The sequence below is a fragment of the Trueperaceae bacterium genome (assembly GCA_002707365.1).
In the GTDB taxonomy this organism is placed as follows: Bacteria; Deinococcota; Deinococci; order Deinococcales; family Trueperaceae; genus UBA6957.
Genome location: PAMQ01000012.1, coordinates 1 through 99901, shown reverse-complemented (window position 1 = coordinate 99901; position 99901 = coordinate 1). Strand labels below are relative to the sequence as shown.

The window sequence follows — 99901 nt, the reverse complement described above, 5'->3', positions numbered from 1 at the left end:
ACCTCTTGGCCAATATTAGAGAGCAGGTACTAAAAATAGTTAGACCGAAACCTAATGACCAACCAGATTCACCAAGAACCACCACAAACAAACTAGACCGACCGGCAGCCGAGTTGACAAATTAACGGAAGTCCGTCAAAGGTCGGAATAAAAAGTCGCGTGTTGGGGGAGTACCTAAACAAAGAGGTGTTTAGGCAACAAAGGTAGTTCTGATGAAAGGAGCTACTAAGTCCCACTCCTATTTGGAGTAAAAGGCGGAACTAGTAGTTAAAAAAGGTCTAAGGTTTCAAGGCGGGGTCCAAAAGCTCGTTGGTCGAAAAAACGGGTCCGGAACAGCAAATTAATAGGCGGAACGAAGCCGCGAAAAGATATTAATTTTCGGCGAATCGAGTCTCTGACAGCACTGGTCTAACTGAGTTGCACTAGGTACCGTTTTAGTTGTTAGAATGATCGACGGTTCAACTGATTTCACGGGATAACTGTTGGGAAAGAACAGCGATTAACCGGAACGTCAAGTTGGCTGATAAGGCGGTAACAGAAAAAATGGCAGCAAAAGAAAACATCGTTAGTCCAGGCAATCTAGTTCGAGTGGTTAACGATTTTTGCATTGTTGTCTCCACGGCCAATGGGACCGGAAGCCAAACAGCTAATTTGGCGTTGTTGCGGGCTTTTTTTGACATGGGCATACCGGTCAATGGGAAGAATATCTTTCCCTCAAACATTGCTGGTCTACCAACTTGGTATCACATCCGCGTGAACCAAGAAGGTTTTGTCGGGCGGAAAGAACCAAGTATTTTAATAGCCTTTAATAGGGCGACATTCTTAGAAGACGTCGCAGAGCTTCATCCGGGCGGCGTGTGTTTTTACAATCAAGATTTTGGTCTAGTCCCCGATAGAGAAGATATCACCTGTTACCCCATACCTGTGAAGGAAATGACGGCAGATTCTGCGCTTAAAGGCAAGCTCAGAGAATATGTCGCGAACATGACCTTTTTAGGCGTGATTGCCCAAAGTATAGGAATTTCGGTCCAAAACATCGAAAGCGCATTACTGCACCAATTCGGCGGAAGGCAAAAGCTCGTCGATCCCAACATCGAAGTCGTTCGGGTAGCGTTCGAATGGAGCAAAATCAATTCCGTCAAAAGTGACCCCTTTTATGTTAGTCCGTTAGGCCAAACCGAAGGAAAAGTTCTGATGACTGGTAATGAGGCGGGTGCTCTGGGCGCAGTGTTTGGAGGCGTTTCGGTAGCGGGTTGGTATCCGATTACACCATCAACCAGCTTCATCGATGCTTTGCGAAAATTTTTACCGGAAATGCGGAACGATGGGGAAGGCAAAGCCACCTATCACGTGGTTCAAGCCGAAGATGAAATCGCTGGTCTTGGTATTGCGATAGGAGCAGGTTGGGCTGGCGCCCGGTCTTTAACAGCGACTAGCGGACCGGGGATATCACTCATGAGCGAATTCGTCGGCTTTGGCTATTTTGCTGAAATCCCGGTCGTAATATGGGACATTCAGCGAGTAGGGCCATCCACAGGACTTCCTACTCGAACCAGCCAAGGGGATTTGGCTTCTACTTATCAATTAGGGCATGGTGATAGTAAACACGTTGTCCTTCTGCCCTCATCGATCGAAGAGTGCTTTCAATTCGGATATCAAGCTCATGAACTAGCTGAAAAACTCCAAACACCAGTTTTTGTCCTTTCTGATTTAGACCTCGGTATGAACAGTTGGATGGGAGATCCTTTTCCCTACCCTAATGAACCAATTAAAAGAGGCAAAGTGCTCAGTCCAGAAGCTTTAGGTGGCGGCCCATTTGAACGCTATAAAGACGTTGATGGCGATGGTATCGGTTATAGGACTCTACCGGGTAATACGAATCCTATAAGTGCTTATTTCACCCGAGGGACAGGGCATGATACCAAGGCTGAATATAGTGAACGAGGCGAAGATTGGCAAGAGAACTTTAAACGCCTTAGTCGTAAATTCGAAACCGCACGTCGACTTGTACCAGGAGCTACCAAAGATGTTATGCAAGGATCCAGCCTTTGCATCGTAGCGTTTGGGTCGACCCAATACGCCATAGAAGAAGCTAGACACGAGCTTAGTCGTAAAGGTTTCCCTACTGATTTTATCAGAATGAGGGCGCTGCCCGTAAACCATTCAGACCTCTCGCTGTTTAAAGAGCATGAAAAAGTTATCGTTATTGAAATGAACAACGAGGGTCAACTTTGTGGGATATTGCGAAATGAAATGCCAGAAGTGGCAGACCGATTTATTTCGGTTGCCCATCTTGACGGAATGCCATTAACCTCCGAGTGGGTCGAACGTAGATTAGGTAAACATTTGGAGGGTTGGTCGTGAAGCGAGGCCCAGGGCAAGCTAATAATATAGGGCTCACTCGAAACGAGTATACAGGTAGCGCCTCCACGCTTTGTAAGGGTTGTGGGCATAATTCGGTCTCGAGTCAAATTATTCAAGTTGCGTACGAACTTTCGCTGAAGCCGGAAGAGGTTATTAAGCTTTCTGGCATTGGTTGTTCTAGCAAATCCCCTGCGTATTTCCTTGGGATGTCGCACGGTATTAACGCCCTTCATGGGCGGATGCCTGCGGTAGGTACAGGAGCCTTGCTTGCTAACGCTAGCCTTAAGGCCATCGGAGTTTCTGGCGATGGGGATACTGGGTCAATAGGTCTAGGAAATTTTAAGCATTTGGTGCGTAGGAATGTACGGATGGTTTACGTAATCGAAAACAATGGTGTGTATGGTCTGACAAAAGGCCAATTTTCTTCGACTGCTGATGAAGGTCAAGAATTGAAATATGCTGGGGACAATCCGTTTCCTGAAATGGATCTGTGCCTGGAGGCGCTTATTGCAGGATGTGGTTTCGTTGCTCGAAGTTTTGCAGGAGATGTTAAGCAAATTCGGGCTTTGCTTAAAGCAGCTCTTTCTCACCGAGGCACCGCGGTGTTAGATATTATTAGTCCCTGCGTTGCATTTAATAACCAGGACATCAGTACCAAAAGTTTTGGGTATGGCAGGGCGAACCAAAGCTCTTTACACGAAATAGGGTATGTACCGCCTATGGAAGAAATCATTCTACAGGACCACGAGCCAGGCGAACTTGAAATTGTGGAACTTCATGATGGGTCCCAAATTCAGCTTCGTAAGCTTGAAGCTGAATACGATGCTAGCGATCGGATAGAAGCTGTGCGAAGAGTGCAGCTATCTCAAGAACATAATGAATTTCTTACGGGACTTCTTTATATAGATTCGACTAGACCTTCTTTGTCAGAAGTTGCTCATTTGGTTGAAACGCCTCTAGCAGAATTGACGGCCGATCAATTACGGCCGTCAAAAAACGATTTAGACGCAGTGTTAAAGCGGTACATGTAAATGCCTAGCTTTCACTATCCCTAGGCTCTTGTAGGGCTGCAACCCAAGGAGCGCTATAGGGACAGAGTTTAATAAAAACAATATTCCCAGCACCTAAACGCTGTCGCCCGGATGTATGGGGCTCAGAAAGAAAAAATTCTTTTCGTTTTGGAAATAGTAGAGAAGGGCCTAACTGCCACATAAGTTTTCCGCGGAGGCCTTGTTCACGAACCGGTATTTGCTGGATTAACATCCATGATTAGGTTAGATTTCGCACAGAAGCCCCATTCTTAAAGAGATTCTGTTAGAGTTGGACAGTTTGTTTCTAAGCGTTCACTTTCCACAATTACTTTTGCAAATCGGGTATGGAATATTGATCCCCGTTTTACCACTTTTTGTAGCCGATTTTGGTGTCGGTTACGGGATGATTGGACTAGCTCTGGGTGGGATGGCACTTGGGACGGTAGTTGCGGACTTCCCAGCGGGCGCCTTGCTGAGGGTTTTTGATAGAAAATCCGTCATGATTGGCGGGTTAGTAATCCTCGGTGTATCCGTCATTATGCTTTTTTGGTGTTCCGCTGTCTGGCAGGTAATTTTAGCCCGCATAGTTGGTGGTGTCGGTACAGCCATGTTCAACTTATCCAGACACGCTTATATAACGGAGGTAACTAAGCCCCAAGGTAGGGGTCGGGAATTAGCACTTTTTGGGGGTCTTGCCCGGGCCGGAGTTTTCCTTGGTCCAGCGATCGGAGGACTAGTTGCGGGATTGTTCGGTTTAAAATTCGCTTTCCTCGTTTACGGGTTCCTGGTGATAATGGCTTTATTGTGTTCCGTTTTATTCGTTGAGACAAGCAATATACGTGAAACCCGTTCTAGTACCATGAAGACTGCCTTACTAATGATCTATCGCAGTCAGAACAGGGTTCTGGGGGCCGCTGGTGTTGGACAAATCATGGTTCAACTGGTCAGAAGAGCCCGTGAAGCCATCATACCCTTGTATGCCTCCGAGGTAATCGGTCTAGATGTACAAGCCGTCGGTTGGGTGGTGAGTGGTGCTGCCCTCGTGGATATGTTGATGTTTATTCCCGCTGGGTACATCATGGATCGATTCGGAAGGAAGTATGCGATTGTACCGAGCTTCCTTCTCCAGGGTATCGGTCTAGTAGCTATTCCAATAGCTGAATCCTTTATTGGACTTTTGTTGATTGGATTTGTCATTGGCATAGGTAATGGGCTTGGGTCTGGCAGCATGATGACACTAGGTGCTGATTTAGCACCGCGTCAAGCGCTTGGGGAATTTCTCGGAATATTGAGATTGATTGGTGATACTGGATCAACTGCAGGCCCGTTATTGGTAGGTGTTGTAGCTAGTGCGGTGAGCTTACCGCTAGCGACCGTTTTAGCTGGTGGTGTGGGTTTCTGCGCCGCAGCTATATTTGCCGCATACGTTCCTGAGACTCTACCGCCAAGGCAAGCGAAACAGCAAGCTGATTGAGATTATTGCCGCCAGGTTGTTTTGAGAACACGCGCCCAGTTCTCGGAAGCGATCTTTTTAAGGTCATTATCTCCGTAACCGATTTTTCGGAGAGCATTAATTAATTTCGGTAAACCTCGAACATCCCCCATGGAATTAGGTATTGTGGTCCCGTCAAAATCTGAGCCGAATGCTACGTGGTGAATCCCTATGGTGTCGACTAGGTAATTTACATGGTTAACAATCTCGGCGATGGGGGTTGAGGGAGCTTCTTTGCCGTCTTCGCGTAAGAACCGTACCCCAAAATTTATGCCTACTACACCTCCGGTTCCGGCTACCTCAAAGAGCTGTTTATCCGTTAGGTTTCGCGGTGACGGACATAGAGTATGGGAATTAGAGTGGGTTGCAACGAGAGGTTTATCTGATAAAGCTGCTACGTCCCAAAAGCCTTTTTCATTCAGATGGGATAGGTCAATCAATATGCCTAATTGATTGCAGGCTGACACCAGCCTCCGACCTTGTTTAGTGAGGCCGGGTCCTATGTCTGGAGTTCCAGGAAAGTGATCTAACGAAACGCCAGTACCAAAAATATTTCCACGACTCCAAGTGATCCCTAGGGAGCGTAGGCCCGCTGCATACAATACTTCCAGGCAGTTGAGATTTTCATCAATCGCTTCTGCTCCTTCTAGGTGCATTATTGCTCCGATTACTTCTGAAGTCATACACTGAAGAAGTTGATCTATGGACCTAATAATCATAAAAGATCCTCTTGAAGCTCTTTCAAGGCATAACAATTTAGCTGCCAAATTTAATGTCCCGGTTAACGCCCTTTCGTGATTAATTGGTTCGAAAAGGCCAGTTTTTCGACCACGGCCCTTCGGCCCCCTCGTCGTATCAAGCAGTGAGCACCCAGGAGTGAACAATGCAAAAAAACCGCCAGCGAATCCCCCCAGCTTTCCCCTAGGGAAGTCTATATGGCCGGACCGGTGCATTTTAAAAAAGTCTGTAGTTGGGTTTTTTAGTAATCTCAAAAGGGTGTCGTTATGACCGTCGAAGACCTTAATCATTTATCTAGCTTACGCAACAAAACAAAAATGTGCGGTTTCGAAACTCGATTCATTGGAGACTAGGAACAAGGGATGAAGTGAAAGGAGAACAACCAATTCAAATAGAAAGTCTGACTAGCGGCTAACTATTGTGCTCTTTAGTGATGGTCAGGAATAATATTTCAAGGTAGAATACATCGTTTTGATAAGGAGGCTTCATGGGGCATTTTGTGCTGATCGCCATCTATAGTGCATTCGTCTTTGCTTTTCTAGTTTTTCTTGGGGGGGCACTTATCTTGGCCGCCAAATGGTTGTTGGACAATCAACATGATCCGGATGCTGAATTGCACTAAATGATAGGCATTTGTGGTGGATAAGTCTTCCCTCTATAATAAGTACAGATAGGAAAATCCTGTGACGACTAAACCGTCAAAAATTTAATCTAGGATCAAGCAGTGATTGGCGATGCTTTAAAAAAATGCTTTTCTAATCCCGAAGAATTATCTCGTAATCAGAAGACCCTTAAATTACTATTTTCCCTTGTTTTCGTTGTACAAGTAGTTATGGCCGGACTGACCGGAATGGGCCTTATGCTAGTTGCTCCGGTAATCCCTATCTCGGCCGCTAACAGTCACCAATATATTTGGTTCAGTCTAGTGACAGTCTTTTTAGGCCTGACTATCGGAGGATTCATCGGTGGGCAACCGAGTAAGTCAGGTATGATAGCAGCGACGATTGTAGGAGGCGTAGTCTTAGCTTCTCCTGCGTGGTACCTTACCCTTGTTATAGTTAGCGCGGGTGGGCCATCGCCAGTTGCTGGGATAATAGGCATACAGCTCATTGTGGCTTTTGGCCTGGGAATAGCGTTGGTTACTTTTTTGACGCGTGCAGGTAATGTCAAAAGGTAGAGGGCAGCCAAGCCTAAACCGACTATCGTTTATTTAAAAGATAGTTAAAAAAGAAGCACAAAGAGGCCGTTATGGTGTATCTAAAACTTTTCTGGTCGTTCGCCAAAATAGGGTTGTTTGGTTTTGGGGGTGGCCCCTCTATGATTCCCCTTATTCAAGAGGAAGTTGTCGAGATACAAGGCTGGCTTTCTAGAGAAGAATTCCTAGATGCTTATGCTTTAGGGAACAGCCTCCCTGGCCCTATTGCGACGAAAATGGCCAGTTATGTCGGACATCACGTCGGTGGGGTTCTAGGCGCTATGGTTAGCTTAATCGCTATAACGGTTCCAACGGCTGTTTTGATAATAATTCTTCTTGGAATTTATCTTAAGGTTAGGGACAATCCTTATGCGGAAAGGTTTTTGCGGGGCGTTCGTCCAGTTGTAATTGCCCTACTCGCTGTTGTTATTTGGGAGTTTCTTCCACGAGCTTTCGGTTCAACAAACGAGTGGATTGGTAATTGGGAACTGTGGGTAATCGCTTTGCTTGCTTTTGGAGTTTCGGTAGTGTTTAACATTCACCCTGCCATTTTAATAGTTATTGGTGGGGCCATAGGAGTGGCTATAATTAGGTGAAATAATTGATTGGCTGAGGGGGTTTCTACAGACATTGGCCGAAGGGCCATCGCCTTGTGGTTCAAACTAAGAAGCGGGTATATTCCTCTTTCCCTGGTAAAAAAAGGGGAGTAATGCCCAGGTGATACCGGCTCATCCGAAAGGTGACCTTAAGCAATGGCTACTAGATGCGTTTAGGGGGGTTAAGAGAGTCGAGGAAATCCGGCCCAAGTTCCAATGCTTTAGCTGTACCAAACACAGCGCAATCAGTTGGATTTTCTGCAATTGCTACAGGAACCCCTGTAAGGCGTCGGAGATAAGAGTCTAAGTTCCGTAGCCTAGCTCCACCACCAGTCATTACGATGCCGCGTTCAATTACATCTGAAACAAGCTCAGGCGGAGCATTCTCAAGTACAGACTTTACGGAAGTGGCAATGCGGTCAAGGGAACTACGTAGTGCTTCAACAATTTCGTCCGCACGTATCTGAACAGAGTGAGGCATTCCGTTTATTAGGTCCCGGCCTCTTACCTCGGTTGACAAGTCCTCTCTGTCTGTTAGCTCAGCGGCACCAATTGAACATTTTATATCTTCAGCTGTTCTGTTGCCAATAAGTAAATTATGCTGATCGCGGAGAAGCTGCATTATGTCGGAGTCAAAGGTATTCCCGGCTATCCGTAAGCTTTCTGAGACCACGATTCCGTTTAAGCTGATTATCGCGACGTCTGCGGTTCCCCCGCCGATATCAACAACCATTGAGCCGACTGGATCGGCGATGTTTATTCCGGCTCCAATTGCTGCTGCTAAGGGTTCTTCAATTAAGTAGGCCTTTCTAGCACCAACTTCATTGACGGCTTGTATGACAGCCCGCCGTTCTACTTCCGTAATTCCGCTTGGAATACATACCAAGATGTTTGGCCTCAGAAAACGACTAGGACCAGTAATTACTTTACGCAGAAACTGTTGCAGCATTCGTTCAGTAAGGGTATAGTTCGCGATCACACCCTCAGCCATCGGATGGACAGCAATAATGTTGGCTGGTGTCCGTCCTAACATTTGATAGGCATCATCGCCCACAGCCTTGACCTCTGTCGTCCCCTTAAGTACAGCGATAACTGCTGGTTCTCTAAGGAGGACTCCCTTACCTTTGAGGTGAATGCGGACATTCGTGGTCCCTAAGTCGACCCCGATCATCTGGCCCAATCTACCACGGGAAATTAGAAGCGTGTAGATATGAGTCTCAAGTTATCTGTAAATGCGGGTAGGTTTTTACAGTGCCGGTCAAGTCACAGGTCCAAATAAAAGAAAGGCTTTACAGTTTCCAGAAGGAAAGAGTTCAAGTAAATAGGTATACTTCGTGGTCGTGCAGGTCAAGCCGTTTACAAAACTCGCTGCTGTTTATGACGACCTTATGGTTGACATCCAGTATGAATCGTGGATTGACTTTATGCTCACGGTGGTGGAGAAACGAGGATTAAAAGATAGCAAAGCTCTGGAACTTGGATGTGGAACAGGGAACGCAACGGTTGTAATGAATTCGCGGGGTTTCTCGGTCACAGGGTTAGATTCATCGCCGTATATGCTGGGTTTTGCCCGATCGAAATTACCGTCACTTCAATTCGTTCGAGCGGATTTTGAAACTTTTGTGTTAGACGAAAGGTATCCCTTAGTTTATTCCGTTTTCGATACTTTAAATAATCTATTAGACCCTTCGGCGTTTCGTAATATGGCTCAACGAGTGTTTAAACATTTGGAAGCTTCGGGGATTTTTGTGTTTGACTTGAACACGACCATCGGCCTCAGAGAATTATGGGATGGGAATCGGATTGAAGGTTCTGTCAATGGGGTCGATTACATTTGGGAGCATAGTTTCGACGAAGCCAACGCTTTAGCTCGGATAGAAGTTTCATGGGAAAATAACGGGCAAAAGTTTCGGGAGGTTCATTTTGAAAGAGGATATGATATTGGGGAAGTCAGAAACATAATTCAGGCAGTCGGATTCACTAACGTCGAGGTGTTGGTATACCCCAGCGGTAGGCCTGCGACAGGCGATGAACCAAGAGTCTGGGTTGTAGCAAAAAAGGGTGTCTAGCAGGAATGTTAACCGTCGGTATTCCTGACGGAAACCAAAGGGTCGATGATTGTTTATTAGACACCTCAACGGTACGGCTAACTTTTGAGGTCGCTCCCAAATAGAATTCAGGTATTTAGGATGCTAAATACCTAGTTACCGCCTGCCCAGTAAAACAGGGAATAAAGGGTCCTATTCAAGGGTAGCTTGTTCTCGATAGTATCGGGCAATGTTGGAAACATCTTCCTCCCCATAATTCTTTTTCAACAGGCCCGTTTCGATTTGTTCGACTAAAGCCGCCATTGGAAGGGGAACTCCTAGCTCTCTAGCTGTTTCCAGGGCAATCCCAAGGTCTTTGCGATGTAGACGTGTACGAAAGCCTAGAGGGTAATCGTTATTGATCATGTTTGATGCCCGATTGGACAATACCCAGGAACTAGCTGCCCCGCTAGAAACAGCTGTGTGGGTAGCCTCGATATCTATGCCAGCTGCCAATCCAAGTACTAAGCCTTCGGCTACGGCAGCATATGTACCAGCGATTATCACTTGATTTATCGCCTTAGCGATTTGCCCGCTGCCTATAGGTCCGACATGGGTAATTGTCGAACCGAGTATTTCTAGGACAGGTTTTAACTGGCAGAAGGTTTCTGTAGTGCCTCCAACCATGATAGATAACGTGCCATTTTGAGCCCCTTCGCTTCCTCCTGATACGGGAGCATCAAGCATTTCTATTCCTTTGTCCTTGAGTACCTTAGCGAAATTTCGGGTAGCTGAGGGACTAATGGTACTCATGTCCACAAGCAATGAACCACTTTTCATCCCATGGATCGCCCCTTCCGGACCGAGGATAACGTTTTCTACGTCTGGTGTATCACTAACCATTGTGAATACTAAATCAGTTCCGTCTACTACATCTTTAGGGCTAAAGCCGGCAGTTGCTCCCTGATCCAGAAGTTGTTGCTCGCGTGATCTTGTACGGTTGTGTACTCGCAAATCGTGGCCCGCGTTGAGCAAGCGACTCGCCATCGGTGCGCCCATCGTTCCCATTCCAATGAATGCAATCTTCACAATGATGACCTCCTTCTACTTCGAACAAAATTCCTAGAGATGTGAACCACGTTAATTGGTTCGTACTTAGTCTACCTGGTGTTATCGGTCTGAATTCGGGTGTTCCGCACAAAATTCCATTTCAAACGTAACCGGATACCAAAAAACTGTTTCCTCGCATAGTACAATTCGAACATGGATTTGCTTGAAAAAGCCGCGTCCGGGTGCCGTCTTACGGCTGATGAAGGGATTGAGCTTTATAGCTACCCTTTATTCGATTTGGGGGCAGCAGCTAATGAAGTGCGTCGCATGCGTACTGATCCACAAATCGTCACTTACCTTATCGATAGGAACATCAATTACACAAATATTTGTAACATCGGTTGCAGTTTCTGCGGGTTTTATCGCACGCGGAGTCAAAGTGACAGCTACACTCTTTCATTTGAGGAAATTGGCGAAAAGGTAAAGGAATTAGAGGCAGTAGGGGGAACCCGCATTCTTATGCAAGGTGGGGTCAATCCCAACCTTCAATTTGACTGGTATTTGGACCTCTTAGAGTTCCTTAAACAAAGTCACCCAGATATTCGAGTGGAAGCCTTTAGCCCTGAAGAAATCAAGGGGCTGTCTACACTGTCAGGTCGTCCCAGCCTAGAGATTTTAGAGAAATTAAGGGATGCAGGACTAGATGGCTTGCCCGGCGGCGGCGGTGAAATTCTGGTCGATAAAATTCGGAAACATCGCCGTATTGCACCCGCTAGGATTGGTTCCGATGAGTGGCTCCAAATTATGGGGGAAGCCCAATCCATTGGTATCTACACGACAGCAACTATGGTTATAGGATTTGGTGAGACCAAGGAAGATAGGGTCCAGAGCATTCTAAGGGTACGGGAAAGGCATGAGGAATCGTTAGAGAAATACGGTAATGGGTTCTCCGCATTTATCAGTTGGAATTTGCAAACAAAGAATGTGAGGGTAGAGGGAGTGGCTCCGGGGTCCAATTCCCATGAGTACCTCCGGAATCTAGCGGTGAGCCGGCTTCTCCTAGATAAAGTGGTTAATTTTCAAGTGTCGTGGCCGACCATGGGTTATAAAGTTGCTCAGACAGGATTATATTTCGGGGCTAACGATTTTGGTAGCACTATGTTAGAGGAAAATGTGGTGTCACAGGCTGGCGCTCAACACCAGATGGCATCAGAAAAGGAAATCATTCGACAAATAACCGATGCTGGCTTTCAACCCGTTCAGCGTGATAGCAACTATTGTCAAGTTCGACGCCCTAGCGTTAATGATTTGCCCAAAATATCTCCGGTCTCGAATTCGGGACAAAATATTGCTTTAAACTAAGCGGTCTTGTGGTTAATAAAGACGAAATAATGATTATTGGGGCTGAGGTTGCTTATAACGGTTTAGGAACACCTCAACCCAATGGTGCAGTGGTTTTACAACGGCGTAAGTCTCAAGTCACAGTTCTTTCCATAGAATCGTATGGGTCAGCCGTAAAGGCATTTCCCGATGCTGTTGTGCTGGGGAAAGACTTTGCGATCAGCCCGCCTCCAGTTAATGCTCATACGCACCTTGACCTTTCCAAAATGCCCTATTCCCCAGGATCTTATGAGGAATTTATCCCACAGGTTGTGAGACACAGAAGGCGCCTTACGGATCCCGTTGAAGCTGCAAAGATTGGTGTAGAGAGGGTGAAGGCTGCCGGCACAACGGTTATAGGGGATATCGTAAAGAGTGATTCCGTTATGCGGTTTCTTCTCAATCAAACCGGGCTTAGGGGAGTAGCTTATTTAGAGGTATTCGAACCGGATCCTACTCTTGCTAAAAAAGTGTTTTTCGAAACCGAAGAACGAATCAAGGAGTATCAAGCTTTAGAAAAGCCTAGTTGTATGCAAGTTGGAATTTCCCTACATAGTCCCCACACCGTAAGCGAGCCTCTCCTTAAAGAGATCAGCGGCCTTTCAGTTCAAAGAAACCTTCCTCTTCAAATACACGTATCTGAAACTTCCGGGGAAATAGCTTTTCATAAAGATGGGACAGGTCCGTTTCCAGAACTATATGGCGATTTACTTAGGAATTGGAAACCCTCTGGCTTAACTCCAGTCGGTTACTTGGCAAAAATCGGGGTTCTCAAAGCCCGACCCACTCTTGTTCATATGGTTCACGTCAACGAGGCTGATGTACGGGAAGTGCAAAGGGCAGGGTGTACGGTTGTTCACTGTCCCAGGTCTAATGCCAATCTAAATTGTGGTCGATTTCCTTGGGCGATGTTTGCGAAACACGGAACAACCGTTGCAATAGGTACTGATTCTCTCGGGTCTTCGCAAAGCTTATCGGTTTACGAAGAGGTTCACGAAGCTATGGCTTTACACGGAAATTCAATTAGTCCTTTAGCTCTCGTAAGATCAGCCGTAAAAGGAGGTCATCGTGCCCTGGGTTTACGACCACCAAAGGTCGGAAGAGGCGACGATCAAACCCAATTTCAGGTCTGGGGTAGGCGAGGACCTAATTTAGATTTAGGCATTGGGGTTACGGACAACATCGGCGAGATTGATAAATAGGATCTCGGAGGACACATTCTCTTAAAATGGGAAGATCTTAACTGCTGAGATTGGTTGGACGCGGATAAAAGCTTTAGGCTTTATCCGCTTACGTAGACTGCGAAACATTACACTTGACCACCTCAAGGTAATTTAGTTTTGGAGGCATAATGGCTGAAAACACGTTTGTATTTACTGACAGTAATTTCGCCGAAGAAACTAAGTCAGGCCTTGCGCTAGTGGATTTTTGGGCCCCCTGGTGTGGTCCATGCAGGTTGGTGGGACCCATCATTGAAGACATAGCGAATGATTTTGCAGGGCAGATCAAAGTCGGTAAGTTGAATGTTGACGATAATCAACAAACGGCAATGGGATTCCGAGTGATGTCCATTCCAACAGTGATTCTTTTCAAAGAGGGTGAAGCAGTAGAAACTATGATTGGGGCGCAATCCAAAAGTGCCTACCTTGGGAAGATCGAAGCACACCTGGCGAATGCGACTTAAACCAGAGCCAGGTCTAGTATTGCTCACAAGAGGTCCAGTTAAATAAACGCGTCTGAGATCCCAAGGAAAAACGACCGGCAAAGATAGGCCCTCACAAAAAAGCGTTACGAAAAAAGGTTGCCAAAGGACTGGTCCTAATAGGGTGATTAAATGTTGCAACTAGATTTACCAAAAGAGAAATAAGTGAATTAGAGTCGTCAAATAGGGATTCATCAGAATTCGGTAAAATAATCAATTGATCAGTTAATTAACTGTGCAAGCACACCCGAGGAAAAGTTGATAAAGTGGTTACGTCACTTTGTTTGTCATTGCTAGGGTAGGCCAGGGCTTTGATGTGGTTGGGTTTTTAATCAAAGCAACACGAAAAGAAGGCCGCATAAGGGGTTGTTTGTGGTTAATGAAAATGCATTTCAAATGTCTTCATCTAATATTAGGTTCGGTAAGGGAGTAACCTCGGAGATTGGGTCAGATCTTCTAGATAGAGGACTTAATAGGGTCTTGGTGATTCTCGATCCGAAGCTCGTCGAGCTGCCAGTAGGCCGCACCGTGATCAAATCGTTGCAAATCAAAAAGATTGGATTTGAAGTCTTTAGCGAAATCAGTGTTGAACCTACTGATGCCAGTTTTCGGAGAGCAGCCGAAGTGGCGAGGAGTGCTCCCTACGATGCCATAGTAGCTGTGGGCGGCGGTAGTACTTTGGACACGGCGAAGGCAGCTAATCTTTACTCTAGTCATTCTGGCGAGTTTTTCGATTATGTCAATGCGCCTATTGGTTCGGGCCTTCCGGTACCGGGTCAGCTCAAACCACTATTCGCCATTCCGACAACAGCAGGTACCGGTAGCGAAACAACGGGTGTAGCCATTTTTGATTACATAGATAAACACGTTAAAACTGGTATCGCTGACCGTTTCCTCCGTCCTACGCTAGGGATAGTAGACCCCAATAATACCTATAGTTTACCGGCAGAGGTTGCCGCCTCTTGTGGACTCGATGTCCTTAGCCATGCTCTTGAGTCATACACTGCTCGGCCCTTTCAAGAGCGAACAAGACCTAGACGACCCGCTGAGCGACCTGCCTATCAAGGAGCAAATCCTATTAGTGATATTTGGGCGATAGAAGCCCTAAAGCTAGTTTCGCAATATCTAGTAAGAGCGGTCCAAGATCCTGAAGATGAAGAGGCTCGGAGTCAAATGATGCTAGCAGCATCGTTAGCTGGGTTTGGGTTCGGTAACGCCGGTGTTCACCTCCCACACGGTATGTCATATCCAGTGGCGGGAATGGTTAAGAGTTTCCTACCTAGAGGCTATGATGCTCGATCGCCGTTAATCCCACATGGCATGTCGGTTATTTTGAACACTCCTGCCGTTGTTCGGGTCACCGCTCGTGTTAAACCAGAAAGACATTTAACTGCGGCAAAAGCTTTGGGTGCCGACACAAGAGGGGTCGAGTTAGACTTAGCTGGTGAGATTTTACGAGAACGAGTTGTATATTTCATGCGAACTTTAGGTATGCCTAACGGATTAGAGGCTGTTGGTTATGGGGTGCAGGACATTCCAGCTCTCATAGAAGGAACACTTCCACAACACCGAGTTACCCACCTAGCTCCCGTTGATGTAAACAAAGAGTTGCTTGCAGAATTGTTCGAAGCTTCTCTTAGAATTTGGTAAATGTAGGGTTACGGGCAAACAGATAGTTTAAGGGTGTTACGTTAGCCAAGAAAGTCGTGACCGGAATACTAAGCCAATCGCTGTGTACATATTTTTGGAGAAGACGTACCATGTCAGGTTTTGGTCAATCAAATCTAATCGGCGGTTAAGGTCAAAGTTTAGAGTGAACGAAGGAGAATTGTGAACGAGTTTGTGGTTATCCGGGGACAACTGTAATGTTAGCCAAGCATATTTAATTAGAACACGGTATGATTGCGCCTCACGCCTCCATTTATTTGGAAACTTTTGTCATTCACCACTGAAATCGGGGAGTCTTAATGAAAACACGTAATATCAACTCCTTTAACGCTCGTTCTAAATTCGACACAGGATCTGGAGAAGGTAATTATTATCGCCTTGCGGCTTTGGAAGACGCAGGTATTTCAGATATTAGTAGGCTACCGTTTTCTATTAGGATACTGTTAGAGTCTGCTTTGAGAAACGAAAATGGTTATGACGTTACCGCTGAGCACATAATTAGTTTAGCCCAATACGATGCTAAATCTCCGAGTGATAGTGAGATACCGTTTAAGCCGGCACGTGTTATTTTTCAAGACTTTACCGGGGTTCCAGGAGTGGTGGATCTTGCCGCCTTACGAAGCGCAATGCAGCGATTAGGAGGAGATCCTTCCACCATTAATCCCGAGATTCCAGTAGACCTAGTGATAGATCATTCTCTTGAAACAATTGAGTCAGATAGTCCCTTAGCTCTTCAACGTAACGAGGAAATAGAATTCCAGAGAAATAGGGAACGCTATGAGTTCCTTAGATGGGGACAAGCGGCCTTCCAAAATCTTAACGTGGTGCCACCGGGGTCAGGAATTACGCATCAAGTCAACCTAGAGTATCTCTCGAAAGGCATCCAAAATCGGTCGGTACCAGGGGGCGAAGTGTTTTTCCCTGACTCACTGGTTGGCGCCGACAGTCACACCACCATGATTAATGGTTTAGGTGTACTTGGTTGGGGTGTCGGTGGTATTGAAGCCGAGGCCGTGATGTTAGGCCAACCTGTGTATATGCTATTACCCGAAGTAGTGGGATTCCGTCTGATTGGTGAGCTATCCGAGGGGGTTACTGCGACTGACCTCGTTCTTACCGTAACCGAGTTGCTCCGCGAACGGGGGGTAGTTGGTAAATTCGTCGAATATTTTGGTAATGGACTGTCCTCAATGAGTGTACCTGACAGGGCTACCCTAGCCAATATGGCGCCTGATTACGGTGCAACAATGGGATTCTTTCCGGTCGATTTCGAAACATTGCAATACTTGCGGCAAACAGGACGCATGCCGGATGAAGTTGACGCGGTTGAGAGTTACATGAAAACAAACCAGCTCTTTCGTACTGACGATACCCCTGACCCCCTGTTCTCTAGTATTGTCGAGTTAGACCTAGCAACGGTTGAGGCTTCTCTGGCAGGACCCAAACGACCGCAGGACCGTATTTCCCTGAAAGCTATGAAAAATACGTTTCAAAGGGACTTTGAGAAACCGGTGAGCCAACGAGGGTTTGGTTTGCAGGGAGCTAGTATCCGACAGCGGGCGGCTTTTGATATAGATGGCGTACAGCACAAAATGCAGCACGGAGATATTGTGCTTGCGGCAATCACTTCTTGTACTAATACCAGCAACCCCTCGGTGATGCTTTCAGCCGGTTTGCTTGCCAGAAATGCAGCACAGGTTGGCTTGAAGGCTAAGCCGTGGGTAAAAACCACTCTAGCTCCTGGGTCTAAAGTTGTCACTGAATATTTGCGTGACGCAGGCTTACTTCCTTATTTGGAAAGCATTGGTTTTTTTGTCGTCGGGTATGGCTGCACAGCGTGTATCGGTAATTCCGGGCCACTACCCCCGGTTGTAGTCGATGTGATTAATAGGAGCGATATTGTCGCAGCGAGTGTTCTTTCGGGCAATCGTAATTTTGAAGGTCGCATTAATCCTCACATCAAGGCTAATTATCTGGCAAGTCCACCCCTTGTGGTGGCTTATGCCCTCGCGGGTACCATCAATATTGATTTAACGAAGGAACCTCTCGGTGTGGGGTCAAACGGACAGGATGTGTATCTTCGAGACCTATGGCCTGACCAAAAAGATGTACTTAGCTACTCTGGGGTTGCCTTGAATCCCGATACCTTTCAACGGATGTATCAAGGGATTGAACGTTCAAACGAATCCTGGAATGCATTACCAGTCAATGGGGGCGACTTGTTTGAATGGGGTCAGGAAAGCACCTATATTCAAGAACCACCATTTTTCAAAAATATGGAGGCTCAACCCGGGCCAATCAAACCAATTACTGCAGCCCGAGTGCTAGCCTCTCTAGGTGATTCGGTTACTACAGACCACATTTCCCCAGCCGGCAATATCGCAGTAAATAGCCCTGCAGGAGAATACCTCAAGGAACTTGGTGTCCAAACGAGTCAGTTAAATTCTTATGGAGCGCGTCGCGGAAACGATCAGGTTCTTACCAGAGGAACATTTGCCAATGGCCGATTAAAGAATGAACTTTTAGATGGGATTGAGGGCGGATTGACTCTAGATTTCACCACAGGGAAGACTACAAGTGTTTATGAGGCCAGTCAAAATTATCTCCGGGAAGGTATACCTACGATCGTATTAGCTGGGATTGATTATGGGATGGGATCAAGTCGAGATTGGGCAGCTAAAGGACCGTTTCTACTAGGCGTGAAGGCCGTGATCGCAAAAAATTTTGAGCGTATCCACCGCAGTAATTTGATAGGGATGGGTATTCTTCCCCTTGAGTACCTTGCAGGCGAAGATTCAAAAGCGTTAGGGATTTCAGGATTCGAAACCTTCGACATAACAATCGATGAGGCTCTCGAGCCTGGGTCTGTAATACCTATTCAAGCTACGCACGATGACGGTAAGATCACTCTTTTTGACGCTGTCTGTCGCATAGATACCCCTGTTGAACTAGACTATTATCGGAATGGTGGAATTCTCCAGACCGTACTAAGGTCAAGATTAGATAAAAAAGCTGTCAAGGGCGCTTAGGAATGTATCGTTTAAAAACAAACGCTGCTGGAAACCCTTGCCCTAAGGAAGTCAACCCTTTTTAGAGCAATGTTGGTGCGAGGTGTTTTGGGTTTATTGGCTAAGACGCCGGATAGGATAGAGTGTTTTTTGTTAATAACATAAGTAATTCATTCAGATTATTAATTAGAAAGTTTCGCCTAACGGTTATCACCATGTTGGTTGCATTTAGCTGTATCGCTAGTACTCAAAATGATGAAACTTATTTAGGGACCGTTCCAGCTCCTGAGTTGCCCCAAGGACTAGATTGGCTAAATGTAAACAATCCTTTGACTTTGCAGGATCTCAGAGGGAAAATTGTGATTTTAGATTTTTGGACCTATGGTTGCATCAACTGCCTGCATGTTATTCCTGAACTCAACGACTTAGAAGAAAAATACTCTGATGAACTAGTGGTGATTGGGGTGCATTCTGGAAAATTTGACCATGAACGAAAATCAAAAAGCATTGAAAACGTTTTAGAACGTTATCAAATTAATCATCCGGTAGTAAATGACAAGGCGTTCGAAATTTGGAGAAGATACGGAATCCGCGCTTGGCCAACCTTAGTGCTAATTGACCCGAATGGATTCGTGATAGGCATCCACGAAGGAGAACATATATTCGAATTGTTCGACCAAGTCCTAGGAAAAGCAGTAAATGAATTCAGAGAACTCGGCCTACTTGAGAAGTTCCGTATCCAAATGCCTAGGCCAAAAGGGATTACAACACCTTTACGGTTTCCTGGGAAAGTACTCGCTGATCATCCTAGAAATAGAATCTTTATTGCTGACTCAAATCATAATCGGATAGTAGTAGTTACAAAGGATGGCACGGTTACTGATGTTATAGGTTCTGGGGCCGAAGGGTTAGTTGATGGGACCTATGAAGAGGCACGATTGTTTCGACCCCAAGGTCTGACGTTAGTGGATTCCGAAACACTATTTGTGGCTGACACTGGAAACCATTCAATTCGCAGGGTAAACCTTGACGCCAGGACCGTTACTACGGTTATTGGGACCGGCCAACAAGGGTACCCGACACCGGCTGGGATTGGTCGCGGAGATACCGCTCTTAATTCACCATGGGATCTAGAATTTTTAGATGGGAAAGTATATATAGCTATGGCTGGGCAACACCAATTATGGGTTTTGGACGTCATTACGAACGCTTTGTCTCTCCATGCTGGCAGTGGCAAAGAAGAACTAGTTGACGGACCATTACTGAAAGCCGGTCTCAATCAACCTAGTGGTCTCACTACCGACGGGAACCAAATATATTTTGTGGACAGCGAGGCTAGCGCGATCAGGCGCGCCGGAACAAGTCCCTCTGACAGCGTGGACACTATTGTTGGGTCTGGCCTGTTCGATTTTGGAGATGTTGACGGTATCGGTGAACAGGTTCGACTTCAACACCCAATCGGTGTAGAATTTGCAGGGCGTAATCTCTATGTCGCTGACACCTATAACAATAAAATAAAGGTGGTTGACCCAGTGCTTCAGAAAGCTAACACCGTTTTTGGGTCAGGGGATTCAGGTTGGTTAGACGGATATGGCGAAACAGCTGAATTCAATGAGCCTGGTGGGCTGTCCCAGAGCTCCGGAATGCTATATGTCGCAGATACTAACAACCACGTTGTCCGGGTCATTGATTTAGCGACATCAGAGGTAGATACTTTGGTTCTAAAGGATGAAAACGGGAAACTCCAGCAATCAACACTTAGCACCAAGGAGACCAACAAAATCTTCTTGCCAAAGAAAATAGTCAAGAATGGAGAATCGAAACTAGTCTTTTCGGTAGAATTACCTGACGGACATCGATTCACTGAGAACGCCCCGACGTCAATAACGTTTTCGAGTGACGGGGTAGACTTTTACCAAGAACCAATGCCTTTCGGGAAGCCTGAATTTCCAATCGAAGTCCCAGTTTATATTTCTTCAACTGCCCAAGAACTTCAAGTCGGAGTAGTCGTGTATTTTTGTCAGGATGAAAAAGCTAAGCTTTGTTTAATTCATGACGTAGAACTATATTTGCCTATCGAAATATCAGAAAAGGGTTCAGAAATAATAAACCTCCAATACCAAGTACCGTGAAAAGTAGGGATGATACCTAAATAAGAGCTCTGAATCAGGTGCATAGATTCAGTGGCATCGGATTGGAACTAGGACATCGGTCGGGGATCAGGTTTTAGCAGTTCCTGCGGTCGTTAAGTTTCAAAAAATATTGCTCAAACCTACCTTAGTCAAATAGATGCTATTACGAGGGAATCAATCATTACTAAGCATCCAAGAAGTTAAAGATTGAACATCAGGCATAGCCATTAGCCTGCTAGGGTGAAAACCCTTAGGGCAGAATCGGTGTTCTAAAGAAATAAGACGTATTTGCGTATCAATGTTGAGGAATAAAAACGGCGAGGGGTTACCTGGTGAAAATCTTTTTCGTGAGACATGGAGAAACCGATTACCCACTAGTTGAGGCTCGTGGGGTTAGAGGAGCTGCTACTAGTTTTGCTCCTTTGACTCCGGTTGGTCGGCTACAGATCGATACAATCTCCCAGGATTTTCGACTCCAAAGTGCCGAGGCGATTTTATGCAGCACGTTCTCTCGGGCGTTGGAGTCCGGAGCCCGTTTGAGCAAAGCCCTTAACACACCATTGTATGTCGAATACGACTTACATGAGTGGCTTCCTCAGAAAGATTTGATGGGGGAGATCGATTCAAGGTTGCTTGAAGAAGCTAACAAAAACCTGAAAGAAGCAGAAGCGCAGACGGCTCAAGAAGTTCCTTGGGAGACAATTAAAGAGGTCCAGGCTAGAGCAGTTGCTGTTCTAAATAGATACAGGGAATTTTCTTCCCTTATAGTTGTCACGCACGCGGTGGTTATAGGTAGCATTGTTGGCATGGAACGCCTAATCGACCATGCCGAAATAGTCTCGAGTGAGCTCGACCTTGATGACCTCCAATCTATAGAACATACTCAAGTCAAAATCTAAGTACCAACAACAGTATCCTTGTAGGACAAGAAGAAGAAAACTTAATCACAATAAACCTCTAAAGGGTTGAAAAATAAGGAAGCGTGCGGTTATTTTGTTTGTGATGAGTTCGGTTTTAATTTGCGACAACGTTTACCGAAGTTTTTCAGATTCCAGAAACAGTTTGGAAATACTAAAAGGTGTCACTTTCACGATAAAACGAGGCGAGGTTGTTGGTATTGTCGGGCCTTCCGGATCAGGAAAAACTACGCTTTTGCATTTGGTGGGTGGGCTTGACATGCCCACCTCAGGGCGAATAAGTTTTCAAGAATTAAACAAAGCAAAATCGACTTATAAGCATCCGCCAATCCGTCCGTTTCAAGGGTTAGGCTTTGTGTTTCAAAATCATTATCTCGTACAGGACTTAACTGTTATAGAAAATGTGGCCCTCCCTGGAATTATTAAAGGGAAAGCAAAAATGGATCGCGCCAAACACCTCTTGCAACGGGTTGATCTTGAAGGTCAAATGAATGCTTCCATAAATACACTTTCAGGCGGAGAAAGGCAAAGAGTGGCTGTCGCTCGCGCTGTTTATCTAGCACCTCGACTTATTGTTGCTGATGAACCCACAGGAAGTTTAGATAAGATTAACGCTCAACGAGTTATCACAACACTATTAGATTTAGCTCAATCCAGCGGGTCTGCTATTCTTATAGCTACCCATGACGAACGCTTAGCTAACAAAATTCCTAGAATACTAGAGCTTGAGGATGGAAAACTTGTTGACCCTTAATTATATCCAAACTAGGTTCCTCGTTAGTAGACAACCATTTGACCGTCAAGCGGTTAATAGAGTGTTTATCCGTCGCCAATAAATAAAGTAAAAGCAATAGAATTTCTAATTAATCTTATCGCCGGGTTCAAATACAAAACCAAACAGCTGTTGTGAATAGATCAGGATATTAGGCTAAATCGGGAATAGCAATCAAGCCACGCAGAGTGAAGGCCGTTCTACCGCCCAAACTGCAGGCCTCTCAAGGTTTTGGAAAGCGCCCGTTTGTTATAACGGACAGCCAGTTCTGAATAGTCGGTCTAATTCGTGCAATCAAAATCAATGCCGGCAGCGATAACAGGAGGGCGATCCACATGATGGCATCAGATACAAGAATGAAATCCCCAAACCAAACGCTTGCTGTAAGCCAAGGTAGACGGGCAATCATCGCGGTTAACCAAAGCTTCCGAATCTGTATCGTCGTAAGGCCGGAAAAAAGAACAAGAAAGTCGAGGTTCATTAGGAAAAAGAACAGGCCCCAGACAACCGGGGTTTCAATATTGAGGAAGGTTTCCCACCTTTTCCAGGTACCGGGCCGGACTAACCAGTACACTAAGGGTTGGCCAATTCTTCGCGCTACGTTTAATGAAATTAGAGCTCCAAGGCCAAGCCCAAAAGTCCCGTAAATCAACGCGGGAAAAAATCCGAAGGCCTTACCTCCTAATGCTGCTACAAAGGGAGTCGGTATGATAGGAACTAACGCAGTGAGCAAGAAACCAGCGATGTAATACAGGGGTGCAAGCCAACCAGTGTTCGTAATAAATTGAGTTAACGCTTCGGTCACAACCAGTTATTACTCCAAAGAGTGGATTAGTAGGGTTAAGTTCACAGGTTTTATACTCTTAACAAGGCCCCGTTGTGTAAACATAGACGGAAGGAGTCTCCGTGAACAACACACTTTACCCTATGAAGATAGCTCGGACGTTAAAACCGCGAATATGGGGTGGGCCGCGGTTGCAAGAATACTTAGGTGTCTCGGCGGCATCTGAATTCAATGTGTATGGGGAGTCTTGGGAGATGTTTGAAGAGAACACGATTATTAACGGGTTTTGGGCTGGTCAATCGCTCAGAACGGTTAGCGAAGAGCTAGGATCGGATTTTCTTGGATCGATTAGCTACAACCGTTTTGGGAAGAAAGTACCGCTGTTAACGAAGTTCATCTTTGCTGGACAATCCTTATCAATTCAAGTCCATCCAGGCGATGACTATGTAAAGGCCAACGAGCTCCAGCAAGATGGTTTTGGTAAGGAAGAAGCATGGCTCATAATCGAAGCTCAACCCGGCGCAAAAATCATACGAGGATTCCAAAATGGAACCAAGCTTAGTGATATCAAGAAGCATATAGAAGGAGGTACTCTTGAAAGTATTTGTCAGCAGGTCGAAGTGTCCGCTGGTGATGTGATTCTGAATCCGCCGGGAGTTGTACACGCTATTGGGGCTGGTATTCTTCTGTTCGAAATCCAACAGGCAAGCGACCTCACATACCGCTTGTATGACTATAATCGGCGCGACAAAAACGGCAATTTGCGTGCTCTTCACGTAGAACAGGGCCTTCGCGTTATCGATTTGGAACCAAGAGTCGGTTCCAAAGTAATTGCAAAGGCAAGGGAAGATAGTTGGGTGGAATTGGTCAGAACGAAAAATTTTGTTCTGACCAGTAAGGAACTCTGCGGTGGGAAGAATACCTATGTTCATAAGTCCCAGAACAGTTTCGAAATAGTTACAGTCATAGATGGGAAAAGTCAGCTGCGGTCAAGCGGTTCAGACGTGACGAGTTTAAGCCAAGGAGAATCTGCTATTCTACCGGCTAAATTAGGGGACTACCAACTCCAAGGTCTTGGCAAAATCTTAAGAGCCGGCCTTGAAATTTAGGTAGTTGCGGTATAGAAAGAATCCAAAACCTATGGCGGGACAAAGCAAAGCATCGTGAAGACTGTTTAGTCTATAGTTAAATCCAAACGGATACGGCACTTGTTTCTATGCGTGAGTTGAACTTGGCTCGCTTTCTTCTAAATCCGGTACGGGGTCAGTGGTTATTGGAGCCCCGGAATTTAACAACACCAAATCTAATACTTCCCCAAAGGCCTCCACTGTAGTTATTGTAAGGTCTTTAAGAATCGGCTCCGGAACGTCCTCAAGATTAGGCCGATTAGCTTCAGGAATTATTACGTGATTAATGCCGGCTTGATGGGCTGCAAGGAGTTTTTCTTTTATGCCACCAATGGGAAGGACGCGTCCTGATAGGGTTATTTCACCGGTCATTGCCACATCACCACGTACAAGCCGACGAGTTAAAGAGCTAACCACCGCGGTTGCTATTGCAATACCGGCGCTGGGACCGTCTTTGGGAGTCGCTCCCTCAAGTACATGTACGTGGAGATCTTTTGTTTCATGAAAATCAGCAGAAAGTTGAAAATCTAGACTTCGATCACGCAGATAAGCAATTCCAGCGTAGGCACTTTCCTTCATTATGTCTCCAAGTTGCCCAGTGAGGTGAACTTTTCCTTTGCCTGGTACAGATACCACTTCTATATCTAGAGTAACTCCCCCTACAGAAGTCCACGCTAAGCCGTGGCTAAGACCCACTTGTGGTTCGGTTTTAATTTTTGCTTCTGGATAAGGTGCCACCCCCAGGATAGCTCTAATTAGATCAATTCCGATTGACTCGGTGCCTTTCCAAGAATTCGTCAAATACGACTTTGCGGTCTTACGGGAGGCCTTAGCAAGTAAACGATCCATATTCCTTACACCCGCCTCCCGAGTGTATTCTGTAATTATCGTCCGAATAGCAGCATCTTCAAAGGTAATTTTGTCGGTAAGGCCATGAGATTGAATTTGCCTAGGAATATGGTAACGCTTCGCTATTTCAAGCTTTTCGTCTAATGTATAACCAGCAATCGTAATGACCTCCATTCTATCCAATAATGGTTTTGGAATGGCGGTCAAGGTATTGGCGGTAGTGATGAACATTACCTGCGAAAGGTCGTAATCAATTTCTAAGTAATGGTCTATAAAAGCATTGTTTTGTTCGGGATCAAGTACCTCGAGAAGGGCAGCAGCTGGGTCTCCGCGAAAATCTGCTGCCATTTTATCGATTTCGTCTAATAGGAACACTGGATTTCTCTTTCCGGCAGTTTTCATTCCCTGTAGGATCCGGCCGGGAAGAGATCCTATGTAAGTACGGCGATGGCCTCGGATTTCCGCCTCATCTCTGACTCCGCCTAAGCTCATCCGAACGAACTTTCGATTGAGGCTTCGGGCGACTGATTTTCCAAGACTGGTTTTACCAACCCCAGGAGGGCCTACTAAACATATCAGTGGCGCCGAGTATTCGGTTTCGGGGCTATCTTTGGTCAATTGCCTGACCGCTAAAAACTCTAAGATGCGGTCCTTTGGTTCATCCAGGGCGTAGTGATCCTCGTCAAGGATTTGTTCTGTATGAGCTATATCAAGCGTCTCTGCATCCTCTTCGCTCCAAGGCAGATCAAGAATTGTGTCGAGATAAGTGCGGACGACGGTAGCCTCAGGCGAACCGTTAGGCATTTTCTCGAGGCGGGAAATTTCTTTTAACGCCCTCTCCTCAGCATGCTTAGGTAATTGTTTCTTACTCACTTTAGCTTTCAGGTCGTCAATTTCAGATTCCTCATCGCCACCAAGTTCGCGGTTAATTGCTTTTAACTGCTCTCGCAAAAAATATTCCCGCTGGTTAGAATCCATCTGTTGTTTAACCCGGGCACTGATTTGTTTCTCTGTATCGAAACGGTCTAGGTCTCTGGAAAGGAATGCGTAGACAAGTTCAAGTCGCTTAAAAGCACGCGGTTCTTCCAGGATTTGTTGCTTTTCAACAACTTCCCAACTAGCATATTTTGATACAACGTCAGCCAAAGCCCCAGGATCTTTGAGGTTCCGAAGGTTCTCTAAGTGGAAGGAATCCAAACGAAGATTTTTATTCTGTTGGGCATAATCTGAAAAAGCACTTTTCGTTTCATCCATTAGGACGTCACGAGTTTGTTCGTCGGCATCAGAAGGAATTTCTTGAATCGTATTAAGTCTCGCCCGAAGAACCATTCCCGGCAAATATTCAATAACTCGAGCACGTTCTTTTGCTTCGACTAAAACCTGAAGGGTGTCATCAGGCAATTTTATTACCTGCTTGATAACACAAAGAGTCCCAACCTCAAAAAGATCGCTACTATCAGGGTCATCGTTTCGCGAATCTTTCTGTACGATTAGTAGTACTCTATTGTCGCCTTCCTGTGCTTCTTCTAGTGCTCGTTTTGATTTAGGTCGGCCGACATCGATGTTTTCTAAAGTACGTGGTAGTACCACCTGACTGCGAAGTGCGATTACCGGGAGTTCCCAATCCATAAACTAAGGTACACATATAATTGGCTTTCTGTCAGTAAGATGGCTAACTGCGCGGTACGAGAGTCGGTTGGCAGCTAGCCTAGCGGTAGACATCGAATAACGGTATTCGTTCCCCATATTCTGGGATTGTTACTTTCCGACCATCATTTCTTAAGAAACTTGCAAACTCATTCATCGCTTCATTTTCTCCATGTACTAGGTGGATATGTGCTGGGCCGACCCCACCGAGCCAGGTAAGAATATCATCCTTGTCGGCGTGGGCAGAAAAACCACCTATAGTGTGTACTGACGCCCTAACAATAATTTCCTCACCGAAAATACGTATCGTTTTAGCGCCATCGACCAGGCGACGACCGAGAGAGCCTTTAGCCTGATAACCGACTACTACCAAACTAGATTGGGGTTTCCAAAGATTGTGTTTAAGGTGATGGACAATTCGCCCACCAGACATCATTCCAGAACCAGCAATGATAATAGCGCTTCCTTTAATCTTATTGAGGGCTTTCGAAGCATCGGTTTCTACCGTATAAGATAAACTTGAGGGTTCAAAAGGATCTTCGCCAGATGCAAGACGAGTCGCAACCTCGGGTCGGAATTCGTTCGCACAGGTTTGGTATAACCGAGTCATCTTCGTGGCCATTGGCGAATCTAGAAATATCGGGATTTGTGGCGCTGCTTCATTGTCCGTAAAGTTCTTCAGCTGTAACAAGACACCTTGAGTTCTCTCCAATGAAAAACTTGGAATCATAACGATCCCACCAAGTCGCACAGCTCGGTCGACAATTAATTGAAATTCATTGCGTGTCGCATCCCGGCTTCTATGGGTTCGGTTAGCATACGTTGTTTCTACGATGACGGCGTCGCACTTCGGGGGAATCGTGGCGGGAGCCTGTAGACTGCTTTCGCGATTACCTAAGTCCCCCGAAAGAATAATGCGTCGGTCGTTTATGTCGAACTGTATCCAGGCGCTCCCGAGTATGTGGCCAGAACTATGAAATGTGACTTGAAGATTCGTCCCTATGTTAAAAGGCTTGCCAAAGTCTACAGGTTGGGCGAAAAGGGATAGGGCGTGATTCACGTCATTTTCGTCGTAAAGAGGCGATTCTACTGTCTGTTCACGACCTGAGCGCCGAGCTTTCCGAAAGCTTCTCTTGTAATCTTCTAATTGTATTCGAGCTGCATCTCGAAGGATTATTTCTACGATTTGCCTTGTTGCGTGGGTGGCAAAGATTGGTCCTGAGAAACCATCTCTGACCAATTTTGGAAGCCTCCCAACATGATCTAGATGACCATGTGTGATGCATACGGCGTCGAGAGAGCTTGGGGAAAATGGGAAGGCAGTTGAATTTCGTTTCTCGACAGACTTAGGTCCCTGGAAAAGACCACAATCCACCAAGATTTGGGTCGTTTGGAAATCTAGGAGATGGCAACTTCCGGTAACCATTTCGGCTGCACCAGCACTCATTAGGTACATAAACATTTCTATTGTAATCCATGGTGGTAGTTAGAGGGGACCCTTTCGAAGTTTGGCTACAAAAAACCCATCCACGCCGTTTGTAGGAACAATATAAGTTCCCTCCCGATATACTAAATTCCGTAATTTTTGGGGGGGTAGCGACTTGTCTACACAGAAATTTGTCTTTTCTGCAAGAAAGTTTGAGATTACCCCGATACCTTCGTCTGGAGTTAGGCTGCACACCGAATAGACCAAGGTACCTCCAGGTAGCGTGAGTTCTGACGCTCTATCAAGGAGCAATGCTTGTAGTTCGGCCAAGGAGGAAACTTGTTTCGAATTGAGTCGCAATTTTATCTCCGGGTTTCCTCGCAGGGTACCGGTACCAGAGCAGGGGGCATCAAGGAGAACTTTAGCCGCGGGCTTGAGGTCTGGCTGATTAGAAAGATCAGCTATATGTTGATCTGCGTTAAGTCCCATTCGCAACAAATTGTCTCTAGCGCGTGAAAGTTTAGAACTACTTTTATCTACGCTTACGACTTGAGCACCGAGAGTCGCTAGGTGAGCTGCTTTGATGCCATTTCCGCTCGCTAAATCAAGAACTAAATCCCCCGGTGTGACATCCAAAGCATGAACAGGATATCTAGAACTCGGGTTTTGGGGTTGAACTAAACCCTCACGGTACGCCAGGAGTTTGTAAAGAGGAAGGGGAGAGCGGATGGCTACAGTGTTTGGTAGAGGACCCTCGGTTACTTTGCACCCTTCCTTAAGTAAACTGGGGACAGCTTTAGCGCCAGTTGTTGCAAGCCATAAAGGACCTGGTTTAAGCATGCTGAGAGCTGCATCTTCAGCTGCATCAGGTCCCAACGCACTGATGAACGAATCGGCAAGCCACCCTGGCAAACTCCATTTAGTTGGTTGTTCTAGGTTATTAGGCACAGCAACTGAGCGCAACACACCATTCACTAAGCCTGCTAAAGGTGGCGTAAGCCTCTTAATAGTTTGTACCCACTCAAAAACGGCTGCGTGGCGAGGGGTTCCGCGTATTAGTATCTCGTAAGAAGCCATAATTAAACCGCTATATACGATTTTGGGTAGCCGTTTGGGTGCCCGTAGTCTTGGGGTTAAACAGGCCTCGAGATAAATGAAATTCCGTAGCGTCCCGTATAGGAGGTCAGTGATAAAACTTCGGTCTCGACGAACACCTATGTCGCGCAGGTGTTTATTCAACAGTGGAGTGGCGTAAGCTCCTTGGAATACTTGCTCGAAAAGTTTTAACGCGATTAAACGAGTCGGAGTTCCAGATTCACTTTTTGATGTTTTTTCGTGGCGTGGAGTCAATGTGTATCCTCGATAATTTTCCTGGAACATGAAAATGAGTTAAAGGGATCAAGTACAGTAACACGACAGCTATAGCCTTTCCAGAGGAAACTGGCTTGAGATTTTAAGGTGTCGTAATGCGTCCCAAGTAACCGTTTTAGCCCAGAAAAAATTGGTTTCACCTGTGCCAAGCCGTAACAATTAAAGCATATCGCGGAAATCTAACAGTGAACGAGTTTCATTAACAGCTACCTTATTCATAATAGTTAAAAGGAAAACCAAAAAGTCTCTAAACTGAAAAGCAAAACAAAAAATCCAAAACCAGCTTGAATTCGAGGTGAAAATTCAGAGTGATTGCGTTGGGTTAGGCTGAGCAAGGTTCACGCAAAAATAGGCTAAATAGGGTAAAAAACGATACCCATTAGTTGCTTCCGACTAGAACCGCATAACTTCCAATTGGGGTTCCGATACTAACTGAGCTTGACACCGTAGAATAGCACTTCGTATACTCCCAGCCAGTGGTTGGTTCGCAGTATTTACACGGTATTCCTTTAGATCTATTACTATAGGGTAGGGGTTGGCTAGCTTAGGTCAGCGGTATCGACCTTAAGCGTCGACCCCGTCAAGAGAACTTGACGGGGTTTTCGAGTAGTTGGTCAGAAATACGGAGGAGCAAATGAAAGGTTCGACTGCACTACTAAAAGCGCTTGAACAGCAAGGCGTTGAAGTGATTTTCGGCCATCCTGGCGGCGCTATTTTGCCAATTTACGATGCTCTTTACGACGAAACATTAAAGCACGTACTCGTGCGCCACGAACAAGCCGGAGCTCATGCCGCTGACGCCTATTACCGTGCTAGCGGTAAAGTGGGCGTCGTATTTGCTACTAGCGGACCCGGCGCTTGCAATTTAGTGACTGGATTGGCTACGGCCCATATGGACTCATCTGCAGTCGTAGCGGTCACAGGGAATGTTCCCTTGCCGCTTATAGGTACGGATGCGTTTCAAGAAGCCGATGTTTACGGGATTACTGGACCAGTAACCAAACACAATTATCTCATCAAGGACGTTAACGAAATTCCACAAGTCGTCGCCGAAGCTTTTTATATTGCAAGTACTGGCAGGCCGGGACCAGTACTTATTGATATCCCTAAAGACGTTCAACTTGCAGAATTTACCGGAAGTTTTGATGTTGAAATAGAACTTCCTGGCTATAAACCGACAGTTGCTGGGCACTCTGGACAAATCAAAAAGGCTGCCCAGGCAATACGTAGCGCCAAAAAACCAATCATGATGGTCGGCGGAGGCGGTCAGACCGGCTATGAACAAGTCATAGAGTTTGCTGAAAAGACAGGTATACCAGTCATCACTACCCTCATGGGTATAGGCGCCTATCCATCCGGGGCGAGTCAAGCTCTAGGCATGCCAGGCATGCACGGCACGGTCACCGCGAATAGGGCTATAACTCATTGCGATTTGATTCTTGGGGCCGGGTTAAGGTTTGATGACCGGGTAACTGGAAAAATTAGCCGGTTTGCACCGAACGCAACAATTGTACATATCGATATTGATCCTGCCGAAATCTCGAAGTTGGTCAAAGCCCATGTTCCAGTCGTGGGCGATCTTAGAGAAGTATTACCACGTTTAGGAGAGTTAGTCGATTGGTTGGAAATAGAAGAGTGGTGGCAAACCCTTGCCGAGTGGAAAGGGCGCTACCCTGAAAGGTTTAAGCAAGACAAGCCACTTGTTTCTCAAGAGGTTATTCAAATGTTTCGGGAAGCTACGGGAGGGGATTGCGTTGTTACTACTGAAGTCGGTCAGCATCAGATGTTCGCAGCTCGATTATTCCCAACTAATAGGCCAAGAACCTGGATTACGTCGGGTGGGTTAGGTACCATGGGGTTTGGCTTACCCGCAGCTATAGGTGCGTCTTTCGCTAGGCCTAATGAGGTAGTGGTTTGCATAGCAGGGGACGGTAGCGTCCAAATGAATATTCAGGAGCTTGCAACAATATTCAAACACCAATTACCAATCGTAATTGCGATTTGCAATAACGGGATGCTCGGAATGGTGAGACAGTGGCAAGAGATGTTTAGCGCTCAACGCTATAGTGAAGTGTATTTAGCTGATTCTAATCCCGATTTCGCTAAGCTTGCCGAAGCCTACGGAATCGATGGGTACAACATTTTCGATCGGGAAACCGCTGCGGAAATTGTTCCCCAGGTGTTAGCAAAGGGAAAACCTGCTGTGATGAATTTCGTAGTCTATGAGTCAGAAAAAGTTTTCCCGATGGTTCCTATGGGCGCAGGGGTAGACGAAATGATTATTGGTGATCAGGAACCAGAGGAAAGTCCAGTTGAAAGTAAAAAGGTTAAAAGTTGATGAACCAGCACATCATGAGTGTAACTGTACGCGACAAACCAGGCGTGCTTGTCAGGATTGCCGGGTTGTTCGCACGTCGCGGCTTTAATATTGAGTCCCTTTCGGTTGCTCAATCTAGTCGACCGGGACTGAGCCGGACTACATTCGTGATAAGTAGTCAAGATGAGTCGATTGAACAGGTTGAGAAGCAGCTTCAAAAACTTATTGATGTAGTGAAAGTCATCGACCACACTGAATCAAACTATGTCGATCGGGAATTGATGTTGATTAAAGTAAGAGTAGATACCCCCGACGATCGCGTGGAAATACGGCAGATAGCCCAAGATTTCCGAGCTCGAATTGTCGATGTAGCCCGGGAGGGTTTGGTTTTTGAGGTAACTGGTGACGAAGGTAAGTTGAGAGCCTTCATTGAACAAATGCGCGCGTTCGGTATTATTGAATTGATTAGAACAGGTCGTATCGCTCTTACGCGGAGCGGATCTGATGCTGAAACGAAAATTGATCGGGCCCAAGCGCCCTAACTCGGAGGAATGGCTTAGAATGGCTACAATTTACTACGATAGTGACGCGAACTTAGAGCATCTTAAAGATCAAACCATTGCAGTAATTGGTTACGGGTCTCAAGGACACGCCCATGCACTCAATGCCAAAGATTCAGGATTGGAAGTAATAGTTGGCTTAAGAAAAGGATCAAATTCCTGGGATGAGGCTGAATCTAAAGGCCTAAAAGTTGTAGAAGTAGCTGAGGCAGCTCGCCTTGGTGACCTAGTTATGGTGTTGCTACCAGACGAGGTCCAGAGGTCAGTGTATGAGACAGAAATAGAACCTCATTTGGAAGATGGTAATGCTCTGCTATTCGCCCATGGATTCAATGTACACTTCGGACAAATCAATGCTCCAGAGGGTGTCGACGTGTTCATGATCGCTCCTAAAGGCCCTGGACACCTCGTGCGTCGTGTATTCACCGAAGGTGCCGGTGTGCCCTGTCTGCTAGCCATTCAGCAGGATCCGTCGTCTACTGCCCATCAAAGGGCACTTGCCTACGCAAAGGCTATCGGAGGTACTCGGGGCGGAGTTATTGAAACAACATTCAAAGAGGAAACCGAGACTGATCTTTTCGGAGAGCAGGCGGTCCTGTGCGGTGGGGTCACTGCACTCATGAAATCAGGTTTCGATACGTTAGTAGCCGCAGGTTACCAACCTGAAGTTGCATATTTTGAGTGTGTTCACGAAATGAAACTTATCGTTGACCTCATCTATGAAGGCGGGCTAGAAAAAATGCGGTTTTCCGTATCGAATACCGCAGAATACGGCGATTACGTAACAGGGTCCCGTGTCGTCACGGAACAAACACAGGCAGAAATGAAACGCATATTACAAGACGTACAGGCCGGTGTATTTGCGAAGGATTATCTGACCGATTTTCAGGTTGGTCAACCGCGGTTAAAAATGGGTAGGCGCAATACTGAGGAATCCTTATTAAGTAAGGTGGGTAAGCGACTGCGTCGTATGATGCCCTTTATCGGTGATTAAGGGACTCCCAATACTCGGAGGCATGCATGATGAGGGGACGCTAGCATGACCTATATCAGGATTTTTGACACAACTCTGCGCGATGGTGAACAAACCCCGGGAGTCGCTCTAAACACCGAACAAAAGATTGCGATTGCTAAGCAATTAGCCAAACTCGGGGTTGATATTATCGAAGCTGGGTTTCCCATCGCAAGCGAAGGAGATTTCGAAGCTGTTCACCGGATAGCCAGTGAGGTGCAAGGCCCAGTGATATGTGGTCTAGCACGAACGGCTAATGAGGATATAGAAAGGGCCGCTGAGGCTCTTAAGCCAGCACCTAAGCGCAGAATTCATGTGTTTACTTCCGGCTCCAAGATCCACTTGGAACACATGCTTCGGAAAACCGAGGATGAAGTGTTGGCGACTTCTGTGGATAGTATCCGGCTTGCAAAGCAATACACTGAAGATATCGAATTTTCCGCGCAAGATTGCACGAGAAGCGATAGGCAGTTTTTATACGATCTTTACGGGGCGGCAATCGCTGCGGGTGCAACTACGATCAATATTCCTGATACGGTTGGGTACGGGATGCCACAGGAGTATGCGGCCCTAATAACGGATATCATCAAAAACACACCGGGTGCCGAAAAGGTAGCAATCAGTACCCACTGCCATGATGATTTGGGATTAGCTGTAGCGAATTCACTTGCTGCTGTCGGGAGCGGTGCTAACCAGATAGAATGCACGATCAATGGTATTGGGGAACGTGCCGGCAATACCTCTCTTGAAGAGGTTGTTATGGCGTTAAACACCCGGAGAGATCATTGGGGTCATGAGCACGGGGTAGATACAAAAGAGATATACAGGGCATCAAGAATGGTGTCCATGTATACAGGTACCTTAGTACCGCCTAATAAGGCAATAGTAGGACAAAACGCCTTTTCCCATGAAGCAGGAATTCATCAAGATGGAGTGTTAAAAGCTATAGAGACATATGAAATCATGAGCGCGGAAACGGTCGGTCGGGACCCTGGTGTGCTTGTGATGGGTAAACATTCCGGTAGACGGGCTTTCCGACAGACGCTAATTGATCTAGGGTGCAACTCACTCGAAGACGACGAAATAAATTTGTTGTTTCGGCAGTTCAAGGATCTATGCGATCGAAAGCAAACCGTCACAACTGAAGACATACAAGCTTTGGTTGACGCTGAAACGAGTCGCGTTCCAGAAGCCTACCGGTTGGATGCCGTCCAGTTTCAATCCGGTACCCATATGACGCCCGTAGCGACGGTTCGCATTTCTACCGATACTGGGATATATGAAGAAGCTGGAACTGGCGATGGTCCTGTCGATGCGATTTATCGGGCGATAGAACGAATTGCTCAAGTACCGATTCAGTTAGAAACTTACGAAATACGGAGCGTTGGGAGCGGGAAGGATGCGCTAGGGGAAGTTACAATACGGGTTATCAGCGAAGGGGTTACAGCTCAAGGTCGTGGGCTCTCCACTGATGTGATTGAAGCTTCGGCCCAGGCATACGTTGATGTTCTCAATAAACTCGTGGTGGGGAATAGTCGTTCGTTGAAAAGATCTTCTGGGGTTGGGACACCTTAATTTACATCTGTTTTTCGGGAAGTATAATGTGATCGAAATTTATGATACGACGCTTAGGGATGGTACGCAGGGTCAAGGGATTGCGTTTACTAGTGCTGACAAAATTGCAATTGCCCAACGGCTGGATGCCTTCGGAGTAGATTTTATCGAAGGCGGGTGGCCAGGGTCGAACCCCAAAGATATGACGTTTTTCGAGGCTATGAAAGATGTCCCTATCGAGCGTGCGCGCCTTACGGCTTTTGGTTCGACTAGCCGGAAGGGCATTCCTCCTGAGGAGGATTCCAACCTACAAGCTCTTTTAGAAGCAGGTACCCCTTTCGTGACCATTTTTGGTAAATCGTGGACTCTTCACGTTACGGAAGCGCTTCAGACGACTCTTGATCAGAACCTGGATATGATTCGTAAATCGGTTGCTTTTATGGTTGATCAAGGGAGAGAAGTCATTTATGACGCGGAACACTATTTTGATGGGTGGCGGGCGGATTCCGAATATGCAGATCAAACCCTAGAGGCAGCCGTGGAAGCCGGTGCGAGACGCCTCGTATTATGCGATACAAATGGGGGTTGTTTACCTTCTTTCATCGAGAGTAAGGTGCGGAGAGTAGTTAAACGTTTTCCGGCTCTTTCCATAGGAATCCATGCCCATAACGATAGTGAATTGGCTGTAGCTAATTCACTCTGTGCAGTTGAAGCTGGGGCAAACCATATTCAAGGCACTATGAATGGCTACGGCGAAAGATGTGGAAACACTAATCTCATCAGCGTATTGGCGAATCTAGAGCTTAAAATGGGTTTCGAGCAACCCCAAAAACTTAAAAACCTAAGAGAGCTTTCTCGGTACATCGATGAAAGGGCCAACTTGCCCCCTAGTGCGCGGGCTCCTTATGTAGGAGATGCAGCATTCGCCCACAAGGGAGGGGTTCATGTTTCGGCGATAAATAAGAGACCCGAGACCTATGAACATGTTGACCCGGGCTTAGTTGGAAATATGCGGCGGGTGTTGGTATCGGACCTTTCGGGGCGCGCTAATGTTGTGGCCAAAGCCTCTGAATTAGGAGAGCGACCACTTGATGGTGTGGAAGCTACTAAAGTCGTAGAGCGTATGAAGGAACTAGAAAATAGAGGCTATGCGTTTGAAGGAGCTGAAGCTTCGTATCATCTGATGGTCAGAAAAGTGAGGGGAGATCATCTACCGTTTTTTGTCCTTCATGGTTATACAGTAATCATAGATCAGTCGGATATCGATCGCGAACCTCGGTGCGAAGCCAGTATAAGGATTGAGGTGGGTGGCCAAGCGGAACATACTGCGGCAGATGGGGATGGACCTGTAAACGCTCTCGCTCGGGCTCTGGATAAGGCATTGATACCATTTTTCCCTTGTATTTCGGAACTTGAATTGGTTGACTACAAGGTTCGCGTTCTGGCTGGGGCTGAGACTGGTACCGCTAGTGTGGTACGAGTGCTTGTAGAAATGTCGGATGGGGCTCAGCGGTGGACCACCGTTGGGGCAAGCACCTCTATCATTGAGGCTTCGTATGAAGCCCTTATTGACGCTATAGAATACAAACTATTGAATGAGGGAGTCACCCCGCCTATAAATTATTCTCGATAACTTAAATAGGATGCGGGTGAATTATTATGGCAATCGCTACGAACTGAATGTAGTTGATAGGGCTATCCTGATTAAACTGCAAGGACCGATTTAGCAGGTAAATCACATACTCGTAAAAACAGTTAGCAAATGGTCGTTCGGTTAGTTGCCCTAAATTACCGGTTCGAACGATGAAACGGTACCGTCTAAAGAAGCCACATAAACCCGACCCGATGTGATCAATGGGCTTGATTGAATAGGGTTGGCTGATATTTGCTCTGAAAAAAGTGGCGATCCAGTTCGAGCCTCAAATCCAAGGAGCTGCCCCGTTTCGGTAGGTACATACAGGACCCCTCCCGATAGGACTGGGGTAGCCGTAACCGGTCCAGGTAAGGTCGTTTCCCATACGTCCTCCCCGGTGGCTAGGTTTAAACAATGGAGGTCCTTTCCCCAGGAAGCAGAAAAGACTAAACCATTCCACGCTGCTGGAGATGACCATAAAGCCCCCTCGAAGTCATAACTCCAGAGAGTCTCACGGGCGTGTAAATCGAATGCGTGAAGAGCACCATTGGCTTCAGATAAAAGAATGACTCCGCGGTAACCCAAAGGACCAGCTTTCATTGGGCCGACTTCCACTCGGAACACCTCAATTCCGGTATTGGGATTTAAACAATGTAACCACCCATTGCTAGTCGTTATGAAAAGAAAGCCTTCGTGGAAGATTGGAGAATTTAGCGGTACAGAGGGTAACGCTGTTTCCCATAGGGTGTCAGCGGTATTTAAAGAGCACTTAACTGTGCCATCAGATTTAGCGAATATTAGCCGATCACCCAATGGTAGGAGTCCACACGTATTGTCTTCAAACTTTTCTATATAGTTTCCGTCAGGCCAGGAGTGCGTTTGGCACCTACCATCTCTAAGTGGGATGTATAGATTCCCATTATAGAGTTGGGGTGGAAGATAGACTTCGTCAGAGGTGGGAATCGATAAATGTAGTTCCCCGTCAGTCAGCCGTAGTGAAGTCAATTTATCTAGTCGTTGGCCAACTAAAAGATGACCGTTACCTATAGCGAGACCAGAGGGCCATTGTGGACCAGAATCTAACTTAATTGACCAACGCTTAGCTAAGCCTATGCCGACCGGTGGTCCATCGGGGAAATATGCTTGCCTTGATGGGCCACCAAGATATAGTGATGCTGAATCGGTTAAACATTGGCGTCGGATAGCGCGAAGTGCATCAGCAACAACATATGCAGACCCAGGGCGGGCTGATGGGGATTTTTCTAGTAAGTTAGCAATTAGTTGGCTAAGAGACAAAGGGATGGTTGGGTTAACTTCGATTGCGGGTATTAAGTCAGTGTAAACGTGGTGGTAAAGAACGGCTTGGTCGTTATCCGCGTCGAATGGGGTGACTCCCGTAATCATCTTGTATAAAACAGCCCCAAGGGCATATAGGTCGGCCTGAAATCCAGTGGCGGTACCTGTAGCCTGTTCAGGAGCCATGTAGTGGGGGGTGCCTAGGGTGAGGCCAGTTCGCGTTAGGTTTTGACTCGTTTCGGTCAGTAGGACCAATCCAAAATCCATCACTTTCGGTTGTCCTGAGGCGGTTAAAAGTATGTTTCGGGGAGTTAAATCTCGGTGTACCATTCCAAGGCGATGTACGTATCCCAACGTATCGGCTACCTGGATAGCCACCGTTAACAGACCCTCTAGTTTTTCTGGATTGGTTTCTAAAGGACCGAGGTCAGTGATCGGGCCGCCAGTAACCAATTCCATGACAAAAAACACAAGGTCAGATCGGCCTAAATCAAATATACTTACTACTCCAGGATGGTTTAACTGAGCCAGGGCACGTATTTCACGCCTAAACCGACCGCTGTCAGCTTCTGTTAGGTGGGGCCTAAGTACCTTAAGGGCAGCTTCGCGTTCTAATACCTGGTCACGTATTCGAAAGACATGCGCCATCCCGCCCTTACCAAGAAGACCGAGAATTTCGTAACGATCGTTGATGAGATCGCCTGGATTAAACATCTATCCTTCGGGACTTAAGAAGCTTCCTCGTCGATAGTGTTGACAAGGTTAGGTTCCAAGTCTCCTGTTTCAACGGCTCGGTTCAACATTTCAATACCTAGACGGACTACCTCGCTCTTTGAGACCAAGCGCTCGGGATTGGATAATTGGTAAGCAGTTTTCGTGAGCATGGAATCTTGTTCTTCGGTAATAACCACCTGAAGTCGTTTGCTTTTGTCGCGTTTCGGCATATAGAAATTTCTCCTAGAACAAATGTCGGTTGCTATTCTGGACAAAATAGGGACCCGTATCGAATGTAACTTGTGCAATTGACCTAATATTAGCATTAGTCACAACACCGGGACAAACACCTACAAGATTGAGGGGATTGGTGTGAGTACTATGTGTAAAGGGGAAAGGGTGCCATAATGCGCAGGCTTGGTGAAAAATGTGTGCATGTTGATCAGGCTTGCCTTTGGCATAGCGCTAAAGCGTTAAGTGTAATTTAATTTGCTTCCCCTAATCGAGTCAATCTATATGGTTTATGTCGTCAGTCGTGGATTCTGATAAACAATCGAATCAGGCCAATTAACTGGGAACCATGATTCTTAATGAGTGGTGACCAGTAGCACCGTCGGGCAAAGGTTTTCGCCGAGTTGGTGTTTGGATTAAACCTGAACCATCGGTTGCCCTTACTGTGACAGCGTGACGACCTGATTCAGCTTCCCATGCGTAGGTCCAACGTGTCCAAGAATAAGGATCGGATGGGAATTCTAAGTGCGCTTTTTGCCAAAATATTTCGTTGCCTATAGAAACTTCTACGCTCGATATTCCTCTTAAGCCAGCGAAGGCAATTCCACCTATCGCGGCTTGGCCGTTGGGTAATATCGTAGCAGTCTTTGTATCGATCCGGCTCATTGTTTCTACAACAGCCTCATCACTCCAGCCCCTGGTCTGCCAATACCCAAGATAGTCAGTAGAGGCTAAGTTGATAGATTTTACCCATTTCACGTTCTTGATACCGTAAATTCCTGGTATCAAGATCCGGACGGGATAACCATGGTTGCGCGTCAAGGGGTCGCCGTTATGCAGAAAGGCCAGGATGGTTCCGGGGTTTAAAGCCGCGTCCAAGGGAAACGAATCGCTGTAATTATCAGCGGCCCTAGCTACTACTTCGTTAGCGTCATTTTTCACTTCTGCGATTTCGAGAATCGTTGCCAATCTAACCCCCGTCCAAAGGCTGTTTCCTATTAGTGATCCGCCAACCGGATTAGAAATACAGATTAAACCGCTGGGTCGCTCCACTGAAGGGAGAGCTTTAAGATCGTCCAGAGTTAGATCCAAAGAGTTTTTGACCCTTCCAATTACTTTTAGGGTCCAACTATTCTTCGATAGCGACGGATTGAAGATATTTTTCGAAACCTGATAATGGTCTTTTGTGGGAGTTAATCTTTCGGAAAGCCCCTTTACCCCTTTAAGAAAACCATCTGAGAGGGTGTTATCAGCAGAAATCTTCTGTAGGAACGTCAAGCCGGATGCAGAAACAAAAAATGCAAGAAGGCCTAAAGAGGACTTACGGATAGCCTGTCGCCGGTTTGGCCGAAAGGCTTTAGGTTTAAAAAGAAACGCAGGGAAGATGAAAATGAAACCTAATGCACCCGCCCAAAAATGACTTGAGAGCACTGGGAAATAGAGGTTGTTTGGTGACAAACCGAAAAATCCTAATCCCTGGAGCGGCAGTAGCACAAGACCTGTCGTGGAAATAGCAATAGTCGCATAAATTATGGCAGTTCCCAAATAACCGACAAATCGGCACATGGTTTTTTGGAAAAGGCCAATAAAAAAGAAAAATAAAAGGAAAATGAGTACCGCCAGGCCGTAGAGGATGTACTTGGCGGAGCGATCGAGGGAAAAAGGCAGGTTGTGGATTAAGTTAAAAATAAAAGGAATACCCAACAATCTACTAAGTAGACTATAAAGAAAATCTGGTGGTATTGGTGTAGCGAAAAAGAATCTAACAATACCCATCACAGATGCCATTAACAAGCTTGCGGCAAGGCTATATCGGAGGTTTCCAGTAGAAAATAAATGCATTGGACGGTTCTTATTAATTTTCCTGAAGGCTCATTAATAGGCTTGGAAGCCTAATCTACGCCGTTCGGCTTTTCGCAGTCCTGCTTTTTTTTGGTCGGATTGTTGATCGGTTGCTTTTCACGGGGCTTTATCGAATATTCTGGCGGATTGTGAGAGGAATCAATTTTATTATCCGGTAGGTCTAGTGAAAGGTCACCATTCCCCGAAGGAGAAACCTCTGGTTTGTTGACAAACGATTGCTTATAAAACCCAGATTGCTCGCCGTCAGTTTCATAGGATCCCAAGAAGGAAGAACCAGCGGTCGTTTCGTCGTTGGTATGGGAAAGGTCAGGGCTTGTTGTTGGAAAAAGCGTGCTATCTGCATTTGGTTGACTGTCAGTGGGCTGGTAATCCTGTTCCGCTGGGTTTAATTTATCAAGGTGAGGTATAAATAAGCGGAAAAATATGCCGATAAAGGCCAAAATCAGACCCGTAATCATCAAAGCAAGCCAAGGCCAAAGTCCAAATTGGGCCGTGCGATTGGGAAATACTTGTCGGTTGATAGCGGTTTGTTGTGCTCTAAGAGTAGGAGCGAGAAGATCAATTACAGGAATAGTTTGGGATTTACTAGAAAAGGACCAGGGCGAAGGTTCAGCGGTTAGAGGTTTCCAAGGCGTCGGACCGAACTGGTCCAGCAGGCCAACAGTCGCGAAAACTTCTATGTTTTCCGAAGGGGCAATGTCTGTTCTAAACGTTAGTACACGACCCGAAGTCTCTACGTTCAAGGGTAATTGGTGATAAGTAAGATCGGGAGTTAAAACCATATTAGGTTTCGAAATGGTATAGCTAGAAGCCCCTGCGGTTGTAACTCGGAAAGCATGTTCCCAACCGGTGTTTTTCGGTAAGCGCATGCCGGACCCAGGTAAAGTCGCATTTAGACCACCCTTTTGCGTGTCGAGATACACCTCGATAAGAGCAAGTTGGTTGGGTGGTGAGGCCAGGTGCAGTTCGAAACCAAGGGTTTCACCAGGAAAAACCTTAACCAGTTCAAGATCGAAACCGCCAACGGTCTCTATTGCTGCCGCGGTAGGTGGAATCAGCGATCCGTTTCCGTTAGCATCCCCTAAAGGATCCCCAAGAAGAATCAGGCTCGCCAAGAGCATTGGGAAGGTCATTTGTTTTTAATTGGTTTCTCTGGTTTATTAGGTAAACTGCGTGCGAGGTCGAACAGAACCTCAGCCAGGGCGGTAGAATCGTGTTGCGCGTGGGGTCCGGCTCCCAGTAGGTTTCCTACAATGGTTTCGATTCCAATCGAACGAAACGGTGATGCCTTAAACTTAACTACGGTTGCACCTTCATTGGAATAGGCCTCTTGTCTGGCTAAATCTACCTCAGAGCTGTTGATGACAGCAAAATCTGGGTAACGACCGAGGTGGTTTTTTAATGACGTTATATGGTCGAACGCCTCGAATCCATCAGTTTCTCCGGCTTCCGTCATAATATTGAGAACATAGACTATTTTTGCCTGAGTAGTATGAAGGCTTTCACGTATTTGGGGAACTAATAGAGGTGGTAAAGTGCTGGTGAATAGACTCCCAGGGCCTAGAACTATCAAATTAGCCAAGGTTATTGCAGATGTGACCTCAGGTAAGCTTTTAGGTGAATGTGGTCGAAGGCTAACAGTCTTTATTGGCCCAGGGTGATTGCGCGCTCTAGTTTCACCCAATATTAGCTCAGAGTTGGGCTTTTCGACGAGTAGTGAAATTGGTTCAGAAGAGGCCGGATAGACTGCTCCCTGAAGATCCAGTAGCGAGTTTAAGGTTCGTAAAGCCTGGCCGAAATCTCCTCGTACCTCAGTTAACGTCGTGATCAATAGATTGCCGAATGTATGTCCTTGCAATTCCTTCCCTCGCTGAAACCGATATGAAAGTAACCTACCAAGCTCTTGTTCATTGCCTGAAAGGGCCGCTAAGCAGTCCGTAAGGTCTCCTGGTGCAGGAATATCGAATGCTTGACGCAGGCGGCCTGACGAGCCCCCATCGTCGCTGACTGTTACAACGGCTGTAAGGTTCGATGTATAGTTCCGCAGTCCTCGAAGAAGGTTAGAAAGTCCTGTGCCACCCCCAAACGCTACAATGTTTGGTCCTCGGGAAAGGGAAAGGCGCCTATGGAGAACTACTGCAGCGTCGTAAGGGTCCGGCATCCAATTTGATAAAAGAGAGCGGTTGAGCCGAGCGATCGCCAGTGTTGTAGTCGCCAGGCCGATTAGTCCTATTAACAAAGCCGTCCAGCCACCTGCACCGTCCCAAAGTTTGCTCACTAAAATTACCTCAATGGGTTCGGACAATATTTGACGGTTACCCGAGAAGATCCATAGGATTCCGGCTATGGTGCCAGCAAGAAGCACAACGATTCCGATTGCTGCCACGAGAACGTGCCGTTTTACGCACATCCCCGGCGTAAGCCATAAACGCATTGACGCAAGGTAAGCAAAGTAGCTTCGATCTTTCATGGGGTCCGATCATTTTGGGGTTTACACAAGTCCCTGTGGATGATTTGTAGGTCACTTTCAGGCGAGAGATCTTTGCCCATTGTTTCCACTACCGCGACCGACCGATGGCGGCCTCCTGTACAGCCGATTGCCACCGTATAACCAGCTCTCCCTGTAAGTTCTGCTCTTTTAACGAATGATAAGGTCGTGTTCCGTAAATGTTCGTAAAAATTCGAGCTCTCCCGAGCAAATACGTATTCCTGGACAGCTGTGTGAGTGCCAGGTAGGTGGCTTAAAGATGATTCATAATAAGGATTAGGTAAAGTCCTAACATCCATTAAGATATCCGCATCCGTGGGCACACCGTACTTATAGCCAAATGATACCAAACGGAGCGTAAAAGGGCTTTCATTTGTGAATTGTGAACGAAACTGCTTGGTCAAATCAGCAGCCGACAAATTAGAAGTATCCAGTATTGTGTCTGCTAGTAGTCGAATGGGGGCAAGGACCAGTCGCTCTCGATCTAGATCCCGAGATAAGCTGGTTGCGTTTAGTGGATGGTTTCGGCGAGTCAGATTAAAGCGGGCAATTAACGTGTCGGATGCCGCTTCCAAGAAAATAACTATCACCGAGTTGCAGGATTCGCGTAAAGGTTCTATGTTTTTTGCTAAGCCATTTATAAAAAATTCGGAACGTATATCGATAGCTATCGCCAGATTCTGGATTCTTGCCTCTTCCAAGGTTCTGATTAAATCGGGCCATAGCGGGGGAGGGATGTTGTCGACAGCAAAAAACCCAATATCCTCGAGCGCATTTAAGGTAGTACTCTTGCCCGCTCCGCTTAACCCAGATACTAGGATTAGTCTGTTCATGGTATCTGCGTTATCCTGCAGGAGACGATTGCGTCCCCGTCGTCAACTATTGCTGTGTTTTGCGTATGCCAAAGCAATAACCCCGGGCAGACAGCGGAAACTCCCTCCGAAAGGTGGGCGAAGACTAAAGGTTTATCCTCAATAAGTTTCTGGAAAAATGGCCCGAGCGGCTCAGAAGAGAGAAGCTCCTGGTATTCGGACTTCATCCTTAAATGCCAAGTTCCGTTGTTGTATTCTACAAAACCGCGATGGTCAAAGATTTCCACCTGAAACACTATTGCTGTGTTTCCTGCATAAACTATTGACCAACTATTAGGCTTAAAAAAGCCGACCTCGGAATCAGTACAATGCAGAAGGGTAGTTTCTGGAGATAGATGCTGAGGGACAGCGGATGCTGTGACAGCGCCTCGGAGATGCGTAGCCATGCGTTCAGCTCCATCTCGGGTTTCAAAACAACCAATTCTTACACGGGTGTACTGAGAACCGTTGTTCATGGCAAATTCTGTGTAAGCCTGGTAACCGAGAGTAGATAAGCTTTCGGCGACGGCTGTTGCTTCTTCGTAATCTCGTAATGCAACGGTTTGTATGGTCCAACGCGCAGGAGCAGCTAGACCGATAGTGAAGTACCCAAAAATTAATATCAAGCTAGTTACTTTGAGGTTCATATTAAAACGGCCTAGAGTTGACGTAGCTTTCAATAGTATTTCGAAAATTTTTCAATACGGAAATACCGAAGTCCTGACTCTTTTCTGGATGGAATTGGGTAGCATGCAAATTACCATCGCTTAAAACACTAAGGAAAACCGAATCGCCATATGATGTCGTTGCGCCTGGTACCGAATCGTCCTTAAAATCAACGAAATATGAATTCGCGAAGTAAGCGTAACTACCATCAGGAATATTTTCTAGAAGGCTGGGATTGCCTCGCTTAAATACCTGGTTCCACCCCATTTGGGGCACAGTTATTTGTTGTCCCCTAAATCTCCTAACAGTTCCTTTAAGCAACCCCAAGCCGGGAAGACCAGGAGCTTCTTCTGAAGACTCAACAAGGATTTGTAGTCCAACGCAGATTCCTAAGAAGGGTTTGTTAGTCGTTAGGTGGTTACGTACTACCGGTTCAAAGCCTGAAAGATTAAAGGAATCCATGATTTGTCGAAAATGACCTTGCCCCGGTAATACCAAGGCATCAGCAGTTGTAGCAACCGTTGGTGAAGAAGTGACTGTAGGTTCCAGGCCAGCAGCCGTTAGAGCCTTAGAAACACTGTGCAAATTCCCAGCCCCGTAATCGATCAATACTACCTTCATGATTTCAAGGACCCTCTATTGTACCTTTCGTTGAGGGGACTCCAGATGTTGTGGTCCGGCTCGCATAATAAAGGCTCCGGGCCCAGGCTTTGACTATTGCTTCGCAGACATGGTGAGCTTCTGTACCACTAAGGACCCGCACATGTATAGTTGCTCCAGCGTGCATTGCAAAACCCCGGAGGAATTCACGTAAGTGATGTACATTAAAACCGCCTGCAGTCCCTTCAAAACCTTCTGGGTCGAACGAGAAAAATGGTCGTCCCGAAAGATCAATGACGACATGGGCAAGACTTTCGTCCATTGGGGCCCAGGTGTCGGCAAAACGTTCAATTCCGACACCATCTCCTAAGGCTTTGCGGAAAGCAGCTCCTAGGCTTATACCAGCGTCTTCCGCTAGATGGTGGATATCTACGTCTAAATCGCCCTTGCCTTTGAAATCTATCTTGAAACGCCCGTGGCGGGTTAATTGGTCTAACATGTGGTTAAGGAAGCCGTGTCCAGAATCTGCCTTGCCTCCAGGCCCACTGTCAAGATCAATAGCGACCTCGATATGGGTTTCACTAGTTTCGCGTTTTAAAGTAGCTGTTCTAGCCATAGGATTCCTCCCCCAATACTATTCTTAGACTTTCCAGGAAACGATTGTTTTGATCTTCTGAGCCGATTGTCACACGAAGCGCACCTTCTAGACCCTTAATGTGGTCTTGACGTCTAATTAGTACCCCCTTTGTAAGCAAGGTTTCAAATACATAAGCTGGGTTCGGGACACTAAAAAGAATAAAATTGGTAACCGAAGGGTAAGTGCGGAGATTAAGTTCTTTGAGGGCTTCACTGACCCTTTCTCTTTCCGAAATAGTAGTTGCAACTCGTTTCTTAAAGAAATCATCTAATTCTAGAACCGTTTCAGCGGCCATTACCTGTAAAGACGATACCGAAAAAGGCATCACAACTTTCCTAATTTCAGTTGCTAGTTCTGGTTGCGCAAGGGCGAAACCTATCCGGAGTCCACCCAGGCCATAGGCTTTGCTAAACGTTCGGAGGCTCACAACGTGAGGATACTGCGCAACCAAAGGGAGCGCTGAAGTTCCAGCGAACTGGTGATAAGCTTCATCGATTACGAAGATCCAATTCTTAGAAGTAATTTGTAATAACTCTTCTAACTGGCCTTGGCTAAACTTGTTTCCTGTGGGAGCAGCAGGGTTGGCAAGGAAGATGACGCCAGCGTGCTGTTCTAGCGTAACTCGTAATTCGTCTAAAGGGAGGCTAAAGTCCGGTTTTAAAGGCACCTCAAATAATTGAGTGCCAAGTACTCGCGCCTGGTCGGAATATATAGGAAAAGTTGGTTTCACGGAGACAACAGAACGTCCGATTGCTCCCGCTATGGTTAAACAACGTATTAGAGTATTCGACCCACCGGAGACAACCACCCCGTTTTCCGGCCATTTAAAGTGGGCAGCGATGCTTCTACGTAAACGCTTTGCATCCAAATCTGGATAACGGTGGAGTGGTACCGTTTGTAACTTATCGAATAGGGCAGACTTTAGGGTTGCTGGAAGGTCTTCTGCAGCCTCGTTTTGGTCCAACTTGACTTCAGCTTCATATCCTGTGTAGGCGTAACCCGGCAGACGGAGTATTTCTTCCCTTACTAGCATGGGTGCATATTACCGTGACCCTAGGTTGTTATGGGCGAATCCGCTCTTCAGCTTCTATCCGGTAATTGAAAAGGCCTTCCGATAATGTAGGATTTAATGATTCTGCTTGGTCCCAAGAGGTTAACGCTTCAGAATATTGGCCAAGTCCAAATTGAGTTAATCCTAGATTGAGAAAAGCGCTTGAATTAGATGGATTCAGTTGAGAAGCTTTTTTGAGGTTTATTAATGCTAAGTCATAGCGTCCGATTTGCAGGTAAGCGTAGCCCAGGTTGTTTAAAACAATGTCGCTTTCTCGGAATGTTTCAGCTGCCGTGGAATAGGACTCTACTGCATCCCGATGGCGTCCAGTAAGTTGTAGGGCGTATCCTTGATAAAAGGAAAGAATGGGGATTGGTTGCATCTCCTGTGCCACCGAAAAAGCATCAGCGGCATCGAGCCAACGATTTTGTTCCAGAGCGAACATACCTCTATCAAAGTGGATTCTAGCTTTCGCCGAAAGTTGAATTGGTTGCCCAGCGGTAATCTTGTTTTGCTGCTTGATGAGGCTTAGTGCTTGGGTTGCAGTATCTGATTGTGGATCTAAGTCGAGTGCTCGTTCTAGGGCTGCCTCACCTTCGTTATCTCGACCCAATCGAGCTAACGCTATCCCGTACATCGTCAAGGCAGCGGGGTTCGTTTCAAGAGCAGCGTATCCATCGAGCGTATCTAATGCTGCCTGGGCCTGCCCTCCTTCAAGGAAGGTTTTAGCTAAATTTAGTTGTCCTCGGGCATCGGAATTGGCGACATTTTGAAAGATTTCGGTGGCCTCTTGAATCTTTTCTTGCTGAGCGAGAGCAATAGCCAGTGAATTATTAAGGCTCGGGCTTTCTGGCAGATAGGCTAGGGCCAGACGTAGACGGCGTTCGGCGAGGGCTGGGTTACCATTACGCAAATCCAGTAATGCGGCTGCTTCGAGGATAAGAGGGTCGTTGGGAAACCGGGCAAGGCCAGGCACGAGGAAATCGATGAGAGGTTGTACTTCCTTGAGCGGCAGCAACGTAACAAGGGCATAGGTCGAGGGGTAGGCTGCTAAAGGGTTAGTTACGGCTTGACGCAAATAGTCAAAAGCTCCCTGGGTGTCACCCAGGACAATAGCTCGGCTTAGGATTTCGCGGTGTAAGGCTGCCGAATCAGGCAGATGATTAGTAGCGCTTAGAAGAAGCTGTATCGCTCGTTTCGGGTCAGTGAGTGAATTGGCGAGTCCTAGATATGCCTTTAGAATCCTAGGGTTACTTTTTATAGCGGCCTTGTAAGCATCCGTTGAAGGTTCCGGCGCTTCTGTAGTCGCGTTTGCAAGGCCTACGAGAGCTATTGCATGATTCGGATTTAATCTTAAAGCTTCTGAAAAGGCGTACGATGCCTGTCGAGCTTCTCCGGTGGCAGAGTGGCTTAGCCCTCTAACCACCCAGGCTTCAACATCAGTCGGGAGTAATTCAGTGGCCTTAATAGCTGCTTTTGTAGCTTGATCTAATCTTCCGGCAAGAGTCAGAGTTCTAGCATACTCAGTGAAAACCCAACTGGAGCGCGGATTTTGGTTAACTAAGATTTCTAGCCTGTCCACGCTACCTATCCCTAAACGTGCAGTCTCAAAACCGAGGTCAGCGAAACCTGTGAAGGAAGGGGCCTGTTCAGCGGCCCGTTGAGCGTCACGACGGTCACCATATGAGGGCTTTAAATCAAGAGATAAAATAGTTTGTTCGACGAGCGAAGTTAGGGTTTGAGAAGGATTTGTAGCGGGGGTAGTTAGTATAAATTCTAGTGGTTCTGAAAATTGTAAACCTGTGGCACTGAGAGTCAAGTTAATACCACTGTTGGCGTTTTCAGAAATAGTACCGGTGATTATAGCGTCAGCGGCAAAGGCAGAAGACACGGTTTCTGACGGTTTTAAGTTGGAAGCGACGGTTTTCTTTATAAACATAATCGCGTCACCGATGGCAGGGGCGTAAACAGTGTCGAGTGCGTTTAAGCTTCTCTGTAAACCGGTTGCTAACCCTATACCTAAACCTGGACGCGAAGGCATGTCCTTAAAGGGCAAAACTACTATTCGGTATGGTTCGTCAGCTAAAGCAGCTGACAGTAAAGAAAGGGAAGTTAAAAAAACTAGGGTAATACGGAATAGCCGATTCATCACATGGTGATTATAACTGGTCTACGATCGTTGAGGATCATGTTTTTAGTAACGGGTCGTCTAGCGTAAATCCGTTCGGTAGCAAATCTGAAACCAGAGAATGCAGGACATCGCCAGAAGAAGCTACAGAGAAAACGTGGGCTTTTGGGGAGAATTCGTATAAAATTTGTCTGCACGCTCCACAAGGTGTTGTCGGGATATCGGTATCAGTGTAGACCACGATCGCTTCAAAACCCCTTTCGCCGGAGGAAACCATTGCTAAAACTGCTGATTGTTCCGCGCATCTTGTTAATCCGTAAGAAGAGTTTTCGACGTTAGCCCCAACTAAGATTCTTCCGGTTTCGGAAAGAAGGGCTGCTCCGACCTTAAAGTTAGAGAAGGGGGTGTAGGCGGCCAGTCTAACTTTTATCGCCGCGTTCAATAAATCTTCAGGTACGACTAGAGCCACGAGAGAATCCTTTCTAGTAGAGCGGGACCTAACACCAAAATTCCAATTGCGAGTGAGCCAAATGAAGTTATTAAGACTGCTGCCGCCGCGTAGTCTTTAGCGGCCTTGGCCAGTGGGTGGACACCTTGTGTGTTGAGATCAACTAAAGCTTCAATAGAGGAGTTGATTAATTCGGAAGCAAACACTACCATCACGCATATTAAAACAGGCGTAAGACCTGTTCTAAGATAAATAGCTAGAATCGTCGCGGCTAAGGCAATGCCTATCTCGATGCGGAAATTTCGTTGGGTTAACCATGCATTAGATAGGCCTTGCCAAGCGAAGGAGATTGATCGAAATAGACGTTTCATGCGAGCTCTTTTTTTGCTATCGCTAATATTCTTTCCTCAGCCTGATGGAAGTCTTTCCATTCTGCTGAAGAGGGGTGATCATAACCGAGGAGATGTAATATCCCATGCGAGGTAAGGACCAGTATTTCTTCGTCGAGGGTGTTTCCGTGCTTTGCCGCTTGGCGCTGCGCCATCTGAACGTCAATTATTATGTCGCCAAGATGATGGACATAGGGCATGGAGGTATCTTCAGGCTCGCACAGCGGGAAAGATAATACGTCGGTTGGCTTGTCGATTCCACGAAACTTCAGGTTTTTTTGTTGCATCATCTTATCGTCGCAAAGGACAACTGTTAAATCTTGTTTACTCATTTCAAGTTCTTCGAGGAAGAGTCCGACCGCTTGCTTCAAGCTTTCGCTAACTGGATACTTTTTTGTTTCGTCTATAATTTCTATCAAGGCGAAGGCTCCTAATTTCCTCGGCGGTCGGGTAGGCAATTCTTTTATGCAAAATTGCGGTTAGGGTTCGCTCGAACGAATTGGCAACAACCGCAAGGTCCCTTAGTGTTAACGGGCTGTTGGAAAGCTGGTTGTCGTGCAAACGTTGGTCGAATACTTTGTCTATTAGCGATCTAATATTCGAAGGGTTTGGATTCTGTAAAGTGCGAGAACCTGGCTCTACGGAATCGGCTAACATCAATACTGCGGACTCTAGAGAATCAGGTTTAGGGCCCGGATACCGAAAGTTTAGTTCTTCGGTTGATTCACTTTCCTCGAGGGCTTTTTTGTAGAAAAAACTAATAACCGTTGTCCCATGATGTTGTGCCACAAAAGTATTGAAGATTCTTGGTAAGCGATAACGTCGTAAAAGGTCTAATCCCTCACGGACATGATTTGTGATTATGAGATAACTCAGATGAGGGCTAATGTGATCATGAGGGTTTTCCTCAGAAAATTGATTTTCGATGAAAAAACGGGGGCGCCTCAATTTTCCTACATCGTGATAAAGGGCCCCCACCCGAGCAAGAAGTTGATTTCCCTGTAAACTTTGTACTGCTGCCTCCGCTAAGGTAGAGATAACCAAACTGTGCTGATATGTCCCTGGCGCTTCGGTTAAAAGCCTTCGTAAAAGGGGGCTGTTGGGGTTGGAGAGTTCTAATAATCGGAAATTTGTTAGGAACCCAAAAGCACTTTCTGCAATCGGGAGGAGACCGAGGGCAGTTATTCCGCTAATAAACCCTCCAACAAAAATAAAAAGGGCTGGTAAAAATGCCGCAATAATTGGTGTCCCGCCTGTAAGTAGTGTTATCGCTAAGTAGGTGGATCCTGCAATGGCACCTCCTAGGGTGGGTGCTATGAGAAGGGAAAGCCGGTTGGGTAATAGTCGAACTAGCAGGGCGGATGCTACGGCGAGTATTACCAAGCTCACCTGGGTTTCTAATGAAGGGTTTAGCATCAAGAATGAAGAAATTACGGCAAGGCAAACTCCCCAGAATAAACTTACGGTCTCGGAAACAAGTACGGTGATGAGTACCGGAGCTACGGCAATGATAAGTAGCCCTTCTAATGTGGTGAACACGAAAGTTTGGATGACTAGGAGCAAAAGGGACAAAATTACCAAGAAAAAGAATTGACCTGGAGCAAGTGCGCCTAAATGTCGACGGCCGAAAAAAACGGCGCTGCTTAAAAGGCCGGCTACAGCGATTGCGGTTAACCAGGTTGTTAGGGTCTGTCTAAGGGCTTGAGTCTCTGCTCTATAAAGACCAACTTTATCTAGAACGCGGAGGGTTTCGGTTGTAAGGATTTCGCCCTCACGAACGATTATCTGGCCGGCGTTTAAGGAGGTCATAATTGGCGCTACCGCTGCAGCGGCAGCATCTCGTGCTGTTTCAGTTAGTTCGAGGTTGGGTTGATAGGTCGGTAAAAGGAGACGGTTAAGCGTCAGCCTGATGTCCTCGCGTTTCGTAGCGGTATTTCCTACCACTGCGGCTTCCAGGAGTACCGGGATTTGGTCTTTGCTGACGCCATCTGGGCTCATATAGGCTTCTAAAAGAGGAAGGTAAGTCTCCGCTTTGAAGCCTGAGGACAGAATACCTTCAATTACTAGCTGTTCGGTTGAGGTGTCTACAGAAAAAATTGTAGGTATCTGGGATCGTGCTGTTTCCCGGGCCCGTTGGGTAGATATTTTGTTAATAATTAAGACTTCCCTTGGTGCAGTATAGGTGAGTGGGCTATTTTGACCCTCTGCTAGAGAAGTGTTTTCACTACGGTCCTGAACAGTATAAATAAGTCCAGCAATAGATAGAGTGGACAGAAAATATAGCCCAATCACCCAAATTTTATTATTAGGTGGCTTCATAGGCCTTGATAATGCTTGCCACTAACGCGTGACGGACGACGTCCTGCTCGCTAAAGTATAAAAATTCTATACCGTCGATCCCTTTGAGGATATTTTCGGCATCTGTGAGTCCGCTCTGGACGTTCCCGGGTAAATCAGTTTGTGTTACATCGCCTGTTACAACTACTTTACTGTTAAAGCCCATGCGGGTCAAAAACATTTTCATTTGTTCTTGCGTAGTATTTTGAGCTTCGTCAAGGATAATAAAGGCATCGTTTAGGGTCCTGCCTCTCATGAATGCTAGTGGGGCGATTTCGATAGCGCCTTGGTCCATAAGTTGGTCCATCTTATCAGCATGAAGCATGTCATAAAGAGCGTCATATAGGGGTCGGAGGTAAGGATCAATTTTGGCTTGGAGGTCGCCAGGCAGGAAACCTAAGCGCTCACCTGCTTCTACCGCAGGTCGGGTAAGTACTAAGCGTTTGACGCGGCGTTCAGTTAAGGCTTGAACTGCCATTGCCACGGCTAGAAATGTTTTACCAGTTCCAGCCGGACCAATCCCGAAAGTAATGGAACCTCGGTGTATGGCTCGTACGTAACGTCTCTGCCCGGAGGTTTTTGGCTGGGCACGCTTTGGTAGGTGGGGATCCTCGTCGGCTTGAGCTACGAGGTTATCTAGATCAGCATGCTCGATCTCAGTGATACTGAGCTCTCCGCCACCTCGTATTGTCGATAATAGGTTTTGGAAGGTGAGGGCTGCTTGTTTTACGTCCTCATTATCGCCCGTTAATTTTACTTCGTCGCCTCGGGCAACGACGCTTGCATTAAGACGGTTCTTTAGGACTTTTAGAATCTGGTCGTTTTGTCCGAACAGGCTAATTGCTTCAGCTGGGCTGCGAAGTTTCAATTTCAGCGTCGTTGAAATGGAGCCCTCCGAGGTGTTTTGAATAATGGGTCATCAAGTATTTGTTTCCAGATGATCCCTTGAATGATCTGCCTTTTAGATCCTGATACCAAGAATGATTGTCGGGAGGATTTCCGTTCGCTAACGGCGGTGGTGGTAGAAGGTCTTGAGGTGAGTATCTCCGGCTGGAGTGTGTTGCGAAAATTTAGATCGTCGACATGGTTTACAACGAGAGCCTGGTCAGCTGAGGGACTAACCTTGGGTGGGTCTCCCAGTTTATTGGTGGTGGGGGAGACCGGTGTTAATACTGCAGAAGGAGCCTTGGGAAGAGAGGTGGTTGGTGAGGAGAACTGTTTTTGGGGTGAAGGTGGAGCAGTCATTTGAGCCGTTGCTTCCGCTACGCGTCGGCGTGCAGCCTCTAACCGGTACGAAAGCTCAGGTTCAAGCTCTTTTGTGTCTTCAGTCTTCTGGGTATCGGAGTTGCTTTCAAGAGGATTAGTTGCGCCTGGTCGAGGCGAGCCAGTATGTTCTTGGGGGTCAGGTTTAGGTCCGCCTCTTTGACTCCGATTTAATCGATTCAATAAAGGAACCCCAATGAACAGGAAGAATAAAAGTGGTGTTAATAGGTTGTCCCAGTTCATTCGTCTAAATTGGTGCTTGTTGCCCCAGCAATGTTGGTACGCATTTGGGTGTCCGATTGAATGTTCTGGATATTGTAATAATCAATTACCCCCATGGTTCCTTGTTGGAAGGCTGTCGACATTGCTTTCGGCACCTCGGCTTCTGCTTCAACCACCTTAGCTCTCATCTGTTCGACAAGTGCACGGTTTTCTTGTTCAGCTGCGACCGCCATCGCTCGTCGCTCTTCAGCCTTAGCCTGAGCCACTTGCTTATCTGCTTCGGCTTGATCTGTTTGTAGAGTTGCGCCAATGTTCCGACCGACATTTACGTCTGCGATGTCGATGGAAAGGATTTCAAAAGCGGTTCCACTGTCTAATCCTTTAGCGAGAACGGTTTTGGAAATGGTGTCGGGATTTTCAAGAACTGCTTTGTGGCTTCCCGTTGAACCTATTGAAGATACAATTCCTTCGCCGACTCGTGCGATGATTGTTTCTTCACCAGCTCCTCCCACCAGTCGCTCAAGGTTGGCTCGGACTGTTACTCTCGCTGTACTTATAAGTTCAATGCCGTCTTTAGCAACAGCCGATACGTTGGGTGTTTGGATTACGCGGGGATTGACCGAAACCTTGACAGCGTCTAAAACATCTCTTCCCGCTAAGTCAATGGCTGCTGCCCGATCAAAGGGTAGTAGAATTCTTGCTTTATCAGCAGCTATTAGCGCATCAACGACTCGATCGACATTCCCGCCTGCGAGATAGTGAGCTTCCAACTGGTTTTGCCCAACAGGGATACCTGCTTTATCAGCCTTAATGAGGGGTAGGATAATCTTTTGCGGAGGAACGCGTCGCAGGCGCATTGCTACCAAACTAAATAGCCCCACCCGGACACCGGCTGCGATGGCCGATATCCATAATCCTACCGGGATTATTGTGAATAGGATAAGAAAGAATAATATTGCCAGGAAGGCGATAATCAAAACGGTTGGTTCCATTAAATTCTCCTAACGTACCTATATAAAATGATGACGATTAGTTGGCCGACCGTACGATCACGCGGTTGCCCTCAACGAAAGTTACCTCTATCGGTGAGCCGGACGAGATGTAATCCCCTTCAGTAACTACATCTACACGGTTCCCATCAAAATGTGCAACCCCGGCGGGGCGAAGGTCAGATGTGGCTTCACCGCGCTGGCCGATTAAAGAGGTTCTATCAACGGTACGGGTTTTCTGTCCCGACCCAGTATTTGTAAGTGTTCTCAAGCGCGTTCTAAGCATCAATGTATGACCGAGTCGGGTATTTGGTAGGAACCAAAATCCCAAGGCTAAGATTAAGGCCCCGAAGATCGCCGCGCCCGAAACTACTGTGACCGCATCATTTTGAAAAATCCTGAAAACAGAGACGACTATTGCTGTTATGCCGAGAATTCCGGCGACGCCAAATCCTGGTATTACTAGTATTTCAACGGCCACGAGTAAAATCCCTAGGACTATGAGGATGAGGTCGATAGGATTCGCTGGAGTTGCTACAAATGCTGCTAATCCAAGGAGGGCTAGGCTGATTACGCCGAGGGCTCCTGGTAGCCCAAACCCTGGAGTGAAAAATTCAATTAAAATACCAGCTACGCCGATAGCTAGTAAAATTGCAGCGATCAGTGGTTTCGCAAGAAATATCCCCAAACGCTCGGTAAGGTTAGGGCTCAAGGTAATTATGGTGACACCTCCATAACCGAAAGCGGAGAGTGCATCGCGCAGGGTTAAGGCTTCGATATCAGCAATGCCAAAGGTAACTGCCTGCGAGGCGGTCAATGTCACTAGTTCATCTTTAGTCGAAAGCCCAGGAATTTCGAATTTCTGATTAACCATGGCCTCAGCTATCTGTGGGTCTCTGCCTCTTGCTTCAGCTACGCTGCGAAATTGCCCGCGAACAGCTGAGTTAAACTTCTCTTCGACGGGTTTAGCTCCAGTTAAGGTTGGAACAATGGGTAGAGCCGCGCCAATAGAGGATCCGGGTAACATTGCGAGGTATTCGGCGCTCATTGCGATTAAAGCGCCGGCACTAAAGGCCTTCTCTACTACTGCAATAGTAGGGACCTCAGCTGTGGTTAGAATAATGTCGACAATTCGTTGCATTGAAGTTACCTGGCCGCCATTGGTGTTCAAGACAAACACAAGGGCCAAGGGTCGTTCCTGATTAGCTAGCTGGACTCGAGAATTAACAAAATCGGCTGTTGCTGGGGTGATGTCTGAATCTATAGGGATAATCCAAACGTTATGGGGTGATTCTTGGGCACCTACCGTCCCAAGAGCGATGGGTATAAGGAACATTATGCAGCGCAAAGTGAGCAAAGATGTTACCTTCATACGCTCTAAAGCTTAGCACGGGCTGCTAGCTATTTGGCGAATAGAAACCATCATCCAAGACCACGAAAGGGAAAAGGTCTGAAGGGGACCTAGAACAAAGCGGCCTTCAGTCTGCTGGTAACTTGCAGTTTACGTAATACCCCCAAACTATGGCTATGGGGACAATTTCGACAAAGAAAATGTTAATGCAAGTGCTTGAGTTTGTAAATACCCATTTGGTCTAAAAGTAATTCTTTGGCGGGCGCACCAGGACTTGAACCCGGGACCTACGGTTTTGGAGACCGCCGCTCTACCAACTGAGCTATACGCCCATGGGCGGATTAGGAGTATATCAACTTCTTTTAATTCTGCCAAGTGTTGAAATATTGACGTAAAGCTTTGTCTCTTTGTGCTATAACTTGAATAGTAATTGCATTGGCTAGGTCCCGAGTAGGGAAGGTACTGATGGAAACAGAAAATTTTACGGTTACCGACGCAGCTGCTACCAGGGCAACTGAGCTCTTGAATTCTAGCGGCAAAGATGATGCAGCGATTAGGGTTTTCGTTAAATCCGGTGGTTGCAGTGGGTATAGTTATGGTTTAGCGATAGACGATAAAAAGCTTGTTGGGGATAAAACATTTGAAGACCGCGGAATTACGGTCGTTATTGACCCTAAGAGCTGGGCGTTGCTTCGTGGTTCTGAAGTTGATTACGTCGAGAATTTAATGGGTGGCGGTTTCAGCGTCAACAATCCCAACGCAACAAGTTCATGTGGTTGCGGACACAGCTTTAGGACGGACGGTCAGGCCCCTCCTGATGGTGAGGGTTCTTCCAGCTGCCAGTGAAAGTTAACTCTGAAAGATCCGGTGCGCCACAAGTTTAATTGAAGTGCTGGAAAAAGCTTTAGCCTTTGCGCTGGAGTTCACGTTTTTATTGGGGCGGGAAGGTATGGCGAAGCTTAGGATGCCTAGCGGCACGGACTTCGTCTAACCGCAGAACCGGTGTGGCGTGTGGCGCAGTTGAAAGGTAGTCAGGATCTGCTTCTGCCTCTCGTAAGATGTTCCCCATTATTTCCGCGTATCTGTCTATGCTTTCGATTGACTCCGTTTCTGTAGGTTCGAGCATCATTGCTTCTTTAACAATTAATGGGAAATAAACTGTCATTGGGTGGATGCCGTAATCGAGCATTGCCTTTGCAATGTCAATAGTTTTAAATCCAGACGGTGGTCGTGCGACGAATTCGTGCATGTTTATTCGATCGAATGCGATTTCATAACCGGCTTCTACTAGTTTAACGCGGAGGTAGTTAGCGTTTAGGACGGCCATGGTGGACACTCCTCTTAAACCTTCCTTACCTAACGCCCGAATATAAGTGTAAGCACGTACAAGGTTACCGAAGTTGCCATAAAAGGAACGCATGCGCCCAATGGATTGGGGCGCACTGTAATCCGCGGTGAACTGGCCATCTCTCTTACCGATTATGGGTGTTGGGAGAAAGTCCTTAAGATGTCGTTTTACCCCAACAGGGCCGGCTCCGGGACCCACACCCCCGTGTGGTGTGGTGAAAGTCTTGTGGAGATTTAGGTGGACAACGTCAAAGCCCATATCCCCGGGTCTTGCTCTGCCTACGATGGCGTTGGCGTTTGCTCCGTCATAGTAGAGTTGGGCGCCAAAACTGTGCGCCGCTTTAGATAATTCCATTATCTTCGTTTCAAAGATCCCGACAGTATTAGGGTTGGTAAGCATAATGGCAGCGACGTGAGGCCCTAAGGCCGAAAGAAAGTGATCGACGTCGACTTCACCGTTAATATCCGTCGGTATTTCTTCGACCTCATATCCAACCATTGTCGCCGTTGCTGGGTTGGTGCCGTGAGCAGAGTCAGGCACTAAAACCACTCGCCTTTGGTCCTCTTCACCGTTAGACTGGTGGTAAGCCTTGATCATCAGCATGCCGGTTAATTCTCCGTGCGCGCCGGCCGCAGGTTGTAGTGTTACGGCGTTCATTCCAGTCAATTCAGCCAAACTGGTTTGTAGGTTAAAAAGAAGCCTTAGGGCTCCTTGGGTCTCGTGAGGATCCTGATAAGGATGTAGCTTGGTAAACATTCGGGCGGCTTCTTCATTGACCTTAGGGTTATATTTCATTGTGCAGCTGCCCAAAAAATACGGATTTCCGTCAATACTCATTTGCCTATGAGCAAGAGCCGTATAGTGCCTCACTAGGTCTAATTCTGATACTTCTGGTAGCCGGGGTGGGGTTTGCCGCACGTTGTCGGTACCGAGCAATGCTGAGACGTTACCCGTTCTTCTTATCGGTGGTCGCGAACCCCTTCGGCCCGGGCGTGATCGTTCGAATATTAGAGGAACATAGTCCCCAGCGAAATTGGATCTTTTCTGTGGAAGAGTTTTCATTTAGATAACTCGATTTCCGTAATTGCTTTAAGCAAAGCGTCTATATCTTCTTTAGTGGTCAATTCAGTTGCCGCTAGGATCGAAGCATTACCAAAATTAAAAGTCTGAGGAACCGGAATTCCAGCGCTAATTCCTCTGAGTGAAAATTCTTGGCGAAGTTTTAAAGGAGAGGTTTCCGTTTCGATGAGAAATTCGTTAAAGAAGGTTGACTCCTGCCTTACTGTTATTCCAACCCTACTTAATTTATCTGCGAGTTCATGGGCAGCCAGTACACTTTGTTCCGCTATTTCTTGGAGTCCTTGCGGCCCGAGAGCAGCGAGGTTTATGGTTGCCATTAATGCTGTGAGTTGATGATTTGAACAAATATTAGATTTTGCTTTACCTCTACGTATATGTTGTTCCCTTGCTTGGAGAGTAAGAACGAATCCACGCTGTCCTTCGGTGTCGACTGTTTCGCCGACCACCCGTCCGGGCATTTGCCGGACAAGACGTTCAGATACTAACAAAAAGCCAAAGCTTGGTCCTCCGAAAATTACGGGGTTTCCTAAAGTTTGGCCGTCTCCTGTGACGATGTCTGCTCCTTGAGAGCCAGGAGGTTTAAGTATCCCGAGGGCAACTGGATCTGATACTGCAACGTATAAAGCTCCCATTTTATGTGAGGCCTCTACTAAATTGGGTACAGATTCTAAATAACCGAGAAAATTGGGGTTTTGAGCGATTACGCACGCTGTGTCTTTGTCTACAATTGGAATAGAAGAAGTTAGGCCGTCGAGCTCAAATACCTCTAGAGATATCTTTAAGGGTGTTAAGTAAGTTTTTAAGACCTCTAAAGTTTCGGGATGGATACCTCTACTTACCAAAACCTTGGAACGATTAGTTGCTCTTGCCGCTAAGAGAGCTGCTTCAGCGGTTGCCGGTGCACCGTCATACATACTGGCATTAGAAATTGGGAGGCCGGTTAGTTCCGACATCATAGTTTGGTACTCAAAGGTTGCTTGCAGTAATCCCTGAGATACTTCAGGTTGATATGCAGTATAGGCGGTTAGGAATTCAGGTTTGCTTGCAAGTTGTTGCGTTACACTCGGCAAAAAATGATGCCGAATACCGCCACCAAGAAAACAAGGCTGGTCAGTTCTATTTTGGTTCTGCAGTTCCTTCAAGTGCCGAAGTAAACTATCCTCGTCCATCCCAGATGGAAGATTTATTTCCGGATTAGAGAGGGCTTTCGGGATGTCCGAGAAAAGGTCTTCAACATCTCTGACGCCGACAGTGCGGAGAGCCTTTTCGATGTCTTCCAAGGTGTGAGGTAGATAGTCCAACTTTATTCCTCCACGGCGTTAAGGCGATAGGCCGTTGCATCCAACAAATTAGACATCTCATTGGTGCTGTCGATAGACAGCCTAAATATCCAACCACTTGAATACGGATCGGAATTAATTTCTTCTGGACTGTCCTCGAGGTTGGAATTGACCTCAACGACCGTCCCCTTAGTTGGTGCGTAAATATCTGAGGCAGTTTTTACCGATTCCACAACAGCGACCGGGTCACCTTGTTCAAACTGGTCTCCAAGTTGGGGCAGTTCTACGAAAACGACGTCCCCGAGTTGGTCTTGAGCGAAGTCTGTAATCCCTATTGTGATTACACCATTTTCAGCGGCCGAAGCCCATTCATGGGTAGATGTGTATCGTAAATCTTCTGGAAAATCCATTATGCCTCCTTAATGTAAGTCTCTAGTACCGGTTTTTGGTGTAGGGCGTCTTTAGAAGAATGGGGGTGTTGTTATTGTTGCGTCCACGCGCTGCCCCCTGATTTCAATGGCTAGCGAAGTTCCGTCGTTACTATGTTCGGTTTCAACCCAGCCTAATGCTATGCTTTCGCGAGTCATAGGAGAAATGGTTCCTGAGGTAACCTCACCGATTTCTTGGTCATTTTTTAAAATTCTATATCCATGCCTTGCTATTCCTCGGCGGTGCAGCTTAATTCCTCTTAACACCTTAAGGCATTTAGTTCCCCACATAGCTTTTCTGCCGTAGAAAGGCTTGTCTTTTACCACCCAAGCGTAACTGGTGCATAAGGGATTAGTATCCCCGGTAAATTCGTTGCCGAACAAGGGGAACCCAGCTTCAAGACGGAGCGTGTCTCGGGCTCCCAAACCACATGGAGTAGCCCCGGCTTCCGTCAGTAGAGACCAGATAATATAGGCGTCCGTTGGTCTGCAGAAGATTTCGAAACCGTCCTCTCCGGTGTAGCCTGTCCGAGCAAGGCGGGCGGGACACCCTGAAAGTGTGGTTTCTACATACGAATTCTTTCTTAACATTGTCAGGTCATTTTCAACAAACCGATCCAGAAGAACTGCACTTCCCGGGCCTTGGAGAGCCAACAGTGCCCATGTTTCGGTTTCATCTACAACGTGGCAATCGTATTTTTCAGCCTGGAGTTTCAGTTGGTGTTTAACCTTCGTGGTATTACCAGCATTGGGAATCATCAGGTAATTGTCGAGCTTATCCCGATATAGATAAATATCGTCAACGAGACCACCTCTTTGATTGGGAATCATTGAATACTGTCCTCGACCCACCTTTAAAGAGGTTGGGTCGTTGAGTGTGTTGTATTGCAGAAATTCGGTAGCCTGGTGGCCGATAATCCTGAGTTGCCCCATGTGGCTTACGTCGAATAAACCCACGTTAGTGCGAACCGCCATGTGTTCCTGATTAATTCCGGTTGGGTATTGAAGGGGCATTTGCCAATTAGAAAAATCAACCATTCTCGCTCCAAGTTGTTTATGGAGATCAAAGAGCGGTGTAGTTTTCATTCCGGCACTGAAGATATCACAGCCAAGGGCTGATGGGGCTAATATCTGGGGCGGAAGTAGACTTGGAAAACCGGTTCTGATGGAGAAAAAATCAAAATTATTTTTGTTAGTTCGGAAATTACTAGTGCTGAACGCTAAAAAAGACAAAGGAATGGCTCAGCGTTCATGGTTAGGGCATCATTGGGTTAATAGTGGTTTCTTTGGAATTGTGAACAAAACTTACTGGATTAAATGCTGTGTATATAAATTACTACATGTTCGTTTGGTTATGTTGGCAGCCGGGGGCCTTCGCTCGAAGTTAACAATATGAAGTCGGTCTCAAATACCCCTGGGCCGTTCAAAATGATATTATTCGCCCGAGTGTAGCGGTATTAGAGTAACTACACAGGTGTCGCTGCGGCGATGTAGCTCAGCTGGTTAGAGCGCACGACTCATAATCGTGAGGTCGACGGTTCAAGTCCGTCCATCGCTACCAAAGTTCAGGACGAGGATATTGCTACTTCCTCGTCCTGTTTTTGTCTCAATCTATGGTTCTGCGGGATCTCGTAAACCAGCGGGATTATCAAGCGGTTTGAACGTCCCTGTTTGGATGGCATTCTTAAGGGGTAACACTTAGATCTGCGGGTCAGTATAAGGGTAAGCATAGCCAAGGGAGGCCTGTACGGCCGGGATTTACCACCTATCTTCGCCTACCATCAGCTAGCGTGACTTTTGTGGCGGAAGCGTCCGGAGGTCATGCACGTGGATCTTGACCGGTGACGCTTTTAAATGAAATCACCTCTGCTTCTCGCGATGTCCCCATGCCCTAAGGTCTTGCCGGTGAAGCTTGGGAGAATGAGGCTGTTCTACGGGTTATTCCATGAAGATCGCGAGGGCTTCTTCCACGGAAGCATCGTCTATCACTATGGACTTGATTGCCCTTAAAGTCACCTCAGGTCTGTCGCTTCCCCACACTCGCCTACCTATTGCTGCACCGACAGCTCCAGCATCCATCACTTCCTTAAGTTGTCGAAATATCGCGGTGTCATCATCGCTTTTCGGCCCTCCCGCCATAATCACAGGCAAATGGGATTTCGAAATGGCTTTAGCATAGCCCGCTTTATCACCGTTATAGACGGTCTTCACCAAGTCGCAGCCATACTCCAACCCGTAACGCATCGCTATAGCCATGTCCTCGGAAGTCGGCATGGCGTTTGGCTGATCCTTATACGAAACACGAGGGATGATCTCACCGCATAACGGCATGCCCATCTTCTCGCAGTCGGCAGACACATCCGCGAGCTTAACTAGCAGGTCATGCTCAATATCCGTGTCGCCGATCCCAATGTAGCAGTTCACAACCACCATATCTGCCCCTAGGGAGGAAGCTTCCTCGACATCGTGAAGTAGATGCATTACGGTGTCAGGTCCTCCGAGGCGACTAATCGTCGTGTCGATACGCATGATCACACCCAGGTCGCCCGTCTCGGGAGCAGCTTGACGCAAAGCACCCGCCGTAAGCAATACCGCCGTGGCGCCGTTTTCCCTGGCCAGGGCCGTCAGTTTTGCCGGATCCTCTGAACCTGGCAAGGGTCCAAAGTAAATCGGATGATCGAACGGCAGAACCAGCACTCGTCCGTTTCGCATTATCCTGCGAATACGCATGCGCTTACCAAGATCAGAAGTTATCATGTCAGTGTTTCCAACTCCTCGTCACCAAAAACCTCTAAAAAATAGAGATTAGCTTGTGCACCCGTTACTTAGAACCTCTTTAAGCATGATACTCGACGTAGCAAAATTAGTTAAGAAATAAACGATTCAATGTTTTCTAGATGAGCCTGTGTCACAATGGAAATCGATGCATTCTTGAACAGGTCTAAATATTCATAAGCTTTAGGAGGCCCAAATGATGCAGGAATTAAAAGAACTACGTGTTTCAAATGATGCCATGAATGACGAGGCTGAACTTCAGCACCGCATGGCAGAGGAAGGCTATCTCTTTTTCAAACAATTGCAGTCACCTGATAAACTTCGCAAATTGCGCCGTGAGATGATGACAGCTGTTCAACAAGCAGGCTGGCTTATTCAAGGCACCGACCCAATGGACGGGATTGCAGACATAAGCATGCAATACACCGAAGGTGATAACGAATATAGCGCAGGCTACGCTAGGACCTATAAACTCGAGTCCTTCCACCGCTCTGCTCACTGGCCTGAGGTAACCGGCATGGTCGAGAAAATTATGGGCAAGCCCATCATGCCCCAGCCTCAAAAGGTAGCCCGTATCTGGTTTCCCAAATACACCGAACACACCACCCCAAAACATCAGGATTTTGTTCACTTCCAGGGAAGCTTCGACAACATCACCTGCTGGGCACCCATTGGCGATTGTCCTATTGAGCTTGGGGGTTTGGCGGTTATTCCAGGCTCGCACAAAGTGAACCGTGTGCTGGACCATCATTTTTCTTTAGGAGCAGGGGGGCTGTTGGTAGATGAAACGGTCCACGAGGATGTGAACCCCATTTGGCACAGCACTAATTATGAAATTGGTGATACCCTCTTTTTTCCTGCTTTAACCATTCACAAAGCTCTACCTAATTCCACTGAGGATAAATTGCGCATGTCGTTAGACAACCGCTATCAAGCAATTGGAGACCCAATTGCAGCTCATATGCTAGATCCCCATGGCCCCAGCCAGCTTAGTTGGGAAGAGATTTATGCCGATTGGAAAACTGATGACCTGAAATACTATTGGCAGCAGCTTGATAATCCTGTCGTGCCGTTCGATACAAGCTTTGGAGAAAAAGGCTTTGCGGAGGCATTAGAGTTGGCTCGAGCGGGCAATGAACATGCTCTTTACCGCGTCAAACAAACAGTCAAGAACAATCCTGACGCACCTGAAAGCGCTAAGGCTCGAGCTGTCTTAGCTGAACTTTAACGGGCAATTCCTACTAACCATATAAGCAAGGTTATCTTTTTGAAAAAAAGTCGATAGGTCCGCATAACTGATGGTTAGGCGTCATCTGCGGGTGATCCTCCCAGCATGTGGTCCTGCATCTTCCGCGTCATGCTGCGACCAACTGAACGCCACTCGCGACCAGGTAGGCCCAGACAGCTTGGCCCTACCTGGTGTCACGGGTAAGGGTTAAGCTGAGCGTCGGACACCTCAACCACTTAACCCGACAGACTCCGATGATTGCTTCACGCGGATCTCCTGCGAACTCTTTGCCTGCCATGAAGTTAAGGTTAGCTGTAAGTCTGCAAATAAGACTTCGCTTGTCTCCTCGCTATCAAAAAAGCGACTCTTTTGGAAAAAGGTAATCAACGTCTTAAGTTTCTTCAAAGCGAAGCGCTTCGCCATTACATCCAGGTCACTCCTACCAAGCAAACTAAAGGCCTGCCTTAAGCGCAGCCGCAAAGCAATTTGGCGCTGCCGCTTTTTTGGGAAAAAGATGCTGCGTAATGGCTTCAGAAGCTTGAAATTGATCCGTGATAGCGCTATTGGTGAGCCTCGTGCCGTAGGGGTAAGTCTAAAAAAGGCTTTTGATTAAATGTGCGCGCAGGATTGTAACAATAAGGAGTTTCTGGCGGGCGGCAATTTATTCGCCAGGAAACCGATTGTGTTGTCGAAAGTGCTCCATAAGAGAACCAGCTTTTAATATTTCTTCTGCAAAGGCACCCAGTGGGGGAAGTCTATAATCGGTATTAGCTACGGTCACATAACCATTAATCGGGTCAAAGGATATAGGATCGTGATCCTGGAAAAAGTCAACGATTTCCGGGCCGGCAATGGCAGGAATACCGAGATTTATTAGATTGCGGAAGTGAATTCGTGCGAAACTTTTAGCAATTATTCCTGCAACTCCGAGTTTTTTTAGTGCACTTGGGGCGTATTCTCTGCTAGATCCTAATCCCCAGTTCCATCCTCCCACAAGAACGTCTCCCGGTTGGACCGTCTCTGCAAATTCTGGTCGGAGATGGGCGAACGTGTATTTGTGATAGTTTTCCTCACCGACCATCAATGGGGCATATTTTCCTGGGAGAATATCGTCGGTATTAATAGCGTCACCGAATTTCCATATTTGATTGCTCCCTTTGGAGGTTATATTGTTATTGGGCATTATGTCCTCCAGGGGAGTCGGGTAAAACGAGGTGACCGGCCACCGCGGTGGCAGCAGCCGTAGCCGGACTGGCTAGGAAAATTTTTGCGTCTGGGCTACCCATGCGGCCAACAAAATTTCTATTGGCTGTGGAAACACAGACTTCACCAGGCGCGAGAACACCCATGTGACGACCCATACAAGGTCCACAGCCTGGAGTAGCAAGGATAGCTCCAGCTGATAGCAAAGTTGCTATTGTGCCATCAGCTACGGCGGCCTCTAGAACTTTTGAGCTGGCCGGAATGACTAAAAGACGAGTTTCTTCCGCTACTGTTTTGCCCTTTAATATCTTCGCAACTTGTTGAAGGTCGTCTAGGCGTCCGTTTGTGCAGGTACCCACGAATACTTGGTCTACCTTGGTCCCGATCACATCCTTGACGTCATGTACGTTGTCTACCGCAAAGGGTGCCGAAATAACAGGGGCTATTTCGTCCAAATCGATTACCACTTCATGGTGAAACCGCGCGTGAGGGTCGGCAATTAACCACTCCGGCACTTTAAAAGCGGTTTTAGTTAATTTATCCGGAACTACCAAGCCCACTTTAGCGCCGGCTTCGACAGCTAAATTAGCTAGTGTAAGCCTTTCCGACATCGAAAAGGTTGTAGTGTTGTGGTACTCGATACTACAGTAAGTTGCTCCGTCGGCCCGAAGTTCTTTGATGACAGAAAGCGCTATGTCTTTGGCGGAAACCCCCGGTTGCCGATTCCCGGTAAAGGTTACTTTTACGGTTTCTGGTACCCGAAGCCAGGTTCGTCCAGTCGCTACGGAAAGCGCTATGTCGCTTGCCCCCATTCCCGTTCCAAAAGCACACACGGCTCCGTAAGTGGTGGAATGCGAGTCAGAGCCCAGGACAATCCAACCGGGCTGAGCTAAGCCTTCCTCAAACAACACCTGATGGCAAATTCCTCGCCCAACATCGAAGAGGCGGAGCCCACGGTCTCTAGCGAAATCTCTTACTGCCTTTTGTGTGGTCGCGACTTGCACTGTCGAAGCTGGAGCCACGTGATCTATTACCACTGAGATTACGTCAGGGTTGGCAATTTTATTTCCCAAATCATTTTCGATAAATTTGATTACCGCTGGGGCTATAGAATCGACAACCATCACTTGGTCAACTGGAACAACCACAATTTCTCCAGGTGTAATCCGATGACCGGCTTTTACTGAGAGGATTCGTTCAGCCAGGGTTAAGCCTTTGAGGTCTGGCAAGTTATTCATTCAACGTTCCTTCCGTGTGCTTTAAGGAGTAAATTGTCAACTTCATCGGTGGATAGGTCGCCATTATCAGCGAGGGCTTTGACTGATTGCGTTACCGAACGGATAGCCTCTTCATCTAACGTAATATTTAGGTCCGCAGCCCGGCGTGCTATGGCATGCCGGCCGGTCAGACGACTACCAATTTGAAGCCGGCGCTCGACGCCGAAAGCTTCTGGAGGTATGACTTCATAACTGCCCGGATTGAGGTAGATTGCTTTTAAGTGGATACCAGCTTTGTGGTTATAGGCGTAAGGTCCCGTCAGATAGTTGTTAAAGGGGATAGTGATGCCTGTTATTTCCGAAATTAACGCGTCTAATTCTGGAAGCATCTTTAGGTCATAGCGAGAGGCTAATGCGTTTGAGTTTAAAGTGTACATTCTTGCTAGAAATCCACCTAGAGGCGTAATCCCATTTCGTTCTCCTATACCAAGAATGCTTACATCTACGTGAGTGGCTCCAGCGCGTACAGCTTCAAAAGCATTAGCGATGGCGCAGCCCGTGTCATTATGCCCATGAAACTCGATGTCACAACCAACTACACCTCGGACATCGGCAACCAATTCTCGGACCTGGGAAGGGGTAGCTATGCCGACTGTATCAGCCAGACCTACTCGGTCAACATGGGCTTGGCTTACTGCTATGTAAACCGCAAGTAAATCAGCCCGGTCACTCCGGAAAGTGTCTTCAGAGGAGAAGCGAACCGAAAGACCGTGTTTTTTAACGTAGCTGATAACCTCTAGGCCCCGTTCAATAATTTCGGGAACTGAGTGCCCGTGACTGAACGTACGTAATTCTGATGAGGTGCCAAACAAAATATCGACTCCGTCCACACCGCATTCCACAGCCATTTTAGCGTCCTCAAGATTGGCCCGAATATGGGTGAGAACCTTAGCGTTCAGCCCAAGGGCAGATATGGCCTCACAAGTTTTCCTGGAGGCGGGAGACGCTACTGGCGTTGTCAGCTCTATGTGTTCAACCCCGAACGCATCCAATGATTTGGCTACGTCTATTTTTTGCTCTATCGTAAAGTTACCACGAGCAAACTGTTCTCCTTCGCGGAGGGTGGAGTCAATTAGTTGCCAACTTGGGGTCACTTGATTCAATTCAATAATTCCCTCGGTAATTGGATCGGGCTTTACCGAAAAAAACCGCTGGCGGAATTGTTTCGATAGGACCGGTTAAGCAGTCTGTATGTTAGTAGACACGCTACCAAGTGTCAAGATCCTAAAAATACGTGCAGAAAGGCTATTATCTCGTTTGATTCCAACGCAAACCCAAAGCCTAAAACCTTTTGTCAAAAAAGCTTTCATCTTTAGTTTGGATTGGTTCTTATCCAACTACATAGGAATCAACGGCTGAAGCGCAAGAAATCATTCTGACTTGATAGAGCGTAGCTGTTGGGTAGTAGGAAAGTCTATTTCGAAAAAACGTGGGTCTATAGCTACCCCATAGATTCTCAAAGCTTGCTGTGCCGAAACTACTCCAGCTACTACATCTTGTCGTACCAAGTTGGGATCGCGGCAAAAGGGATCTCCGATTCCACCTCCTCCTGCTGTCCAGATTGTCAGTACGTCTCCTTCAGTGATTGTTAGGGGGTTCTGTTGAGGAAGCTCGCCGTTTAGCTCAATTCGCGCTAAGGATCCGGGTAATCCACCCAATAACCCGATTGGGGGATTAGAGACGAAATTGGGTCGATATCCAATTGTTAAAGGATTCTCTGTAGTTGACGTCAGTTTTAGGACTTTGCCTAGACCCCCTCGCTGGCGCCCAGGCCCGCCAGAATCCATGCGTAGTGACCGGTGGATTTGGATTGGACACAAGGACTCGGCTATTTCTGCTTCGATCATGGTGCTGTTTGTCGGAAATTCCGTGCAATGCGCACCATCTTGACCACCTGTGGCCCCCATGCCACCTTTAGGCATGATAGATACTTTAAAAAAGTCCCGTTGTTCGTAATAGCCTGAGACGGTTAATATTATCGCGTGTCCAGACGCGGCTTGCACCTGTTTTGGGAAGATTTCGGCTAACGCCGAATTCAGAAGCGTATTGATATGTAATCCCGTTCTGGTACGGGCGTAAACCGGTACTGGGGGCACTGCGCTCAGTATATTGCCTTTCGGGGCCAGGACAGTAACTGGGCTAAATTGCGGTCCAATATTGGGTATATCTGGGGCCATTAAGTACTGAACTGCGTAAATCGAATCAGCAAGGGTATAAGAGATTGGTACGTTTATGGGCTGATTTTCTAATTGCTTGTCAGAGCCACTGAAATCAAGGCCTAATGTATTATTTTTCTTAAGGATAGAAAGTGAAAGTCGTACTGGGTCATAGCTGTCTATCTGTTCAGCGTTCGGTGGTCCGTCTATTGTTAACTCGGCCTGGTAGGTATCGTCAGGGATTAATGCTATACCTTCTTGTACGACCCGTTCGGCCATTATTTGAAATTCTTTAGCTAAATCCGTTAAGTCCATGTGGGGTACGTCCTGGAGTAAGGACGTTAAACGGTCTTTCGCTATAGCTATTGCAGTTAACATTGCGGTCAGGTCGCTTTGCACCTGGTGCGGGATCCGAACGTTCGCAAGGATTAAATTTTCAATTTCAAGACACTTTTGACCAGCGGCGATCAGCTTTACCGGCGGTATGCTAAGACCCTCTTCGTAGATGTCGGATGCGCGGAAGTCCCCTATGGGACCGCCGATGTCCGCAATATGCAAAATAGTACCGACATAGGCGACGAGTTTTGGGCCAGAAAATACTGGAGCTACGAGCACTATATCTGATTTGTGTCCGGCACAAATCCAAGGGTCGTTGGTAATGATTACATCACCGTCAACGAGGCCGATTTCGGAAAAAAGTTCAGCTAAAAATGAAATCGTTCGAGGCATGCTCGTGACAAACAAAGGCATGCATTCGGTTGGCAGTGCTATGCAAACCCCCTGTGGATCAGTGATGACGAGCGAGTAGTCTTTTGCATCGCGAACTACACTAGAAAAAGCAGTTTTTTGAATGGCACGATCGGCTTCGTCAGCAACCGAGCGTAATCGTGCTAGCGCAACCTCGGTTTCAAAATTGCGCTCTGATGTAGCCTTTTTCGGGGAAACGTGGATTGTTACCTCCCCAGTAGACGAAATCATCAACCTCCCTGAGGGTCCCACTACATATGTGGTGTGATCCACCTCCAGCAAAAATGGGCCCGGTGTGGCTGATCCCGGGATGAAATCTTTCCAATTTAAAACCGGAGTTTCCACTTGAGAATTTGTTTCTTCGAACCAAACTAGGCGGCTGGGAGTCTTTTCATTGGGTAGAGTATCAGGGATACCCTTTAAGTGCATTTGTGGTTGTTTCGGTCCCCTGGCCCTTATCCTACACGCTCTTATTTCAAGTGTTCCAGATTGGAGGATCCCGTACCTAGTTTTATATATAACTTCAAAAGTACTTGTCAGGGTTTGAGAGGAAACCTTGGTTAGACAATCAATTGGTATATCAATATCGTGACCTTGACCCGCGTATCGCATGTCAAGGGAGTAATTGTAGGTAATAGTATTTGGCGGGACCCCAGACCCTTCAAGACGGACACGAGCTTCTTCCTTTAGTTGGGAAAAGGCACTTTCAAGTGATGCAGGATCTAGACGGGCCAGCGGCAAAATTAAAGTTCGGGAAGCTTCATGCCCCGGTACACCAGTTAACAATCCCACCGAAGATAAAACTCCGGCTCGCTCGGTCAGGTGGATGCGTTTGATTCCCAAAGTACGGGCTACATCATAGACATGTAATGGGGCTGCACCACCGAAGGCAAGTAAATCGTAGTTTCGTGGGTCATCCCCAATTTCAGTAACGTGTAGGTGGATCGCTTGGGCCATCATTTCTGTAGCTAAACGTCGTATCCTCTGGGCAGCTTCGGAACTAGTGACTCCTGCGGTTCTCGCCACTTTTTTGATGCTAGCCAGAGCTAGTTCGTTTTTGATTTGAAGTCCGCCCGCTAACGACGCATCTTCTGAAAGATACCCCAATAGTAAATTCGCATCGGTAACGGTCGGTTTTAAACCTCCTAGGCCGTAACAGGCCGGCCCTGGTTTTGCCCCAGCACTCTCCGGCCCGAGGGTAAGGAACCCCATCTGATCAAAGCCTACTAAGCTCCCGCCACCGGCTCCTATTTCGAGAAGTTCGATGCTTGGAATTTTGATTGTTAGACCACTGCCCCGACGGTGGCGCTCAACTCGGGCAGCCTCAAGGCTTGAGGAGAGGTGGGGTTCGCCATTGGTTACCAAACTGATTTTGGTTGTTGTCCCACCCATGTCAAAGGCAATAACTTTGGCCAAACCTATTTGTTGGGCCAGTTCGGCTGCTGCCAGGGATCCAGCAGCGGGTCCTGACTCGAGTAACCTAATTGGTGCTTTTAATGTTGTTTCGGTACTAGATAGGAGCCCATCAGACGACATCAGGTAGAGGTGTCCCGTATGCCCGGCCTGGGTCAAGGCGGCGCCTAGTCTTTCTAGGTATCCCGCAATAGTTGGTTGGATATAGGCATTAGCTGCAACGGTTGTTGTTCGGACGAATTCGCCAATGGAAGGTGCGATGTCGGCAGACAAGCTTACTGGAATATTGATGCCGAGCTCTTTTACTTTAGTCCTCACCTGATCTTCGTGTTCCCGAGCGATATAACTGTTTAATAGACAAACCGCAATTGATTCGACGGACTCAGCGTGGAGTTGTTTTAGGATTTCCTCCAAAGCTGCGACGTCGATAGGCGTTTGCGTTGTCCCATCCTGCCTAACTCTTTCGGTTATGGTCCTGCGCAGGTGCCTAGGAATCAACGCCTTTGCGCGGCGCAAAAAGCGTTTGTACGGATCGTAACGGTTTTCCCTTCCTGTTTCCAAGACGTCTCTCGCGCCTTCAGTAGTGATCAACGCTGTCTTTGCGCCCTTTCGTTCGATTAGAGAATTAGTTGCGAGTGTGGTTCCATGAACCACCGTAGAGCCCCAAAAGACACGTGGAGGAAGGTTAGTTTCTGCCAAAAGTGAGTCCAGTCCAGTCAGAATTCCTCTCACAGGATCGGTCGGAGTTGTTAATACTTTGTCGGTAGCTAAATACGTTCGGTCATGGTCATACAAGGCGAAGTCAGTGAAGGTGCCACCGACGTCAATCCCAATACGTAACGTCATTTTCTGCAAACCCCATTTCGCACTATTGATAGCCTAAGCAAGCAAAACTGTGTGCCGCGATCCTAACATTCAAACCAAGTTAATTGGGGCCTGCTAGGGAATTGCGTGTTACGCAAAGTGAAACTGGAAATTGATGGAGCCGGGGATCCGGAAAGACTAAACTTTCTAAACGCACTACTTCAAGCGGTTTGAGATAGTTAAGGTTCATAAAGTAAATTTAACCCTACATCTAAATCCTTTAAACAAGACCATCGTCTCACCCAACGCCAATCGCGGGTCTAACAGGAAACCGGTTTGGGCACCAAAAGTGGTTATCTCGAATTTTGAAGGTTGATGTAGGTATTAAAAATCAGGTGCCCAGGTTAAGAAGGAACACCCGAGTCATTAAGGATTTGTCCTGTGAGAAGGCTGACAGTAATCCCGCCATTAGAAAACCGGGTTGCGCCGGATACGGGGACTTGTTTGTCTTGAAACACTTCTGGATGTTTTGTAATTATCGCGTAAGACCAGCCGGCACCAAAAGTCATTAGATGATCGCAAAATTTTTTTACCAGTCTCTTGGCCGAGGAAGGGGGCCCGAATCGGGTCCCATAAGGGAGATTTGTGATAATTAGCGGGCTTTGTGCGTGCCTTCTTAGATCGCGGAGATCTATGTTCAAGGCATCAGCACACCAAAAGAAGGGTACGTTGTTGAGGTTTAGGTTGTCGATGGTATTAGTCAGGTCAGGTACTGCTTCGGGATTAATATCCGATCCAAATAAAGCGACAGTATCGGGGCGCTGTTCTGAGTTCACCAGTCTGCATATATGATCCCAGGTGGCTTTGGAGTAATAAGGCGCATCTTGGAAGGCAAAGGTTCGAGATATCCCGGGAGGTTTTTTGTCTGCGGCCAGGGCGGCCTCAAAAACCAGGGTGCCGCTCCCACAGAAGGGATCATATATCAAGTCGGGCGAGGTTTTAACCGCTTGGGTTATTACTGCAGCCGCCGTCGTCGCTCTTATCGGGGCTGTGCCCATACCAGTCCTGTAGCCTCTAAGATATAGGCGATCTCCACTCGTGTTCAGGCTTACGGTACATCTGTCTTGGAAAAATCTAATGTTAAACGTGAGCTTCGCCCGGGGATCATATTTGACGTCAATGCCGTAGCGGGAAAGGCGCCTTCTTATTGCTGCGTTGAGTGTTTTCCGAATTTGTCGTGTATAGCGGAGTTTAGAACGCTTAGTTGTGACCTTGATATTGAATGAAGGCTGGTTTGCTAAGTGTAGTTCCCAGGGAAGTTTACCAGCTCGGTCATACAGCATAGGGTGAGACTGTGCCAAGAATCGGGCTAACCGTAGGAGTATTAAATTAGCCGTCCTTAACCTGAGATTAGCGTGGTACATGGTTTCTAGGCTTCCAAAAAAGGTGGCGCCACCATGTTGGACAGAACCGTTGGTAGCGTAGGGGAGACGATCTATTTCAGTTGCTAGCACCGATTCGAAACCGGGCGCACAAGTCGCGTAGAATTCGAGGGTCGGAGTTTTTAAATATCGCCCTACTAACCGTCGGAAAGAGGCCGAACTAAGGCCCAACTTGGGTAGGGTAGGGGTTTTCATTTGGGGTTTGTTCCTGAATCAAGGGACATTTTCAGAGTCGGGTCTCACTGGCCAAGTATACCTCGCCAGTCGCAAAATCTAAAATCCGATAAAGTTTTCACAAACAGGCCGTTCGTGAGTTTTTTCCCTTACGCCGTTAAAGTTTCTTAAACCCACGACAGCTGGGGTTTGCACCTGCACTAGTTGTTGACGAAATTCTTGTGAGGTTCGCACTCAACCACACGAAAGGCGTAGCTCTTGGCTGAAGTTTCCGTTATGCTTCAAACATGGCGCTTCGAAATCCAAGAGCTCGATACGACTTTGAACTCCTGGAGACTTTTGAAGCTGGACTTGTCCTGACGGGGAGCGAGGTCAAGGCCCTAAGGTCCGGCGGCGGATCAATAACAGAAGCATTTGCTAGGTTCTCTAACGACGAGATTTTTCTGGAAGGGATGCATATTCCGGAATACACCCAAGCCAGTTACAATAATCATCCCCCTCTTCGATCTCGAAAACTACTTTTGCGGAAAGATCAAATTCAACGTATACGCAAAGGGATTCAACGCCAGGGACTGACGATGGTCCCCATCCAGGTGAGCTTCAGAAATGGTTGGGCCAAGGTGAAAGTCGCCTTAGCGCGTGGCAGAAAGAAATACGATAAGCGCGAACGAGACGCAAAGCGTGATGCCCAAAGCCAAATCGATCGCGCGATCAAGGGGCTTCGATAGTGGCATTTTACCGGGTTGTATCGGGAATATTACTCCTTCTAATAATGGGTGCTGGAGTATCGGAGGCCACCCTTAAAATTAATGGCCGAGCAGTGCCTGGGATAACCACAAAATTGGTTCCCGGCTTTGCTTATATGCCTGCGTTGGAATTGGCAGAGGCCATGGGCGCGAAATATATCTTAGATCGCGATGCCTTGCTAGCTGCGTTCGACGTCGGAGGTAGATTAGTACAAGTAAGAATAGTAAACCGCCCTGAAGATTCCTCCCCCACAGAAGATGGAATCAACATAAATAATGCCCAAATCATTCAGTCACCTGGGGTTTTTTCCGACGGGTACTTATTTGTACCAATAAAAAGTGTTGTTCAGGCATTTAATGGTAGTTTCACCTACCAAGAATCGGATGATCAATTCTTAGTGGTTTTACCCCGAGCTAGGATAGAAAACCATCAAGTCTTTCAGGATCCACAAAACGATCGAATCGTTATACACCTTAGTCAAATCGTTCCCCACGAGGTATTTTTTAACTCCGCCGTCGACACTATAACTATTCGGTTTCAGCGAACCGATCTCTCCAAAGCCCAATCATTTAAGGGTAGGGGTTTTAGTAGAGCAAATCTAATCCCGGGTACCGGTTTCACCGAATTGCAAGTACAAATTGAACCAAGCTATACGCATCGAATTTTTGAGTTGCCCAGAAAAACGGGAACGAGCTTCATAATGGATATTTTACCGGCTACCACAGAACAGCTCGAATCCGACGTTGAGGCTCAACGAATAGTAATCGACCCCGGACACGGTGGGGAAGAGGTTGGTGAACTATTTCTGGAATTCGGATGGGAAAGAGATTTGGTTCTAGACTTTTCCCATCTACTAGCTGAAACCTTGAGTAAATTGGGGTTCGCGGTCGAACTTACCCGAACCAGCGATAGGAATCCTGAAATAGCTACCCGGTCTGGACAGGGATTTGGAGCCAATCTGTTTGTTTCTATCCATGCTGGGGACCACCCCCGGGGTCAATATTCAATTTTTTACCTCGAGGAGGCCGAAGGGATTGAAGGATTGGACTATGCTATTCGCGAAAATGCAGGTCAGGATGTTTCTGAAACGGCAACTAACGAGCTCAGGCGAAAAGTTCTTCTCAACGTTATTCCTAACCTAGATATGGGTCGCCGATTCGCGTTTGCGCTCAACGACATTATGTTTCAAAAATCTGGTTATGTGTCAAACACTCCGAGGGCTGCTCCTTTGACGGTTTTGGCTGGTGCAGGTGGCCGTGGATTATTGTTAGAATTCGGCCCACAAGACCTAACATCAACCTCGCTAGTTGACGCTCTTGCTAGTGCCTTGGGTGCCTTGGCTACAGGTGGGTTTTAGGCTCTATCGTGAGAAGGCTCCTCCAGATTTTGGCCACTCCACACGGATTATTTGCCGTGTTGTTTCTGGTAGCCGCTGGACTATATTTCCTGTTTACTCCCTCGGCCAGTGAAATAACTATACGCGTGCCTACTGACAATCCCGATACTCTTGCTGCCCAAACGTTGGAGGAAATTCGCCTGGTAGTTGTCGATACGTTCGGGGTTGCAAGAAGATATGTAGTTGATCTAGAAGTTTCACCTGACCTAGGCGAACGGATCGAACAGATACTAATTAAACTACGCAGTGACATGCTCGCTGGTAACGGTTGGCCAAAGGAGCTTAGTGTTCCTAACGTCTACCTTCAGGACATTGATGAACAACTTGTCGCCATCATGGATTTTCGGCTAGTGAACCACGTCTCTCTGGACGTCAATAAGGAAATCAATTTATACCAAGCTATTTCCGAAACCGTTCTTAGTAACGGCGTGAATCGCATTTTAGTACTCAAAGACGGTAGGCCTGCCGAGACGTTTTTAGGGCACCTAGCGGTGCCTAACAAACCGTAATGATTTAGGCTTAAGGATAAAGCCTATTTAGCATTCGCGGGAACGGGATCGTGTCCCGCAAGTGCGATGCCCCAGTAACCCAGGCTAAGGTTCGTTCTATTCCAAGGCCGAAACCAGAATGGGGAACACTGCCATATCTACGGAGATCCAGGTACCAATCAAAAGCATCTAGCGGAAGGTTATTTTCACGGATTCTACTTTCTAGCAAATCTAAGTCGTGGATCCTTTGGGACCCGCCTATAATTTCTCCGTAACCCTCTGGCGCAATAACGTCATTAGCTTTTACCCGAGTCGCATCATTTTCGAAAGGTTCCATATAAAACGCTTTGCTACTGGTAGGCCAATCCTTAATAATTAAAGGACGATCGTAGAGTTTGCTCAAGGCTGTCTCGTGGGGAGCCCCGAGATCATCTCCCCAAGATATAGCGAAGTTTTGTTTTTTCAGAATGTTGATCGCTTCGTCATAGCTGATACGAGGGTAAGGCCCAGTAGCCGCTGTCTGAAGTGGCCCAACTTCGCGTTGGAGGATATCTAGCTCTTCGGGGCGCTCTTCGATAATCCTATTAAGGAGGTAACAAAGTAACTCTTCCTGAAGTTGCATGTTACCTTCATGTTCAAGGAACGCTACTTCCGGCTCTACCATCCAAAACTCGAGAAGATGCTTGCGTGTCTTGCTCTTCTCGGCTCGAAAAACGGGGCCGAGTGTATAAACCTTACCGTGCGCCAAAGCTCCTGCCTCAGCATAAAGCTGGCCTGATTGAGAAAGGTATAGTTCATTGTTTCCAAAAACATCTACGGCAAAAAGATCAGACGTCCCTTCAACCGCTGTCGGCATAAAAATCGGAGTATCAAAGCGAATGAACCCGCGCTCAGCGAAAAAGTCCTGAAGGCCCCGAAGAAAAGTATCTCTTATGCGAAGAGAAGCCCAAGGTCCGCGGTGGCGAACATGAAGATGGCGGGATTCGAACAAGAAATCAGGACCGTGGGGTTTGGGAGTAATAGGGTAGTTGTCGGTTCGGGATATTACCTTGAGATCTGATACGCTAATTTCTACCCCTGTCGGGGAGCGCGGATCTTTTTGGACCGTTCCTTGTAGAACCAACGAGGCTTCTCGTGTTAAATCTTTGGCAGCGTTAAACACGCTTTCTCCAACCCGATCTAATGTGACTACGGCTTGAACAAAACCTGTCCCATCCCGAAGGTTAAGGAAGGCTATTTGTCCGCTGCTACGGGCTCCGCTAATCCAACCAGAAACAGTTACAGCTTCTCCGATTCTGGTTGTAAGTTGATTGATGTTTTCCATGGACTCAGTGTACCCCCCCACGACACTCCAAAAGAAGAAGTCCGGCTTCGTTAAGACGGGTTTACATATTGTCGGAAAGCAAAACTCCGTAAACCCGCTTAATAACTAGAACCTCATCTTTTCCAAGAAGCAACAGTGTGTTTTTAGCCGTCGAACGAAACCACTAGAGACGGGGTCACTCTTCGGGTGTGTTGTTGGTAATGGAAAGGCCAAGTTGTTGTACTTGAGACCGGTCTACAAGGGAAGGGGCCCCGGTAAGCGGATCAGAACCATTTTGGTTTTTGGGGAAAGCAATAACGTCACGTAGACTAGCTACACCACTAAGAAGCATCACCAATCTATCTAGGCCCCATGCGATCCCACCATGAGGTGGAGCTCCGTACTTCAAAGCGTCTATGAAAAATCCGAATCTCTCTGATATTTCTTCGGGAGAGAACCCAAGAATTTCAAACATTCTTTGCTGTTGAGTAGCTTGATGAATGCGGAGGGAGCCACCGCCAACTTCGACCCCATTTAAGACCAAGTCGTAAGCCAAAGACCTAGCCAGTTTTGGTTGGGTCTCAAGTAAATGCACGTCATCATTATGCACCCGTGTAAACGGGTGATGCATATAGGTGAACGAACCGTCATCCTCGGGTTCCAAGAGAGGAAAATCTACCACCCAACCGAAAGCAAGCGTATTGCTATTTTGGTCAACAAGGTCGAGTAGTTCGGCCACCGATTGTCGGACTGCGCCCATAGCATTACACGCTACCTTCCAGCTCCCAGCTACCAGTAAAACCAGGCCTCCGTCTGGTAAATCGTGCGTAATGGCTTCTGCCTCGGACGGGCTCAACGCTTTGGCTAGTGACCCGCGGAAACCTTCATTTTCGGCGCGGACCCAGCCGAGTCCCGAGGCTCCGCTACTTTTCGCGATTTCTTCGAGACCTGCAATCTGCTTTCTGCTAAATTGGGCTCCTCGGAGCACGAGTCCCTTGATAACACCATTATTCTCTATTGTTTTCGCAAATCCCGCAAAAGTTGTATGTTTAAAAGCTTCTGTAAAATCAGTTAGCACCAAAGGATTCCTAAAATCCGGCTTGTCCGTTCCGTAGTCGTCCATAGCTCGTTGATAGTCGATACGCTGGAAAGGTATTTGGAGCGTTTCTCCGGTTGTTTCCCTTATTACATATTGCATAAGACGTTCATTCAGATCCAGAACGTCTTCCTGTTCTACGAACGATAGTTCAATATCCAATTGAGTAAAATCCGGTTGTCTGTCGGCCCGAAGATCTTCGTCTCTAAAACACCGCGCGATTTGGAAGTATTTTTCGAACCCAGCCATCATCAACATTTGTTTGTAGAGTTGGGGTGATTGCGGTAGAGCATAAAAACTTCCCGGTTGCTGTCGAGATGGTACGAGATAATCGCGTGCTCCTTCAGGGGTGGATTGGGTTAACAGGGGAGTCTCAACCTGAACAAATCCCTCCGCGTCCAGGAAATCCCAAATTGCTTTACTAACAGAGTGTCGAAGCCTTATGGGCCTTGAGGCTTCTGATCTGCGTAAATCCAAATATCGATGCTTTAAGCGAAGATCTTCAGATACAGCTTGGCCCTTAATGTTGGCGTCAATTACGAAGGGAGGAGTCTCTGCCTCTGATAAAGTACTAACGGAATCAGCCACCACCTCAACACCCCCGGTTGGGTGTTTTGACGAGCGTTGTTTCTCGGGCCGAAGCCGCAAAACACCGGCAATCTCCACCACATATTCATTTCGAAGAACTTCAGCAGCATCGAACGTCTTTTCTCCTGGTTCAACTACTACCTGAACCATACCGGTTGAATCGCGTATCTCGAGGAAAATAAGGCCCCCGAGATCACGCCTACTGTTCACCCAACCCAATAAGTTGACGGTAGATCCGACCTGCTCTTCGGAAAGCTCCCCACAACCATGACTACGATGCAAAACTACGACTCCTCATTCTTCCCGGCCGCGCAGCTAATTAAATATTCTTTAAGTTCGCTTTCGACAATATTAACTTGCTTCCCAGACTCTAGATCTTTAACAGTGTAAGTGCCTTGTCCTCGTTCAGCTTCTCCCCGCAAACCGACGAGCGGAGAGTGAATTCGGCTAGCTTCCCGAAGTCCTTTTGCAGGCTTCCTTACCCGGTATGCGTGGAGAACTGTAAAGCTTTCTCTTAGGGAACGAGCCGTATTAGCAACCTCGGATACTGCGAGATCATCTAACGGCACCAAATAAAGATCTGGTTTTTCTACTGGTGGCGTGTGCGAGTCTTTCCCCTTAAGTGCATCTAAGACCCTTTCCACACCAAAGGCCCAACCAATACCTGCTGTGTCAGCTCCGCCGAGATTGGCTAAAAGTCCATCGTATCGTCCCCCACCTAAAATGGTGTTTTGGGCACCAATCCCATGATGGCGAATTTCGAACGCAGTTTTCCTGTAGTAATCGAGCCCTCGGACTATCGTAGGATCGATCGTAAACGGGATGCACCAATCAGTAAGGTATTTCGTTACATCAAGGTGATGACGTTTAGACTTATCTGATAGCCCTTCAAGAGGAGGTTCAAATTGTTTTATTATCTGCTGGTCTTCCTCAATTTTACTGTCCCAAATCCTAAGGGGGTTCAAATCTAACCGGTTGCGGCTAGCTTCAGATAATTGTTCACGAAATGGCGTTAGGCTTTTGCGAAGGTAAGCATTATATTTTTCACGATCCTCAGGATCGCCGACCGAACCCAAGCTGACTGTCAGCCCCGTCAAACCACATGCCCGAAGACAGTCATAAGCAAGGCTAATGGCCTCGGCATCTACAAGTGGATCTTCGATTCCCAAAACTTCGTAATTGACTTGATGAAATTGCCGCTGTCGACCGCGTTGTACCTGCTCCCCGCGGAATACGGGCCCATGTGACCATAACTTGACCGGGGACGGTAAACTTGCCATACCGTGTTCATGAAATGCTCTTAGCACACCCCCAGTAAATTCAGGCCTGAGCGTTAACGAGCGTGACCCACGGTCCTCAAATGTGTACATTTCTTTTTGCACAACTAAATCCGAACTTTCCCCAGCTGACCTGAAGAAAATCTCACTGTGTTCGAAGATGGGTATTGAAATTTTGCCAACACCAGCGCGGCGAAAAACTGTACCTACGTCCAGCAAAAGCCTTTCCCAGTTAAATTGTTGATCTGGAAGAATATCTTTAGTCCCCTTAACGGCTTGCAGCTCCATAAGGGTCGAGTTTACCCCCAGGACCGCATTCACGCAAAACCCTACGGAACGAAACCTGGACCTCCACAACAATCTTCTTTGCGAAAAATTTCGCACCAACTACCGTTCGCTCATGTTAATTTCCAATAACGGATGTTATGGGAAATATCTTTTTCTAATGAGGAGCCTCAGGTTTACTGATGAAACAGCTCGCTATTTACGACTCAGACCGACGTCAACGACACCGAAGTTGGACCGACTTAGGAGACGACGGTCTTCGAAGACGTGCTACGGCGGCCGCCAACACACGAGATCCCGGTGAACTTTGGGGTCTAGTTGAGGCATATTTGTTCCAATCCAGTGGCAAGGGTAGCCATTTGAGTAGCCACACTCTTTCCACTTATAGACGAGGACTTCTTGATCTCCTGAACCATTGGCAGGGGGTCAACCTCTTGAGGCCTGGTTCACGCGCCGGTGGTTCGTACGTCGAGGACCTTGAACAGGTTCCCTTCCGCGTCGATAACCTAGCTGGCGAGGAGATTCCACGTTTTCGAAGCCCTGCTACTGTGAACGTCAAAATAGCTGCAGCCAGAACCCTTTACTATGCATTAGCATGGGCCGGGGCGACTACCGCCGACCCTTTTAAGGGTTTGCGAAGTCGAAAAGATCCCGTTCCTCCCTGGGAGAAGCGCCAACCTTATACCACTAAAGAAATTGACGTCTTGTTACAGGTAGCCCATGATCCCGCTGATCGAGTGGCAATTTTGCTCGGAAGTCATGCTGGGCTAAGAAGACATGAAACCGCTGGCCTCCGCTGGGAAGACATACGGTTCGATGCTCGGTTAATCCGAGTTAAGGGTAAGGGTGGCTATGTAGAGAGCGTAGGTTTGAGTAAACGACTCCTTACCGCTTTACGTAGCTTGCAATCTGTGCACGAGACCCGTAAGCGCCGAAAGGCCCGAGACGGGTTCATAATGCCATGGGGTGACAAAAGAATGGAGCAACGGTTTAAAGAACTTTGCAAGGTAGCAGGGGTTGGCTATGAGGGCAAGGGTCTCCACGGTTTACGCCACGGTGCAGGAACCCGAATGTATAGGCAAACTCGAGACCTCAATCAAGTCCAGAAGCACCTTAGGCACAAGAACATCACAACAACAACGATTTACGCCAAACTCGAGGACGAAGCTACGAGGCGGACGGTTGAAGACTGGTAAGTTAGCCTCCAATTACCAGGAGTACGTTCCAGATTAACCCGGATAGAGATTACAAATTCCCCTTGATTAACAACTTCTACCTTAGTTTTTCTGACTTTAAGTGTATAGCGGTGCAACCTTTTACCGGGCCAGAGGAGGTTGCATTCTGCTCGCGAGACTGATGCGTAAAAATAGCCGCGACGTTAGCCGTGGTTTTTAAATTCTAATCACTTATTCCAATTGTTTCTACCGAACCACTGCAGACCACCTGGTTGCCGAGCGTCTCATCTCCCTCAATCTTAAGGCAACCATCACGATCGATACCACGAGCTGCACCCGAAAACACCTCAGCCCTATTTTTCACGACAACTGTCCGGCCTGCCAGAAAGTCTAATTCGGCGAAGCGTCTGGAATAATCCCTCGTGTTTGGTAGCTCATTAATGGTCCGGCGAAAAGCTTTTCTCACTAGGTGATGTACTTCTTCTACCGACCGGAACCCATTTTCACCCAAAACTGATTTAGAAATCTGGGCTGCATTAATACCTACTCCTAGAATAAGATAGCCTCGAGATAGCTCACCGAGAATCCCACCGATTTTTAAATCACCTAAATACAGGTCGTTTGGCCATTTTACCTTTATCGGAATGTTTCTCACAGCCATAGACTCGGCAATACAAACTCCGATCGCTATAGTAATGAGACCAGCTCGCGGTTTACCTTTTTGGCACCGGAACGCTACCGACTGGTAACTGCCGCCCGTCGGGCTTTGCCATACGTTTCCATTCCTGCCGCGACCTGCTGTTTGATGACCCGCGACAACTATGACTCCATGTACGTCCTGGCCCTGCGCAATTTGCCGATGCAGTTGATCTTGGGTTGAGTCCAAAGTTTTAAAACTTTGGATAACAAATTCTTTAACAACATTGATCACCCTCTAAGCGCAACCTCCTCATCACGTCGGATGCTAAACACCCGACTGACACCTTCCTGTGTGGTAACACCCCAGATAGCATCTGCGACCTCAAATGTGGCCTTTTGGTGAGTTATCAGAACGAACTGAGTACCTTCAGCAGCTAACCGCTCGACAAATGAACAGAATCTTCTAATATTGGATTCGTCGAGAGGCGCATCAACCTCATCGAGAATCGCTACAGGCAATCCCTTGCTAGCTGAAGCATCACTCTGAGATACTAACGAAAACAAGAAAGCGAGTGCGCCCATAGTGCGCTCCCCCACCGACAACAAGTTGAGTGCTTTGGTTTGTTTTCCAGGGGGTTGTAGTACTAATTCCAAGCCAACGGGTCTTCCTTCTTCACGTTCAACACGAAGATCTGAAATAGCCCCCTTCCCGAAAAGGGTAATCACGTGCTGCTCAAAGTTTCGTCTAAGTTCTTCCAGAGTTTGATTGAGTTTGGTAGTCGTTTCGTTATCAATTCTGGCTAAGACGCTATCTAATTCGTCGATAGCGTTTATCGCCTCCTCGCGCTCTCGTTCAAGTTCGCCCAGTCGCTGAGACCGACTTTCGAATTCCGAGCGGGCCCGATGATTGACGGGACCAAATTTTTCAAGCTTGCGTTCTCCCTCTCCAAGGCGCCTACGGACTTCACGCTCCTCTAGCGTAATCGGCTTTAGCCCTTCAGGGAAACTCGCGAGGTCGTCTCGAGCTAACTCGAGAGCTGTTTCACGCCTAGCTAGAGTCAAACGAGTTGCCTCTAGCTTTGCTCCAGATTTAGCCTGCTCCGCAACGGTGTCATCCTGATTTTCCTCTATTTCTAAAACGGCAGTTGATGCTTCTTGATTACGGGCCTCCCATTGGTCGAGATTACCTGGGATAGCAGCCCTAGCCATGTCAACTGCCTTAGCGCTCGTTTCTTGGCTGAGAAGACTTTCAGCCAGGGTGGTCTCTAGACTCTTTATCTGGGAAACTATCTCGTTGTGGCGTTGTTGGTCGTTATCATACCGAGCTTTAAGTGTTTTATACGACTGCCACCTTTCGATAAAGAGGCCCTGGAGAGTATTTTGCCGCGCTAGTTCCTCCTGGGCCTGCATCAATTTTGCAACACAGGCCGCCATTTGGTCATTGGAGCGTGTAAGGCTAGACGCTCCTGACTCTAAGCTTTCGACCTCGGTTGGCTTAGCGGGTTCGTTTAGCTCTTCAAAGGCCCTTCTGTTCGCTCGTTCTAACTCCTCTATATGAGCGATCTCTCTCTTTCTTGCGCGTACTGATTCCTCATGCGCAGCCACTTCGCTTAATAGGTTACCGAGAGTATCGGTTACCGTTCTTTCCTCCTCAATCAAGTCTGCGCTATCCCCCTCGAGCTGGTCTAGTTGTTGAGTTGCTTCGACTGCACGCCTGTTAGCCTCGGCTAGTTGACCTACTAGCGCGTCCTCATCTCCCTGGTGCCCAACAGGCCCTTCGGAAGCTTCCAGATCACCACCGGAAAAAGTGCCGTCGCTACGCACCCACTCCCCTTTTAAAGTGACTAACCCCGACGCTACTACTTGTTCTGCGGATAGCCGCAGAGCCTGCTCTAGGCTAGTTACAACGAGAGTGTCTCCTATTAATTCTGTGGCAAGTTGTTCAAAACGTTTTTCTGTTTTAACGACGTTACGAAGTAATTGGCCTGGCAGGTCTTTCTTTTCGTCCGAGACTTGTTCCGAAGGTACACGGGGCCTGTGTTCAAGGGGTATAAGCGTTACTCGGCAACCACGCTGCTTTATAACTTCTAAAACCTTTAAACCAGCATCGGTGTTTTCTACGACAACTTGTTCCGCACGGTAGCCCAAACACGCGTTGAGGGCAGCCCGATACTTGGACTCTACTTCAAACAAATCAGCTACCGCCCCTATTACGCCAGGTAACCCTAAAGTGAGCGCAAGTTTAGGTCCTTCAGAATAGCCGTGTCTTTCCCGTGCCGCTTTTTTAAGCCGTGATAATTCCCTTTCCAAAGCACCCGCTTCAGTTTGGGCCTCTATCAAGACCGCCCTTAACGGCGCAATTTGGCCCTCATTATCCCGTAAGGCCGCTCGGACTAGCTCTAGACGTGCTTGTTTCGCTTTAAGGTCTAGGATCATTTTGGATTCCTCATTGGGAACAGCTCCCAATGAGGAACGTCGTCGGTGCAGTTCACCGAGTCGTTCTTCCAGGGCCTGGCGTCGGACTTCATAGGCATCCATCGCTTGTCTAAAAGCTTCCCAAGTCTCCCGCAACTCGTCGTGCTTTTTGGAGGCTGCCTCGTGTTCATCAACTGCAGATATATGGGCCTGTTCAGCGGTTTTAACAGCAGCAGAGGCGTATTCAACCTCGCTTAACAGGATTTCATTATTTCCTTCAGGTGGCGTAGGGGGTTCGATTGTTAAGCGCGAAAGTTCCGCCTCGGTTTCCGCTAAACGAATTCTTATCCCTTCAACACTCTGTTGTTCTCGCCGTAAACGTTCTTCCGCTACTCTAAGGTCTCCCCGACGGGCCTCGGTTTCCGCCATGGCTTCTCGAAAAGCGGTTTCAGATTCGACTTGGTGTTTTCGAGATTCAATCAATTGGGCACCAAGGTTCCGCAACTTTTCACGCCGATTAGCGATTTCTTCCCCGAGCATCTGTTCTTCTCCCCGGAGGCTATCTATATTGGCCTGTAACCCCTCAACGCGCTGGTAGGCTCGGGTAAATCCTAATTGCAACACTTCACGAGTCAATAATTCATGCTGTGCAGCCTCGTCAGCCTCGCTTTTTAAGGCCGTGACCTGTTCCCGCATTTCCACCATGACGTCATCGAGTCTTAATAGATGAGACCGGGCAGTATCGATTCGGCCAATGGTGATCTCCCGGCGCCTACCTAGTTGGGCTACCCCGGCGGCCTCAGAGGCGTAGGCTAGCAGCCGGTCAGGGTTGGCCATCAGTATTTCACCAACTTCCCCTTGCCCGATCACTGCCACAGCTCCTCTGCCAAGACCGGTCCCCACCAAAGCCTCTTCCACATCCATTAACCTTGCACTAGCCCCGTTAAGCTTTAACGTTCCAGTCCCATCCCGAAATAGATTTCTTTGGATTGCCAACTTTCCATTTTCAGCCTTTAATTCAAGCTCCACATCGGCGACACTTACGCTTCGCTTACCAGCAGCCCCATGAAAAATCAATTCCGTCCTTGAGTCTGCTCTATAAGTACTAGCCCGTCCACCCCCGGCCACCCAACGAAGGGCATCGATAACATTCGATTTACCGGATCCATTAGGCCCAATAATTGCAGTGACGCTAGGGGAAAAGGAGATCACGGTCCGTTCGCCAAAACTTTTAAAACCACTAATGGTGAGATTGCCCAGTTTCATGGAGCAGCCACCCAGTTAACGCCGTGAACAAGGTAAGCCATTCTTAATAATGGAGAGAGAGTACCAAAACCCTCCGTAATATTTTGTCGGGGCGATAAATTTACCATAGTTCTGGCTTTCAGTCGTCCTCTGTCTCTGATCTAGCGCTTGATGGTAGTGCATTACCAAAATCACGCATTCTGTCACGAAGTTGAACGTTAAGCCGTCCAATCCTATCCTCTAAATTTAACTGAAGATTATCAAGTTCTCGCCGTAGCTTTATTATCTCCTCTACCCCAGCAAGATTTACCCCGAGCTCTTGAGTCAATCGCCGAATTTCTTTGAGTTGTTCAATATCTCGTTGAGAATAAAGCCGAGTTTTACCTGCACTCCGACTGGGCTCTATGAGGCCCTTTCGTTCATACAGGCGTAGTGTTTGGGGGTGCATATCTACTAGTTCAGCGGCAACGCTGATTACATAAAGGGGCTTGTCTTCAGCGATCTCCACCGATGCATCTTCACCAAGGTCCTGGTGTTCTTTAACGTCGTCGTCGATCACGTGGCCTCCATTAACCTAGTTTAAAACTTTTTAAGTACTCCCTCAGACCGCGAAACACTCCCCGCCAAACATCAAACCGTATCTTCAAGAAAAGATCCCCATCAGAAATACCTTTATTTTTAAAAACAAGTGTCTGACGATCGCGAACTCCTTGCGGAATATTTATATCTAACCCGACACATTGAGTCCTTATTCCTTGGAGAGCCTCCAGTGGCGTGAGATAGAGATTGGCATGGAGGTCATTTCCTTGTCGCCTCACCCCATTTGGTATTTGTAGATGAATAGTGAACAGAGCGTCGCCTGGAGGAGTCCCTAATCCACCTAGTCCTTTCAACCTAAGTTTTGTTCCATCCCGAATTCCAGACGGGATCTTTAGGTCTACTTCCGCACACTGCAACTGTCTTCTACCCCGACATTGCCGACAGACAGCTAGCGCGTTCAATGCACTACCCCGACATTCTGGGCACACGCTTGGACCGGGCACTTGAACACGGTGAAGCCCGCCATTTCGCCCGACCGAAAGTGGAACATTAACGTCTGCATGGAGATCCTTACCTGGTAAGAGACCTGAGCTGCGCATTGCACCTGTAACAGCACTGAAGAGTGCATCGAACATCATGTTACCTGTCCGGGGAGTACCATTCGGAAAATCCGTATTAATCCGCAGGTCAGCTTCCTGAAAAATTACCCGCCAATCGTTTGCCCCAAAAGACTCTGTTTCGGGACGGGTACCGTAGCGGTCGTAATTTAGCCTAGATGTCCCGTCACGCAAAACAGCGTAGGCCGCTGAAACCTGTTTGAAGCGTTCTTCGGCCTGCTTATCTCCGGGGTTACGATCTGGATGAAATTTTAGCGCCAGGCGCCTATAAGCAGCTTTTATTTCACTTTCATTAGCGTCTGGTTCGACACCTAAAGTGTGATAGGGATTTCCTTGAAACCGCTCCACCACCCGAATTATAACAATACGGCGGTCTTTCCCTAATAATTTCGGCTTACCGAGACGAAAGGGTACAGGTAGCCCCGGCCAATATTCCGTCAATTCAATTGGGCGCCCTATTATATTAATCAAGTAATCCTCGACCAAAAGACTTTAATTAGGCATACCCTCAAGGTCTAGTTTGTTCAATTATGAATAAATAAATGCTTCCGCCGGCCTGGAGGTTTAAGCCCTGGGATACGGTGTTTGAGCTGTTATTTGGCGTTAGTTCAAATTGAGTCACTGACATTAAAGCCCTTAACTCGGCAACATGGGGTAAACTGGAACAATAAGAAGCACGCACGTGTTTCTTGAGGAGGCGGGAGTTGGCTGGCCACAGTAAATGGGCCCAAATCAAACGAAAAAAAGCTGTCAACGATAAACAGCGTGGCAAAGTTATAAGTAAGCATATTCATGCGATCCAGACAGCCGTTAGGGAAGGCGGTAGCGGAGATCCCTCTGCCAATCTTCTACTGAAAAACACGTTGGCCGCCGCTAAAACGGACGATGTTTCTAGTGATAATATAAGTAGAGCAATCGAACGTGGGCTTGGAAGTGCTGACGGTGGGCTTTTTGAAACCGCAATATACGAGGGCTACGGTCCGCACGGGGTAGCTATTCTTATCGAAGCCCTCACTGATAACCGGAACCGTACAGCTGCCGAGGTTAGGCACATTTTTAGTAAACACGGGGGAAACATGTCGGGAAGTACTGCCTGGCAGTTCGAGGCAAAGGGTGTGATCGTAATAACAAAAGCGGACGAGAAGGCACAAGAGCTTGCTATAGATCAGGGGGCAGCGGACCTCGAATTAGAGTCCGACGTGCTTACTATTTATACAGCCCCAAACGATCTAGCTTCGGTTTTGGATTCCCTAAAATCCGCTGGCTACCAACCAGAATTCAGTCAGATCACCAAGGTTCCGCAGATAGAAACCCCTTTATCTGACCGCCGTGCCGCTCAGGTTGCTTCCATGCTAGAAAGCTTTGAAGAACTTGACGACGTACAAAATGTATTTACGACAGCTAATTTCAGTAATTTAGATGTAGTTGGTTGAACGGATGATTCACCCAACACTCCCCCACTCTGAGGTTCCTAGCCTGTCCAACCCGCAGTTTCAAAAAATGATAATGCTGGCAACGGGAAAATACGGTCTGGACCATAGGCTCTTAATAGAACATATCGGACGCAATCTAGTTGATATGGTCAACACTCTGTGCCCCGAGGGGCCTGTACTTGTTGTTGCAGGTCGCGGAAACAACGGCAGTGGTGGCCTTGCGGCAGCTCGTTTATTAGCCGGCCAGGGCCGCAAGATCTGGGTAGTTCCTACTCATGAGGTTGAAAACTATTCCGGTGCCCCCCGCGAACAACTGGAGCATCTCAGGCATTACGATACAATTCGCGTGAAGAGCGGACTCCCCAAAATGAAATTTGGCTGTATCATTGACGCCGCTATCGGAACCGGATTGGAAGGGCCACCCAGAGGCAGGACGCAAGACGTAATAACGGTTTTAAACGGCTATCACGAAGAGTCCTGCGTAATATCGGTCGATGTGCCGACTGGCTTATCTATTGAGACCGGTTTACCACTAGGTGAAGCGGTGAAGGCGAATTTCACACTAAGCGCTGGGCTCCCAAAACCTAATATCGTTCCAGGTGGTCACGTAGGGCGCCTATTTCTGGGCGATATGGGGATTCCAACAGATTTGGTAAATGATCTAAATTTAACTTTGCCAGTTTTTCCAGGTTTTCTAGTCGAACTAATCTAGCTTTTGGGTAAATCTGTTACTGAATCATCTTTAGTTTGATAAACCCCCATGTACTTGCTGGGAGCCCTACCGAATTGTTTAAATGCCCTTCCGAGTAACCATTACCCGAGGCAGGTGCCCGTAGACGTAATAAACTTGTACGATGGAAGCAATGCTTAGTGATCTAGAAAAAGAAGCCCTTAGGAAGACTTGGGGTAAACATAGCCCAACTTCGTATGCCGCAGAGCGTATACAGAAGGTCAACGCTGGCACTCCTACCGACTGGGGTTTATCTAACCGCCCGCCTAACAAAGCTGTCGAACCTATTTCTTTAGCCGGAGGGATTCCAGATGTAGCGACACTTCCCCGACTCGATCTAGTTAAAGCAACAGCTCGGGGTTTAGGTTTCGATTCTGATAAGTCAACATTTGACCAAGCAATCGCCGTCTTGGATGATGCCCCCCTATCTTACGGCGGAGCTGCTGGATCAGAGGCGCTTCGTGCAGAAATAGGTCGGTTTTTCGCTCGCGACTACCAAGATACACCGGGTCCAGACCGGTTCTTACTGACCAACGGAGCGGCAGGTGGCATCGAGCTCGTTTGTTCTGCCCTGCTAGACCCCGGTGATGTAGTCATTAGTGAAATTCCCGCCTTCTCTGGTTCCCTGCGCACCTTCAAGGGTTACGGCGCTCGGGTAGTCGGGGTTCCGATGAACCGCTATGGAATGGATATAGAGGCCCTCGAAGCTACCCTGAAAAAGCTTGCCAAAGATGGTGCCCGAGTGAAATTGATATACGCCTCTCCGACTTTTCAAAATCCTACTGGTACCAATATGCCTACCGAGCAACGACTCCGCCTTATTGAATTAGCAGCATATTATGGCGTAATCATCCTAGAAGATACAGCTTATAACGAGTTCTATTTTGGGGAGAATTTGGTACCAACTCTGGGATCTTTAGCTAACGGTCATTTCGTTATCACTGTCGGTACTTTTTCAAAAGTAATCGCCCCGGGACTACGAGTAGGCTGGGTGACAACTCGCCCAGAACTATTGGGATTAATTGTCCAGGCTAGATTCGACATGGGTAACAGCCCGTTACTGCACCGAACGCTTTACGAATTAATGGTTAACGGCGACCTGAAACGTCACTTAACCTCCATGCGCTCGCTTTATAGAGAAAAAATGACTGTACTTACGAAGGCTCTCCACGAGTTTTGCAACGATTCTGTCGCCTTTGAAGATCCCGCAGGTGGTTTTTTCTTATGGGTGAAACTCGCAGACCCCCTTAAATCTAGGGAAGTGCAGCAGCGTGGCCTGGATGCAGGAGTAGTATTTCCGATTGGTTCAGGTTTTTATTTACCCGATGGCCCCGAAGAAAGAGGTCAACATGTGCGACTGGCCTATTCCCGAGCGCCAACCAAAGACCTCCAGCTCGCAGCTGAACGGTTCGCTAGTACCTTGGCCTAGCTTGCTACTATGAATAAAGGGCACTTCCTCCAACAAACTTACACGGTTTGCTCGACCGCGGCCCGGAGGTCCAACTTTTTCAACGCGCCAACTTGAAGGGATGACTATGATAACCCCTAACTCGAGCAAATTTTTTATGCAGGATCCTGCTGTCCCGATGATCCAGCTCCCGATGAAATTCAAGTCCCGCCGGACCAATACAGCAACAGCACCCCGAACAAACCCGGACCCATACCATGTTGATATTTTAGATGTCGAAGGGGCTGGCTGCATAAGGCATATTTGGTTCCTCTTCGCTGAGGGTCGCAGGTTGGAAGTTACCGTGGACGGAGCAGTTACACCGCAAATAGACGTCCCCCTAAAACCCTTTTTTGGGATTATGCATGATTGGACTCCTTACCTGACCGATAACGCGGCTTTTACCGTCATGCCCAATTATGAAACTCCTAACATGCCGGGTAACCCTGGCTATAACCTCTGGCTGCCTATCCCATTCAGCAAGTCCTGCAAAATTCGAATATACGTTGATCGGCCACCTACCAGTAAGCACTCCGGTCTCCATCAAAGCGTGTGCACGATGGTTGATTGGCATGAATATGAACCCGATACACAAATTACACCTTTTCGTCTGCACGCAGAACACCACAAATACCTACCCGCTCCACCCCGGAACAGTTCCTTCGCAATAGCCGACGTAGACGGGTCCGGATTTTTGGCTGGGATAATCTTGGGAGCCCGCCAAAGGAACTACAACGATATGGTTTACCACACCGGGGGCATGGTGATTTTAATTGACGGGGAGACTGACCCAAACTTAATCCGAGGGACCAACATGGAAGATGATTTCGGCTTTTCGTGGGGCTTTCACGTCCATCAAACCCGGTGGCATGGGTCGCCTTACCACAAATGGGGAGGCCCTCAGGACCAGGATGGCGTAGCGTATCGCTTCTTTGGTCCTGATCCGATTGCTTTCGAATCGTCACTTTCTTTTCAATGCGGTTCTCGTGACGACGACATAGAAACGATGGCCTATTACTACAAAGTCGCGGGTAGCCAAGCTAAACCCATCGCCTCTCCTTCCGTTTGGCTAGTCACGGGCTTATACGATGAAGCCTCGAATTGGGACAAATTTATCGCCCAAGAGGAAATCGATCTATTACCACTACGGGAATGGAAACATCGTTTCTCAGACAAACCAGGGTTTATCCGGGAGATACAGGCGAATCGGGGTTGGTTGGACTTCCGATTTTCTGGATTAGATGCCGAATTGGATCCTAGTGAGTTGATAGGGAAATCAATATACGCGGGGGGTTCAATCCTGAGTTCAGAAAACCGTAAGGCTGTTATCCGGATCTCTTACGACGACTGGCTTGCCGTATGGCTGAATGGTGAAAAAATCGGAACCTTAAAAGCCGAAGGCTCTCCTACTACCGTCCGCTTACCAATACGGCTGAACCAAGGGGAAAACGAATTACGAATTAAGTCGAATAATTTGGGGCACCCCTGGAATCCCTGGGTGATCAATACGGCCATAGAATACTAAAGCACGATTAGTTATCCCGGTTCAGCTCTAACCATGCTTGCATTTTGTACAATCCATTAGGAACCTTGCCTTAACCCTTGCGCGTGAATGGTTTTGCAACTTTCCGGCTTTGTAGTTGAGCCAGGTATATACAAAGGACGGGTCCTAGTGAAATGATTGAGCCCTTTCTTCCCTGGTAAATCGGACGCGAGGTTTATTTTCGGAGGTTTCACGCAGCCTTGGTTCATCACAAACCAAAATTTCGCTTTCAGACGATAATCACACCTACCCTCGCAGCTTTCTTAGCTCTCGTTATCCTGTCCGGTGGTGTATCAGTTGCTATACGCATCAGTTATACCGAATTGCCTACATTTTGGGGAGCAGCGATTCGATTCGGACCAGCCGCAATGGTCCTATGGGGGGTAGTCCTTATTCGGCGAATACCGGTTCCAATGGGTCGAGCGCTCCTTGTTTCGTTATTATTTGGCGTTTTAAGTATTGGTTTCGGCAGGTCTTTAATGTATTGGGGTCTTGAAGAAACCCCCGCCAGTCTTCATCAAATTATAGTTTCACTAACTCCACTCATGACACTTTTTTTCGCAAATTTACATGGTCGCGAAAAAATAGTTGCTCGAAACCTACTTAGCGCCCTTTTGGCCTGCGCAGGAATTACCATTGCTTTTGGAGGCATGAGCGCCGGTAATCTTTCAATGCCCCACCTATTTTCAATTCTTATAGCTGCCGCTTGCATGGCTGAAGGCGGAGTAATAATGAAGGGTTATACCCGCATTAACCCAATCGTGATAGCAGCGATAGCGACTACAGTTGGAACAATTATTATCATCGCCCTATCGTTGCTCAACAAAGAGCCTTGGCTTCTACCAAGTTCTCCACAAATGTGGTGGGTAATGGCCTATCTGACTATAGGGGCATCCGTTATCCCATTACTGCTTTATCTTTACATTTTGAAACGTTGGCCGGCATCAGCTGCTATCTACCCTATGGTATTAATGCCTTTTGTGACGGTCCTTCTCGCAACCTTGCTAACTGACGAACGTGTTACCTGGGTATTTATTTTGGGAGGTTTATTGGTTCTTATCGCCGTATGGTTTGGCGCCATTATGGTACAGCCAACTCATATGAGCCGAAAGCCCACGCAAACCAACCACTAACCAACTAAACAGGAACCTTCGCTCAACTAAACCTGGCGTAAAATGGCTCAGTTGGATTGGGTGTGCTCCGCTACACCAAAGCTCATTTCCTTGATTTTTTACGGACTTTGTGATTTGTCTCGGGAAACAAACGAGGGATAGGAGGACGCACCCTTTTTTAAAGGGACCTGTTCAGGCAAACATTTTGTGACAAAACAAAAACCACCTCAGGTTCAAACGTTCTTTAGTCCAGTAATAGGGGCATTCATTCTACTTGTGCTTCTTTCTGGCGGGGCTTCCATTGCCATAAAGTTTAGCTATGATGAGTTGCCAACGTTTTGGGGAGCAGCCTTAAGATTTGGGTCCACTACTGCTATCCTTTGGCTCTTAGTTGCAATACGCTCGACCTCACTTCCGCGGGGAAAAGCACTTCTAGTTTCAACTTTACATGGCGCCCTTGGAATTGGTTTCGCCTTTCCTATAATGTATTGGGGTTTAGAGCGAACGCCCGCTAGCCTGCACCAAATTATTTTTTCCTTAGCCCCTCTATTAACCTTATTTTTTGCAGTTTTGCATCGTTTAGAAACCCTACATCTCCGGAACCTCATTGGGGCAATTATTGCCGTCACTGGGATAGCAATTATTTTTAGCGCCACCGTTAGTGGTGACTTATCGATTATTCGACTTCTTGGTCTTGTATTAGCAGCAGCCCTAATGGCCGAAAGCAGCGTCTTAATAAAGCCCTTCGCGAACCTGGATCCCATAGCGGTCATCACTGTGTCTTGTACCGTAGGTACAGCGATAATCGTAACCATTTCAGCAATAGTAAGAGAACCCTGGATTCTCCCATCTACCGCGGGTACCTGGTGGCTTCTTACGTACCTATCGATCGGCACCACTTTGATAACTTTCGTCCTTTATTTATACGTCCTGAAACGTTGGACAGCATCCGCAACCGCCTACATGTTTGTTCTGATTCCTTTGGTCACTGTAATCCTAGCTACTTCATTCGCGGGCGAACGCATCACCTGGCTGTTTATTATCGGCGCTTCTGTGGTCCTCGTTGGAGTTTGGTTGGGCGCCTTACTTCCCACAAAACCCAAAACAAGCCTTTGATTCAAAATCCTTCGCCAGGCAAGTGGACCGTTAAACCCTTAGATACTTCTTAAATTCGAATACTTAACTTAGTTACCAGCCGCTTCCAAAAAAAATGGGGACGTTAACTGCAAAAATGTTCTTGTAAAACTTTGGTAGGCGCGGGCAGGATTGAACTGCCGACCTCTACAGTGTCAGTGTAGCGCTCTCCCACTGAGCTACGCGCCTTTGCACAGGCTATGGAGGCGCCGACCGGAATCGAACCGGTGATGGAGGTTTTGCAGACCTCTGCCTTACCGCTTGGCTACGGCGCCACAAGACCTCGAAGCTATCACAGGCCTGTAAACGTGTCAACGGAACCTCTAGGCTTCTTCTTCCTAAACGGCCGTTTAGGAAATAAGCTCCTGAGACCAGGATGCGGCCAATCAAGCTCTCATGCCATTGGGCCTTTTTCCAGCGGAGACCGCACTCGGTTCTAGGCAGGACCAAATGTTTAGCTTCCGCATTTCTGTATTTCCACCTCCGTACGACACTCCAATATTTAGTTTAAGGCAAACAACTTGTTCCTCGAGGCATACTCCCGATTTTAGGCTCAAGGTTAACTTAAGGGCGTTTTTCCCTCGGGTAACCCTAATCGGCCTTTGAGCCCAGCATAAAACCGAACCGATAATATTAATTCGGGTTACCGGTTAAACTTGGGGTATGAGTACCACCCCGGGTTTTGCTCACCTGCATCAGCACACCGCTTATAGTCTTCTTGACGGAGCTGCCCGGATCAAAGATCTCGTAAATTGGGTTAAGGAAGTTTCGCCGGACCAACCTGCTCTAGCAATGACTGATCACGGAAACATGCATGGCGCAGTGGAATTCTATAAAACAGCTGTTTCAGAAGGAGTGAAGCCAGTTCTCGGGCTCGAAGCCTATATTGCAGCTGGCTCTAGGTTCGAAAAAAAACGGCCCAGCAACGAAATTGACGGCGGCCATTTTCATCTCACCTTACTAGCTAAAAACTTTGAGGGATATCAAAATCTTTGTCGGCTGTCGAGTAGAGCATATCTCGAGGGCTTTTACATGAAACCGCGAATCGATCATGAGCTTCTCGAAGAACATGGGAGCGGGATAATTGCTCTATCTGGATGTCTTGGGGCTCAACTTCCCAGAACATTGTTAGATATTGGCCTCGATGAAGGCGAGAGGCTTTTAGAACAATACCTCGCTGTATTCGGTGAAGATTTTTTTATAGAACTTCAGGATCACGGGCTTCCAGAGCAGCGGGAACTCAACCCTATCCTTAAGGACCTAGCAAATCGTCACGGTCTTGGGATGGTAGCGACTAACGATGGACACTACGTCCGGAAAGAAGATGCAAAAGCGCACGAGGCTTTGCTGGCAATCCAAACGAAAACAACTCTTTCAGATCCCGATCGATTCCGGTTTCCTTGTGAGGAATTTTTTGTCAAGACTCCAGAAGAGATGGCCAAGGCCGTCCCCGAAGCAGACTATCCTAGTGCCCTTAGCAACACCCTAGAAGTAGTAGCCCGGTGCAATGTAGATCTACCAATAGGTAGCCGCCGGGTTTATCAAATGCCCGAGGTTAACCTTCCCGAAGGCCGAACATTAGCTGAAGAATTACGCATCACCACATACCTAGGCCTCATGCAACGCTATCCCGACGTCCTCACCCCATCGGTGTTTGAATCGTATTTGCGGACAGGCGGCATTGAACCAACGGAGGAATTGGATCAAAACCTATTGGAATTAGCCAGGCTCGGTGAAGATGGCCGGCTAGCTAATGTTGAAGGCAAAACATATGATCAATATCAATACCCTCACCTCGAGAAATTTGAAGCCAAACAGGCCAATCCAGGTGCCTTTGCGAANTTAGCCCGAGCTGAATATGAGCTTGGAGTAATCATTGCCATGGGCTTTCCAGACTATTTTTTGATCGTCGCGGACTTCATTAACTGGGCAAAGGACAACCGAATTGCTGTAGGTCNAGGTCGTGGTTCTGGTGCTGGTTCAATTGTGGCCTATGCCCTCCGTATCACTGACATCGATCCACTCGAATACGATTTGCTTTTCGAACGGTTTTTGAATCCTGACCGGATTTCTCTCCCCGATTTCGACATCGATTTTAGTGATACGCGCCGAGGGGAAGTAATCGATTACGTAAGACAAAAATACGGCGAAGATAAAGTTGCCCATATCGCAACTTTTGGAACAATGGCCTCGAAGGCGGCTATAAGAGATGCAGCTCGTGTTCTGGAAGCTCCTTATTCTGATGCCGACAGGGTTTCTAAACTGGTACCTGTAGTTTTTGGAAGATCAGTCCCTATCCGTCAGGCTTTGGATGAAGTGACCGAACTAAAGAATCTGTACGATACCGGAGCAAATCAATATATGGATGTAGCGATCTCTTTGGAGGGGCTTACGAGACACGCATCGGTACATGCAGCTGGTGTGATTATTGCCAAAGAACCGATCCAAGAGTTAGCCCCAGTNTTTCGCGCCGGAGATGGCCCTTTAGTATGCCAGTACGACATGGGCTCGGTAGAAGAACTGGGGTTCATAAAAATGGATTTCCTCGGTTTGCGTACGTTATCTTTCATCGAGGCCACAGTCAAAATAGTCGAAGAAACGACCGGAAATATTATTGACCCGGATAAATTCCCGATGGACGATGTCGATACTTTCGAATTGCTCTCAAGGGGCGACGCCGTTGGGGTCTTCCAGTTTGAATCCCCAGGAATGATAGACACACTACGAAAGCTCAGGCCCCGTAGGATACAAGATCTCATCGCGGTTTCGGCGCTGTATAGACCAGGGCCTATGGAGAACATTCCCACCTACATCCGGCGTCATCACGGCGAAGAAGAAGTAGCTTACCTCGATTTTCCAGAGTCGAAAAATCTCCTGGCACCCATATTAGAAGAAACTTACGGAATACCCGTTTATCAGGAACAGATAATGCAGATCGCTCAAGCTGTCGCTGGTTATACCTTAGGCCAAGCCGATATTTTAAGACGGGCTATGGGAAAAAAGAAAGTATCGGAAATGGAAGAGCAACGTGATGTTTTTCGGAGAGGCGCCGAATCTCATGGCCTACCTATAACTGAAGCCGATAGGATTTTTGATTTACTCGAAAAATTCGCTAATTATGGGTTTAATAAGAGTCATAGCGCGGCGTACGGCTTGTTGTCCTACCAGACGGCTTATCTAAAAGCCCACTATCCCCTAGAATTCGCTGCTGCACTTCTGACCGTAGAGCGAGCTAACTCCGAAAAGATTGCTCAATACGTGAATGATGCCAAGCACCTTAACGTGGAGGTACTACCCCCCGACCTAAACATTTCTGGTGCAGATTTCACTCCAGTTGATGGTTTAATCAGATTTGGACTATATGGAATTAAGAATGTTGGGGATCTAGCAGTTGACCATATTTTAAGTGAAAGAGCTACCGGTGGATCTTTTAAGGATCTCTATGATTTTTGCAGTCGGACAGACAGCAGCATCGTTAATAAACGAGCTCTAGAATATCTCGTGAAATCAGGAGCCTTTGATAACATCGGTAAGCGTGATGAATTATTGGCCAATCTAGAACCTGCACTAAGGTGGGGAACTGAGCAAAGAGCTCAAGCTAACCAAGGTCAGTTTGCTCTCTTTGAGATCGAGGACTTCAAACCGCCCGAAGTGGTTCCTGGTGATAACCTGACTCTTCTCGACCTACTCAGAATGGAGAAGGAATCGCTAGGACTGTACATAAGCGCACATCCAATGGGTAGCTATGTTGGACTTAGTGAGGCTGCTACCTGTTCAGTTGCCGAATTAGAACAACAATCTTCTGGCGATAACACTCAAGGACGTTCGCGACTGGTTTTATCAGGGCTACTCCAAAATGTGACAAGGCGGACTACCAGGAAAGGAACCTTGATGGCTCGCTTCGACATTGCTGATCAATCTGGTTCTCACGAGATAGTAGCCTTCAGTCGGACCTTAGAGGAATACGATGAGCTTCTCGAGGAAGATGCGCCTGCCGTCCTTGTAGTAGATGTGAGTTCAGATGGAGACGGCTTAAGAATCGTGTTGGACCGGCTTTATCGGTGGGATAACCAAAAGGAATTTCCCCAGTTGGCCCTGATTTCCTTTGATTCAAGTGAACTGCAGGAGACTCAATTACGCACTTTGCGTACGGAACTAGAAAACAATTCTGGTAGCATTCCTATAACGTTTCGAGTAACTACTGAATTCGGCACATTCGACTATTCTTTAGAAGGCCTTGGGGTCAACCCCCGGAAACTCAGTTCGATTGTTGCAACCCTTCCTTCTATCCGGACCGTCATAACTGCAGATCGGGAACGTTTAATTAAGGCCCGGCGGGGTCATCGCCCCAAAAAACGAAAAAAAGTGGGTGCTATCAACGGATGACACGCATTTTTGCAATCGTACTTTTCACAATGTTTCTTATTTTTAGTGGCTTTTGGGTAGCTGGGAGGCAGGGTAATGTTGTTGCAGTTAATGGGCCGAAGGAGAATGCCGCCGAAGAAATCGAACATTCGGACAATTTTTCGGTTTTACCGCCCTTCAGCGAAAAACGAATAACGGGATTCACTAAGCCCGAACAGGTAATAAAAGATGGTAAGGACTATCGTGCGTTAATAACGACTAATCGGGGAACAATCCTCATAGATTTATTCCAAGATAAGGCCCCGATCACCGTAAATAATTTTGTCTTCTTGGCCCTCAATAGATACTACGACGGAGTCATTTTTCATAGAGTACTGGAGGACTTCATGGCCCAGACAGGAGACCCAACTGGCACTGGAACCGGCGGGCCGGGTTACACGTTCTCCGACGAGTTTCACCCAGANCTCACACACAAAGGCCCCGGAATACTCTCTATGGCCAACGCTGGCCCAAATACAAATGGAAGCCAATTCTTCATTACCTTCACTGCAACACCCTGGTTAGATAATCGNCACGCCGTATTCGGAACGGTGATTGAAGGAGAAGATACTCTCACCAACCTAACCCGCATCGACCCCAACTCCCCCACTATTATGGCACCAATCACCGATTCGCTAACTTCCCTCAGGGCCCTCGGTGTTGAATTAGATGGGAATGGTGATTCCTCGATAGAAACCGTTTTGAGAGATCGACTTGGTGAACTACCGTCCTTCGGTTCGAAATTCACCATACAAGATTTCACTGGAATACTAGGTACAATTGAAGGGAAACCAGCTGTTGGATTCTTCCCAATGCCAGACCGAATTATCCAAATGTCTGTACTGTATCGAAACTGATCCTAAGGGAGCACATTAAAATGAGTAACTCAAATTATAGTTCAGTACAACCCCTCACAGAGGACCCAATTCGCTCGTTTGCCGAGCCACAGGAAATCCTTTCCGATGGTAGCGACTATCGTGCGTTAATAACGACTAATCGGGGAACAATCCTCATAGATTTATTCCAAGATAAGGCCCCGATCACCGTAAATAATTT

Annotated in this window: 80 protein-coding genes and 4 tRNA genes; 36 read left to right on the top strand and 48 right to left on the bottom strand. The window is 47.2% G+C overall.

Going from position 1 to position 99901, the window contains the following annotated elements; all coding sequences use genetic code 11:
• The first annotated feature begins 543 nt into the window (after positions 1–543).
• Positions 544–2364, top strand: coding sequence for a ferredoxin oxidoreductase (locus tag CMO31_05730; protein MAZ53498.1), 1821 nt, complete (start codon positions 544–546; stop codon positions 2362–2364).
• Positions 2355–3395 carry a 2-oxoglutarate ferredoxin oxidoreductase subunit beta gene (locus CMO31_05725; protein MAZ53497.1) on the top strand — a complete coding sequence of 347 codons (1041 nt, stop codon included), beginning with the start codon at positions 2355–2357 and terminating at the stop codon, positions 3393–3395. Before CMO31_05730 ends, CMO31_05725 begins: the two co-directional genes overlap by 10 nt.
• A 4-nt stretch (positions 3396–3399) precedes the next feature.
• On the opposite strand, the gene CMO31_05720 is transcribed toward CMO31_05725, so the two are convergent.
• Positions 3400–3627: a hypothetical protein gene (locus CMO31_05720; protein ID MAZ53496.1), complete on the bottom strand. Its 228-nt coding sequence runs from the start codon at positions 3625–3627 to the stop codon at positions 3400–3402.
• A gap of 57 nt (positions 3628–3684) precedes the next feature.
• On the opposite strand from CMO31_05720, the gene CMO31_05715 reads away from it, so the two are divergent.
• Positions 3685–4869 (top strand): MFS transporter, encoded by a 1185-nt coding sequence (locus CMO31_05715; GenBank protein ID MAZ53495.1) that lies wholly within the window; start codon positions 3685–3687, stop codon positions 4867–4869.
• Between the two features lie 2 nt (positions 4870–4871).
• On the opposite strand, the gene CMO31_05710 is transcribed toward CMO31_05715, so the two are convergent.
• Entirely contained in the window at positions 4872–5915 is a 1044-nt protein-coding gene (locus tag CMO31_05710) for a peptidase (protein ID MAZ53494.1), read from the bottom strand.
• Positions 5916–6349: 434 nt separating this feature from the next.
• Between CMO31_05710 and CMO31_05705 the strand changes: the two genes are divergently transcribed.
• Positions 6350–6802 (top strand): hypothetical protein, encoded by a 453-nt coding sequence (locus CMO31_05705; GenBank protein ID MAZ53493.1) that lies wholly within the window; start codon positions 6350–6352, stop codon positions 6800–6802.
• Between the two features lie 71 nt (positions 6803–6873).
• A complete protein-coding gene (locus CMO31_05700) occupies positions 6874–7416 on the top strand; it encodes a chromate transporter (protein ID MAZ53492.1) in 543 nt (180 codons plus the stop codon).
• Positions 7417–7579: 163 nt separating this feature from the next.
• Here the strand turns inward: CMO31_05700 and CMO31_05695 are convergent, their stop codons facing one another.
• Positions 7580–8587 (bottom strand): rod shape-determining protein, encoded by a 1008-nt coding sequence (locus CMO31_05695; GenBank protein MAZ53491.1) that lies wholly within the window; start codon positions 8585–8587, stop codon positions 7580–7582.
• 163 nt (positions 8588–8750) lie between these two features.
• Between CMO31_05695 and CMO31_05690 the strand changes: the two genes are divergently transcribed.
• Complete coding sequence (locus tag CMO31_05690) at positions 8751–9485, top strand: methyltransferase type 11 (GenBank protein ID MAZ53490.1); 735 nt, start codon at positions 8751–8753, stop codon at positions 9483–9485.
• A 171-nt stretch (positions 9486–9656) separates the two neighbouring features.
• Here CMO31_05690 and CMO31_05685 read toward each other — a convergent pair whose 3' ends face one another.
• Complete coding sequence (locus CMO31_05685; protein ID MAZ53489.1) at positions 9657–10532, bottom strand: tartronate semialdehyde reductase; 876 nt, start codon at positions 10530–10532, stop codon at positions 9657–9659.
• Positions 10533–10706: 174 nt separating this feature from the next.
• On the opposite strand from CMO31_05685, the gene CMO31_05680 reads away from it, so the two are divergent.
• The 8 genes from CMO31_05680 to CMO31_05645 all read left to right on the top strand — a co-directional run bounded on the left by CMO31_05680 (position 10707) and on the right by CMO31_05645 (position 22054).
• Positions 10707–11855 carry a dehypoxanthine futalosine cyclase gene (locus tag CMO31_05680; GenBank protein ID MAZ53488.1) on the top strand — a complete coding sequence of 383 codons (1149 nt, stop codon included), beginning with the start codon at positions 10707–10709 and terminating at the stop codon, positions 11853–11855.
• Positions 11856–11881: 26 nt separating this feature from the next.
• Entirely contained in the window at positions 11882–13075 is a 1194-nt protein-coding gene (locus CMO31_05675) for an amidohydrolase (GenBank protein MAZ53487.1), read from the top strand.
• Between the two features lie 149 nt (positions 13076–13224).
• On the top strand, positions 13225–13557 hold the full coding sequence (gene trxA, locus CMO31_05670; GenBank protein ID MAZ53486.1) for a thioredoxin: 333 nt from the start codon (positions 13225–13227) through the stop codon (positions 13555–13557).
• Between the two features lie 390 nt (positions 13558–13947).
• Complete coding sequence (locus CMO31_05665) at positions 13948–15225, top strand: alcohol dehydrogenase (GenBank protein MAZ53485.1); 1278 nt, start codon at positions 13948–13950, stop codon at positions 15223–15225.
• A gap of 317 nt (positions 15226–15542) precedes the next feature.
• Positions 15543–18272 (top strand): aconitate hydratase AcnA, encoded by a 2730-nt coding sequence (acnA, locus tag CMO31_05660; protein MAZ53484.1) that lies wholly within the window; start codon positions 15543–15545, stop codon positions 18270–18272.
• Positions 18273–18466: 194 nt separating this feature from the next.
• On the top strand, positions 18467–20383 hold the full coding sequence (locus tag CMO31_05655) for a hypothetical protein (protein ID MAZ53483.1): 1917 nt from the start codon (positions 18467–18469) through the stop codon (positions 20381–20383).
• 308 nt (positions 20384–20691) lie between these two features.
• Entirely contained in the window at positions 20692–21282 is a 591-nt protein-coding gene (locus CMO31_05650; GenBank protein MAZ53482.1) for a hypothetical protein, read from the top strand.
• Between the two features lie 103 nt (positions 21283–21385).
• Entirely contained in the window at positions 21386–22054 is a 669-nt protein-coding gene (locus CMO31_05645) for a hypothetical protein (protein MAZ53481.1), read from the top strand.
• Positions 22055–22295: 241 nt separating this feature from the next.
• Here the strand turns inward: CMO31_05645 and CMO31_05640 are convergent, their stop codons facing one another.
• Positions 22296–22877 (bottom strand): hypothetical protein, encoded by a 582-nt coding sequence (locus CMO31_05640; protein ID MAZ53480.1) that lies wholly within the window; start codon positions 22875–22877, stop codon positions 22296–22298.
• 101 nt (positions 22878–22978) lie between these two features.
• On the opposite strand from CMO31_05640, the gene CMO31_05635 reads away from it, so the two are divergent.
• The gene (locus tag CMO31_05635; protein ID MAZ53479.1) at positions 22979–23965 is read left to right on the top strand and encodes a mannose-6-phosphate isomerase; all 987 of its coding nucleotides are present in this window, start codon (positions 22979–22981) and stop codon (positions 23963–23965) included.
• A 105-nt stretch (positions 23966–24070) separates the two neighbouring features.
• Here CMO31_05635 and lon read toward each other — a convergent pair whose 3' ends face one another.
• From lon to CMO31_05620, 3 genes are all read right to left on the bottom strand, one after another.
• Positions 24071–26461: an endopeptidase La gene (gene lon / locus CMO31_05630; GenBank protein MAZ53478.1), complete on the bottom strand. Its 2391-nt coding sequence runs from the start codon at positions 26459–26461 to the stop codon at positions 24071–24073.
• A 79-nt stretch (positions 26462–26540) separates the two neighbouring features.
• Complete coding sequence (locus tag CMO31_05625) at positions 26541–27941, bottom strand: cleavage protein (protein ID MAZ53477.1); 1401 nt, start codon at positions 27939–27941, stop codon at positions 26541–26543.
• 24 nt (positions 27942–27965) lie between these two features.
• Complete coding sequence (locus CMO31_05620) at positions 27966–29285, bottom strand: tRNA/rRNA cytosine-C5-methylase (GenBank protein ID MAZ53476.1); 1320 nt, start codon at positions 29283–29285, stop codon at positions 27966–27968.
• Between the two features lie 625 nt (positions 29286–29910).
• Between CMO31_05620 and ilvB the strand changes: the two genes are divergently transcribed.
• The 5 genes from ilvB to CMO31_05595 are packed head-to-tail and all read left to right on the top strand — an operon-like array spanning position 29911 to position 36352.
• On the top strand, positions 29911–31614 hold the full coding sequence (ilvB, locus tag CMO31_05615; GenBank protein ID MAZ53475.1) for an acetolactate synthase, large subunit, biosynthetic type: 1704 nt from the start codon (positions 29911–29913) through the stop codon (positions 31612–31614).
• Entirely contained in the window at positions 31614–32135 is a 522-nt protein-coding gene (locus CMO31_05610) for an acetolactate synthase small subunit (protein ID MAZ53474.1), read from the top strand. The genes ilvB and CMO31_05610 overlap by 1 nt, the downstream gene beginning before the upstream one ends.
• A gap of 19 nt (positions 32136–32154) precedes the next feature.
• Positions 32155–33147: a ketol-acid reductoisomerase gene (locus CMO31_05605; GenBank protein ID MAZ53473.1), complete on the top strand. Its 993-nt coding sequence runs from the start codon at positions 32155–32157 to the stop codon at positions 33145–33147.
• Positions 33148–33192: 45 nt separating this feature from the next.
• Positions 33193–34740: a 2-isopropylmalate synthase gene (locus CMO31_05600; GenBank protein MAZ53472.1), complete on the top strand. Its 1548-nt coding sequence runs from the start codon at positions 33193–33195 to the stop codon at positions 34738–34740.
• 28 nt (positions 34741–34768) lie between these two features.
• The gene (locus CMO31_05595; GenBank protein ID MAZ53471.1) at positions 34769–36352 is read left to right on the top strand and encodes a citramalate synthase; all 1584 of its coding nucleotides are present in this window, start codon (positions 34769–34771) and stop codon (positions 36350–36352) included.
• Positions 36353–36502: 150 nt separating this feature from the next.
• Here the strand turns inward: CMO31_05595 and CMO31_05590 are convergent, their stop codons facing one another.
• The 20 genes from CMO31_05590 to CMO31_05495 all read right to left on the bottom strand — a co-directional run bounded on the left by CMO31_05590 (position 36503) and on the right by CMO31_05495 (position 56208).
• The gene (locus CMO31_05590) at positions 36503–38362 is read right to left on the bottom strand and encodes a serine/threonine protein kinase (protein ID MAZ53470.1); all 1860 of its coding nucleotides are present in this window, start codon (positions 38360–38362) and stop codon (positions 36503–36505) included.
• Between the two features lie 14 nt (positions 38363–38376).
• Positions 38377–38592 carry a transcriptional regulator gene (locus tag CMO31_05585; protein MAZ53469.1) on the bottom strand — a complete coding sequence of 72 codons (216 nt, stop codon included), beginning with the start codon at positions 38590–38592 and terminating at the stop codon, positions 38377–38379.
• Between the two features lie 337 nt (positions 38593–38929).
• Entirely contained in the window at positions 38930–40435 is a 1506-nt protein-coding gene (locus CMO31_05580) for a hypothetical protein (GenBank protein ID MAZ53468.1), read from the bottom strand.
• 50 nt (positions 40436–40485) lie between these two features.
• Positions 40486–41589, bottom strand: coding sequence for a hypothetical protein (locus CMO31_05575; GenBank protein ID MAZ53467.1), 1104 nt, complete (start codon positions 41587–41589; stop codon positions 40486–40488).
• Complete coding sequence (locus CMO31_05570) at positions 41586–42926, bottom strand: hypothetical protein (protein ID MAZ53466.1); 1341 nt, start codon at positions 42924–42926, stop codon at positions 41586–41588. The genes CMO31_05575 and CMO31_05570 overlap by 4 nt, the downstream gene beginning before the upstream one ends.
• Entirely contained in the window at positions 42923–43777 is an 855-nt protein-coding gene (locus CMO31_05565) for an RNase adapter RapZ (protein ID MAZ53465.1), read from the bottom strand. The genes CMO31_05570 and CMO31_05565 overlap by 4 nt, the downstream gene beginning before the upstream one ends.
• Entirely contained in the window at positions 43774–44442 is a 669-nt protein-coding gene (locus tag CMO31_05560; GenBank protein MAZ53464.1) for a hypothetical protein, read from the bottom strand. The genes CMO31_05565 and CMO31_05560 overlap by 4 nt, the downstream gene beginning before the upstream one ends.
• A 1-nt stretch (position 44443) precedes the next feature.
• Positions 44444–45085 carry an imidazole glycerol phosphate synthase subunit HisH gene (locus CMO31_05555; protein ID MAZ53463.1) on the bottom strand — a complete coding sequence of 214 codons (642 nt, stop codon included), beginning with the start codon at positions 45083–45085 and terminating at the stop codon, positions 44444–44446.
• A 1-nt stretch (position 45086) separates the two neighbouring features.
• Positions 45087–45677: an imidazoleglycerol-phosphate dehydratase gene (locus CMO31_05550; protein ID MAZ53462.1), complete on the bottom strand. Its 591-nt coding sequence runs from the start codon at positions 45675–45677 to the stop codon at positions 45087–45089.
• Positions 45670–46731, bottom strand: a complete 1062-nt coding sequence (gene hisC, locus CMO31_05545; protein ID MAZ53461.1) for a histidinol-phosphate transaminase — start codon at positions 46729–46731, stop codon at positions 45670–45672. Before hisC ends, CMO31_05550 begins: the two co-directional genes overlap by 8 nt.
• A gap of 28 nt (positions 46732–46759) precedes the next feature.
• Entirely contained in the window at positions 46760–48901 is a 2142-nt protein-coding gene (locus CMO31_05540) for a hypothetical protein (protein MAZ53460.1), read from the bottom strand.
• A 34-nt stretch (positions 48902–48935) separates the two neighbouring features.
• The gene (gene cdd, locus CMO31_05535; GenBank protein ID MAZ53459.1) at positions 48936–49346 is read right to left on the bottom strand and encodes a cytidine deaminase; all 411 of its coding nucleotides are present in this window, start codon (positions 49344–49346) and stop codon (positions 48936–48938) included.
• On the bottom strand, positions 49337–49696 hold the full coding sequence (locus CMO31_05530; GenBank protein ID MAZ53458.1) for a diacylglycerol kinase: 360 nt from the start codon (positions 49694–49696) through the stop codon (positions 49337–49339). The genes cdd and CMO31_05530 overlap by 10 nt, the downstream gene beginning before the upstream one ends.
• Entirely contained in the window at positions 49693–50133 is a 441-nt protein-coding gene (gene ybeY / locus CMO31_05525; protein MAZ53457.1) for an rRNA maturation RNase YbeY, read from the bottom strand. Before ybeY ends, CMO31_05530 begins: the two co-directional genes overlap by 4 nt.
• Positions 50093–52033, bottom strand: a complete 1941-nt coding sequence (locus CMO31_05520; protein MAZ53456.1) for a hypothetical protein — start codon at positions 52031–52033, stop codon at positions 50093–50095. The genes ybeY and CMO31_05520 overlap by 41 nt, the downstream gene beginning before the upstream one ends.
• On the bottom strand, positions 52020–52892 hold the full coding sequence (locus CMO31_05515) for a phosphate starvation-inducible protein PhoH (protein MAZ53455.1): 873 nt from the start codon (positions 52890–52892) through the stop codon (positions 52020–52022). Before CMO31_05515 ends, CMO31_05520 begins: the two co-directional genes overlap by 14 nt.
• Positions 52893–52921: 29 nt before the next feature.
• On the bottom strand, positions 52922–53557 hold the full coding sequence (locus CMO31_05510; GenBank protein ID MAZ53454.1) for a hypothetical protein: 636 nt from the start codon (positions 53555–53557) through the stop codon (positions 52922–52924).
• Positions 53554–54528, bottom strand: a complete 975-nt coding sequence (locus CMO31_05505; protein ID MAZ53453.1) for a hypothetical protein — start codon at positions 54526–54528, stop codon at positions 53554–53556. Before CMO31_05505 ends, CMO31_05510 begins: the two co-directional genes overlap by 4 nt.
• A 37-nt stretch (positions 54529–54565) precedes the next feature.
• On the bottom strand, positions 54566–55897 hold the full coding sequence (locus tag CMO31_05500; protein MAZ53452.1) for a serine protease: 1332 nt from the start codon (positions 55895–55897) through the stop codon (positions 54566–54568).
• Positions 55898–56132: 235 nt separating this feature from the next.
• Positions 56133–56208, bottom strand: a tRNA-Trp gene (locus CMO31_05495).
• A 133-nt stretch (positions 56209–56341) separates the two neighbouring features.
• On the opposite strand from CMO31_05495, the gene CMO31_05490 reads away from it, so the two are divergent.
• The gene (locus CMO31_05490) at positions 56342–56722 is read left to right on the top strand and encodes an iron-sulfur cluster assembly accessory protein (protein ID MAZ53451.1); all 381 of its coding nucleotides are present in this window, start codon (positions 56342–56344) and stop codon (positions 56720–56722) included.
• A gap of 85 nt (positions 56723–56807) precedes the next feature.
• Here the strand turns inward: CMO31_05490 and CMO31_05485 are convergent, their stop codons facing one another.
• The 4 genes from CMO31_05485 to gcvT are packed head-to-tail and all read right to left on the bottom strand — an operon-like array spanning position 56808 to position 61098.
• Positions 56808–58286 carry a glycine dehydrogenase (aminomethyl-transferring) gene (locus CMO31_05485; GenBank protein ID MAZ53450.1) on the bottom strand — a complete coding sequence of 493 codons (1479 nt, stop codon included), beginning with the start codon at positions 58284–58286 and terminating at the stop codon, positions 56808–56810.
• A complete protein-coding gene (locus CMO31_05480) occupies positions 58283–59605 on the bottom strand; it encodes an aminomethyl-transferring glycine dehydrogenase (protein MAZ53449.1) in 1323 nt (440 codons plus the stop codon). Before CMO31_05480 ends, CMO31_05485 begins: the two co-directional genes overlap by 4 nt.
• A 2-nt stretch (positions 59606–59607) precedes the next feature.
• A complete protein-coding gene (gene gcvH / locus CMO31_05475) occupies positions 59608–59997 on the bottom strand; it encodes a glycine cleavage system protein H (GenBank protein ID MAZ53448.1) in 390 nt (129 codons plus the stop codon).
• 48 nt (positions 59998–60045) lie between these two features.
• Positions 60046–61098, bottom strand: coding sequence for a glycine cleavage system protein T (gcvT, locus tag CMO31_05470; protein MAZ53447.1), 1053 nt, complete (start codon positions 61096–61098; stop codon positions 60046–60048).
• 398 nt (positions 61099–61496) lie between these two features.
• On the opposite strand from gcvT, the gene CMO31_05465 reads away from it, so the two are divergent.
• Positions 61497–61573: transfer RNA gene (locus CMO31_05465), tRNA-Met, on the top strand.
• Positions 61574–61950: 377 nt separating this feature from the next.
• Here CMO31_05465 and CMO31_05460 read toward each other — a convergent pair.
• Positions 61951–62769, bottom strand: coding sequence for a hypothetical protein (locus tag CMO31_05460; protein MAZ53446.1), 819 nt, complete (start codon positions 62767–62769; stop codon positions 61951–61953).
• 214 nt (positions 62770–62983) lie between these two features.
• On the opposite strand from CMO31_05460, the gene CMO31_05455 reads away from it, so the two are divergent.
• Positions 62984–64015: a hypothetical protein gene (locus tag CMO31_05455; protein MAZ53445.1), complete on the top strand. Its 1032-nt coding sequence runs from the start codon at positions 62984–62986 to the stop codon at positions 64013–64015.
• Between the two features lie 228 nt (positions 64016–64243).
• Here CMO31_05455 and CMO31_05450 read toward each other — a convergent pair whose 3' ends face one another.
• The 6 genes from CMO31_05450 to CMO31_05425 form a co-directional block, all read right to left on the bottom strand.
• The gene (locus CMO31_05450; protein MAZ53444.1) at positions 64244–64438 is read right to left on the bottom strand and encodes a hypothetical protein; all 195 of its coding nucleotides are present in this window, start codon (positions 64436–64438) and stop codon (positions 64244–64246) included.
• Positions 64439–64676: 238 nt separating this feature from the next.
• Positions 64677–65198 (bottom strand): homoaconitate hydratase, encoded by a 522-nt coding sequence (locus CMO31_05445; GenBank protein MAZ53443.1) that lies wholly within the window; start codon positions 65196–65198, stop codon positions 64677–64679.
• The gene (locus CMO31_05440; GenBank protein MAZ53442.1) at positions 65188–66456 is read right to left on the bottom strand and encodes a 3-isopropylmalate dehydratase large subunit; all 1269 of its coding nucleotides are present in this window, start codon (positions 66454–66456) and stop codon (positions 65188–65190) included. The genes CMO31_05445 and CMO31_05440 overlap by 11 nt, the downstream gene beginning before the upstream one ends.
• Entirely contained in the window at positions 66453–67589 is a 1137-nt protein-coding gene (gene lysS / locus CMO31_05435; protein MAZ53441.1) for a homocitrate synthase, read from the bottom strand. Before lysS ends, CMO31_05440 begins: the two co-directional genes overlap by 4 nt.
• A gap of 276 nt (positions 67590–67865) precedes the next feature.
• The gene (locus CMO31_05430) at positions 67866–71657 is read right to left on the bottom strand and encodes a hypothetical protein (GenBank protein ID MAZ53440.1); all 3792 of its coding nucleotides are present in this window, start codon (positions 71655–71657) and stop codon (positions 67866–67868) included.
• 362 nt (positions 71658–72019) lie between these two features.
• On the bottom strand, positions 72020–73252 hold the full coding sequence (locus CMO31_05425) for a hypothetical protein (protein ID MAZ53439.1): 1233 nt from the start codon (positions 73250–73252) through the stop codon (positions 72020–72022).
• Between the two features lie 266 nt (positions 73253–73518).
• Here CMO31_05425 and CMO31_05420 point away from each other — a divergent pair, with 266 nt between their 5' ends.
• Genes CMO31_05420 through CMO31_05410 form a run of 3 tightly spaced genes read left to right on the top strand, consistent with a single transcriptional unit; the run spans position 73519 to position 75883 of the window.
• Positions 73519–73959: an SsrA-binding protein gene (locus tag CMO31_05420; protein MAZ53438.1), complete on the top strand. Its 441-nt coding sequence runs from the start codon at positions 73519–73521 to the stop codon at positions 73957–73959.
• Positions 73959–75335, top strand: coding sequence for a hypothetical protein (locus CMO31_05415; GenBank protein MAZ53437.1), 1377 nt, complete (start codon positions 73959–73961; stop codon positions 75333–75335). Before CMO31_05420 ends, CMO31_05415 begins: the two co-directional genes overlap by 1 nt.
• An 8-nt stretch (positions 75336–75343) precedes the next feature.
• Positions 75344–75883: a hypothetical protein gene (locus tag CMO31_05410; GenBank protein ID MAZ53436.1), complete on the top strand. Its 540-nt coding sequence runs from the start codon at positions 75344–75346 to the stop codon at positions 75881–75883.
• A 10-nt stretch (positions 75884–75893) separates the two neighbouring features.
• On the opposite strand, the gene CMO31_05405 is transcribed toward CMO31_05410, so the two are convergent.
• The 3 genes from CMO31_05405 to CMO31_05395 form a co-directional block, all read right to left on the bottom strand.
• Positions 75894–77186 carry an asparagine--tRNA ligase gene (locus tag CMO31_05405; protein ID MAZ53435.1) on the bottom strand — a complete coding sequence of 431 codons (1293 nt, stop codon included), beginning with the start codon at positions 77184–77186 and terminating at the stop codon, positions 75894–75896.
• Between the two features lie 175 nt (positions 77187–77361).
• Positions 77362–79131, bottom strand: coding sequence for an aspartate--tRNA ligase (locus tag CMO31_05400; protein MAZ53434.1), 1770 nt, complete (start codon positions 79129–79131; stop codon positions 77362–77364).
• 2 nt (positions 79132–79133) lie between these two features.
• On the bottom strand, positions 79134–80414 hold the full coding sequence (locus CMO31_05395; GenBank protein ID MAZ53433.1) for a histidine--tRNA ligase: 1281 nt from the start codon (positions 80412–80414) through the stop codon (positions 79134–79136).
• Positions 80415–80593: 179 nt separating this feature from the next.
• On the opposite strand from CMO31_05395, the gene CMO31_05390 reads away from it, so the two are divergent.
• Positions 80594–81607: a recombinase XerC gene (locus CMO31_05390; GenBank protein ID MAZ53432.1), complete on the top strand. Its 1014-nt coding sequence runs from the start codon at positions 80594–80596 to the stop codon at positions 81605–81607.
• Between the two features lie 202 nt (positions 81608–81809).
• Here the strand turns inward: CMO31_05390 and CMO31_05385 are convergent, their stop codons facing one another.
• From CMO31_05385 to CMO31_05370, 4 genes are all read right to left on the bottom strand, one after another.
• Positions 81810–82517, bottom strand: a complete 708-nt coding sequence (locus CMO31_05385) for a biotin--[acetyl-CoA-carboxylase] ligase (protein ID MAZ53431.1) — start codon at positions 82515–82517, stop codon at positions 81810–81812.
• Positions 82514–85906, bottom strand: coding sequence for a chromosome segregation protein SMC (gene smc / locus CMO31_05380; protein ID MAZ53430.1), 3393 nt, complete (start codon positions 85904–85906; stop codon positions 82514–82516). Before smc ends, CMO31_05385 begins: the two co-directional genes overlap by 4 nt.
• A gap of 118 nt (positions 85907–86024) precedes the next feature.
• Positions 86025–86333: a hypothetical protein gene (locus CMO31_05375; protein MAZ53429.1), complete on the bottom strand. Its 309-nt coding sequence runs from the start codon at positions 86331–86333 to the stop codon at positions 86025–86027.
• A 121-nt stretch (positions 86334–86454) separates the two neighbouring features.
• A complete protein-coding gene (locus tag CMO31_05370; protein ID MAZ53428.1) occupies positions 86455–87528 on the bottom strand; it encodes a hypothetical protein in 1074 nt (357 codons plus the stop codon).
• Positions 87529–87746: 218 nt separating this feature from the next.
• Here CMO31_05370 and CMO31_05365 point away from each other — a divergent pair, with 218 nt between their 5' ends.
• The 6 genes from CMO31_05365 to CMO31_05340 all read left to right on the top strand — a co-directional run bounded on the left by CMO31_05365 (position 87747) and on the right by CMO31_05340 (position 94423).
• Positions 87747–88475 (top strand): YebC/PmpR family DNA-binding transcriptional regulator, encoded by a 729-nt coding sequence (locus CMO31_05365; protein ID MAZ53427.1) that lies wholly within the window; start codon positions 87747–87749, stop codon positions 88473–88475.
• A 4-nt stretch (positions 88476–88479) separates the two neighbouring features.
• Positions 88480–89187: an NAD(P)H-hydrate epimerase gene (locus CMO31_05360; protein MAZ53426.1), complete on the top strand. Its 708-nt coding sequence runs from the start codon at positions 88480–88482 to the stop codon at positions 89185–89187.
• A 142-nt stretch (positions 89188–89329) separates the two neighbouring features.
• A complete protein-coding gene (locus tag CMO31_05355; GenBank protein MAZ53425.1) occupies positions 89330–90634 on the top strand; it encodes a hypothetical protein in 1305 nt (434 codons plus the stop codon).
• Between the two features lie 100 nt (positions 90635–90734).
• Complete coding sequence (locus tag CMO31_05350; GenBank protein MAZ53424.1) at positions 90735–92177, top strand: hypothetical protein; 1443 nt, start codon at positions 90735–90737, stop codon at positions 92175–92177.
• Positions 92178–92395: 218 nt separating this feature from the next.
• Positions 92396–93328, top strand: a complete 933-nt coding sequence (locus CMO31_05345) for a hypothetical protein (GenBank protein MAZ53423.1) — start codon at positions 92396–92398, stop codon at positions 93326–93328.
• Between the two features lie 186 nt (positions 93329–93514).
• On the top strand, positions 93515–94423 hold the full coding sequence (locus CMO31_05340) for a hypothetical protein (protein ID MAZ53422.1): 909 nt from the start codon (positions 93515–93517) through the stop codon (positions 94421–94423).
• A gap of 132 nt (positions 94424–94555) precedes the next feature.
• Here the strand turns inward: CMO31_05340 and CMO31_05335 are convergent.
• Together CMO31_05335 and CMO31_05330 are read right to left on the bottom strand one after the other, a co-directional pair.
• Positions 94556–94630, bottom strand: a tRNA-Val gene (locus tag CMO31_05335).
• Between the two features lie 12 nt (positions 94631–94642).
• Positions 94643–94716 (bottom strand) — tRNA-Cys (locus CMO31_05330).
• Between the two features lie 388 nt (positions 94717–95104).
• On the opposite strand from CMO31_05330, the gene CMO31_05325 reads away from it, so the two are divergent.
• The 3 genes from CMO31_05325 to CMO31_05315 all read left to right on the top strand — a co-directional run.
• On the top strand, positions 95105–98827 hold the full coding sequence (locus CMO31_05325) for a DNA polymerase III subunit alpha (GenBank protein MAZ53421.1): 3723 nt from the start codon (positions 95105–95107) through the stop codon (positions 98825–98827).
• A gap of 29 nt (positions 98828–98856) precedes the next feature.
• A complete protein-coding gene (locus CMO31_05320) occupies positions 98857–99702 on the top strand; it encodes a hypothetical protein (GenBank protein MAZ53420.1) in 846 nt (281 codons plus the stop codon).
• 20 nt (positions 99703–99722) lie between these two features.
• Positions 99723–99901 (top strand): peptidylprolyl isomerase (locus CMO31_05315; GenBank protein MAZ53419.1); only part of this gene is annotated, 179 nt, incomplete at its 3' end.

Bases quoted from the DNA above. Each gene is read 5' to 3' on its own strand.
- CMO31_05350 (MAZ53424.1), top strand. From the start codon at position 90,735: ATGACTATGATAACCCCTAACTCGAGCAAATTTTTTATGCAGGATCCT.
- hisC (MAZ53461.1), bottom strand. From the start codon at position 46,731: ATGCTAGTAAGGGAAGAAATACTCCGTCTGCCGGGTTACGCCTACACA.
- gcvT (MAZ53447.1), bottom strand. From the start codon at position 61,098: ATGAAAACTACACCGCTCTTTGATCTCCATAAACAACTTGGAGCGAGA.
- CMO31_05580 (MAZ53468.1), bottom strand. From the start codon at position 40,435: ATGCATTTATTTTCTACTGGAAACCTCCGATATAGCCTTGCCGCAAGC.
- CMO31_05695 (MAZ53491.1), bottom strand. From the start codon at position 8,587: ATGATCGGGGTCGACTTAGGGACCACGAATGTCCGCATTCACCTCAAA.
- CMO31_05500 (MAZ53452.1), bottom strand. From the start codon at position 55,897: ATGAAGGTAACATCTTTGCTCACTTTGCGCTGCATAATGTTCCTTATA.
- CMO31_05420 (MAZ53438.1), top strand. From the start codon at position 73,519: ATGGCGCTTCGAAATCCAAGAGCTCGATACGACTTTGAACTCCTGGAG.
- CMO31_05445 (MAZ53443.1), bottom strand. From the start codon at position 65,198: ATGCCCAATAACAATATAACCTCCAAAGGGAGCAATCAAATATGGAAA.
- CMO31_05450 (MAZ53444.1), bottom strand. From the start codon at position 64,438: ATGGCGAAGCGCTTCGCTTTGAAGAAACTTAAGACGTTGATTACCTTT.
- CMO31_05505 (MAZ53453.1), bottom strand. From the start codon at position 54,528: ATGGAACCAACCGTTTTGATTATCGCCTTCCTGGCAATATTATTCTTT.
- CMO31_05375 (MAZ53429.1), bottom strand. From the start codon at position 86,333: ATGCACCCCCAAACACTACGCCTGTATGAACGAAAGGGCCTCATAGAG.
- CMO31_05405 (MAZ53435.1), bottom strand. From the start codon at position 77,186: ATGGAAAACATCAATCAACTTACAACCAGAATCGGAGAAGCTGTAACT.
- CMO31_05390 (MAZ53432.1), top strand. From the start codon at position 80,594: ATGAAACAGCTCGCTATTTACGACTCAGACCGACGTCAACGACACCGA.
- CMO31_05700 (MAZ53492.1), top strand. From the start codon at position 6,874: ATGGTGTATCTAAAACTTTTCTGGTCGTTCGCCAAAATAGGGTTGTTT.
- smc (MAZ53430.1), bottom strand. From the start codon at position 85,906: ATGAAACTGGGCAATCTCACCATTAGTGGTTTTAAAAGTTTTGGCGAA.
- CMO31_05590 (MAZ53470.1), bottom strand. From the start codon at position 38,362: ATGTTTAATCCAGGCGATCTCATCAACGATCGTTACGAAATTCTCGGT.
- CMO31_05610 (MAZ53474.1), top strand. From the start codon at position 31,614: ATGAACCAGCACATCATGAGTGTAACTGTACGCGACAAACCAGGCGTG.
- CMO31_05645 (MAZ53481.1), top strand. From the start codon at position 21,386: ATGAGTTCGGTTTTAATTTGCGACAACGTTTACCGAAGTTTTTCAGAT.
- CMO31_05730 (MAZ53498.1), top strand. From the start codon at position 544: ATGGCAGCAAAAGAAAACATCGTTAGTCCAGGCAATCTAGTTCGAGTG.
- CMO31_05625 (MAZ53477.1), bottom strand. From the start codon at position 27,941: ATGTTTATGTACCTAATGAGTGCTGGTGCAGCCGAAATGGTTACCGGA.
- CMO31_05460 (MAZ53446.1), bottom strand. From the start codon at position 62,769: ATGATAACTTCTGATCTTGGTAAGCGCATGCGTATTCGCAGGATAATG.
- CMO31_05430 (MAZ53440.1), bottom strand. From the start codon at position 71,657: ATGACGTTACGTATTGGGATTGACGTCGGTGGCACCTTCACTGACTTC.
- CMO31_05530 (MAZ53458.1), bottom strand. From the start codon at position 49,696: ATGAAACGTCTATTTCGATCAATCTCCTTCGCTTGGCAAGGCCTATCT.
- CMO31_05720 (MAZ53496.1), bottom strand. From the start codon at position 3,627: ATGTTAATCCAGCAAATACCGGTTCGTGAACAAGGCCTCCGCGGAAAA.
- CMO31_05455 (MAZ53445.1), top strand. From the start codon at position 62,984: ATGATGCAGGAATTAAAAGAACTACGTGTTTCAAATGATGCCATGAAT.
- CMO31_05490 (MAZ53451.1), top strand. From the start codon at position 56,342: ATGGAAACAGAAAATTTTACGGTTACCGACGCAGCTGCTACCAGGGCA.
- CMO31_05485 (MAZ53450.1), bottom strand. From the start codon at position 58,286: ATGAAAACTCTTCCACAGAAAAGATCCAATTTCGCTGGGGACTATGTT.
- CMO31_05585 (MAZ53469.1), bottom strand. From the start codon at position 38,592: ATGCCGAAACGCGACAAAAGCAAACGACTTCAGGTGGTTATTACCGAA.
- ilvB (MAZ53475.1), top strand. From the start codon at position 29,911: ATGAAAGGTTCGACTGCACTACTAAAAGCGCTTGAACAGCAAGGCGTT.
- CMO31_05360 (MAZ53426.1), top strand. From the start codon at position 88,480: ATGATTCACCCAACACTCCCCCACTCTGAGGTTCCTAGCCTGTCCAAC.
- trxA (MAZ53486.1), top strand. From the start codon at position 13,225: ATGGCTGAAAACACGTTTGTATTTACTGACAGTAATTTCGCCGAAGAA.
- CMO31_05680 (MAZ53488.1), top strand. From the start codon at position 10,707: ATGGATTTGCTTGAAAAAGCCGCGTCCGGGTGCCGTCTTACGGCTGAT.
- CMO31_05710 (MAZ53494.1), bottom strand. From the start codon at position 5,915: ATGATTAAGGTCTTCGACGGTCATAACGACACCCTTTTGAGATTACTA.
- CMO31_05600 (MAZ53472.1), top strand. From the start codon at position 33,193: ATGACCTATATCAGGATTTTTGACACAACTCTGCGCGATGGTGAACAA.
- CMO31_05440 (MAZ53442.1), bottom strand. From the start codon at position 66,456: ATGAATAACTTGCCAGACCTCAAAGGCTTAACCCTGGCTGAACGAATC.
- CMO31_05620 (MAZ53476.1), bottom strand. From the start codon at position 29,285: ATGTTCCAGGAAAATTATCGAGGATACACATTGACTCCACGCCACGAA.
- CMO31_05570 (MAZ53466.1), bottom strand. From the start codon at position 42,926: ATGAAAGATCGAAGCTACTTTGCTTACCTTGCGTCAATGCGTTTATGG.
- CMO31_05355 (MAZ53425.1), top strand. From the start codon at position 89,330: ATGGAAGCAATGCTTAGTGATCTAGAAAAAGAAGCCCTTAGGAAGACT.
- CMO31_05395 (MAZ53433.1), bottom strand. From the start codon at position 80,414: ATGGAGCTGCAAGCCGTTAAGGGGACTAAAGATATTCTTCCAGATCAA.
- CMO31_05605 (MAZ53473.1), top strand. From the start codon at position 32,155: ATGGCTACAATTTACTACGATAGTGACGCGAACTTAGAGCATCTTAAA.
- lon (MAZ53478.1), bottom strand. From the start codon at position 26,461: ATGGATTGGGAACTCCCGGTAATCGCACTTCGCAGTCAGGTGGTACTA.
- acnA (MAZ53484.1), top strand. From the start codon at position 15,543: ATGAAAACACGTAATATCAACTCCTTTAACGCTCGTTCTAAATTCGAC.
- CMO31_05425 (MAZ53439.1), bottom strand. From the start codon at position 73,252: ATGAAAACCCCTACCCTACCCAAGTTGGGCCTTAGTTCGGCCTCTTTC.
- CMO31_05520 (MAZ53456.1), bottom strand. From the start codon at position 52,033: ATGAAGCCACCTAATAATAAAATTTGGGTGATTGGGCTATATTTTCTG.
- CMO31_05565 (MAZ53465.1), bottom strand. From the start codon at position 43,777: ATGAACAGACTAATCCTAGTATCTGGGTTAAGCGGAGCGGGCAAGAGT.
- CMO31_05550 (MAZ53462.1), bottom strand. From the start codon at position 45,677: ATGGCTAGAACAGCTACTTTAAAACGCGAAACTAGTGAAACCCATATC.
- CMO31_05560 (MAZ53464.1), bottom strand. From the start codon at position 44,442: ATGAACCTCAAAGTAACTAGCTTGATATTAATTTTTGGGTACTTCACT.
- CMO31_05575 (MAZ53467.1), bottom strand. From the start codon at position 41,589: ATGACCTTCCCAATGCTCTTGGCGAGCCTGATTCTTCTTGGGGATCCT.
- CMO31_05655 (MAZ53483.1), top strand. From the start codon at position 18,467: ATGTTGGTTGCATTTAGCTGTATCGCTAGTACTCAAAATGATGAAACT.
- CMO31_05510 (MAZ53454.1), bottom strand. From the start codon at position 53,557: ATGAACTGGGACAACCTATTAACACCACTTTTATTCTTCCTGTTCATT.